Origin of the sequence: Rhodococcus sp. NPDC060176 (genome assembly GCF_042728675.1) — a bacterium.
Classification (GTDB): Bacteria; Actinomycetota; Actinomycetes; order Mycobacteriales; family Mycobacteriaceae; genus Rhodococcus_F.
In genome coordinates, this window is record NZ_JBHWYS010000003.1 from 390,804 (window position 1) to 506,146 (window position 115,343).

Annotated in this window: 95 protein-coding genes, 1 tRNA gene and 1 riboswitch (2 of these 97 cut by a window edge); of the genes, 48 read left to right on the forward strand and 48 right to left on the reverse strand. The window is 62.8% G+C overall.

Translation table 11 applies throughout. The annotated features are described in order from the left end of the window. Nucleotides 1-744 carry the 5' portion of a Rieske 2Fe-2S domain-containing protein gene (locus tag ACFWEM_RS16760; protein ID WP_378535182.1) on the reverse strand. The gene continues 411 nt to the left of window position 1, outside the view, so only the first 744 of its 1,155 coding nucleotides appear in the window; the start codon lies at nt 742-744; the stop codon falls past the left edge of the window. Between the two features lie 83 nt (nt 745-827). Continuing rightward, the gene (locus ACFWEM_RS16765) at nt 828-1,592 is read right to left on the reverse strand and encodes an SDR family NAD(P)-dependent oxidoreductase (protein WP_378535184.1); all 765 of its coding nucleotides are present in this window, start codon (nt 1,590-1,592) and stop codon (nt 828-830) included. 286 nt (nt 1,593-1,878) lie between these two features. Between ACFWEM_RS16765 and ACFWEM_RS16770 the strand changes: the two genes are divergently transcribed. After that, the gene (locus ACFWEM_RS16770) at nt 1,879-2,562 is read left to right on the forward strand and encodes an IclR family transcriptional regulator (RefSeq protein ID WP_378535187.1); all 684 of its coding nucleotides are present in this window, start codon (nt 1,879-1,881) and stop codon (nt 2,560-2,562) included. A 78-nt stretch (nt 2,563-2,640) separates the two neighbouring features. Here the strand turns inward: ACFWEM_RS16770 and ACFWEM_RS16775 are convergent, their stop codons facing one another. The 4 genes from ACFWEM_RS16775 to echA20 are packed head-to-tail and all read right to left on the reverse strand — an operon-like array spanning nt 2,641 to nt 6,143. After that, nucleotides 2,641-3,702, reverse strand: a complete 1,062-nt coding sequence (locus tag ACFWEM_RS16775; protein WP_378535189.1) for an NAD(P)H-dependent flavin oxidoreductase — start codon at nt 3,700-3,702, stop codon at nt 2,641-2,643. Further along, complete coding sequence (locus ACFWEM_RS16780; RefSeq protein ID WP_019746968.1) at nt 3,699-4,454, reverse strand: CoA-transferase subunit beta; 756 nt, start codon at nt 4,452-4,454, stop codon at nt 3,699-3,701. The genes ACFWEM_RS16775 and ACFWEM_RS16780 overlap by 4 nt, the downstream gene beginning before the upstream one ends. Further along, complete coding sequence (gene ipdA, locus ACFWEM_RS16785) at nt 4,451-5,359, reverse strand: cholesterol ring-cleaving hydrolase subunit IpdA (RefSeq protein ID WP_378535192.1); 909 nt, start codon at nt 5,357-5,359, stop codon at nt 4,451-4,453. The genes ACFWEM_RS16780 and ipdA overlap by 4 nt, the downstream gene beginning before the upstream one ends. 7 nt (nt 5,360-5,366) lie before the next feature. Further along, on the reverse strand, nt 5,367-6,143 hold the full coding sequence (gene echA20, locus ACFWEM_RS16790; protein ID WP_003945611.1) for a (7aS)-7a-methyl-1,5-dioxo-2,3,5,6,7,7a-hexahydro-1H-indene-carboxyl-CoA hydrolase: 777 nt from the start codon (nt 6,141-6,143) through the stop codon (nt 5,367-5,369). 102 nt (nt 6,144-6,245) lie between these two features. On the opposite strand from echA20, the gene ACFWEM_RS16795 reads away from it, so the two are divergent. Continuing rightward, nucleotides 6,246-7,160 carry an SDR family oxidoreductase gene (locus ACFWEM_RS16795; RefSeq protein ID WP_378535194.1) on the forward strand — a complete coding sequence of 305 codons (915 nt, stop codon included), beginning with the start codon at nt 6,246-6,248 and terminating at the stop codon, nt 7,158-7,160. A 67-nt stretch (nt 7,161-7,227) separates the two neighbouring features. On the opposite strand, the gene ACFWEM_RS16800 is transcribed toward ACFWEM_RS16795, so the two are convergent. From ACFWEM_RS16800 to ACFWEM_RS16815, 4 genes are all read right to left on the reverse strand, one after another. Then, nucleotides 7,228-7,899 carry a GNAT family N-acetyltransferase gene (locus ACFWEM_RS16800; protein WP_378535196.1) on the reverse strand — a complete coding sequence of 224 codons (672 nt, stop codon included), beginning with the start codon at nt 7,897-7,899 and terminating at the stop codon, nt 7,228-7,230. Nucleotides 7,900-7,993: 94 nt separating this feature from the next. After that, nucleotides 7,994-8,407, reverse strand: coding sequence for a DNA-binding protein (locus ACFWEM_RS16805; protein ID WP_378448949.1), 414 nt, complete (start codon nt 8,405-8,407; stop codon nt 7,994-7,996). Nucleotides 8,408-8,464: 57 nt separating this feature from the next. After that, nucleotides 8,465-8,953, reverse strand: coding sequence for a nitroreductase family deazaflavin-dependent oxidoreductase (locus ACFWEM_RS16810; protein ID WP_378535198.1), 489 nt, complete (start codon nt 8,951-8,953; stop codon nt 8,465-8,467). Nucleotide 8,954: 1 nt separating this feature from the next. Continuing rightward, a complete protein-coding gene (locus tag ACFWEM_RS16815; protein ID WP_095970996.1) occupies nt 8,955-10,118 on the reverse strand; it encodes a steroid 3-ketoacyl-CoA thiolase in 1,164 nt (387 codons plus the stop codon). Nucleotides 10,119-10,292: 174 nt separating this feature from the next. On the opposite strand from ACFWEM_RS16815, the gene ACFWEM_RS16820 reads away from it, so the two are divergent. After that, nucleotides 10,293-11,543, forward strand: coding sequence for a cytochrome P450 (locus ACFWEM_RS16820; protein ID WP_003945573.1), 1,251 nt, complete (start codon nt 10,293-10,295; stop codon nt 11,541-11,543). A 194-nt stretch (nt 11,544-11,737) separates the two neighbouring features. Here the strand turns inward: ACFWEM_RS16820 and ACFWEM_RS16825 are convergent, their stop codons facing one another. From ACFWEM_RS16825 to ACFWEM_RS16850, 6 genes are all read right to left on the reverse strand, one after another. Beyond that, entirely contained in the window at nt 11,738-12,118 is a 381-nt protein-coding gene (locus ACFWEM_RS16825) for a VOC family protein (RefSeq protein ID WP_378535200.1), read from the reverse strand. Nucleotides 12,119-12,291: 173 nt separating this feature from the next. Continuing rightward, nucleotides 12,292-12,702 (reverse strand): nuclear transport factor 2 family protein, encoded by a 411-nt coding sequence (locus tag ACFWEM_RS16830; protein ID WP_378535202.1) that lies wholly within the window; start codon nt 12,700-12,702, stop codon nt 12,292-12,294. Nucleotides 12,703-12,711: 9 nt separating this feature from the next. Continuing rightward, nucleotides 12,712-13,575, reverse strand: coding sequence for a TIGR03619 family F420-dependent LLM class oxidoreductase (locus ACFWEM_RS16835; RefSeq protein WP_378535204.1), 864 nt, complete (start codon nt 13,573-13,575; stop codon nt 12,712-12,714). Between the two features lie 35 nt (nt 13,576-13,610). Next, nucleotides 13,611-14,792: a thiolase domain-containing protein gene (locus tag ACFWEM_RS16840; protein WP_378535206.1), complete on the reverse strand. Its 1,182-nt coding sequence runs from the start codon at nt 14,790-14,792 to the stop codon at nt 13,611-13,613. Next, a complete protein-coding gene (locus ACFWEM_RS16845; RefSeq protein ID WP_317551508.1) occupies nt 14,792-15,862 on the reverse strand; it encodes a thiolase domain-containing protein in 1,071 nt (356 codons plus the stop codon). The genes ACFWEM_RS16840 and ACFWEM_RS16845 overlap by 1 nt, the downstream gene beginning before the upstream one ends. A gap of 10 nt (nt 15,863-15,872) precedes the next feature. Continuing rightward, nucleotides 15,873-16,850 (reverse strand): Zn-ribbon domain-containing OB-fold protein, encoded by a 978-nt coding sequence (locus tag ACFWEM_RS16850; protein WP_378535208.1) that lies wholly within the window; start codon nt 16,848-16,850, stop codon nt 15,873-15,875. A 73-nt stretch (nt 16,851-16,923) separates the two neighbouring features. Here ACFWEM_RS16850 and ACFWEM_RS16855 point away from each other — a divergent pair, with 73 nt between their 5' ends. Together ACFWEM_RS16855 and ACFWEM_RS16860 are read left to right on the forward strand one after the other, a co-directional pair. Then, nucleotides 16,924-17,961 (forward strand): LLM class F420-dependent oxidoreductase, encoded by a 1,038-nt coding sequence (locus ACFWEM_RS16855; RefSeq protein ID WP_378535210.1) that lies wholly within the window; start codon nt 16,924-16,926, stop codon nt 17,959-17,961. 216 nt (nt 17,962-18,177) lie between these two features. Next, the gene (locus ACFWEM_RS16860; protein ID WP_378535212.1) at nt 18,178-19,137 is read left to right on the forward strand and encodes a hypothetical protein; all 960 of its coding nucleotides are present in this window, start codon (nt 18,178-18,180) and stop codon (nt 19,135-19,137) included. A gap of 142 nt (nt 19,138-19,279) precedes the next feature. Here ACFWEM_RS16860 and ACFWEM_RS16865 read toward each other — a convergent pair whose 3' ends face one another. Continuing rightward, entirely contained in the window at nt 19,280-20,104 is an 825-nt protein-coding gene (locus ACFWEM_RS16865; protein ID WP_378535213.1) for a crotonase/enoyl-CoA hydratase family protein, read from the reverse strand. Nucleotides 20,105-20,183: 79 nt separating this feature from the next. On the opposite strand from ACFWEM_RS16865, the gene ACFWEM_RS16870 reads away from it, so the two are divergent. Continuing rightward, nucleotides 20,184-21,857, forward strand: a complete 1,674-nt coding sequence (locus ACFWEM_RS16870; RefSeq protein ID WP_317828340.1) for an acyl-CoA synthetase — start codon at nt 20,184-20,186, stop codon at nt 21,855-21,857. Next, the gene (locus tag ACFWEM_RS16875; RefSeq protein ID WP_378535215.1) at nt 21,857-22,972 is read left to right on the forward strand and encodes an NAD(P)H-dependent flavin oxidoreductase; all 1,116 of its coding nucleotides are present in this window, start codon (nt 21,857-21,859) and stop codon (nt 22,970-22,972) included. Before ACFWEM_RS16870 ends, ACFWEM_RS16875 begins: the two co-directional genes overlap by 1 nt. Nucleotides 22,973-23,027: 55 nt before the next feature. Here the strand turns inward: ACFWEM_RS16875 and ACFWEM_RS16880 are convergent, their stop codons facing one another. From ACFWEM_RS16880 to ACFWEM_RS16905, 6 genes are all read right to left on the reverse strand, one after another. After that, the gene (locus ACFWEM_RS16880; protein ID WP_230814877.1) at nt 23,028-23,183 is read right to left on the reverse strand and encodes a hypothetical protein; all 156 of its coding nucleotides are present in this window, start codon (nt 23,181-23,183) and stop codon (nt 23,028-23,030) included. A gap of 67 nt (nt 23,184-23,250) precedes the next feature. Next, nucleotides 23,251-23,988, reverse strand: coding sequence for a FadR/GntR family transcriptional regulator (locus tag ACFWEM_RS16885; RefSeq protein ID WP_007734278.1), 738 nt, complete (start codon nt 23,986-23,988; stop codon nt 23,251-23,253). A 60-nt stretch (nt 23,989-24,048) separates the two neighbouring features. Further along, nucleotides 24,049-24,867, reverse strand: coding sequence for an ABC transporter ATP-binding protein (locus ACFWEM_RS16890; protein ID WP_378535217.1), 819 nt, complete (start codon nt 24,865-24,867; stop codon nt 24,049-24,051). Then, the gene (locus ACFWEM_RS16895; protein ID WP_378536165.1) at nt 24,864-26,942 is read right to left on the reverse strand and encodes a dipeptide/oligopeptide/nickel ABC transporter permease/ATP-binding protein; all 2,079 of its coding nucleotides are present in this window, start codon (nt 26,940-26,942) and stop codon (nt 24,864-24,866) included. The genes ACFWEM_RS16890 and ACFWEM_RS16895 overlap by 4 nt, the downstream gene beginning before the upstream one ends. Next, entirely contained in the window at nt 26,942-27,901 is a 960-nt protein-coding gene (locus ACFWEM_RS16900) for an ABC transporter permease (RefSeq protein WP_378535219.1), read from the reverse strand. The genes ACFWEM_RS16895 and ACFWEM_RS16900 overlap by 1 nt, the downstream gene beginning before the upstream one ends. A 43-nt stretch (nt 27,902-27,944) precedes the next feature. Continuing rightward, nucleotides 27,945-29,570, reverse strand: a complete 1,626-nt coding sequence (locus ACFWEM_RS16905; RefSeq protein WP_378448958.1) for an ABC transporter substrate-binding protein — start codon at nt 29,568-29,570, stop codon at nt 27,945-27,947. Nucleotides 29,571-29,845: 275 nt separating this feature from the next. Between ACFWEM_RS16905 and ACFWEM_RS16910 the strand changes: the two genes are divergently transcribed. Genes ACFWEM_RS16910 through nagB form a run of 9 tightly spaced genes read left to right on the forward strand, consistent with a single transcriptional unit; the run spans nt 29,846 to nt 38,208 of the window. Beyond that, nucleotides 29,846-30,904, forward strand: a complete 1,059-nt coding sequence (locus tag ACFWEM_RS16910; protein ID WP_378535221.1) for a Gfo/Idh/MocA family protein — start codon at nt 29,846-29,848, stop codon at nt 30,902-30,904. Further along, nucleotides 30,901-31,896, forward strand: a complete 996-nt coding sequence (locus ACFWEM_RS16915; RefSeq protein ID WP_378535223.1) for a Gfo/Idh/MocA family protein — start codon at nt 30,901-30,903, stop codon at nt 31,894-31,896. The genes ACFWEM_RS16910 and ACFWEM_RS16915 overlap by 4 nt, the downstream gene beginning before the upstream one ends. After that, nucleotides 31,893-32,951, forward strand: coding sequence for a Gfo/Idh/MocA family protein (locus ACFWEM_RS16920; protein ID WP_378535225.1), 1,059 nt, complete (start codon nt 31,893-31,895; stop codon nt 32,949-32,951). The genes ACFWEM_RS16915 and ACFWEM_RS16920 overlap by 4 nt, the downstream gene beginning before the upstream one ends. 46 nt (nt 32,952-32,997) lie before the next feature. Continuing rightward, the gene (locus ACFWEM_RS16925; protein WP_378535227.1) at nt 32,998-33,927 is read left to right on the forward strand and encodes a dihydrodipicolinate synthase family protein; all 930 of its coding nucleotides are present in this window, start codon (nt 32,998-33,000) and stop codon (nt 33,925-33,927) included. A 1-nt stretch (nt 33,928) separates the two neighbouring features. Further along, complete coding sequence (locus ACFWEM_RS16930; protein ID WP_378535229.1) at nt 33,929-34,858, forward strand: ROK family protein; 930 nt, start codon at nt 33,929-33,931, stop codon at nt 34,856-34,858. Continuing rightward, nucleotides 34,855-35,562, forward strand: coding sequence for an N-acetylmannosamine-6-phosphate 2-epimerase (locus ACFWEM_RS16935; RefSeq protein ID WP_378535231.1), 708 nt, complete (start codon nt 34,855-34,857; stop codon nt 35,560-35,562). The genes ACFWEM_RS16930 and ACFWEM_RS16935 overlap by 4 nt, the downstream gene beginning before the upstream one ends. Next, entirely contained in the window at nt 35,559-36,251 is a 693-nt protein-coding gene (locus tag ACFWEM_RS16940; RefSeq protein ID WP_378535234.1) for an SGNH/GDSL hydrolase family protein, read from the forward strand. The genes ACFWEM_RS16935 and ACFWEM_RS16940 overlap by 4 nt, the downstream gene beginning before the upstream one ends. Then, nucleotides 36,248-37,417 (forward strand): N-acetylglucosamine-6-phosphate deacetylase, encoded by a 1,170-nt coding sequence (locus ACFWEM_RS16945; RefSeq protein WP_378535236.1) that lies wholly within the window; start codon nt 36,248-36,250, stop codon nt 37,415-37,417. Before ACFWEM_RS16940 ends, ACFWEM_RS16945 begins: the two co-directional genes overlap by 4 nt. 11 nt (nt 37,418-37,428) lie before the next feature. Next, nucleotides 37,429-38,208: a glucosamine-6-phosphate deaminase gene (nagB, locus tag ACFWEM_RS16950; protein ID WP_378535238.1), complete on the forward strand. Its 780-nt coding sequence runs from the start codon at nt 37,429-37,431 to the stop codon at nt 38,206-38,208. 9 nt (nt 38,209-38,217) lie between these two features. On the opposite strand, the gene ACFWEM_RS16955 is transcribed toward nagB, so the two are convergent. The 3 genes from ACFWEM_RS16955 to ACFWEM_RS16965 all read right to left on the reverse strand — a co-directional run bounded on the left by ACFWEM_RS16955 (nt 38,218) and on the right by ACFWEM_RS16965 (nt 42,226). Continuing rightward, nucleotides 38,218-39,849 carry a long-chain-fatty-acid--CoA ligase gene (locus tag ACFWEM_RS16955; RefSeq protein ID WP_378535240.1) on the reverse strand — a complete coding sequence of 544 codons (1,632 nt, stop codon included), beginning with the start codon at nt 39,847-39,849 and terminating at the stop codon, nt 38,218-38,220. Between the two features lie 61 nt (nt 39,850-39,910). Then, entirely contained in the window at nt 39,911-41,032 is a 1,122-nt protein-coding gene (locus ACFWEM_RS16960) for an acyl-CoA dehydrogenase family protein (RefSeq protein WP_378448969.1), read from the reverse strand. A gap of 12 nt (nt 41,033-41,044) precedes the next feature. Beyond that, a complete protein-coding gene (locus ACFWEM_RS16965) occupies nt 41,045-42,226 on the reverse strand; it encodes an acyl-CoA dehydrogenase family protein (protein ID WP_378535242.1) in 1,182 nt (393 codons plus the stop codon). Nucleotides 42,227-42,491: 265 nt separating this feature from the next. Here ACFWEM_RS16965 and ACFWEM_RS16970 point away from each other — a divergent pair, with 265 nt between their 5' ends. The 12 genes from ACFWEM_RS16970 to ACFWEM_RS17025 all read left to right on the forward strand — a co-directional run bounded on the left by ACFWEM_RS16970 (nt 42,492) and on the right by ACFWEM_RS17025 (nt 54,449). Next, complete coding sequence (locus ACFWEM_RS16970; RefSeq protein WP_007734330.1) at nt 42,492-42,683, forward strand: ferredoxin; 192 nt, start codon at nt 42,492-42,494, stop codon at nt 42,681-42,683. Nucleotides 42,684-42,792: 109 nt separating this feature from the next. Further along, nucleotides 42,793-43,710, forward strand: coding sequence for a 3-oxoacyl-ACP reductase (locus tag ACFWEM_RS16975; protein ID WP_317551499.1), 918 nt, complete (start codon nt 42,793-42,795; stop codon nt 43,708-43,710). A 489-nt stretch (nt 43,711-44,199) separates the two neighbouring features. After that, complete coding sequence (locus ACFWEM_RS16980; protein WP_003945687.1) at nt 44,200-44,964, forward strand: ABC transporter permease; 765 nt, start codon at nt 44,200-44,202, stop codon at nt 44,962-44,964. 64 nt (nt 44,965-45,028) lie between these two features. Beyond that, entirely contained in the window at nt 45,029-45,880 is an 852-nt protein-coding gene (locus tag ACFWEM_RS16985) for an ABC transporter permease (protein WP_283307006.1), read from the forward strand. Nucleotides 45,881-45,891: 11 nt separating this feature from the next. Next, the gene (locus ACFWEM_RS16990) at nt 45,892-47,076 is read left to right on the forward strand and encodes an MCE family protein (protein ID WP_378448970.1); all 1,185 of its coding nucleotides are present in this window, start codon (nt 45,892-45,894) and stop codon (nt 47,074-47,076) included. After that, on the forward strand, nt 47,076-48,095 hold the full coding sequence (locus tag ACFWEM_RS16995; protein WP_283307096.1) for an MCE family protein: 1,020 nt from the start codon (nt 47,076-47,078) through the stop codon (nt 48,093-48,095). Before ACFWEM_RS16990 ends, ACFWEM_RS16995 begins: the two co-directional genes overlap by 1 nt. Further along, nucleotides 48,092-49,150: an MCE family protein gene (locus ACFWEM_RS17000; RefSeq protein WP_378535244.1), complete on the forward strand. Its 1,059-nt coding sequence runs from the start codon at nt 48,092-48,094 to the stop codon at nt 49,148-49,150. Before ACFWEM_RS16995 ends, ACFWEM_RS17000 begins: the two co-directional genes overlap by 4 nt. Beyond that, nucleotides 49,147-50,451, forward strand: a complete 1,305-nt coding sequence (locus tag ACFWEM_RS17005) for an MCE family protein (RefSeq protein WP_378448971.1) — start codon at nt 49,147-49,149, stop codon at nt 50,449-50,451. Before ACFWEM_RS17000 ends, ACFWEM_RS17005 begins: the two co-directional genes overlap by 4 nt. Continuing rightward, complete coding sequence (locus ACFWEM_RS17010; RefSeq protein ID WP_042920418.1) at nt 50,451-51,698, forward strand: MCE family protein; 1,248 nt, start codon at nt 50,451-50,453, stop codon at nt 51,696-51,698. The genes ACFWEM_RS17005 and ACFWEM_RS17010 overlap by 1 nt, the downstream gene beginning before the upstream one ends. After that, nucleotides 51,695-53,089: an MCE family protein gene (locus tag ACFWEM_RS17015; protein WP_378535246.1), complete on the forward strand. Its 1,395-nt coding sequence runs from the start codon at nt 51,695-51,697 to the stop codon at nt 53,087-53,089. The genes ACFWEM_RS17010 and ACFWEM_RS17015 overlap by 4 nt, the downstream gene beginning before the upstream one ends. Beyond that, complete coding sequence (locus ACFWEM_RS17020) at nt 53,089-53,925, forward strand: hypothetical protein (protein ID WP_378535248.1); 837 nt, start codon at nt 53,089-53,091, stop codon at nt 53,923-53,925. The genes ACFWEM_RS17015 and ACFWEM_RS17020 overlap by 1 nt, the downstream gene beginning before the upstream one ends. Beyond that, on the forward strand, nt 53,922-54,449 hold the full coding sequence (locus ACFWEM_RS17025) for a twin-arginine translocation pathway signal (protein ID WP_378448974.1): 528 nt from the start codon (nt 53,922-53,924) through the stop codon (nt 54,447-54,449). The genes ACFWEM_RS17020 and ACFWEM_RS17025 overlap by 4 nt, the downstream gene beginning before the upstream one ends. Nucleotides 54,450-54,536: 87 nt before the next feature. On the opposite strand, the gene ACFWEM_RS17030 is transcribed toward ACFWEM_RS17025, so the two are convergent. Continuing rightward, entirely contained in the window at nt 54,537-56,000 is a 1,464-nt protein-coding gene (locus ACFWEM_RS17030) for a trehalose-6-phosphate synthase (protein WP_378536167.1), read from the reverse strand. 103 nt (nt 56,001-56,103) lie between these two features. Then, the gene (locus ACFWEM_RS17035) at nt 56,104-56,277 is read right to left on the reverse strand and encodes a hypothetical protein (RefSeq protein WP_214886961.1); all 174 of its coding nucleotides are present in this window, start codon (nt 56,275-56,277) and stop codon (nt 56,104-56,106) included. 156 nt (nt 56,278-56,433) lie between these two features. Between ACFWEM_RS17035 and ACFWEM_RS17040 the strand changes: the two genes are divergently transcribed. Then, a complete protein-coding gene (locus ACFWEM_RS17040) occupies nt 56,434-58,188 on the forward strand; it encodes an ABC transporter ATP-binding protein (protein WP_378535251.1) in 1,755 nt (584 codons plus the stop codon). An 11-nt stretch (nt 58,189-58,199) separates the two neighbouring features. Then, the gene (locus ACFWEM_RS17045; RefSeq protein ID WP_378535254.1) at nt 58,200-59,978 is read left to right on the forward strand and encodes an ABC transporter ATP-binding protein; all 1,779 of its coding nucleotides are present in this window, start codon (nt 58,200-58,202) and stop codon (nt 59,976-59,978) included. Nucleotides 59,979-59,992: 14 nt separating this feature from the next. Here the strand turns inward: ACFWEM_RS17045 and ACFWEM_RS17050 are convergent, their stop codons facing one another. Then, nucleotides 59,993-60,928 carry a methionyl-tRNA formyltransferase gene (locus ACFWEM_RS17050; RefSeq protein ID WP_230814893.1) on the reverse strand — a complete coding sequence of 312 codons (936 nt, stop codon included), beginning with the start codon at nt 60,926-60,928 and terminating at the stop codon, nt 59,993-59,995. A 111-nt stretch (nt 60,929-61,039) separates the two neighbouring features. Here ACFWEM_RS17050 and ACFWEM_RS17055 point away from each other — a divergent pair, with 111 nt between their 5' ends. Further along, nucleotides 61,040-61,843: an alpha/beta fold hydrolase gene (locus tag ACFWEM_RS17055; protein ID WP_378535256.1), complete on the forward strand. Its 804-nt coding sequence runs from the start codon at nt 61,040-61,042 to the stop codon at nt 61,841-61,843. A gap of 72 nt (nt 61,844-61,915) precedes the next feature. Here the strand turns inward: ACFWEM_RS17055 and ACFWEM_RS17060 are convergent, their stop codons facing one another. From ACFWEM_RS17060 to ACFWEM_RS17070, 3 genes are all read right to left on the reverse strand, one after another. Beyond that, the gene (locus tag ACFWEM_RS17060; RefSeq protein ID WP_230814895.1) at nt 61,916-62,185 is read right to left on the reverse strand and encodes a metal-sensitive transcriptional regulator; all 270 of its coding nucleotides are present in this window, start codon (nt 62,183-62,185) and stop codon (nt 61,916-61,918) included. Nucleotides 62,186-62,275: 90 nt separating this feature from the next. Continuing rightward, nucleotides 62,276-62,686, reverse strand: coding sequence for a DUF302 domain-containing protein (locus ACFWEM_RS17065; RefSeq protein ID WP_378535258.1), 411 nt, complete (start codon nt 62,684-62,686; stop codon nt 62,276-62,278). Nucleotides 62,687-62,788: 102 nt separating this feature from the next. Next, nucleotides 62,789-64,936: an MMPL family transporter gene (locus ACFWEM_RS17070; RefSeq protein ID WP_378535260.1), complete on the reverse strand. Its 2,148-nt coding sequence runs from the start codon at nt 64,934-64,936 to the stop codon at nt 62,789-62,791. A gap of 159 nt (nt 64,937-65,095) precedes the next feature. On the opposite strand from ACFWEM_RS17070, the gene ACFWEM_RS17075 reads away from it, so the two are divergent. The 4 genes from ACFWEM_RS17075 to ACFWEM_RS17090 all read left to right on the forward strand — a co-directional run bounded on the left by ACFWEM_RS17075 (nt 65,096) and on the right by ACFWEM_RS17090 (nt 84,214). Next, on the forward strand, nt 65,096-65,680 hold the full coding sequence (locus ACFWEM_RS17075; RefSeq protein WP_378535262.1) for a class I SAM-dependent methyltransferase: 585 nt from the start codon (nt 65,096-65,098) through the stop codon (nt 65,678-65,680). Nucleotides 65,681-65,780: 100 nt separating this feature from the next. Beyond that, a complete protein-coding gene (locus ACFWEM_RS17080; protein WP_378535264.1) occupies nt 65,781-82,472 on the forward strand; it encodes an amino acid adenylation domain-containing protein in 16,692 nt (5,563 codons plus the stop codon). A gap of 150 nt (nt 82,473-82,622) precedes the next feature. Beyond that, nucleotides 82,623-83,969 (forward strand): lysine N(6)-hydroxylase/L-ornithine N(5)-oxygenase family protein, encoded by a 1,347-nt coding sequence (locus tag ACFWEM_RS17085; RefSeq protein ID WP_378535266.1) that lies wholly within the window; start codon nt 82,623-82,625, stop codon nt 83,967-83,969. Continuing rightward, complete coding sequence (locus tag ACFWEM_RS17090; protein WP_003945538.1) at nt 83,966-84,214, forward strand: MbtH family protein; 249 nt, start codon at nt 83,966-83,968, stop codon at nt 84,212-84,214. The genes ACFWEM_RS17085 and ACFWEM_RS17090 overlap by 4 nt, the downstream gene beginning before the upstream one ends. An 83-nt stretch (nt 84,215-84,297) precedes the next feature. Here ACFWEM_RS17090 and ACFWEM_RS17095 read toward each other — a convergent pair whose 3' ends face one another. Further along, nucleotides 84,298-85,725 (reverse strand): threonine/serine exporter ThrE family protein, encoded by a 1,428-nt coding sequence (locus tag ACFWEM_RS17095; protein WP_007734361.1) that lies wholly within the window; start codon nt 85,723-85,725, stop codon nt 84,298-84,300. A gap of 122 nt (nt 85,726-85,847) precedes the next feature. Here ACFWEM_RS17095 and ACFWEM_RS17100 point away from each other — a divergent pair. Further along, nucleotides 85,848-85,919, forward strand: a tRNA-Thr gene (locus ACFWEM_RS17100). A gap of 128 nt (nt 85,920-86,047) precedes the next feature. Here the strand turns inward: ACFWEM_RS17100 and ACFWEM_RS17105 are convergent. The 5 genes from ACFWEM_RS17105 to ACFWEM_RS17125 all read right to left on the reverse strand — a co-directional run bounded on the left by ACFWEM_RS17105 (nt 86,048) and on the right by ACFWEM_RS17125 (nt 90,362). Then, complete coding sequence (locus ACFWEM_RS17105) at nt 86,048-86,845, reverse strand: ANTAR domain-containing protein (RefSeq protein ID WP_378535268.1); 798 nt, start codon at nt 86,843-86,845, stop codon at nt 86,048-86,050. Nucleotides 86,846-87,323: 478 nt separating this feature from the next. Beyond that, nucleotides 87,324-88,139 carry an ABC transporter gene (locus ACFWEM_RS17110; RefSeq protein ID WP_230814902.1) on the reverse strand — a complete coding sequence of 272 codons (816 nt, stop codon included), beginning with the start codon at nt 88,137-88,139 and terminating at the stop codon, nt 87,324-87,326. Between the two features lie 47 nt (nt 88,140-88,186). After that, nucleotides 88,187-88,501, reverse strand: a complete 315-nt coding sequence (locus tag ACFWEM_RS17115; protein ID WP_230815099.1) for a multidrug efflux SMR transporter — start codon at nt 88,499-88,501, stop codon at nt 88,187-88,189. Between the two features lie 14 nt (nt 88,502-88,515). Further along, nucleotides 88,516-88,578: riboswitch (guanidine-III (ykkC-III) riboswitch) on the reverse strand. A gap of 46 nt (nt 88,579-88,624) precedes the next feature. After that, nucleotides 88,625-89,899, reverse strand: coding sequence for a hypothetical protein (locus ACFWEM_RS17120; RefSeq protein ID WP_378535270.1), 1,275 nt, complete (start codon nt 89,897-89,899; stop codon nt 88,625-88,627). Next, a complete protein-coding gene (locus tag ACFWEM_RS17125; RefSeq protein ID WP_378535272.1) occupies nt 89,886-90,362 on the reverse strand; it encodes a hypothetical protein in 477 nt (158 codons plus the stop codon). The genes ACFWEM_RS17120 and ACFWEM_RS17125 overlap by 14 nt, the downstream gene beginning before the upstream one ends. A gap of 170 nt (nt 90,363-90,532) precedes the next feature. Here ACFWEM_RS17125 and ACFWEM_RS17130 point away from each other — a divergent pair, with 170 nt between their 5' ends. Together ACFWEM_RS17130 and ACFWEM_RS17135 are read left to right on the forward strand one after the other, a co-directional pair. Then, a complete protein-coding gene (locus ACFWEM_RS17130) occupies nt 90,533-91,249 on the forward strand; it encodes a response regulator transcription factor (RefSeq protein ID WP_007734368.1) in 717 nt (238 codons plus the stop codon). Further along, the gene (locus ACFWEM_RS17135) at nt 91,246-92,697 is read left to right on the forward strand and encodes a sensor histidine kinase (RefSeq protein WP_378535274.1); all 1,452 of its coding nucleotides are present in this window, start codon (nt 91,246-91,248) and stop codon (nt 92,695-92,697) included. The genes ACFWEM_RS17130 and ACFWEM_RS17135 overlap by 4 nt, the downstream gene beginning before the upstream one ends. A gap of 24 nt (nt 92,698-92,721) precedes the next feature. Here ACFWEM_RS17135 and ACFWEM_RS17140 read toward each other — a convergent pair whose 3' ends face one another. Then, a complete protein-coding gene (locus ACFWEM_RS17140) occupies nt 92,722-93,993 on the reverse strand; it encodes an alanine racemase (protein WP_378535276.1) in 1,272 nt (423 codons plus the stop codon). 86 nt (nt 93,994-94,079) lie between these two features. Next, nucleotides 94,080-95,555: an amidohydrolase family protein gene (locus ACFWEM_RS17145; protein ID WP_378535278.1), complete on the reverse strand. Its 1,476-nt coding sequence runs from the start codon at nt 95,553-95,555 to the stop codon at nt 94,080-94,082. Between the two features lie 203 nt (nt 95,556-95,758). Between ACFWEM_RS17145 and ACFWEM_RS17150 the strand changes: the two genes are divergently transcribed. The 7 genes from ACFWEM_RS17150 to ACFWEM_RS17180 all read left to right on the forward strand — a co-directional run bounded on the left by ACFWEM_RS17150 (nt 95,759) and on the right by ACFWEM_RS17180 (nt 103,937). Beyond that, nucleotides 95,759-96,604 (forward strand): M55 family metallopeptidase, encoded by an 846-nt coding sequence (locus tag ACFWEM_RS17150; RefSeq protein WP_007734371.1) that lies wholly within the window; start codon nt 95,759-95,761, stop codon nt 96,602-96,604. A 269-nt stretch (nt 96,605-96,873) separates the two neighbouring features. Beyond that, nucleotides 96,874-98,091, forward strand: a complete 1,218-nt coding sequence (locus ACFWEM_RS17155) for an MFS transporter (protein ID WP_378535280.1) — start codon at nt 96,874-96,876, stop codon at nt 98,089-98,091. A 14-nt stretch (nt 98,092-98,105) separates the two neighbouring features. Next, nucleotides 98,106-98,963, forward strand: a complete 858-nt coding sequence (locus tag ACFWEM_RS17160) for a tryptophan 2,3-dioxygenase (protein WP_378448989.1) — start codon at nt 98,106-98,108, stop codon at nt 98,961-98,963. Between the two features lie 159 nt (nt 98,964-99,122). Then, entirely contained in the window at nt 99,123-100,217 is a 1,095-nt protein-coding gene (locus ACFWEM_RS17165) for a M20 family metallopeptidase (protein WP_378535282.1), read from the forward strand. Nucleotides 100,218-100,219: 2 nt separating this feature from the next. Beyond that, nucleotides 100,220-101,158: a GNAT family N-acetyltransferase gene (locus tag ACFWEM_RS17170; protein ID WP_378535284.1), complete on the forward strand. Its 939-nt coding sequence runs from the start codon at nt 100,220-100,222 to the stop codon at nt 101,156-101,158. Then, nucleotides 101,155-102,270, forward strand: coding sequence for an o-succinylbenzoate synthase (menC, locus tag ACFWEM_RS17175; RefSeq protein WP_378535286.1), 1,116 nt, complete (start codon nt 101,155-101,157; stop codon nt 102,268-102,270). The genes ACFWEM_RS17170 and menC overlap by 4 nt, the downstream gene beginning before the upstream one ends. 47 nt (nt 102,271-102,317) lie before the next feature. Then, the gene (locus ACFWEM_RS17180) at nt 102,318-103,937 is read left to right on the forward strand and encodes a PucR family transcriptional regulator (protein ID WP_378535288.1); all 1,620 of its coding nucleotides are present in this window, start codon (nt 102,318-102,320) and stop codon (nt 103,935-103,937) included. A gap of 70 nt (nt 103,938-104,007) precedes the next feature. Here the strand turns inward: ACFWEM_RS17180 and ACFWEM_RS17185 are convergent, their stop codons facing one another. The 3 genes from ACFWEM_RS17185 to ACFWEM_RS17195 all read right to left on the reverse strand — a co-directional run bounded on the left by ACFWEM_RS17185 (nt 104,008) and on the right by ACFWEM_RS17195 (nt 106,363). Beyond that, nucleotides 104,008-104,904, reverse strand: coding sequence for a serine hydrolase (locus ACFWEM_RS17185; protein WP_378535290.1), 897 nt, complete (start codon nt 104,902-104,904; stop codon nt 104,008-104,010). Nucleotides 104,905-105,060: 156 nt separating this feature from the next. Further along, on the reverse strand, nt 105,061-105,696 hold the full coding sequence (locus ACFWEM_RS17190; RefSeq protein ID WP_378535293.1) for a ScbR family autoregulator-binding transcription factor: 636 nt from the start codon (nt 105,694-105,696) through the stop codon (nt 105,061-105,063). Between the two features lie 238 nt (nt 105,697-105,934). Then, entirely contained in the window at nt 105,935-106,363 is a 429-nt protein-coding gene (locus ACFWEM_RS17195) for an HIT family protein (RefSeq protein ID WP_378535295.1), read from the reverse strand. An 87-nt stretch (nt 106,364-106,450) separates the two neighbouring features. On the opposite strand from ACFWEM_RS17195, the gene ACFWEM_RS17200 reads away from it, so the two are divergent. After that, complete coding sequence (locus tag ACFWEM_RS17200; protein WP_378535297.1) at nt 106,451-107,692, forward strand: glycosyltransferase; 1,242 nt, start codon at nt 106,451-106,453, stop codon at nt 107,690-107,692. Next, nucleotides 107,689-109,824 carry an ArnT family glycosyltransferase gene (locus ACFWEM_RS17205; protein WP_378535300.1) on the forward strand — a complete coding sequence of 712 codons (2,136 nt, stop codon included), beginning with the start codon at nt 107,689-107,691 and terminating at the stop codon, nt 109,822-109,824. The genes ACFWEM_RS17200 and ACFWEM_RS17205 overlap by 4 nt, the downstream gene beginning before the upstream one ends. A gap of 86 nt (nt 109,825-109,910) precedes the next feature. Here the strand turns inward: ACFWEM_RS17205 and ACFWEM_RS17210 are convergent, their stop codons facing one another. Further along, a complete protein-coding gene (locus tag ACFWEM_RS17210; protein WP_378535302.1) occupies nt 109,911-111,227 on the reverse strand; it encodes a DUF222 domain-containing protein in 1,317 nt (438 codons plus the stop codon). Nucleotides 111,228-111,437: 210 nt separating this feature from the next. On the opposite strand from ACFWEM_RS17210, the gene ACFWEM_RS17215 reads away from it, so the two are divergent. Further along, nucleotides 111,438-111,677, forward strand: coding sequence for a hypothetical protein (locus tag ACFWEM_RS17215; protein ID WP_378535304.1), 240 nt, complete (start codon nt 111,438-111,440; stop codon nt 111,675-111,677). Nucleotides 111,678-111,965: 288 nt separating this feature from the next. Here ACFWEM_RS17215 and ACFWEM_RS17220 read toward each other — a convergent pair whose 3' ends face one another. The 4 genes in view from ACFWEM_RS17220 to ACFWEM_RS17235 are tightly spaced (at most 1 nt apart) and all read right to left on the reverse strand, a layout consistent with a single transcriptional unit that may run on beyond the window. After that, a complete protein-coding gene (locus ACFWEM_RS17220; protein WP_378535306.1) occupies nt 111,966-112,613 on the reverse strand; it encodes an ABC transporter ATP-binding protein in 648 nt (215 codons plus the stop codon). 1 nt (nt 112,614) lies between these two features. After that, nucleotides 112,615-113,532 carry an oligopeptide/dipeptide ABC transporter ATP-binding protein gene (locus ACFWEM_RS17225; protein ID WP_378535308.1) on the reverse strand — a complete coding sequence of 306 codons (918 nt, stop codon included), beginning with the start codon at nt 113,530-113,532 and terminating at the stop codon, nt 112,615-112,617. Then, nucleotides 113,529-114,350, reverse strand: coding sequence for an ABC transporter permease (locus tag ACFWEM_RS17230; protein WP_378535310.1), 822 nt, complete (start codon nt 114,348-114,350; stop codon nt 113,529-113,531). Before ACFWEM_RS17230 ends, ACFWEM_RS17225 begins: the two co-directional genes overlap by 4 nt. Then, nucleotides 114,343-115,343, reverse strand: the 3' portion of a protein-coding gene (locus tag ACFWEM_RS17235) for an ABC transporter permease (protein ID WP_378535313.1). Its footprint extends 34 nt past the window's final position; the window shows 1,001 of its 1,035 coding nt (coding positions 35-1,035); its start codon lies off the right edge, out of view; the stop codon is at nt 114,343-114,345. Before ACFWEM_RS17235 ends, ACFWEM_RS17230 begins: the two co-directional genes overlap by 8 nt.

Sequence of the window (115,343 nt, forward strand, 5' to 3'; positions counted from 1 at the left end):
GTAGATGTAGCGCAAGTCGTCGATCATGAACGACGGTCCGTGGTAGGCCGCTGTCGAAAGATTCGACACCAACTTCGGTACGTCGGGGTCGGTCCAGGTCACGATGTCGTCGCGGTTGATGCCGCTCTGCTCCTGGATGGCGACGTGTCCTTCGAAGACGTTCTTGAAATAGGTGGGGAACGAGAAGTGCACGTAGAAGAAATGCGCCATGTCGACGACGTTGTCGACGATTTCTCGGCAGTTCGTATCGATGACTATCGACTTCCACACCCAATCGGTCCACTCGTGCTCCGCAGACTTGATGATCGGTATGGCGACTTCGGCAGGAGGCGGATTGCCTTCGGGGTCGTGCCAGACGAAGAGCAGTCCGTCTTGTTCGAGCGCAGTCCAAGCGCGGGTCTTGGCAAGCGGGGGGACACGTCGGGCATAAGGAATCGCGGTGCACTTACCGTTGCCTCCCCACCTCCAGTCGTGGAAGGGACACGCGATCGAATCGCCCTTGACCGTGCCCTGACTCAGGTCGCCGCCCATGTGACGGCAGTACGCGTCGAGGATCTTCAGTTCGCCATGCGAGTCGGAGAAGACGACCAGTTTGGTACCGAAAGCTTCGACGGAATGGGGGTTCCCGTCGCTGTAGTCCTTGGCGAGGCCGAGGCAGTGCCATCCGCGGGCAAATCGAGTGGGAGGTTCTCCCTGGTCGATGATGCGAACCTCTTCCGATTCATTGACATCCGCAATTGTCATGTTCTTCCTTTCATGAGTGCACCCGGTGGGCTGGACCGAGCGACGTTGTACGACAGTCGAAGGGGTGTAAATCTTTGGGCAAGTCACATACGTTGCGACGAGATGTTGCCGCCGTCGACAACCAATTCCGTTGCGGTGATGTAACTTGCTTCGTCGGACAGCAGGAAGCGGACAGCGTGTGCGATTTCCTCCGGGCGACCGAGCCTGCCGAGGAGGATGCGTCGTTCGAATGCCCCGTCGCCCAATGCGTCTACGGTCGGCTGAAGCATAGGGGTCAGAATCTGTCCGGGCGAGACGCAGTTGATCCGAATGCCGTCCGGGCCCAGTCGGTCCGCAAGCGATCGGACCATCGACAACATCCCACCCTTTGCAGCGGAGTAGACAGGGTTGATTGCATTGCCCAAAGTTGCGTTGATCGAGGCGATTCCGACTATTGCCGAACCGGGATTGGCCGTGAAATCAGGCATCAACTGTTGAACCAACAGGATGAGCGGACGTAGATGGGTGTTGATACCCATCTCCCACACGTCGAGCGTCACTCCTTCGAGGGATCCGGTATCGACAATCCCGGCGGAATGAACAAGTCCGCCGATGGAGGAAAGTGAGGAACGGGTTGTGGCCAATGCGGCCGCGTAGTCGTCCGCTCTCGTGAGATCGATTCCCACTCCGATGGCGTCGATGCCGAATTCGGAGGAGATCACTGCTGCCTGATCGACCGCTTTTGCCTCGTCGATATCCCAGAGAGCGACTGGTCGTCGGATCGCCGCGAGCGCGCGGGCGGAGGCCAATCCGATTCCGGATGCGCCGCCGGTGATGATCACGCCTGTCGACGGGGATGAAGCATTCATGTGTCCTCCTGATTTTGGAGCGTTCTGCTCGGCGCCGCATGATCTGATGGGCTCCGGTCATCACTGTGACGAGGGATGGATTCGGGCTCAACGAACATGACCGATCATCGGTATCGATGCTGGTGAAAGCCCATGCAGATGCATCTCCCGCTGCGTGGGAGACGTACTGGCGCAGTGAGTCCACGGAAGCTCAGATGGGCGGAACGAATGTTGGCTGCCGAAGCGGCGGGCCACCGGAACGGAGACATCGATGTTGGTCGGACCGATCACCGAAGAGTCCATCCCCATGTCAACTCTCGATAGACTGTCGGTGGTGGTGGACTGCTTTCGTGACGCGCCTCGGCTGACATTGGGGGAGGTGGCGCGCCGAACCGGGATTCCGCGATCGTCCGTGCACCGGATGCTACTGAAACTCGTGAGGATGAACTGGCTACGCCGCGAAGGACTCGAGTACGAGATAGGCGACAAGCTAGGAGATCTGGGCGCGCTCTCGCTGTATCGAAACAAAGTGGATCGAGTGGTTACGCCCCTACTTCAGCAGCTGCATCTCGTGACTGGACATGCTGTGCACCTTGGGGTTTTGGAAGGGAACCATGTGCGCTACATCCAGAAAATCGGGAGCCAGATGGTCCCCGACCTTCAGACTCGTGTCGGCTCACGCATCCCTGCGCAATCGTCGACCATCGGGAAATCACTGTTGAGCGCTGGGCACAGACCGGTGGCGTCGCTGCAAAACACCAATGACGTTCGCCAACAAGCTGTTGCGTTCGGAATCTGCAATTCCGGGATGGGTTGTATCGGCGCGCGAATCGGGGTGCTCGATCACTTGCAGGTTGGTCTCTCGATCTGTGGGCCGCTGATTCGCGGGACGATAGACAAGAGGAACTCCGCTCCCGTGCAGATGGCGGCGGTGGCGATCTCCCAGTTTTTCGGAGTGATCGACGGGTTCGGACAGGAGAAGACGGGATAGTCCGACAAACGCAAAGAGTGCGCCTCCCCCCACTACGCGTAAAGCGCAGTGGGGGAGACGCACTCGGATAGAGCTGTGTCAGCGAAGAGCCGCAAGCGCGTCGATACGCCCCGCGGCACCCTCCATGATGCTTTCGATCAGTTCCTTGCAGCTGGGCAGATCGTTGATCATGCCGACAACCTGACCCGAAGCAAGAACACCGGCTTCCGTGTTGCCCTCGACCAGCCCGGCCTTGAGCAACATCGGGGTGTTGGCTGCCATGATGATCTGCATCAGCGTGCGGTCACCCGACCGCTTCATCGCGAGACCGTCCTTGGCGAGGGTCGACCACTTCATGCCCGTCATGGCCTTGAACTTCGTGGCATTCTTGGCCGCGGCGATCAAACCGGTTGCATAGCTGGAACCTTCGAGGCTGTTGACCAGGTCGGTGTTGAGCACACGATGAGGCATGCCGTCGACCTTGCGGGAGACAGTCGTATCCGTCAGTCCGCGCTTGAGATACTCCTGTTTGACGGAATCGGGCACCGAAGAGTCGCTGGTGAGAAGGAATCGCGTTCCCATCGCGACACCGGCAGCGCCGTACGCCAGTGCGGCAGCCAGCCCGCGGCCGTCGAAGAATCCGCCACCGGCGATGACCGGAATATCGACCGCGTCGAGAACCGAGGGGAGAAGCAATGTCGTGGCCACACCACCGGTATGGCCACCACCTTCGCCGCCCTGGACGATGACGGCGTCCGCGCCCCAGGATGCAACCTTGACCGCGTGCTTCGCGGCACCGATCGAGGGCACGACGACGATGCCGTGGTCCTTGAGCTTGGCGATCAGTTCCTTCTTGGGAGCCAAGGCAAACGACGCGACCTTGACGCCTTCACGGATCAGCAGATCCGCGCGTTGCGGGGCGTCAGTGGCGTCGGCACGCATGTTGACGCCGAACGGCTTGTCCGTGAGCTGCTTCGTCTTCTTGATCGCATGCTCGAGCTCGTCGTACGTCATCGTGGCCGAAGCCAGAATGCCGAGACCACCTGCGTTCGCCGTTGCCGATGTCAGGGCGGGACCGGAAACCCAGCCCATACCCGTCTGCACGATCGGGTAGTCCACGCCGACCAGTTCGGTCAGCGCGGTCTTCAGGGTGGGGGTCATGCCGAGACCTCACGGTCCCGGAGGTTGCGCGGGTCGAGGGTCTCGCGGATGAGGTGGAGTTCTTCGGCGGTGGGGTCACGGGTGATACCGGCCTCGGCGAGTCCGGCAACCTCGAACGAGGTGTTCTCGGCAACCTCTTCTGCCGTGACGCCGGGGTGAAGGCTCAATGCGCGGAACGTGTTTCCCGGACCACCGAAGTCGAAAACCCCGAGGTTGGTGACGACGCGGGGGATGTTCAGGTACTTGTATGCGGGGTTCTCGGGATCGATCTGGTCGTAGCCGACACCGCACACCACGTCGACCTTGTCGACGAACACTCGCTTGGAGTGCTTGGGGACGAAGTAGCTCGTCGCATGGTTGATGGTATTGCCCGGGGCGCCGCGCACACCGAACATCTGACGCGTCGGCTGCTGAAGCGGGCCGAAAGCGGAGAGGTTCTGGTTGCCGTGGCGATCGAGCTGATTGGCACCCATCACAACGTGGCGACGACCGGAAGCGACGACGTCGAACACCTTGCGGAAAGGCATCCAACCTTCGATGGGGCCCTTCGTTCCGACTGCCGGAGTGTCCTCGAGGATGAGGGCTTCACCGTCGGTGATGAGCAGGTCGGGTTCGGTGGTGAGCCGAGCCAGGCGAGCGCCGATGGTGGACGACGTCGACATCGGGCTGGCCATGATTTCGCCTGCACCGGAGAAGATTTCAGCGCACGCAAGAACTACGTACTCTGCGCGGGTGACGGTGGATTCGCTCATTTTGCCTGCTCCCCTGCCGTTGATGAATCGGCAAACTTCTTTACTGCGGCTTGGTAGTCCTCTTCGCTGCCGGAGAGGAAGGTGTCGACGAACGCCTGCCACGACTCGGGGGTCTTGGCGGCCTCGGCGTAGTGACGCTGGAACTTCTCGTCGCGGCCGTAGCTTTCGCCGGCCAACGTGAAGTGTGCACCATTGGGTGCCTCAACGACGGCGTCGACCATCATGCGGTTGAGCAGAAGGTTCTGCAGTGGAACGGATTTGACCAGTTCCTCGGTCTCGACGATGCGCTCGACCGAGACGTAACGCTTCTCGGCGGCCATGCAGTACAGGTCGTCGAAGTACGGGTCGACGCCGTTGTAGGCGGCATTGCCGTGCTTGTCACCGAGATTGAGGTGGACGAACGACGCATCGAGGTTGAGCGCAGGCATCGCGATCAAGGTCTCGGAACGGCCGTCGGCCTCGGGGTACGGGGAGGTGACGGTCTTGAGTTCGTCGCCCCAGAAGTTGCGGACGTCCGAGCCAAGGCCTGCGCGGATCGGCAGGAAGGGCAGGCGAGCGGCAGCGGCTTCGAGGCCGCACTTGACCATGCCCTCGTCCATCTCGCGTACTTCGATCTCACCTGCGGTGCGCGCCTTGGCAAACCACGGATCGTAGAACGGCGCGGAGTCCAGGGACACGAAACCGTAGTACGCCTTCTTGACCTTGCCGGCCGAGCACAGCAGTCCGAGATCCGGTCCGCCGTAGGTGACCACGGTCAGGTCCGTGATGTCCGAACGCAGAATCGCACGCACGAAGGCCATCGGCTTGCGGCGAGATCCCCAGCCGCCCAAGCCGATCGTCATTCCGCTGCGGAGTTCGCCGACTACCTCGTCGAGCGACTTCGTCTTGTCACGCTTGCTAGCCATGTTTTTCTCAGCCTTCCTTCTGGGTTGCGTTCTCGCGCGGCTTGCCGGTGGCGACGAACTCGTCGCGGTGCTCGTCGGACACACCGAGAAGGTTGAGTTCGAAGGTGTAGCCCTGCTCGAGGCGGTAGCTGCCCTTGACGTCGACCGGGTCGATGCCGTTGATGGCTTCCTTGGCGCACCGGATGATGCGGGTGTCCTTCGCGGCGATCTTCGCGGCGATCTCGCGAGCGCACTCGTCGAGCTTCTCGCGCGGGACCACGTCGTAGACGCTGCCGAACTGCTTGAGCGTGTGTGCGTCGACGCTCTGCGCCGTGTAGTAAAGCGTGCGCATCATGTGCTGCGGCACCAGGCGTGAGAGGTGAGTCGCAGCGCCGAGGGCGCCGCGGTCGACCTCGGGGAGGGAGAAGATCGCGTCGTCGGAAGCGACGATGACGTCCGCGTTGCCGACCAGTCCGATGCCGCCGCCGACGCAGAATCCGTTGACCGCCACGACGACGGGGACAGCGCAGTCGTAGACGGCGGCGAAGGCTGCGGCACAACCGCGGTTGGCGGCGACCAGCGCGTCGAATCCCTCGGTAGCCTGCATCTCCTTGATGTCGACGCCGGCGTTGAATCCGCGTCCCTCGGCTCGCAGGATCACCACGTGCGTGTTGAGATCCTTGCCCGCGTCGAGGATGGCGTCGGCAAGCTCGAACCATCCCTTGGACGGGATTGCGTTGACCGGCGCGTAGTCGATGGTGACCGTGGTGATGCCGGTTCCGTCGGAAGAGGTGCTGATGCCCATATCGGGATTCCTTACGTCTGTGTACCAAACCAAGCGATTGCTTGGTAAGTTAGCACACAAGCGGAGCCGACAAGCCCGAGCAGAGTGCAATAGGAGACAAAAATGAGTGGATTGGTCGACGGACGCGTAGTCATCATCACCGGGGCAGGTCGAGGTATCGGGCGTGCGCATGCGTTGGCGTTTGCTGCCGAGGGCGCCAAGGTCGTCGTCAACGACATCGGTGCGGGTGCCGACGGTTCCGCGACCGGCGAAAGTCCGGCCGAGCAGGTTGTCGCGGAGATCATCGCTGCGGGTGGCCAGGCAGTGGTCAACGGAGACGACGTCGCCGACTGGGCGGGTGCCGAAAATCTGATCAAGACCGCGATCGACACCTTCGGTGGTCTGGACGTGCTTGTGAACAACGCAGGCTTCCTGCGTGACCGCATGCTCGTCGGCATGAGCGAAGGTGAGTGGGACGCGGTGATCCGCGTGCACCTCAAGGGGCACTTCGCGCCTTTGCGTCACGCTGCTACCTACTGGCGCGGCGAAGCCAAGGCAGGCAACACCGTCGACGCACGCATCATCAACACCAGTTCGGGTGCAGGACTGCAGGGTTCGATCGGTCAGGGCAACTACGCCGCGGCGAAGGCCGGCATCGCCGAGATGACCATCCAGGCCGCCGCCGAGCTCAAGAATTACGGAGTCAGTGTCAACGCGATCGCGCCTGCTGCGCGCACGCGCATGACCGTCGGTGCGGGTGGGGCGATGGCAGAAGCGATGGCAGCTCCGGAAGAGGGCTTCGACGCCATGGCTCCCGAGAACATCTCGCCGCTGGTCGTCTGGCTCGGAAGCGCCGAGTCCAAGGACGTCACGGGCCGAGTATTCGAGGTAGAGGGCGGAAAGATCACCGTCGCGGAAGGCTGGCGTCACGGCCCGAGCGAGGACAAGGGTGACCGTTGGGACCCGAAGGAGATCGGGCCCGTCGTGGCAACGCTGTTGGAGAAGGCGGAGATTCCGACGCCGGTGTACGGGGCGTAGGGCCTTCGGCCCCCTGAGTGGTTAAGGAGTGCAGGGACTCCTCAACCACTCACAGGCGGCGTGCCGCCTACGCGGGCGCCCGAACCACCAGAACAGTGCCGGGGAACTCTGCTGCGAGCTCGCGCCGCGAATGCTTCACGCAGGCGGTGCCGTAGCCCTTCTTGCGGGACTCGGGTGCAATCCAGATCGCGACGTTGACCTCTTGGCCGTCGAGTTCGCCGAACACCAGGCCGACGCTCGTCGGGCTGTCGCCGGAGACGTCCTCGGCGACGAACCAGGCAGCGCTCTCGTCGTCGATACGGCGGAGGCCACCTGTGCGCTCGGCTTCGATTCGATCCTCGCTCCACGGCTTGCCGTCTTCGTCGAGCTGCTCACCCGAGCGAATCGTGAACAGCGACTTGTCTTCTGCGCTGTCGCTGAACGGACGCAGGCTGAAGTTCTGCCCACTGCTCGCGGGGCGATCAAGCGTCGTCCATTCGAGAGTTGCATCGAGATTCTCCAGCTCGCCCTGGATGCGATCGCGTGCAGCCTTGGTGAGCGCACTGAACTTGAGGCTCAGAACTGCTTCGGCATTTGCTTCCGACGTGCCGAGGAGTTCCGCGACGGTGGTCAGTGCCTCCTGATGGTCCTTGCTGTCGACCACTGCATCCAGCACCTCGTGGCGACGCTCCAGCGCACGCACGAGTGCGGAAGTGATCTCGCGTCGGTCCAGGATTTGATCTTGAATATGCGTCGTCATATATGCGACTCCTTGCTGTGTTCGAGGCTCTGTCGAAACGCCGTGCGGACCGTACGAGTCAATAGTGCTCCAACTCGCCCGTTATGGCACGTGTTCAGCCTCCGGTGCGGCGAACGAGCCGTTCGTAGCGCTGGCGGGCGGCTTGAGTACTGCCGAGCCCGAGTCCGAAGGCAATGTCCTGCCAGGTCATGCCCCGTTCACGGGCAATTCCGAGGAACAGTGCTTCCAGCTGTTCCATTTCGGCTCGGGCCTTGGGAATGAGAGTCAACGCAGCCATGACGTCGGCGTCGTCGACTTCGGGTTCGTTCACCTCGGGTGTGTCGGTGCCGCCGGCCAGACGAGCCACGACGCGCACCGCGCCGTAGGGCTCGAGCATCTCCGGATGAGATTGCCGCGCGCGCTGGCTTCGGGTCGCGCCGTGGCGCTCGCTGATCCGAAAGAGTCCGGCGTACTCGCGATGTGCGCGTTCGCGGCCGGAATCGATCGGTCTGAACTGGTCATCGGTCATGAATCCAGGGTGGCACGAACCCGGACCGATGTAAACGTTCTGTTGTAAACAAATTGTTCAGTTCGTCAGGGGTTCGCACACGATGACGGGAATGACGCGGTCCGTCCAGGCCTGATAGTTGTCGAAATCCGGATACATCGCCGTCAACTTCGGCCACAGCCGAGCGCGCTCGTCCTCGGTTGCGACGCGGGCTTTCATCGAGCGGATCCGAGACTTGATCTGCACCGTCACCACCGGATCCGCCTTGATGTTGAGGTACCACATCGGATTCTTCGGAAGACCGCCTTGCGACGCCACCAGAATCACGTCTTCGCCGTCCTCGAGGAACAGCAACGGGCTGATTCGCTCCTCACCGGATTTGCGACCGGTAGTGGTGAGCAGGCAGATCGGCAGCCCGCGTGGGAACGCGCTGCCGACCCGCCACTTGCTACCCAGCCTCCCGTCTGTGGCGCGATACATGGCGACGTTTGCCTTCGACATCCACTTGATGATCTTGACCGTCGCCGGAGCGTCGAGTCCCTTGGGTTTGGCTGGGGGAGTAGTCATCTCAGATACGCTCGATGATGGTTCCGGTGGCCAGCGCGCCGCCGGCGCACATCGTGATCAGAGCCGTCGAGCCGTTACGACGCTCCAGTTCGTGCAGTGCGGTGGTGATCAGTCGAGAGCCCGTGCTGCCGACCGGATGGCCCAGGGCGAGTGCGCCACCGTTGACGTTGACGTTGTCGAAGTCAGGTTCGTGGACCTGGGCCCAGGACAGAGCGACCGACGCGAATGCTTCGTTGATCTCGAAGAGGTCGAGGTCGCCGATCTTCATTCCGCTCTTCTCCAGAACACGGCTGGTTGCCTGTACCGGTCCGTCGAGGTGGAACTCCGGTTCCGAGCCGACCAGTGCCTGGGCGATGATGCGGGCGCGTGGCTTCAATCCGAGTGCGCGAGCCTTGTCCTCGTCCATGAGCAGGACTGCGGCCGCACCGTCGGAGATCTGGGAAGACGTTCCGGCAGTGTGAATCCCGCCTTCGAGAACGGGCTTCAACCGGGCAAGGGACTCGGCCGTCGTATCGCGCAGGCCCTGATCGCGATTGACGAGCTTGGTCTCGCCCGTGAGGTTTCCTTCCTTGTCGACCTGGGGCGCCGAGAGTTCGAGTACCTCTCGGTCGAAACGCCCTTCCTCCCAAGCTTGCTTGGCCAGTGCCTGCGAGCGGACACCGAGAGCTTCGACGTCGTCGCGGGTCAGTCCGCGTCGGCGCGCGATGCGTTCTGCAGCCTCGAACTGGTTGGGCATGTCGATGTCCCACGTCGCCGGCCGACGCGGTCCGGCCTGGTCACCGACGTTGGCGCCGAGGGGAACCTGGCTCATCGCTTCGATGCCGCAGGCGATGCCGGCATCGATGGCGCCGGTGGCGATCAGTCCGGCGATCAGATGGTTCGCCTGCTGGGCCGAACCGCACTGGCAGTCCACGGTCGTGGCGCCGGTCTGCCACGGCAGACCTGCATGCAACCACGCAGTGCGCGTGATGTTGTTGGACTGAGCGCCGGCCTGGGTGACGCAGCCGCCGATCACCTGCTCGATCAGCAACGGGTCGATTCCCGACCGGTCGAGAACTCCCTTTTGTGCAGCTCCGAGGATCTCGGCGGCGTGCAGACCGGCGAGCCAACCTCCGCGCTTGCCGATCGGTGTACGGACGGCCTCGACGATTACTGGTGTGCCCACAGCGGGCTCCTTTCCTTGTAATGAAAAAGTAGAACAGGTTCTCTGCGGGAAGCAAGACCTGCCGACGTTTCCTTTCCTAGTAAGCAGGCTTGTGTTTCAATGAGAGTAGAACGTGTTACACATCACGGATCCCCATCACCCCTGTGATGAAAAGGCTTAGGGCAGGAGACATCAGTGGCACAGCCCGCATTCCCCGAGGGAATCGACTTCACGGACCCCGACATCTACGCGGAACGTATGCCGTTCGAGGAGTTCGCTGAACTCCGGAAGACGGCCCCCGTGTGGTGGAATCCGCAGCCCCCGGAAATCGGCGGATTCCAGGACGAGGGCTTCTGGGTGGTCACCCGTCATGAAGAGGTCAAGGAGGTCTCGCAGCGAAGCGACATCTTCTCGACCCACGAGAACACTGCGATTCCTCGCTTCGCCGACGACATCCCGCGCGAGAACGTCGAGATGCAGCGCTTCATCCTCATCAACAAGGACGCTCCGGAGCACACCAAGCTTCGCAAGCTGGTTTCGCGTGGATTCACCCCGCGAGCCATCAACAGCCTGCGCGAAGAACTGACCGAGCGCGCCGAAAAGATCGTCAAGACTGCGGCTGCCGGTGGTGCCGGAGACTTCGTGGTTCAGGTCGCGTCCGAACTTCCGCTGCAGGCAATCGCCGAGCTCCTCGGTGTGCCGCAGGAAGATCGAATGAAGCTCTTCGACTGGTCCAACCAGATGACGTCGTACGACGACCCCGAATTCGACATCGACCCGCAGGCAGCGTCGATGGAGATCCTGGGATACGCGTACCAGATGGCGGATCAGCGCAAGAAGTGTCCCGCCGATGACATCGTCACCAAGCTCATCGAAGCTGACATCGACGGAAATGAGCTCTCCCCAGAGGAATTCGGCTTCTTCGTGATCCTGCTTGCGGTCGCGGGTAACGAGACCACTCGCAATGCCATCACACACGGCATGGTTGCCTTCCTCGACAATCCCGACCAGTGGGAGCTGTACAAGAAGGAACGCCCGAAGACTGCGGCCGACGAGATCGTTCGTTGGGCCACCCCGGTGACCTCTTTCCAGCGCACCGCGCTCGAAGACACCGAACTCGGCGGACAGAAGATCAAGAAGGGCGATCGCGTCGTGATGATGTACGCGTCGGCCAACTTCGACGAAGACGTCTTCGAGAACCCCACGAAGTTCGACATCATGCGTGACCCCAATCCGCACCTCGGATTCGGCGGCACCGGTGCGCACTTCTGCATCGGCGCGAACTTGGCTCGTCTCGAAATCGATCTGATCTTCAACGCGATCGCCGATCACCTACCCGACATCACCAGGCTCGGCGATCCGCGTCGCCTGCGCTCGGGCTGGCTCAACGGCATCAAAGAGTTTCAGGTTGATTACAAGACATCGGGATGCCCGGTCAAACACTGATCCGGACATATACTTACCTGATAACCGGCGAGTAGGTTCTGTGTAGCTTTTCGGGAGTTGCCTCTGCAACCTCGAACACGCAGAACTACAGTAGACGTTCCGGGGGGCCACTAGCTGGCAACCTGGAACTGCGGCGGCGTCTGCGGGATCCCTCATCTCCCGTAGGCGCCGCCGTTTGTAGTTCAATCACCAATTCAGCCGCCGTATGGTTTGGTGATCGCTTCGAGGAAGTGGCCCGACGGGTCGAGGAAGTAGACCCCACGCCCACCGTCGTTGGTGTTGAAGCCGGTACTCGACTGGCGCGGATCGGCCCAGTGATCAAGCTTCAAGGCTTGTATGCGCTGGTAGATGCCGTCGAAGTCGTCTTCGGAGACGAGGAAGGCGTAGTGCTGAGACGGCACCTCGGCGCCCTCTTCCACCTGTGCGAAATCCAGCGTCACGCCGTGCTCGAGTTCGACGCCGAGAAAGTAGCCGGCCTCGACAGGGCCCGGTAGACCGAACATGTGAGTGAAGAACCACGCCGACTCTTGTCGGTCTTTTGCGGCGATGATGGTGTGATTGAACGAAATGGTCATGAGTGACCCCTTGCAGTACGACGCCTCCATGCCTGACGCAGTCCGTCATCGACACGCGACGTTGGGAACCAGGAAACCATTTCGAGGTTCGCGGTGCAAGTACGACAGGCTTATTCGAATACGACGAGCGCGGCCCCGGTCGATGACCGGGGCCGCGCTCGTACTGTGGGTTCTCAGGCTTTGCGTGCCGTCTTCATCGCACGATCCACTTCCCAGAATGCTCGAAGCGACGCGATCTGGCCGGCGTCGTTCACCCGGTAGACGAACACGCCTTCGGCGTCGATGATCGAGCCGCCGATGGTGGTCCGGATCTTGCCGATGTTGACGTTCTCGTTGCCGCACACCAGGGAATCGTCGATCAGAAATTCGAGCTTGTCCGCGTTCGCGATCGTCATGTCGTAGAACTTGGAGATCGCTTCGCGCCCGTGATGCCCTTTGCCTTCGGGATCGAAGCCCGACGGCCCGACCGGATCCTCCACCCAACCGTCCTCGGCGAAGAGGTCCAGCCAGGCTTCCTTGTTCTTGCCACTCGCTGCGGCGCGCGAAGCGTTACCCGCGACGCGGGCGGGGTGTTCGTCACTCATCGCGGCTCCTCAGTTGATGTACTGCTCGGCGAATTTGCGCATCGAATCCTGCTTTGCCTCCAGTGGGGCATCGAATCCGATTCCGTCGAAAACCCAAGGCACGGTGATGATGTCCGTGACGCCGGCATCTTCGAGCTCTGCGTAACCGTCCTTGCCGAAACGGTCGATGCATACCGTCTGGATTTCGAACGGCTCGTTCTCGCGTCCGTACTCGGCGCGCAGTTCACGCAGTCGGGCGATGACACCGACAAGATCGTCGAACTTGATCATTGCCGACGTCCAACCGTCGCTCACGCGCGCAGCACGTTTGAGTGCGACCTCGGTGTGGCCGCCGACGTAGAACGGAACCGGCTTGGTGGGAGCCGGACTCATCTGCAGGCGATCGAAATCGAAGAACTCGCCGTGATACTCGACCATGCCGCCGCCGAGAATCAGTTTGAGGACGTCGATCATCTCGTCCACGCGGGCGCCGCGACGCTTGTACGGCGCGCCGCACCACTCGAACTCTTCCGGAGCCCAACCGATTCCGACGCCGAAGCCGAAGCGGTTGTTCGTCAGTGCAGCTACCGATCCGACCTGCCGCGCGAGCAGGACCGGATTGCGGCTACCGAGCTTGAGTACCTGGGTGTAGAACTCGATCTTCTCGGTCACCGCGCCCATTGCGGCCGCGGCGATCAGCGGATCGACCCAGGGGGTCTCGGCATTCCACATCCGAGACCCGTCCGGGGTGTACGGGTAATCCGCCGCCTGCGTTTCCATGAAGAACAGTGAATCGGGGAGAGCGATCGACGAAAAGCCGCATTCCTCGGCAGTTTTAGCAATGCCGGCTAACTGGTCCAAGGGGTTCATGGCAACCCCGACGGTGTACTTCATCTTCGGCCTCTTCCTGATCGGCGTGTTTGCTGCTGTTACGTGGTGGGACGTTCGGAACCGACGACCCACATCGAGAAGTACTGCGAGCCACCGCCGTACGCATGGCCGAGAGCCTTGCGAGCGTCGGCCACCTGGTGGTCACCGGCGCGTCGCATGACCTGCATCGCGGACTCGGCGAAACGGATCATGCCCGAGGCGCCGATCGGGTTGGAGGAGAGAACACCGCCAGAGGCATTGACCGGGAGCTTTCCGCCGATCGCGGTTTCGCCGGCCTCGGTCAGTTTCCAGCCCTGGCCTTCCTCCGCGAAGCCGAGGTTCTCGAGCCACATCGGCTCGAACCACGAGAAGGGGACATAGATTTCGGCGCAGTCGATCTCGTTCAGCGGATCGGTGATTCCCGCGGACTTCCACAGCGCGGCCGCGGCATCGCGTCCGGCCTGCGGATTGACCTGATCGCGTCCGGCGTAGAACGTCGGCTCGGTGCGCATGGCTGTCGCGTGGATCCAGGCGACGGAACGACCCTCGGCCTCCACCTGTGCGGCGGCTTCTTCGTTGCCGATCACCAGCGCGCAAGCGCCGTCCGAGGACGGGCAGGTTTCGTCGTAGCGGATCGGGTCCCAGAGCATCTGAGATGCCTGCACCGATTCGAAAGTGATGTCCGGCTGTCGCAGATGCGCATAAGGATTGAGGCTGCCGTTGAGCCGATCCTTCACCGCGACGAGGTAGCCGATGTGCTCCGGTGCGTTCGATCGACGAATGTACGAACGGACGTGCGGGGCGAAGTATCCACCGGCACCGGCGCCGACGGGCATATTGAACGGAACCGGTACGGACAGGGCCCACATCGCGTTCGACTCGGACTGCTTCTCCCAGGAAACCGTCAGAACCCGCTTGTGGACACCGGATTTGACAAGGCTGGAGGCAACGATGGCCGTCGAACCGCCTACCGAGCCGGCAGTGTGAACACGCAGCAACGGCTTTCCGTTGGCGCCCAGGGCATCCGACATGGCGAGTTCCGGCATCATCGAACCCTCGAACAAGTCGGGGGCCTTTCCGATCACCACGGCGTCGATGTCGTCCCAGCCGACGTTGGCGTCGACCATGGCGGCGTCGATGGCTTCTCGGACCATGCCCGCCATCGAGACGTCGTGACGCTTTGCGACGTAGTGAGTTTGGCCGGTGCCGAGCACGGCCGCGAGTTGAGGCGTTCCGGCCATCAGTTTCGTCCCTCCAAGACTGCTACCAGGTTCTGCTGCAGCACAGGGCCGCTTGTTGCATGAGCCAGCGCGCGATTCGCCTGACCGTCGAAGATTGCCTTGGCGGCGTGGCCGATTCGTTCCAGACCACCGGCGAACAGCGGGTTGCCGCTGAGCGGACCGCCGGACGGGTTGATCGTGGTGGCGTCGGTCAGGCCGATCGCTTCCTTCAGGATCAATTCCTGGTGAGTGAACGGGGCATGCAGTTCGGCGACGTCGATGTTGCCGACCTCGCCGCCCGTTGCCGCCTTGGCTGCCGACGTAGTGGACGGCGACGTCGTCAGGTCACGTGCACCCAGGTTGGGCGAGTCGATGCGATGCTCGAGTCCGGTGATCCACGCCGGCCGCTCGCACAGGTCTCGCGCACGGGTGCCCGAGGCCAGGACGATTGCTGCCGCGCCGTCGGTGATGGGCGCACAATCGTGTGCGCGCAACGGATCTGCAAGGAATGGACTTGCAAGCAGGGCCTCGATGTCGACCTCGCCTGCGAGCTGAGCCTTCGGATTGCTCAGCGCGTGGCGACGGCTGCGAGCGGCAACCTCCGCCATGTCCTCTTGCGTCCACTTGCCCGCGTCGAGTCCGAGCCGGGCTTGAAGTCCGGCGATCGAGACGGAGTCGGGCCACAGCGGCGTGACGAGGTACGGATCGAGCTGCATGGACAGGATCTTGCGCAGGTGCCCGGCGGAGGATTTGCCGAAGCCGTACACCAACGCAGTCTCGACCTCGCCGGTCAAGATCTTGATCCACGCTTCGTAGAACGCCCACGCGGCGTCCATCTCGACGTGAGATTCGTTGATCGGCGGTACCGCTCCGATGGAGTCGATGGCCGAGATGAAGGAGAACGCACGTCCGGCCAGGTAGTCGGAAGATCCGGAGCACCAGAAGCCGATGTCGGACTTGGTGATTCCCAGATCGCTGTAGAGCTGCTGGAAGCACGGGACGAGCATCTCGACGCCGTTGGTGGTGCCGTTGGTTTCGCGGACGTGGGGTGCCTGAGCAAAGCCCACGACTGCGATGTCTGCAGAAGTCATTTCAGGAGCCTCACAGGTGGTGTTGGAAGGTGGAGTACTCGGCGTCGGGTTCACCTGTCGGCCGGAAGTATTCGATGTTCTCGAGGGTGTAACCCCACTCTTCGCGAGGCTTCCACTTGGCTTCGACCCGCATGCCCATCCGTACGTCCGCGGCATCACATTCGAGGATCAGGTGCAGGAACGGAATGTCGGCCCCGTCGAGGAGCACGTAGGCGGCAACGTAGGGAGGTTTGATCCGCTGCCCGAGGAACGGGACGTTGACGATGCAGAAGGTGGTGACAATTCCCTTGTCCGGCAGTTCGATCTGCTCGCTCGTCGGCTTCCCGTTGGTGGGATTGGCGCCGCGCGGAGGGATGTAGATCTTGTCCTCGGGTCCGCTGCGACCACCGATCAGCTTGCCCTCTGCGAGACCACGGAGGTAGAAACTCTCCTCGGCCGAAGCGGAATGCATGAAGTGCAGGTCGACGGGGGTCGTGATCATGGTGACAGGATCGGCGTTGGAATCGACTGTCGCGATTCCATTTTCGCTCTCACCTGGTTCGAAGCACTCGATGTCCTTGATCTGCCCGATCCGCTCCGACGCCCAGCGAGCACGGACCCGCAGGCCGGTGCTGATGTCGTCGGGGGAGTCGACGTCGACTGCGTGGAGCATGGACGTGTCCGCGCCGTCGAGCTTGATCAGGGCCCACGCGAAGGGTTTCGTCAGGGGTTGCCCCTCGATGGGTTCGGGCATCCACGTCCAACTCACGACCGTTCCGCCGTCGGAGACCCCGACGAAGTCGGTCAGTGGTTCGGCCGTGTCCGGATCGAATTCCGGTGGCGGCACGAAGACACGACCGTTCGACCCACGGGCGCCGATTACCTTGCGATCACGCAGGGCAGTCACGAACGCGCCGATGGTCGGTCCCGTCGATCTGGTGTAGTCGAAATGGAGATTCAATGGTGCGCTCAGGGGCTTGTCGGCCACCCCGCTCTTTCCGATGGTCACAAGATCGAGTAGAACAGGTTCTAGAGATTGTGGCAAGAGTCACTTCTGATCACCGGCAATGTGGAGGCGTGCGATGAAGCTTGGGTTGCAACTCGGATACTGGGGCGCACAGCCGCCGGCAAACGCCCCGGAACTGATCGAAGCCGCCGAAGGTGCGGGATTCGACGCGGTCTTCGCGGCGGAGTCGTGGGGCTCGGACGCATTCACCCCGCTCGCCTGGTGGGGATCGCGCACCGAGAAGGTTCGGCTCGGTACGTCCGTCGTACAGATTTCGGCGCGAACACCGACCAGTTGCGCCATGCACGCGCTCACTCTCGATCACCTGAACGGCGGACGAACGATCCTCGGACTCGGCGTATCCGGACCCCAGGTCGTCGAAGGTTGGTACGGCCAGCCTTTCGAGAAGCCGCTGGCTCGCACTCGCGAATACGTCTCGATCGTGCGCCAGGTTCTTGCCCGTGAAGCGCCCGTCACCAGTCCCGGACCGCACTACCCTCTGCCGTATGCGGGACCGGGCAGTTCGGGACTTGGCAAGCCGCTCAAGGCCATTACGCACCCGTTGCGTGCAGACATCCCGATCTGGCTCGGCGCCGAAGGGCCGAAGAACGTCGCGCTCGCCGGCGAAATCGCAGACGGATGGCTGGCGATCTACTACACCCCGCGCCTGGCCCCGATGTACAACAAGTGGCTCGATGAAGGATTCGCGCGCGCCGGGGCCCGTCGTAGCCGCGAAGACTTCGAGGTGGCCGCCACGTGCCAGGTCATCGTGACCGACGACCGTGCTTCCGCCATCGCCGCTCTCAAGCCGATGACCGCCCTCTACGTCGGCGGAATGGGCGCCCCGGAGTTGAACTTTCACGCGCAGGTCTACAAGCGGATGGGTTACGAGAAGGAGGTCGACGAGATCGGCCGTCTCTTCATGTCGGGCCGCAAGGACGAAGCTGCCGCCGTCGTCCCCGACGAGATGGTCACCGAGACCATGATCATCGGCAACGTCGACGAGGTGCGCGCCGACGTGAAGCGTTGGGAGGAAGCCGGAGTCACGATGCTGCTGGTGACCTGCCGCGACGCCGACCATGTGCGTGAGCTCGCGGCCGCGGTGGGTGGTTGAGCGAGGCCCGCCGTTTCTCGAGCGAACGGACTGCTCTAGCACTGATTCCCCAACCTCAGTACCGTCGCCAGCCCCCTACCACATCGCGTGAACGTATCGCTGCCCTCTTCTGACAGGGGGAGCGATACGTTCACAGGGTGGAGGGATATCCACAGATCGGTCTAAATGCCTGTTTGGCGCGGGCGTGCGTGGCCGGGGATGCCCCATGCTGATTCCATGAGAAGGGGCGTATGGGGAGACGATCCGAGTGTGCTGACCGTTGCGAGCATGGATGGTGTGATCCGTGTGGCTGAGCTGACCAGATTGGGTGTGTCCGACACAGCGATTGCCGGGCGATGCCGCAAAGGCGGTACCTGGCAGCGGATGCTGCCCGGCATAGTCCTGCTGGGGAACGGCTACCCGACACCGCGACAGCGCACGATCGCGGCATTGATGTTCTGTGGCCGTGGATCGATGGTCACAGGAAAAGCTGCGATGGCGCAGCACGGTTATCGGCAGCATTCTGGCGAGGTCCAAATCTTGATGCCTATGCATCGCCGGGTGCAATCGACCGGATTCGTCGTGGTCGAGAGGACGGTGAGGTTGCCGACGCCATTGACACGCAGTGGAATTGATTGTGCGCCACTGGTTCGGTCGGTACTCGACGCCGCGCGGCGGTGCAAGACCTTGGATAGCGCTCGCGCGTTGATTGCGGACGTCGTTCAACGAGGCGACGTAGCGGTTCGTGATCTGTCCAAGGAGCTGGAAGCCGGAAGTATCCGCGGTAGCGCATTGCCCCGCAAAGTCTTGCGGGAGGTGGATGCCAACGTGCATTCGGTGCCGGAGGCAGAGGCACGCGAACTGTGGAAGCGAAGCGGGCTGCCCGAAATGGTGTTCAACCGTGAGATCTGCGATGCCAACGGGAAATTCATAGCGATGCCAGACGGGTGGATCGATTCTGTGGCATTCGCGTGGGACATCGATTCACTGGACTGGCATCTGTCACCTGGGGACTACCGGGCGACAGTGGAGCGTCGAACGCGTATGCAGAACGCGGGCATCATCGTGCTTCCGACGGTGCCGAGTGCGCTGCGCGCGGAGCCAGAGCGTGTGATCAGCGACCTGCGGGCACATTTTGCCCTGGCAGCGTCACGGCCACGTCCGAGGGTGTCAATCAGTGCCAGACCCGGAGGGTGAACGTATCGCTCCCCTTGTCAGAGAAGGGGAGCGATACGTTCACGCGATCGGGGGGGGCAGGTGGTGTGCCGAGCAGAGTCTGATTCCGCAGGTTCCCACAAAGGGGGTGGGTGGGACCGAGAAGGGGGAGGGAAGGGGTGGGTTAGACGCCCTTGAACTGGGGCGCTCGCTTCTCGCCGAACGCCCGCGGGCCCTCCTTGGCGTCGGCGCTCATGAACACTTTCATGCCCAACTGTGCGTCGATCTGGAAGGCCTCTTCCTCGTGCATGCCCTCGGTGTCGCGGATGGTCTTGAGGATCGCCTGGACGGCGAGAGGGCCGTTGGCACTGATCAGGTCGGCGAGCTCGAGTGCCTTGTCGAGTGCTTTGCCGTCCGCGACGACGTGGCCGATGAGTCCGATCTCCTTGGCCTCCGGAGCCTTGATGTGACGGCCGGTGAGCAGGATGTCGGCTGCGATCGTGTACGGAATCTGGCGCACCAGACGCACTGCGGATCCACCGAGCGGGAAGAGCCCCCACTTGGCTTCGGAGACGCCGAACTTGGCGCTCTCACCCGCAACGCGAATGTCGGTTCCCTGCAGGATTTCGGTTCCGCCGGCGATGGCTGCACCCTCGACGGCGGCGATCAGCGGCTTGGTCAACCGACGACCCTTGAGAAGGCCTTCGATCTTGGACATGTCGACTCCACCGCCCGCGAAGGAATCTCCCGGCGGCTTGGCGGACATGTTCTTGAGGTCGGCGCCGGCGCAGAAGTCGCCGCCCGCCCCGGTGAGGATGGCGACGCGGATCTCGGGGTCGTTGTCGACCTGGTCCCAGGCATCGACCATGATCGCCATCATCTCGCCGGTGATGGCGTTCTTACGCTCGGGGCGGTTCATGGTCACGATGAGGACGTGACCGCGCTTCTCCACGAGGCAATGCGGCGCGGTTTCCGAAATGTCTGATTTTTCGGTCGTCGAAGTGGACACTGATGGCTCCTGGCGGGTCTGTGAGCTGGCTCTCAAATTGGGTCTTGCCAGAAACGGTAACACGTTCTACTTTGATCTCGTGGCCCTTAACATCGCAGACTTCGTAGAGCACGCAATCGACCTCGTTCCGGACCGCGTTGCGCTGGTCTCGGACAATCGCGAGTCGACTTATGCGCAGTTGGAGGACCGGGCGAATCGCCTCGGTCACTACCTGCGTGAGCATGGCGTTCAGCCGGGTGACAAGGTCGGCATCTACTGCCGGAACGTCATCGAGGCGATCGAGGCCATGGTCGCCGTTTTCAAAATCCGGGCCGTGATGGTCAACATCAACTACCGGTACGTCGAGAACGAGTTGCAGTACATCTTCGACAACTCCGACATGGTTGCGCTCATTCACGAGCGCCGCTACTCGGACAAGGTCGCGAACGTCCTGCCGAACACTCCCAAGGTCAAGTCCGTCATCGTGGTCGAGGACGGCACCGATCTGGACTTCAGTGCTTTCGGCATCGGCTACGAGGACGCACTCGCGCAGAGTTCGGGTGAGCGCGATTTCGAAGATCGCAGCAACGACGACATCTTCATGCTCTACACCGGCGGCACGACCGGTAGCCCCAAGGGCGTCATGTGGCGTCACGAGGACTGGTGGCGTGTGCTCGGCGGCGGCATCAACTTCGTCACCGGAGTCCCGGTCGAGGACGAGTACGAGATGGCGAAGGTCGGCGCTGCAAACCCGAGCATGATCCGCTACCCGATCCCCCCGATGATTCACGGCGGCTCCCAGTCGGCGGTGTTCCACAGCCTCTTCGGCGGCGGAACCTGTTTGATGCACCCGGAGTTCGACGCCCACGAGGTGTGGCAGAACATCGACAAGCACAAGGTCAACCTGATCTTCATCACGGGCGATGCAATGGGCCGCCCGATGCTCGACGCACTGATCGCCGGAAACCCGGAGACCGGTGAGCCGTACGATCTTTCGACGCTCTACGTGATGGCCAGCAGTGCTGCCCTCTTCTCGCCGAGCATCCAGGAACAGTTCCTCGAACTGCTGCCCAACCGCCTGCTGACGGACTCCATCGGCGCGTCCGAGACCGGCTTCGGCGGACTGGCAGTATTGAGCAAGGGCCAGAAGCACACTGGCGGTCCGACGGTCAAGATCGACGCCTCCACAACGGTTCTCGACGACGACGGTAACGAGGTCGAGCCCGGTTCGGGCAAGCGCGGCATGCTCGCTCGCAGGGGCAACATCCCGCTCGGTTACTACAAGGACGAGGTCAAGACGGCCGAAACCTTCCGCACGATCAACGGTGTTCGTTACTCGATCCCCGGCGACTACGCGCAGGTCGAAGCCGACGGCACGGTCACGATGCTCGGCCGTGGTTCGGTGTCCATCAACAGCGGCGGCGAGAAGGTGTACCCGGAAGAGGTCGAGGGCGCTTTGAAGGCGCACCCGGACATCTTCGACGTGCTGGTGGTCGGTATCCCCGACGACCGGTTCGGTCAGCGCGTTGCCGCAGTGGTTCAGGTACGCGAAGGCACGTCGCCGACGCTGCACGACATCGCCACCGCAGCGCGCAAAGAGATTGCCGGATACAAGGTTCCGCGCAGCGTGTGGTTCGTGGACCAGATCAAGCGCAACCCGGCAGGCAAGCCCGACTACCGCTGGGCGAAAGCCGAGACGGAATCGCGCGAGGCTGACGATCACAACGGAAACGGCGCTCCTGTGGCGTCACCGGCAGAAAGCGTGGAAGCCTGATGCGTTCGGATCTCGCCGACAAGTTCGGCATCGAATACCCGATCTTCGGATTCACTCCCTCCGAGCACGTCGCGGCCGCCATCAGTCGCGCGGGCGGTCTTGGTGTTCTCGGTTGCGTCCGGTTCAACGACCCGGAAGAGCTCGAAGCCGCACTGACGTGGATGGACGAGAACACCGACGGTAAGCCGTACGGCGTCGACATCGTCATGCCGGCCAAGGTGCCGACCGAGGGCGGCGCCGTCGACCTCGACAAGCTCATTCCGGAGGAGCACCGCGCCTTCGTCAATCGCACACTCGACGAGTTGGGTGTGCCGCCACTTTCCGACGACGTCGAGCATGCGACCGGCGTACTGGGATGGCTTCACTCGGTGGCGCGATCTCACGTCGATGTTGCTCTGGGACATCGGATTGCGTTGATCGCGAATGCACTGGGATCGCCCCCGAAGGACGTGATCGATCAGGCACACGAGAAGGGCGTGCCGGTGGCAGCACTGGCCGGCGCCGTCGAGCATGCACGTCGTCACGTCGAGAACGGCGTCGACATCGTGATTGCGCAGGGCTACGAGGCCGGCGGTCACACCGGCGAGATTGCGTCGATGGTTCTGGTTCCGGAAATCGTTGATGCACTCGGCGATTCGGCTGCCGTGCTGGCTGCCGGCGGTATCGGCAGCGGCCCTCAGGTGGCTGCTGCACTCGCGCTCGGTGCGTCCGGAGTGTGGATGGGCTCGTACTGGCTCACCACGTCCGAATACAAACTCGGCAGTGCATCGGGCGAAGGCCCGTCCGCTATTCAGCGTGCACTGTTGGGCGCGACGTCGGCCGACACCGTACGTTCGCGCATCTACTCGGGTAAGCCCGCTCGGTTGCTCAAGACCAAGTGGACGGAAGCCTGGTCGAACCCGGGAGCACCGGCGCCCTTGCCGATGCCGCTGCAGAACCTACTGGTCAGCGACGCTCATCAGAGAATCGCTGCATCGGAGAACCCGGAAGTTGTGGCAATGCCCGTCGGTCAGATCGTGGGACGGATGAACGAAATCCGCCCGGTCGCCGAGGTCATGGCCGAGCTGGTGTCAGGGTTCGAGGACGCGCGAACCCGACTGGATTCGATGAAGTAGTAGATGACACGTACGTATGCCCTCGGCCGAGTTTCGGTCGAGGGCATACGTCGTTTCAGCCGGCGAGGTCGTCCGGTCCGACGCTGTCCGACAACCATTCTCCGCGGCTGAGAACGCCGTCGTCGCGGCGACGTGCGATCACGAAAATGACCAAGGCGGCAGCGAGGACAACTGCGAGAACGCGCGAAGGCGTCAGGTTCGGGTTCTTCATACCCGTAATTTTGCCGGAAGAACGGGCGCGATGGTGAGACAGCGGAGCAAAATCACGTGTTTCGAGATTACTGCGCTTCGGACGCATGAAGACTGGCGATCCGCTCGCGCAGGCCACCGAAGTGCACATCGAGAGTGTGCGCCGCCTCGACTGCATCACCCGTACGGATCGCGTCGAGAATCGCACGATGCTTCGACGCGATGTCGATCAGTGGCGTATCCGAATGCCCGATGGCCTGCTGGATCTCGCTGTACACCTGCCAGAAGACGTCCATCAACTGAGCGAGGACCTGGTTGTCGAGCGGGGAGTACAGGCGGGAGTGGAAGGTCGCGTCGATGTCGGAGAAATTCTTCCCGGCGGCGGCACGGACCTCCATACCGGTGACGAGTTCGTCGAGGTCAGCATGGTCGGCCGACGTCATCTCGGCCATCGCCGCACCGATCAGTCCGGTCTCGAGTGCTTGACGAATGTCGACCAGTTCCATCGCCTCGTGCCCGGTGCCCTGCAAGGACAACCGGCCACGGAAGGTCAGACCGTCGGCGAGAGCGTCGAAGTTGCTCGGGGCGACGAACATTCCGAAGCCGTGACGGATTTCGACGACGCCCAAGGCCTGCAGAACCTTGAGCGCCTCCCGGAGCGTGTTCCGGCCGATTCCCAATTCCTCGGACAGTTCGGCCTCGGTGGGCATCGGGTCGCCGGGGGAGAGTCTGCGTTCGAGGATCAAGTTCATGATGTCCGTCTGAAGTGCGCGCATGCGGTTTTGCGCGCTGAAACGAGCGCCCTGTGTGCCACTCCGGACAGACATCGATTCCCCTTTTCTGATACGAACGTCCTTCATCCTATGTCCGGTCATCCGCTCCATTGGTCAACCCACGTCAACGGTGCGTTGCAGGAGACTGGGCGCCGCACCCAGCAGTTTGGCCGTATACGGATCCGACGGGTTGTCGAATACTTCCTGCGCCGTTCCCTGCTCGACGATCCGCCCGGCGTTCATGACGACGATGGTGTCGGAGACGTACCGCACCGTCTGTATGTCGTGCGAGATGAACACCATGCCGAGCCCCAACCGAGCCTTGATGTCGCTGAGCAGGTTCAGGATCTGCGCGCGCACCGAGACGTCGAGAGCCGACGTCGGCTCGTCGGCCACGATGACGTCAGGTTCGAGCGCGAGTGCACGTGCGATCGCGACACGTTGACGCTGACCGCCGGAGATCTGGCTCGGGATGACTTCGAGTGCAGATTGGGGGAGCCCGACCAAACCGACCAGCTCGCGAACTCGGGCGGTCCGGCTCGCGCGGTTGCCGATGCCGTGGACGTCGAGTGGATCGGTGAGGATGTCGGCCACCGTCATTCGCGGATTGAGTGCGGTAGCCGGATCTTGGAAGACAATCGAGATCGCCCGCCCGAACTCCTTGCGAACGCCCGCCGACCGGGTCAGAGCGCTTCGGCCGCGGAAGACCACGTCGCCCGACGTCGGTTTCTGCAGTCCGACCATGACTTTCGCCAGAGTGGACTTGCCACAACCCGACTCGCCCACGATGCCGATCGTCGTCCCTCGTCGTACGTCGATACTGACATCGTTGACCGCGTGAACTGTGCCGGGTTTGAAAAGTGATCCCGAACGGGTCTTGTGGACGACGTGAATGTTCTTCAGTTCCAGGATGGGTGCTTCAGCTGTAGTCATCGCACGCTCTCCAATTCCGATTCTGCATGTGCGGGAGTCGCGGACTGGTTGGCGAACCAATGCTCGGTCCCGTCGATACGGACCATCTCCGGCTTTCGCAGGGGATCGGAGTCCGGGCGAGTGGAACGCTCGGCGAAACGGTCTCCCGGCGCGAAGTTTCCGGGTGAGGGCACAGTTCCCTGAATCTGATGCAGTCGCGGCGCTTCGTCCTCGATCGAGAGAACGGCACCGAGAAGGCCCTGGGTGTATTCGTGGCGGGGATCGACGAGCAGATCGCTTGTCGGGGCCGACTCGACGACCTGACCGGCATACATCACCGTGATCTTGTGGGCCAGCGAGGCAACCAGTGCCAAGTCGTGGCTGACGAAGACCATCGCAAATCCCAGCTTTTCCCGAAGGTCGTTGAGCAAGTCCACGACCTGAGCCTGGACGGTGACGTCGAGAGCAGTGGTGGGCTCGTCCGCGACGATCAACCGCGGACTACGGGTGAGCGACATGGCGATCAGGACGCGCTGACGCTGACCACCGGACAACTCGTGCGGGTAGCTGGCGAGAGTGCGTACCGGATCGAGTCCGACGAGTTCGAGCAATTCCTCGGCCGTGCGGGTACCGCCACGCTTGGTGAGCTGCTTGAACTGGGCGCGGATCAGCATCGCGGGATTGAGCGAACTCAGCGCATCCTGGTAGATCATGGCCATGTCGTGCCCGCGCAGCTTGTTTCGCTCCCGGTTGTTCAGCTCGAGGACGTTGACTCCGTCGAACAGGATCTCGCCGGTCACCACTGCCGTCTTGGGTAGCAGGCCCATGATCGCCAGCGAGGTGAGCGACTTTCCGCAACCGGACTCGCCGACGAGCGCCATCGTCTCGTTCGGGCGGACGGTGAAGCTCACGTTGTCGACGATCGCTGTGTCTCCGTAGCGTTCCGGGAACCGGATCGTGAGATTGCGGACCTCGAGGAGTGGCGCTGCATCGCCCTCGTACACAAGACGATCGGAGCGAGACCGCTCGGTTTCCGCCAGGATCTTCAGGTGAGTTTCGAGAGGCGTCGGCTCCGCGGCCGGCTCGAGAGCATCTTTCACGACGCTCGGGTCGGCGAAGTCGTCGGACAACTCCGGAGTGTCGGCGCTCAGTGCCGCTTCGTCCTCCAGAATGAGTTCGTTGGAGGTCTCCTCCGCTGCGGCGGTCTGTGCTGCTTCCAGTGCAGAGGGCGTCTTCTTGGTCTTCTTCAGGCTCGGGTCGGCCATCGCGTCGGTGAGCCCCTCGGCGAGCACGTTGAGGGAGAGCACCGTCAGCAGAATGAGCAGTCCGGGGAACACCGTTGCCCACCAACCACCGAGAAGGACCATGTTCTTGCCGTCGGCGATCACCGATCCCCACGACGGATCCGGGGGACGGACACCGGCGCCGATGAACGACAGGCTGGCCTCGAGCACGATGGCGTCGGCGACCATGACAGTGCAGAAGACGAGAACGGGCGCAGCACAGTTGGCCACGACGTGCTTGACGACGATGTGCGAAGTTCTTGCGCCGATGACCTTTTCGGCCGCGACGTAATCCTCGCCGTACTGAGCGAGAACGTTCGCCCGAACGACGCGGGCAACCATCGGCGTGTAGAGGAACGCGATAGTGACGATCAGAACCGGGATGGAACCACCGAATGCTGCGACGAGTACGGCAGCGAGCGCGATGCCCGGGAACGCCATGACCACGTCGAGCACACGCATGATGGTCTCGTCGACGCCTTTTCGGCTCGTTGCGGCCACCGATCCGATGAGAGCGCCGGCGCACAGTGCGAGGAAAGTGGAACCGAGACCGATGGTCAGTGACCAGCGTCCGCCGTAGAGCAAGCGGCTGAACAGATCTCGGCCGAGACTGTCCTGTCCGAACCAGTGTGCGGAGCTGGGGCCGGAGGAACCGACCGCCTGTTCGAGCGGTGTGTACTGCGTGATCAGCGGCGCGAACAGGCAGGCGAGCACGATGATCGCGAGAACGGCCATCGAGAGCCACGCCGAGAGGGGGAAGCGAGAAAAGGTGATGCCGGGTCGCGAAAGCTTCTCGGTGAGTTTTCTTCTCATCATGCTGCGCTCCGAAGTCGTGGATTGACGAGCAGGTAGAGGATGTCGACGGCGAGGTTGACGATGACGAAGCCGACCGCGATGACGATGACAACACCCTGAACGACTGCGGGGTCACCGTTGGTGACGCCGTTGATCATCAGCTGACCCATGCCGGGCAGGCCGAAGATCTGCTCGATGACCACAGCGCCACCGAGGAGGTATCCGACCCGTAGACCCAGGACGGTGAGCGGGTTGATCAGCGCGTTACGCAACACGTTTCGGCCGATCACCACGTGATAGGGCAGGCCGCTGCCGATCGCGGTTCGGACGTAGTCCTTGTCCAACTCTTCGACCATGGACGTACGGATGATGCGCGTGAGTTGTGCTGCGACGGGCAGTGACAGGGACAGGGCGGGGAGTGCCATGTACCAGAGCCAGTCGGTGACGGAGTCGCTCGGATTGACGTAGCCACCGGTGGGGAACCATCCGAGCTGGACGGCCAGATACTGAATCATCAGCAGTGCCAACCAGAATGACGGTGCAGCCACACCACCGAGTGAGATCACTCGGATGACCTGATCCGGCCAACGATCGCGGAACAGTGCACTGGTGACACCGAAGATCAGTGAGAGCACGACGGCGATCACCAGTCCGAGAACCGTGAGCTGAATGGTCAGTGGCAGAGCGGTGGAGATCGAATCCAACACCGGGGTACCGGAAATCAGACTGTCGCCCATGTTGCCGCTGACCAGATCGGTCACGAAGTGAACGTATTGCAGCGGAAGCGGATCGAGCAGTCCGTTCTCTTCTTTGAACTGCTGCAACTGCTCCGCAGTCGGGTTGCCGCCGTTGAACGCCGCGGTTGCGGGATCGGTAGGCGCGAACTGCATCACGATGAAGACGAAAGCGATGATGCCGAGGATCAGGGGGATCAGTATCAGTAATCGCCTGATCAGCATGGGGAGGACTCTTGCCATCGGGGGATCTCTCAGTTGTGGGAAACGGCCGAGCGCACGGGTGTCAGGCCGGCTTCGCCTGAAGCAAGTTGACGCCGGGGTACGGCAGCGGAGTGACGTCGGCGATCTTCTTCGGATCCCACGCCGTCAGTAGTTCCTGATGGAGGACCGGGTAGTAGACAGCGTTTTCGGCGATCTGGTTCAGGTACGACTGCACGAGGGTGCTGCGCTTGGCCGGGTCGGTCTCGCGGGTGGCCTCGTCCATGGTGGCGTAGATCTTCTGCGCCTCGGGGGTGTCGTCCCACTTGGCGTAGGTCTTCGTCCACAGGCCGCCCTTGCTGTACGTGTAGCGGACCAGCAGGTCGACGTCGCTGCCGAATGCCTGCGGGTTGGACGTACCAGCGGCGATCTGGAACTTCTGGCCGCTGTTGAGCTTGCTGACCATGGCGCTGGTGTCCTGCGGTTCGAGCGTCGTGTTGAATCCGACTGCATCCCAAGACTCTTTGATGGTCGGCAAGCAGTCGGCCAGCCAGCTGACGTTGGTGGAGAGCAGTGTCAGGTCGAGACCACTGACGCCGGCGGCAGCGAGGAGCGAGCGCGCCTTGTCCGGATCGTAGGAGTAGACCGTCGACGCTCGCGCGTAGTCGGGGTTGCGCTCGTACAGGTAACTCGAGGCCGGTGCTGCCTTGCCACCGAGGGCGATCTCGATCATCTTCGGGGTGTTGATCGCGTAGAACATCGCCTGGCGAACGCGAACGTCGTCGAACGGTGCCTGGGTGGTGTCGAAGAGCAGGTACATGAGGTTCATGCCCGGGTTGCCCTCGACGGTGCGCCCACCGGAGGTGAGGGTGGGGACGTTGGCGACAGGAATATTGTCGGCGAGTTGTGCACCGGCATTGTTGCCCGAGACTCGTGCGATGCGTGAGGAGGTGTCGACGATGGACAGCCAGTTCATGGTCGCGAAGTTGGCCGGACGCGGCCCGTTGTACGCCTCGAAAGCCTCGAAAGCGGTGTTGCTCTTGGGAGTATGGCTCTTGAGCTTGTACGGACCGGAACCGACGACGAGCGCCCCGGACTTGGCCTCGTCCCAATGCCCGTCGAAGACGTGCTTGGGCATGATCTTGGCGATCGAGAGACGCTGCGCGGCAGCGCTGAACGGGTAGTTGAAGTTCAGGGTCACCGTCTGGTCGTCGACCTTGGTGACGGACTGCAACCAGGAGGAGAAGAAGGAGCGGATCAGTACATTCTGCTGCGGATCGAGGATGCGATCGAAGGTGAAGACGACGTCGTCCGAGGTGACGGGAGTGCCATCGTGCCAGGTTGCGCCTTCGCGGATCTTCATGGTCCAGCTCGAGGCGGTGGCGTCGGTCGGGACAGCCTGTGCGAGCGCCGCATACGTCTCACCGGTGCCGGGATCGTTTTCGAGCAAGCCCTCGTAGACGTGGTTGACGGCTGCCATGAGGAAACCGGATGCAGTCTGCATCGGGTCGAAGCTCTGGTCGTTTCCGTATCCGATGGCGGTGGTCAGATCGCCGGTGCTCGCGGAACCGCCGACAACCGAGGTCGACGACGGGCCACCGCCACAGGCTGCGAGAGTCGCGGTGATACCTGCTGCAGCTCCCAACAGCCCGGTGTACCGGAACAGGTCTCGGCGGGTGAACGCGGAGCTCAGCGGTCGTTCGTTCTTCAAGGCGGCCTCCAAGGCGGGGAGCGGGACATCAAGGGGAGTGGATAGGGGATGTCCTATGTTCGACGTCCGATGTTGCGTAACTTACATTGTGGATCAGAAAGCGTCTAGAGAATCTTCTGAACTCGCGTCGCCCAACTTCGTCTTTCGGCGGGTTTCGACGCGGAAATACTGCCTCTACCTGCATAGATGAAGACTGTGTTACCGACCTCGAATTGACGGTCGATGGCGCTGGCCGTATAACATAGGACATCCCTCATCCAATCTTTGGAGACTTCATGACCCGATACAAAGTCGGTGTGGTCGGTTGCGGATTCTTCGGTAGTTCCCTCGCTCGCGAGCTTGCTGCCCATCCACGTTTCGAACTGGCGATGCTGTGTGACCGCGACTTCGAGCGGGCAAAGGACGTCGCCGCGGAGTTCGCGGCAATCCCGACAGACGATCACGACGCGGTGGCTGCCCACCCGGACGTGGACCTCGTTGTCGTCGCGACGCCCAATCACGCGCACGCAGAACCTGCCATCGCAGCACTCGAACACGGCAAGGCAGTTTTTGTCGAAAAGCCACTCGCCGTCGAACTGGTCGATGCGCACAACATGATCGCGAGCGCCGGCGCGAGCGCTTCACCGTTGATGGTCGGGCACATCATGCGGATGATGCCGGGTGTACGACGGCTGGCGGACCTGCTGACTTCGGGGGAACTCGGGGAGGTCGCTGCCATCGAAACGTCGCGCTCACGATGGATCGACACCGGCGGCGCAGATCCACAGTGGTGGAAGCTCGACAAGAGTCGAACAGGTGGAGAACTGACTCACGAAATTCACGAACTGGACCTGATGTGCTGGCTCGGCGGCGAGGTGACTGCCGTGTCGAGCATCGCCACGGCGGATGACGGCTTCCGCAACACTGTGGTCTCGTTTGCCGGCGGCGCGATCGGCAGACACACCATCTCCACGCGTTCACACACCTCTTCCTGGGAGCTGACGGTCAATGCCGCCGAAGGCTCGGTCCACGCGGACTTCCACACCGGCCGGGTCAGCCGACTACGCGGGGGACAGGTCGAAGAGTCGTGGCCGATCTTCGACGTCGACGCCGAGAACCAATCCTTGATCGACTCCGCCAGCAGGGCGCAGAAGTACAACTCGGGCAACGGAGGATCCTCGTTGTGGATGCAGGCTGCGATTCGCCACGAAATCGACGAGATGGCAGCAGTTCTCGACGGCAAGGCTGATCCCCACTCACCGTTGACATACGCACGCGAACGCGCACTCGTCGTCGCCGAACAGGTACGGCTCGGTGGCGGCGAACCGGCAGTGTTGTCGGGACGTGCGAAGTGACCGTGCGCGTAGCCGTCATCGGCAGCGGAGGAATCGCGCGGGACCACGTCAGCGCTCTGGCGCGCATCCCGTCGGTCGAGCTCGCCTACGTATTCGGCAGTGACATGGACCGGGCGGCATCGGTCGCGGCGTTGGCTCCAGGCGCGAAGGCCAGTACCGATCTGGCCAAGATTCTTGCAGACCCGACGGTCCACGCGGTCAACGTCGTCGGGGCCACTCCCGACCACGCGCCGGTGACGATCGCCGCCGGTCGCGCGGGAAAGCATGTACACGTGGAGAAACCGGCCGCGCTGACAGTCGCGGACTTCGACGCCATGGTTGAGGCCACCGAAGGTGGCGGCACCTCACTGATGGTCGGACAGACCGTACGATTCCAGCCGTCGATCACCTCGATCGGAAACTCGGTTGCTCGAGGCGCCATCGGCGACCCCCGGTTGATCCACCTCAGTTGGTACACCGGCCACGTCTGGCCCGGAGGTTGGCGAGGCTGGCAACACGACAAGGCACGCTCGGGTGGTCACCCCGTTCACAACGGAACTCACGCACTCGACTTGGTGACGTGGCTGATCGGTCGTCGTCCGATCCGCGTGTTCGCTCGTAGTTTCCCGACTTTCGCGGCGGGGATGCCCGTGCACGACAGCTTCCATCTGACTGTCCGCTTCGAGGACGGATCACTGGCGCTCATCGAATTGGCATACGCACTACCACAATCGGGAAAGATGGTGCGCCGGATCGTGGTGTCCGGGACTTCCGGCACACTCGCGCACGACACCGGAGACGACCCGGGACTGATGACGGACACGACCAACGCGCCGCCGTCGTCGATCGAAGATGCGATGGCGCATCAGATGCGCCACTGGATCGCCACTCTCGACGGTTCCGCGACCCCGATAGTCGAGAACTGGCAGGTGCGTGCAGCTCTCGCGACTGCCGTCGCTGCCCAGCAATCGCTCGACACCGGCCGCGCTGTCTCGATCGGAGAAAACCAATGACCGGCACCGGTTCGATCCGCGTCGGATTTGTCAGCGGCGTCAGGCATGCCGGCTCCTATGCGGACCTGTTGCGTTCCGATCCTCGAGTGAGCCTGGTCGGCGCCTCCGACGAATCCTCGGTCCCCGATTGGATTCGTGAGGACGGAATCGCGATGGCAAAGGCCGCAGACATCGAGTGGATCGACGAACTCGGCGAGTTACTCGATCCCGAACGGATAGACCTGGCGATCATCTGCAGTGAGCCGACCAGGCATGCACGGCTTGCGATCGCCGCATTGAACGCGGGGCTCGACGTCCTCGTGGACAAGCCGGTGGGCATCGACGAGGCGGAGGCAGCGGCGGTTCAGCAAGCCGCACGGTCGAACGGGCGAATCTGCACGGTGGTGAACCGCACTCATTCACCTGCGCTCCGGCGACTGCGCCGATGGATCGACGCCGGAAATCTCGGACTGCCGCGCCACGTGGACATCGAGTTCCTCGCAAGCGGAACACATTTCGCGACCTCGGTGGAGCGTCCCGAACTTGTAGTGGATCCCGCGCTGTCAGGCGGGGGAGAAGTTATGAACTTCGCCGGTTACGCCGCCGACTACCTCCGATACCTCACCGGCCTGGACGTCACCGAGGTGTACGCCGAGACGAGCACACTGTACGGCGGGGCCCACCAGCAGTTCGGCGTCGAAGACACGGCGTTGATCTCGCTCGCCCTGGAAAACGGCGTCACCGCGACGGTGACCGTCGGAAGAATCCCCGCAGCACCGGGTTTCGGCGCGAATACCGCGACGGTTCGGGTCCTCGGCTCCCACGGATACGCGAGTTCCGACGACGACAAACCCGCGGTGACCCACTTCGCATCCTCGGGAGACGTGACCGCACTACCCATCGGCGGCTTCGGTTCCGACAACGCGGTGTCGAGCTTTCTCTCTCACGTGCTCGATCGACTTCCCACACGGACCGCACCCGACTACACCGTGGCAGACGCCCGCGCGTCGATGCGCGTGATCGATGCTGCCTATCTGTCCGCCTCGAGCGGTCAGCCGGTCTCCGTTTCTCCCTGACAGCCGCACCCACAACTCAATCCGACAACCAACATATGGAGACCCCATGAGCACGGAAACCACTACCTTCAGCGGAATCGTCCCGCCGATCGTCACACCCCTGACGCTCGAGGGCGAGGTCGACACCAAGTCCCTCGAACGTCTGCTCTCACTGCAGATCGAAGCCGGAGTCGACGGCTTGTTCGTCCTCGGTTCCTCGGGCGAGGTCGGTTACCTCACCGACGCTCAGCGTGCCCAGGTGGTGCAGACGGCGATCGGGCATGTCGGCGGCCAGGTACCGGTCCTCGTCGGAGTGAACGACATGACCACCAACCGGGTCATCGCCGTTGCAGAGCAGGCGCGTGAAGCGGGCGCGGATGCCATCGTCGCGACGGCGCCCTTCTACGCGATCACCGACGCAGCCGAGACAGCAACACATTTCCGCTCCATCCATGCCGCAGTGGATCTTCCGCTGTTCGCCTACGACGTTCCGGTTCGCGTCCACAGCAAGCTCAACCCGGCCATGCTGGTCGAGCTCGGCCGCGAGGGAGTCATCGCCGGCGTGAAGGACTCGAGCGGCGACGACGTCAGTTTCCGTATGTTGCTTCGTCAGTCGGCCGGGCTCGAGAACTTCGCCGTCTTCACCGGGCACGAGGTAGTCGTCGACGGATGCCTGCTGATGGGTGCTTCGGGCGCTGTACCCGGCCTGGCCAACGTGGACCCGCACGGCTACGTGCGACTGTGGCGCGCTGCGCAGGCAGGAGACTGGGCCGCAGCGAAGGCCGAACAGGATCGACTCACCGATCTGTTCTCCATCGTCGAGGCGCCGACGCCGGGTCGCGTCAGCGCTGGTGCCGCCGGTCTGGGCGCATTCAAGACGGCTCTGGCCCTGCGCGGCGTCATCACCGGCAATACGATGTGCGCCCCGATGCTCTCGCTCGACGAGTCCGAGACCGCAACGATCAAGGTCGTTCTCGAACGGTCCGGGCTCCTCTGACATGACATCTGGGCAGAAGCGATGGATCGGTATCGACATCGGCGGCACCAAAGTGGCTGCTGCGGTGGTGACGTCCGACGGAGACGTGATCGACACCGTTCGTGCGGCAACACCGACGGCGGGTAGAGAAGCCGTTCTCGGGACCGCTACCGCGTTGATCGACCGTCTGAGGGCGAATCACACGGTAGCCGGAATCGGAGTCGGTGCACCGGGAATCATCGATCGGGTGCGTGGCCGCGTCGTCTTCGCCTCCGACATTCTGTCCGGATGGAGTGGCGCCGAGGTTCGCGGAGAACTCGAGGCGCACTCAGGCCTACCGGTGACGGTGGACAACGACGTGCGCGCGATGGCCCACGGCGAGAACATGATCGGCGCCGGTCGCGGTCGAACCTCTGCACTGTTCGTCTCGATCGGTACCGGAATCGGTGGCGCGTTGACCGTGGGCGGACAGTTGTACCACGGTGCCCACGGAACAGCCGGAGAGCTTGCCCATCTGCTGGTTCCGGTCTCCGGGGCGATAGGTTGCGGTTGCGGCAGAACCGACCACCTCGAGGCAGTCGCGTCCGGCCCGGCGATGGCAGCCGAGTACGCAGCGCGGGCGGGTACGCCCACTCAACCGTTGCAGAAAGTAGTGGCACTCATGCACTCCGGCGATCCGATCGCCCGTGCCGTGATCACCGACGCCGGTACTCTGCTGGGTCGCGTTCTGGCCGGGGTCGCCACCGCATTCGATCCCGAGGTGATCGTCGTCGGCGGCGGCGCAGCTCAGATCGGAGCGGACCTTCTGTCGCCTCTGACATCCGCTTTCCGGGTGGAAGCGATGGGTCCCATAACCGAAACTGCCATTCTTCCTGCCCGTTTGGGCACCGATGCGCCGCTCGTCGGTGCTGCGCTCCTGGCCGCCGCAACACGAATCGAGGTAACACCGTGACTGTCGAAGAGTTGCTCACGATCATCAGCGGAAAGCTGATCGTGTCCTGTCAGGCCGGACACGGCCATGCCTTACGTGACACCGGGACCATCGAGAGGATGGCCCGCGCCGCGGTCGACGGCGGAGCAGTGGCGATCCGCTGCGGCGGCGTGGGCGGTACCCCGGATGTAGCCGCAGTCGTGTCTGCCGTGAAGGTGCCGGTGATCGGTTTGACGAAAATCGGCACGGAAGGTGTGTTCATCACGCCAACAAGGGAATCAGCTCTCGAAGTCGTGGACTCGGGTGCGCAGATCGTGGCTGCCGATGCCACACTGCGGGCACGTCCGGACGGGCTGACGTTTGCCGACACCGTCGCCGCGGTCCATGATCGCGGCGGCCTCGTCATGGCCGACTGTGGAACACTCGAGGACGGCATCGCTGCCGCCGCGGCGGGCGCCGACATCATCTCCAGCACACTGGCTGGATACACGGAGAACAGCAGACGGCTGGCAGGTCCGGACCTGGAGCTGATCTCCGAACTGCGGCAGTCACTTCCAGATGCGATCCTCATCGCCGAAGGGCGCTACCACAGCCCGGAGGATGCGGCACGCGCCATCGCCCTGGGTGCCGACTCGGTGGTTGTCGGAACTGCAATCACGGATCCGGCGTTCATCACGTCGAAGTTCGCAGCGGCAGTATCGGGCGCTGAAAGGCAGAGGGGATGACCCCGATGTCGAAGGCTCTGAAGTCCACGACTGCTGAACGGATTCGACTCGAGGCTTTGCTCGGCGACTCCTCGACGCCGATCCGATGGGTCTTCACCGGCGACAGCATCACTCAGGGATTGACGCACACCGACGGCCACCGAAGCTACGTCGAACACTGCGCCGAGCGCATCCGCGGTGATCTCTCCTTGTTCAACCACATCCTGGTCAACACCGGAGTCAGCGGCAACCGATCCTCCGATGTGCGTGCGGGTTTCGCGCACCGCATCGAAGTGTTCGAACCCTCGGTAGTGTTGATCATGCTCGGAACGAATGACGCCTTGGACGGAGAAGAAGGACTGGATCGGTTTCGAGACGATCTCTCGGACACGATCTTCCGGACGCGAGCGATCGGTGCGGTGCCGATTCTGCAGACGCCGCCACCGATCGACGTCGAGAACGCTCCCACCCGAGCGGGGTTGGTTCGGTACGTCGAGGTCGCGCGGCAAGTAGCAGTCTCGACGCGCGTGGTGTTCGTCGACCACTACGCACAGTGGTCGGCCCATTCTCCCGAGGGTCCACCACCGGCACTCCTGGCCGACGCGTTCCATCCGAACGAGCACGGGCACTACGTGCTTGCGGACGCAGTGCTTCGCGAGTTGTCGATCGCGGATACCGAGGTCCCCGTGGTACCGCAGGTGATGTCGTGATTCTTCGTGGACAGTTGGTGACCGGTGGTCGACTTCTTTCGGACGGAGTCGTCGAGATCTCCGGTGATCGTGTGGTGTGGGCCGGACCAGCTTCACAGCGAACCGACCCGATACCCGAGCGAGCAGCGCCGGGAACAACGATCATCCCGGGACTCGTGGACGTTCACTGCCACGGCGCCGGTGGTTTCGGTTTCCCCGAGGCGGACGAGGTCGGATCAACCGTGGCCGCCGATCATCATCGGACGAACGGCACAACCTCGGTGATCGGCTCTCTCGTCTCCGCGCCGCCGCAGATTCTGCGCAGTCGCATCGAACTCCTGGCGACACTGGTGGACAAGGGCACGTTGGCCGGGATTCACCTGGAAGGTCCGTTCCTCTCGGTACTGCGCTGCGGCGCCCAGGATCCCGACAGCATCCTCGATGGCGACCCTGCCTTGCTGGAGTCGCTGCTCGAAGCCGGCCGCGGGCACATCCGCTCGATGACGATCGCTCCCGAGACAGCACACTTCGACGAACTTGCCTCGTTGCTGGAGCGTCACTGCGCCGTCGTGAGTATCGGACACACGGATGCGTCCAACCCGATCGCGACACGTTCGATCGCACACTCGGCGCATGCACCGCTCAGTGCCACTCACCTGTTCAACGGAATGGCGCCGATGCATCATCGCGCTCCCGGCGCCGTGGCGGCATGTCTTGCCGCGGCCGCGAAAGGACAGATGGTGGTCGAGTTGGTCGGGGACGGAGTACATCTGGCCGACGAGACGGTGGCGACGGTGTTCGACCTGGTCGGTCCGCATCAGATCGCGTTGGTCTCCGACGCGATGGCTGCCGCCGGAATGCCCGACGGACGCTACCCACTCGGACCCCTCGACGTCGACGTTGTCGGTGGCGTGGCGCGGCTGGCCGGCCAGGGTGAGACGGCCATCGCCGGCGGGACGAGTCGGTTGATGGACATAGTCCGCCGGGCGGTCAATCACGCAGGCGTCGATCTGCTTTCGGCTGTCATCGCAGCGACATCAACGCCTGCTTCGCTGGTGGGGCTGGCCGGAATTGTCGGCGATCTCGTGCCGGGTTGCCGCGCCGATCTGATCGTCACCGGTCCCGAACTCGAAACCCGCGCCGTCATGGCCGCTGGAACCTGGCTCACGAACTACACCGAAAGCTGAGGAATCAACCGATGGAAATTGTCATTGTCGACAGTGCAGAGGCGGCCGGCACTGTTGTTGCCGACATCTTCGAGCACGCGGTGCATTCAGGCGCAAGGACTTTGGGCCTGGCGACAGGATCGTCACCGCTCTCGGTGTACCGCGAACTCGCGCGTCGACACCGCGACGACGGTTTGAGTTTTGCCGCCTTGCAGGCGTTCCTCTTGGACGAATACGTCGGCCTGCCGGAAGGCCACCCGGAGTCGTATGCCCAGGTGATCCGCACCGAGCTGGTGAATCACCTGGACCTGGACGCGGCAAGAGTATTCAGCCCGGACGGCACTGCGGCGGATCCGTTTGCCGCCGCGGCAGCTTACGACCGTGCGATTGCGTCGAATGGTCCGGTAGACGTTCAACTTCTCGGTATCGGCGGCAACGGTCACATCGGTTTCAACGAACCGACGTCCTCGCTGAATTCGAGGACCCGGGTCAAGACGCTGACCGAACAGACTCGAACCGACAACGCCCGGTTCTTCGACAGCCCGGGCGACGTCCCACGGCATGTGATCACCCAGGGTCTCGGAACTATCTGCGAAGCAAGGCATCTGGTGATGATCGCGACCGGCGAGCACAAGGCTGCTGCGATGGCCGCTGCCGTCGAGGGGCCTCTGGCCGCAGTGTGCCCGGCATCGGTCCTCCAACTGCATCCACACGCGACGGTGGTAATCGACGAGGCAGCGGCATCACAGCTTCGGCTCACCGAGTTCTACAAAACGGTGTCGGCGCACAAACCGCTTGCTCAGCACTACTGACCGATCGGGCTAGACCGACTCTCGCGTCTTCTCGAGGCCGAGTGCCAGTTCGGGAGTGAGCAATTGGAAGTCGGCTTCACCGCGCCGGCGGATCCACACCGGATCGGAGGTGTTCCAGCGTTCGGCGCTCTGCGTTCGGGTGACCACCTTGAACGTTGCCGTCCGCGGAAACTCACTGCAGACGCGGATCAAGGTCGGCTTCTGCTTCGGCCCGAGTTCCGGCCGGGAATCGATGTATTCGGCCACGGCGACCGGGTCGAAATTGTCGACGTCGCCGACCGGAATCACCGACGCCATGACGCGGTCGCCGACGTCGCTGTCGGGGACCGCGTACACGGAAACCTGCGCGAAGCCCGGGTAACCGACCAGGGAGCGTTCGATGGGTGCGGCGCCGATGTTCTCGCCGTCCACTCGTAGCCAACCGGAACTGCGCCCCGCGAAGTAGACGTAGCCGTCGACATCCGTGTACGCCAGATCGCCACTCCAGTACTGGCCGTTGCACATTCGCTCGGCGTCGGCTTCCGGGTTCTTGTAGTACCCGGCGAACGTGCCTGGACCGGTGACATTGACCAGTTCACCGGTTGCCTCGTCGGCGTTGGTGATCCGGCCGTCGGCGTCGAAGACTGCAGGCGGGCAGGGTGCGCCGGTCTCGGGATCAAGAATCTTGACCCCGTCCGGGAGCAGTCCGAGGGCGCCGGTCCGCGGAACCGGTGCGGCGGAGATCGAAATGCCGCCCTCGGTGGAACCGAATCCGTCGATGACGCGGGCGTCGAAACGTCGGACGAAGGTGGCGACGGCGGGAGCCGAACCCTCGTTGCCGTACATGATCTTCAAGGTGTTGTCCCGCTCGTTCGGCACCTCGGGGGTGGACGCGATGAAGGACAACGGCTTTCCGACGTAGTTGGAGTACGTGATCCCGTACTTGTGGACGTCGGGCAGAAAACCTGAAGCGGAGAACCTGCGTCGCATGGCAATTCCCGCACGAGCGTGCAGCGCGACCGTCCACGCCGCCATCATGGCGTTGGAATGGAACATGGGCATCGCCATGTAGACGACGTCGTCGGCGCCGAGGCCGAAGCGATCGGCAAGCATGACCCCAGGCGAGGCCAACTTGTGGTGCGTGCAGCGAACCGCTTTGGGATCACCGCTGGTTCCGGAGGTGAAGATGAGCATCAACAGATCGTCGGGCTGCGCCGTCGACGCGTAGGCCGGCGTATCGGCGAAGGGTGCCAACAACTCCGTCCAGGCCGGAGAATCCACGTTTATCACCCGGACGTCACCGAGATCGACGTCGTCGAGAAGGTGTGCCTGGTTGTTCTCGGTGAAGATCACCTGGCAGTCGGAGAGCGCAATGTCCCGCGCCAACGCCGGTCCGCGCCTGGTCGTGTTCAGTCCGGCTGCAACCGAACCCGAGAACGATGCCGCGCCGAGCAGTAGTGAGAACTCGGGGACGTTCTCCATCAGAAGACCGAAATGCCTGGGGCGCGTTCGATCGAGCAGCGTGTCCAGCAGCGCTGCTCGATCGAACGAGCGTTGAACGTGCTCGCGCCAGGAGATGACCTGGTCCTCGAAACGGATGCCGCGGTCGTCGATCTCGCTGACTCCGAGGAGTAGATCGGAAACAGTGGGGCTCTGACTCATAGCTGCATCATCATCGATTCGTCTCGGACCGGGTCATGGATTTCCACTCGGTGGGACTCGTTCAGGCAGGGACTGCGGCGAGTTCCCTGCCCAGCGCCCGTAGCTGATCGGTGGCGCTGCCGAGCAGGAACTCGTGATGCTTGGCAGCGAGGAAGTAGCGGTGAACCGGGTGGTCCTCGTCCAGACCTACACCGCCGTGAACGTGAACCGCAGTGTGCCCGACACGGTGTCCCGCATCCGCGGCCCAGAACTTGGCCGTCTGTACAGCGCCGTCGGACGGAAGTCCTTCGCTCAGTCGCCACGCGGCAGCCCACAGCGTCAGACGAACGCCCTTGACGTCGATGTACCCGTCGGCGAGGCGCTGGGCGACAGCCTGGAAACTACCGATCGGACGACCGAACTGCACACGCTCGGTGGCGTATTCGGCGGTCAGCTTCAGCGCTTGATCGAGCACCCCGTACTGGTAGGCGCTCGAACCGAGCTGGATTCGTTCGACGATCCATGCTGCGATGTCGGATCCCTGGGCAACCGAGCCGAGAACACGATCGGCCGGGATCTGCACCGAATCGAATTCGACGAGACCCGCACTCGAGAAATCGGTGGTCGACTGCCTGGTGACGCTCACGCCTGCGTCCGAAGGTTCGACGAGGAAGACCGCGACACCGTCCTCGGTGATCGCGGGGACCAGGAAAAGATCTGCGAGCGGGGCACTGTCGACGGTGATCTTGGCACCGTCGATCCGCCAACCGTCGGCCGTCTTCTCCGCACGCGTGATCGGGTGGGCCGGGTCGTCGTTGTATTCCTCGGCGAGGGCCGCGGTGAGTATCTTCTCGCCGGCGGCGGCAGCGCTTGCCCATTCGTCTCGCTGCTTGTCCGAGCCGAATTCAGCTATCGCTGCGGCGGATCCGACGATGGACGTCAGGAACGGAACGGCTGCGACGCCGCGTCCGAGTTCGGCGAGGATGCTGCACTGCTCGAGGACACCGAATCCGTCTCCGCCGACCGACTCCGGCAGCGCCGCGCCGAGAACGCCGGCCGAGGCCAGAGCGTTCCACAAGATGGCGTCGAAACGGTCTTCGGCGGCGTCGAGTTCACGAAGGCGGTCGTTGGTCACCAGTTCGGTGACGACGGATCGTGTCAGTCCGGACAGGTCCTGCTGGGCCTCGGTAAGGGTGAATTCCATGATCGTGGGTCCTTATCGCTTCGATGCGGGAAGCCGCAGAGCTGTCATTCCGATGATGTCGCGTTGCACTTCGTTGGTACCGCCGCCGAACGTCAGGATCAGCGAAGAACGATGCATACGTTCGATGCGGCCGCGCAGAAGAGCGCCGGGGGAGTTCTGCCTGATCGTGGCGGAGGATCCGAGGATCTCCATCAGCAAGCGGTAAGCCTCGGTGGCGAATTCGGTACCGAAGACCTTGTTGGCGGACGCCGCTTCGGGGCCGGGAGCGTGATCGGTTGCGGAGGCGATTTCCCAGTTCATCAACTTCAGGTACTCGGCCTTGGCATGCACGCGAGCCAGATTGATCTGCACCCATTCCTGGTCGATCATGCGTCGGCCGTCGGGCAGTTTGGTGTTCTGTGCCCACTCGCGGACCTCACGCTGCGCGGTGAGAATCGGTCCGGCCGAGGTGAGGGCAACGCGCTCGTGGTTGAGCTGATTGGTGATCAGTGCCCAGCCGCCGTGTTCCTGACCGACTATCGACGACGCCGGGACCCGCACGTCCTGGTAGTAGGTAGCACTGGTGTCGGGGCCGGCCATGGTGTGCACCGGGGTGTAGGAGAAGCCTTCTGCCGTGGTGGGGACGATCAGCATGCTGATTCCCTTGTGCTTCTTGGCTTCCGAATCGGTTCGGCACGCCAACCACACGTAGTCGGCGTACTGGATCAGGCTGGTCCACATCTTCTGCCCGTTGATGACGTAGTCGTCACCGTCGCGGACGGCCGACGTGCGCAGCGACGCCAGGTCGGTACCGGCCTCGGGCTCGGAGTACCCGATCGCGAAGTGCAGCTCACCGCGGGAGATCTTGGGCAGGAAAAAGGCCTTCTGCTCGTCCGTACCGAAATGCATGATTGTGGGTGCTACGGAGTTGATCGTCAGGAACGGCACGGGCGCCCCGGCGATGGCAGCTTCGTCGGTGAAGATCAGCTGGTCCATCGCGGAGCGTTCCTGTCCGCCGTACTCTTTCGGCCAACCCAGGGTGAGCCAGCCGTCCTGGCCCATCTGCGCGACGACTTCGCGGTACACATTGCCTTCGCCGTACTCACCCGTCGTGGCGGCGAGTGCTTCACGCCGCTCGGGAGTCATCAGTTGTGCGAAGTAGGCACGCAACTCCTCCTGGAGCTGTTGCTGCTCAGGGGTGTAGGTGATGTGCATGGTTACCTCTCCATAGAGATACGAATCAAAGCGCCAACCATTCGATTGACACAGGTTCTATCGATGCGTACATCGGCGACAAGGGGCGCCCTCGCCGTCTCCGGCGGATCGTTCGACGTCCGTTCTCGGTACTTTTTCGAATCATTGCACACGACTGAAACAGGTTCTAGTGTTATCGCCAGGAACGGTGTGCGGCACAGCCCTGCGGCACTCGTTTCGTATCCGTGTTCGAGTCAGCAGTTGTGAGTAGAGAAGAGGAATCGCCATGGAGGTCAGGGTTGATCTGGACCGTTGCGAGGCAAACGGTGTGTGCGTCGGGATCGCACCCGATATTTTCGACCTCGACGACAACGAGGAGCTCGTGATCAGTTCTGTGCGCCCGCCGGAGGATCGCTGGGAGGATGTCCGTTCCGCGATCGCTCAATGCCCGCGCGCGGCGCTGACCGAACATCCGTGACGATGGTTGCCCAAAACAAGAACACGTTCTAAAGTTGCGAACTCGTGGGTCACGGCAATCGAGCCGGGTAACTCGACACACGACCGCAGAGAACCGGGAGAGCGCTTCGATGAATGCTGTGAACAGCCCAGAAACCAGTCTCGAAGGCAAGGTCGCCATCGTGACCGGTGCCGGATCGGGGCTCGGAAAGTTCGAGGCCATCGGTCTGGCGAAGGCCGGTGCGTCGTTGGTCGTCAACGACCTGGCACCGAACGAGGCCGTCGAAGCAACGCTCGAGGAGATCCGCGGCCTCGGCGCCAAGGTGGAATTCGTGGCAGGCAACGTCGGTGAGCGTTCTACTGCGGATGCACTGATGGAAGCAGCGCAGGGGCAGTTCGGCAGTGTCGACATCGTCGTCAACAATGCCGGTGTCGTGCGTGACCGGATGCTGTTCAACATGTCCGACGAAGACTGGGATCTGGTACTCGAGGTTCACCTTCGAGGCCATTTCCTCTTGTGCCGCAACGCCGCTGCCTACTGGCGGGCGAAATCCAAGGAAGCCGGTGCGCCGGTGTACGGGCGCATCGTCAACACCTCTTCGGAGGCGGGCCTCCTCGGACCGGAAGGGCAGCCCAACTACGGCGCTGCAAAAGCCGGAATCACGGCGCTGACGTTGTCGGCCGCACGTGGGCTCTCGCGCTACGGCGTTCGCGCCAACGCGATCTGCCCGCGGGCGAGGACGTCGATGACCGAAGGCGTGTTCGGTGACGCACCGACCGACGGTATCGATCCGCTCTCACCCGAGCATGTGGCGTCGCTCGTTTCGTACCTGGCGTCACCGGCGGCCGACGCCGTCAACGGCCAGGTATTCGTGGTGTACGGCCCGATGGTTGCGCTGATGGCGGCGCCCGTCGTCGAGCAGAGGTTCGACGCAGACGGAGATTCCTGGTCTCCGGAAGCCCTGTCCGCGGTGATGGGTGACTACTTCGCAGACCGTGACCCGGCAAAGATGTTCTCGGCGTCAGCGGCCCTGCGGGCGCTGGGCTGATCAGCGTCCGCGACACGTAGAGCCGTTGTTCGCACATAAACGGCTCTACGTGTCCAGTTCTTGGTAGAAATAGCGTGTTCACGAGTCGGTGGGCGCGGCGCTCTGCCTGCGTTCTGCAATGAGACCAACGGTCTCGAAAAAACTGGACTGTGTTCCAATTTTGCATTCCCGTGAGCGGTGCGATATCGCATCGACCCGGCGGCCGGAGCAAGTATCGAAAGCCGAATTTCGGTCCAGGGGCCGAGAAGTGCGGATCAGTCAAAAGTATTAATTTCCAGGATATTTCGGCGACAATCCCACCAAAAAGGGATGCTTTCCTCGTTCTGAATCTTCGGGTTTCGGTTCGGCGCCGCGAGGCTACTTCTTAGAGTTGGACACTTGTTTTTGACAGGTGAACACGTTCTAGTTAATATGACCTGAGTCACAAGCTGTCGGGGGCTGGACTATGAGAACAGACAGTACTGCGGCAACCAAGGACGAGGAGGGCGAATGGTAGACCTCGTCGAGGTGCCATTACGAGCGGTCGGTGGCTTTTTTCAGATGTCCGCCCAAACCTTGCGGGCAGTCTTCTCCCGCCCATTCCAGCGTCAAGAGTTCATCGATCAGGCCTGGTTCGTGGCCCGAGTCTCGATGGTGCCGACGGTGCTGGTCGCAATCCCGTTCACGGTGCTGGTCAGCTTCACCATCAACATTCTCTTGCGTGAGATCGGTGCAGCCGACCTCAGTGGTGCCGGAGCTGCCCTCGGTACCGTCACGCAGGTCGGACCCATCGTCACCGTGCTGATCGTCGCCGGCGCCGGCGCAACCGCCATCTGCGCGGACCTCTCGGCCCGAACCATTCGCGAAGAGATCGACGCCATGAAGGTGCTCGGTATCAATCCGATCCACCGGTTGGTCGTTCCCCGGGTGCTCGCGTCGACGGGAGTGGCGCTGCTTCTCAACGGACTTGTCTGCACCATCGGCATCCTCGGCGGTTTCGTCTTCTCGGTGTTCATCCAGGACGTGAACCCCGGCGCCTTCGTCAACGGCATCACGCTGCTCACCGGATTCGGTGAGCTCATGCTCTCCATGGTCAAAGCCGGACTGTTCGGCATGATCGCCGGCCTGGTTGCGGCCTACCTCGGACTCAACGTCAAGGGCGGCGCCAAGAGCGTCGGTGACGCGGTCAACCAGACCGTCGTGTTCGCGTTCATGGCGCTCTTCGTCGTCAACGTGCTCATCACGACTATCGGTATCAAGTTGACGGCCGGATGAGGCCCACGGCAGTCGGAGAGACCGAAGTGGACAGAACGACAAACGACGGACGGGAGGAGATCTGATGGCGTTGGCCGCAGCGGGACGCTTCCCGCGCACACGTCGACAGATCGGATCGATCTCTCGCGGTATCGACAGCATCGGTGATCAAGCGCTGTTCTTCGCGAAGGCTCTCGGTCACGCTCCCAAAGCGCTGATGCGCTATCCGCGTGAAACTCTGCGACTGATCGCCGAGATCAGCATGGGTACAGGCGCGCTCGCCGTCATCGGTGGCACCGTCGTGATCGTCGGCTTCCTGACACTGTTCACCGGTGGAACCATCGCCGTTCAGGGCTACAGCTCGCTCGGCAACATCGGTGTGGAAGCACTGACGGGCTTCTTCGCCGCCTTCATCAACGTTCGCATCGCGGCGCCGGTCATCGCCGGAATCGGCCTCGCCGCGACCATCGGCGCCGGTTCCACCGCGCAGCTCGGCGCAATGCGCGTATCGGAAGAGATCGACGCCCTGGAGACGATGGCGATCCCGTCGATTCCGTATCTGGTCAGCACCCGCGTCATGGCCGGCATGATCGCCATCATCCCGCTGTACTCACTGGCGGTGATCGCGTCGTTCGTCGCCAGCCGCTTTGCGACGGTGTTCCTCTACAACCAGTCCGGCGGTGTGTACGACCACTACTTCACGACCTTCCTGATACCCACGGACATACTGTGGTCGTTCGCTCAGGCGATAGTCATGGCGCTGGCCGTCATGCTCATCCACACCTACTACGGCTTCAACGCAACCGGTGGCCCGGTGGGCGTCGGCGTCGCGGTGGGTAACGCAGTGCGCGCCTCGTTGATCGCGGTCGTCACGGTCACCTTGCTCATCTCACTCGCCATCTACGGCGGGTCCGGCAACTTCAACCTGTCGGGATAGGCGGGCAAGCGATGACCGTACCCAGATGGCACAAGAAGTTGGCCGCAGCCGGCCTGGTCCTCGGACTCGTGGCGATCGTTGCCGTTGCCCTGACCATGTTCTCGGGTGGGTTCACCAAGAGCACGCCCATCACCGTGACGTCCTCGCGCGCCGGTCTGGTCATGGAACCGAATGCCAAGGTGAAGCTGCGCGGAGTGCAGGTCGGCCGCGTCGAATCGATCTCACTCGTCGGCGACCAGGCAAACCTGAAGTTGGCGATGGATCCGGGACAGATGTCGAAGATTCCGTCGAATGCCCGGGTGGAAATCAAGACCACCACGGTGTTCGGTGCGAAGTACGTCAACATCGTGATTCCCGACGATCCCTCGACCCAGCCGATCCAGGAGGGTGCCGTCATCGCTTCGGACAGCGTCACCGTCGAGTTCAACAGTGTCTTCGAACATCTTTCGGACGTACTCGCGAAGATCGAACCGGAGAAACTCAACGCCACGCTCGGCGCGATCTCCACTGCGCTCAACGGGCGCGGCGAGTCGCTGGGCGAGGTTCTCGAGCTCGGTGACACCTACCTGAAGAAGATGAATCCGGTTCTGCCGCAGCTACAGGAAGACTTGGTCGGAGCCGCCGATGTCACCAACCTGTACGCCGATGTGGCACCGGATCTGATGCGCATCCTCGACAACGCCACCGCGACAAGCGGATCGATCGTGGCGGAACAGGCGAACCTCGACCTGCTGCTGCTCAACGTCACCGGCCTCGCGAACACCGGCAACGCCTTGTTGACCGACAACGAGCAGAACCTGACCACCGCCCTCGACACTCTGACCGCGACGACGACCCTCCTCGACAAGTACTCGTCGGGTCTGACGTGCTTCATCGTCGGCTTGAACGACGGCCGGATCAAGTTCGAGCCACTGGCCGGCACCGGCGACAAAGCGGCGCTCATGCTCAGCGCGAGCTTCATGTACGGCGCCGAGGCGTACCAGAACCCGCAATCTCTCCCCAAGGTCGCGGCCTCCGGCGGACCCAATTGTTACGGTCTGCCCGAATTCGATCCGAAGGTCGACGGGCATGCCCCGTTCGCAGTCACCAACACCGGCAACGTGCCCTTCGTTCCCAACACCGAACTGCGCGTCACCGTGCCGACCATTTTCCAGTACCTCTTCGGTGACTCCTACGAGCAGGAAGACGGGAAGTGATGAGACCGACCACGGTCAAGCTGCTGATTTTCACCGTCGTCATGGCGGTCATCTTCGCCGGACTGGCGATCGTTTTCAGTCAGGTGCGCTTCAGCAGCAGCAACGGATTTCACGCCACCTTCTCGGATGTCTCGGGACTCAAGTCCGGCGACAAGGTACGTATCGCCGGTGTTCCGGTCGGGTCGGTGACCGGAGTGTCCATCGGTGACTCCAACCAGGCCGAGGTCGAGTTCGACGTCGACACCCAGTACTCGCTGATGAAGAGCACCAAAGCGACTGTGCGCTACGAGAATCTGGTGGGCGATCGCTACATGGAACTGCTCGAGGGCGCCGGTTCCACCGAGACGCTGCCGTCGGGTGGATCCATTCCGGTCGACCAGACCTCACCCGCTCTCGATCTGGACCTGCTGCTCGGGGGGTTCAAGCCCCTGCTGCGCTCACTCGATCCCCAGCAGGTCAACGACCTCTCCGGGGCTTTGCTCCAGGTACTCCAAGGCCAGGGCGGGACGTTGGTTTCGCTTCTGGGAAACACCAGTTCGTTCACCAATACGCTGGCGGACCGAGATCAGCTGATCGGGGACGTCATCACCAACCTCAACGACGTACTCGGCACGATCAACGACAAGGGTGATCAGTTCTCCACCACGATCGATCAGCTCCAGCAGTTGGTCAGCGGATTGGCGAAGGACAGTGGCCCGATCGGTAACTCGATCACCGAGATCGCCGGTGCTACCGGAGATCTCGCGTCGTTGCTGCAGGCGACACGTCCGGACATCCAGACCCTGATCGGAGAGACCAACCGAACGATGACGCAGCTGGACCTCGGCAAGGACGACATCAACACCGCTCTCGGTCGTCTGCCGTCCGACTACCGGAAGCTGATCCGAGTGGGCACGTACGGAGCGTTCTTCCAGTTCTATCTGTGCGCCAACACTTTCAAGTTCTCCGGACCTGACGGAACGACGATCATCTTGCCCACGGCAGTCCAGGACACGGGAAGGTGCGCAAAAGTCTCATGACCCCTACCCGTGAACGTAATCCTGTACAGATCGGTGTCATCGGCCTCGTCCTGGCGGTGGCAACCGTCGGTGCCGCACTTCAATACGATCAACTCCAGTTCATCAACGGTGGCATTCGCTACTCGGCGTACTTCCAAGATGCCGGCGGCCTGGTCGCCGGCGACAACGTGACCATGGCCGGCGTGAACGTCGGCAAGGTCAGCGACGTCGAACTCGACGACCAGAAGGTACTGGTCACTTTCACCGTTCAGGACGGTGTCGCCCTGGGCGAACAGACGGCTGCCGACATCAAGACCAACACGGTGCTCGGCCGAAAGTCGTTGGCGGTACGGCCGGAAGGATCCGGACTGTTGCGTACGGATACACCGATTCCGATCGAACGCACCAACTCCCCGTACTCGCTCAACGACGCGCTCGGCGATCTCGGGACCACGGTGTCCGAACTCGACACGGAACAGATCAACGATTCGCTCAACGCGATCTCGGACACGCTGGCCGATACCCCACCGGAACTTCGCACCGCATTGGACGGAATGACGAGGCTCTCGCAGAGCATCAACTCGCGCGACGAAAGCCTGCTCCAATTGCTATCGCGGGCCGAAGATGTCACCAAGATCCTCTCCGACAGAAGCGGTCAGATCGATTCGTTGCTGGTCGACGGCAACAAGCTGTTTGCCGAACTGAGCCTGCGGCGTGACGCGATCAGCGAACTGATCGTCAACACCGGCGCAGTCTCACGTCAACTCTCAGCGCTGGTGCAGGAGAACGAAGCCCAGATGGGGCCGACTCTCGAGAAACTGAATTCCGTCGCCGAGGTTCTTCAACAGAACAAGGACAACATCGCCGGGGCGCTCGACGGCCTCGGACCGTACATCACCGCGCTCGGTGAGACCGTGGCCAGCGGCCCGTTCTTCGACGCCTTCATCATCAACATTCTGCCGAGTAACTGGTGGAAGACCCTGGTGGACACCAGCGTCGCGCCCGAGCAGGTCCCGGGCGACCTGGAAGACTTCTTCCCCGGTCTTCCACCGACGATCAGGGGGCCGGGAGAATGACCGAGACATTGGATTCACGGGACTCACAAGGCTCCACCAACTCACGCAAGAAGTGGGTGCTGATCGGCGCGGGTGTGCTGGTCGCTCTGCTCGTGGCCGGAGCGGCGTACCTCTTCATCCCAGGCCTGGGCAAGACCAAGATCTCCGCGCACTTCGTCTCGACCACCGGTCTCTACGAGGGTGACGTCGTGCGGGTGCTCGGTGTCAACGTCGGCAAGGTGACCAAGATCGAACCGCGTGATCGGGACACCTACGTCGAGATGAAGATCGACTCGGGCGTGGACGTTCCGGCAGATGCCAAGGCGCTCATCGTTGCTCAAAGCCTGGTGTCCGCACGTTTCGTGCAATTGACCCCGGTGTATTCCGGCGGGGAGCAGATGCCCAACGGCGGCGAGATCCCGATCGAGCGCACCGCCGTACCGGTGGAGTGGGACGAGATCAAGACCGAGCTCACCAAACTGTCGGACGCACTCGGACCGGAAGGGCTGGACGATCAGGGCTCCCTCGGACGATTCATCGACACCGTCGGAACGAATCTCGACGGCAACGGCGAGTCCATTCGGTCGACGCTGCGCGAACTCTCGGCCACGATGCACACGCTGTCCGAAGGCCGGACCGATCTGTTCTCCACCATTCGGAACCTGCAGGCGTTCGTCACTGCATTGTCCTCGAGCAACGAGCAGATCGTGCAGTTCAGTGGTCATCTCGCTTCGGTGACAAGCGTTCTCGCGAGCAGCTCCGACGAGTTGGGCACCGCACTCAGTGATCTCGACTTGGCGGTGGGCGACGTTCAGCGGTTCGTCAAGGACAACAGCGAGGGACTGAGCGAATCGGTCGCGCGTCTGGCCGATGCCACCCAGGTACTGACGGACAAGCGCCCCGAGATCGAGCAGGTTCTGCACTCCGGACCGACCTCGCTGGCCAATTTCTACCAGATCTACAAGCCGGCGCAGGGCAGCATGACCGGCGCAATTGCACTGAGTAACTTCAAGAATCCGATCCAGTGGATCTGTGGTTCCATCGAAGGCATCGACAGTGGTAACTCCCAGAACAGTGCCGATCTGTGCAAGCAGTACCTCGGACCGGTCCTCAGCACGATGATCGGCAACTACCCCGGATTCCTGTTCAACCCGGTCGCGGGCGTGCAGGCTTTCCCGGATCAGATCGTCTACACCGAACCGGGATTGCAAGCAGCAAGTCAGAATCAGCCGGAAACCGTCGCAGGACCGATGTCAGGTGCTCCCATGACGAGTGTTCCCAAGGATCTCGCCGAACTCTTCAACATGGGCGGAGGGAACTGATGCGGGTAGCTCGCAAGACCACGGTTGCCGTGTTGGCCACAGCAGTGGCTCTCGGCGCCAGCGGTTGTGAATGGAACGGCCTCAACTCGGTGCCGATGCCAGGCACTCAGGGCCGGGGCGAAGGAGCGTACGAGGTTCAGATCGAGATGCCGAACGTGACCACGCTGTCGCAGAATTCGCCCGTCCGGGTGGATGACGTCGCAGTGGGAAGCGTCTCGAACATCGAGGTTCAAGGCTGGCACGCTCTGGTGACGGTGTCGCTGAACCCCGAGGTCCAGTTGCCGGCCAATGCGACGGCAAAAATCGGTCAGACCAGCTTGCTCGGCTCTCAGCACATCGAGTTGGCGCCGCCGGTAGGGGAGGAGCCCGAGGGCCGACTCGAAGCCGGTGACCTGATTCCGATCGAGCGGGCAGGCGCTTACCCGACGACGGAACAGACGCTGTCGTCGCTGTCGGTGGTGCTCAACGGCGGCGGTCTCGCTCAGGTGCAGGACATCACGAAGGAACTCAACGCCGCTCTCGGTGGGCGTGAAGATTCCGTTCGCGACCTCCTGCCTCAGCTCGATCAGCTGGTCGGCAGCCTGGACAAGCAACGAGGCGACATCGTTTCGGCGATGGAGGGACTCGATCGACTGTCCTCGACGGTCCAGGCCCAGCACGACACCCTGAACAAAGCGCTCGAAGGTATTCCGCCGGCACTCGAGGTTCTTGTCGCTCAGCGTCAGGACATCACCAACGCCTTGACCTCCCTCGGTGGTCTCAGCGAGGTAGCGAGCCGCGTCATCCAGGAGAGCGGTGACGATTTCGCGACCAATGTTCGCGCGCTGTCGCCGACTCTGAAAGCGTTGGCGGATTCGGGTAACGCTCTCACCCAGGTTCTCGGAGTCCTCTTGACGTTCCCGTTCCCACAGAACGGAATCGACAACGTCATTCGCGGTGACTACGCCAACCTGGCCATGACCATCGACATCTCGCTGCCCCGACTGGACGCGAACTTCCTCACCGGAACTCCTTTGGCCGGAACGCTCTCCGGACCGGAAGGCGTGTTGGGCAAGCAGGCTGGGCTGGCCGGACAGACAGGCAACCCGTTGAGCGATCCGCTCAAGCCTGCGGCACCGCCTGCACAGGCCCCTGCCGGACAGGCTCCCGCAGGACAGGCTCCGGCTGCGGATCCGAATACCATTCAGATTCCGGGACTTCCGCCGATCAACATTCCAGGACTTCCTCAGGGGGCACCGGCACCATGATGCTCACAAAGTTCGTCCGCATCCAGCTCACCATCTTCGCCGTCTTGACGGTCGTCGGATTGATCGTGATGGCCACTCAGTACGTGCGTGTTCCTGCGATGGTCGGTATCGGCCGGTACGACGTCACCGTCGAATTGCCCGCCACCGGTGGACTGTACAAGAACTCGAACGTCACCTACCGCGGTCAGACCATCGGCGTCGTGAACGCGGTGGAGCTCTCGGAGACGGGAGTGAACGCGCGTCTGTCTCTCGAGAGTGGCGTCAAGGTGCCCTCGGACGTCGACGCAGCAGTCAAGAGTGTGTCGGCGATCGGCGAGCAGTTTGTCGATCTGATTCCGCACACCGACAGTTCCGGTGCGATCGTGGTGGACGGTCATCTCGAGAACGGATCGGTGATTCCCGAAGACCGAACCAGCATCCCGCAGGATGTCGGCGCGATGCTCGACCAGGCAGATGTGTTGCTGCAGAGCATTTCCGACACCAAACTCAAGACCGTCATCGACGAATCCTTCAAGGCGTTCAACGGTGCCGGCCCGGATCTGCAGAAGCTGATCGACTCGGCCCGGCTGTTCGTCGAGGAGGCGAACAACAACTCCGACGCGACCAAGACGTTGATCGAGCAAGCCGGTCCACTCCTGGACACTCAGGTGGTCAGCAGCGACGCCATCCGTTCCTGGACAAGCAATCTGGTGACGTTCACCGACCAGCTCCGAGCCAGCGACCCAGACCTGCGTGCCGTCATCCAGAAGGGCCCGGCAGCTGCCGCGGAGGCGAATACTCTTCTGCAAGACTTGCAGCCGACATTGCCGATCCTGCTGGCGAACCTGGTGTCCGTCGGACAGGTCGGGGTGATCTACAACAACGCGATCGAGCAGATTCTGGTCATCTACCCGCCGCTGGCCGCAGCGCTGGTCACGGTGGCAGGCTCCGGTCCGGCTGCGGACGGCGCGCTGGTGGACTTCCACATGGAGGTCAACGACCCGCCGCCGTGCACAACGGGATTCCTACCCGGAGACCAGTGGCGTAGTCCGAAGGACGAATCACCGATCGAGACGCCGTCGGATCTGTTCTGCCAGGTTGCCCAGGATTCGCCGATCGCGGTGCGCGGCGCGAGAAACCTTCCCTGCGAGGAGTATCCGGGACGTCGTGCGCCGACGGTCGAGCAGTGTCGTTCCGGCTACGTACCGATGGGCACCAACCCGCAATCCGGGCCGCCGGAACCGATAACCGCGACCCCGAGCTCGTACACGTCGACGCCTTCGGTCTCGGCGCGTCGGTACGATCCGATTACAGGCAAGTACATCGGGCCGGACGGAAGGACGTACTCGCAACCGAACCTCGGTGGCGGCGACGTCAGTCTCGAACAGTTCATGAAGGGTCAGCAGGGTTGATGACAGACGAAGATCCACAGGCCGGGCAGCGGGTGCGCCGTCGCGCGTCTCGCAGCGCCGGACCCACGGGTGCGGATGCAGACGCTGCCGCGGTAGTAGTGCCCACCGAAAAGAAACCAGCCGAACAGAAGCCGGCCGAACCGAAGCCGACCGAACAGAAGACAGCCGAACAGAAGCCGGCTGAACAGAAGCCGGCTGAACAGAAGCCGGCGGTCCCAGTTTCTCTGGGCAAGACCGATACTCCACCTGAGAACGTCGTCAGCAGTGGCGTCGTCAGCAGTGGCTCGGAAACCGCCACGGCCGGCGAAAGTTTCACCACTCCTGCTCGTTCCGAGCACAAGCCCAAGTCAAAGCCCAAGGCCGGGCTGGTAGTCGGGATCGCCGTAGCTTCGGTGATCGCCATTGCTCTTGCTGCCCTGACGGTGTTTCTCCTCGTCGATCGAAACAAGGCGTCCAATGCCGACGAGGACCGAGCGCGCTACGTGGCCGGAGCCCGGACCACCGCACTGAATCTGACGACGCTGCATGCGGATACAGCGGCCGCCGACCTCGACAAGTTCCTCGCCGGCACCACCGACGAGTTCAAGTCGCAGTTCGACGGTCGCAAGGATTCGTTTGTGAACGTCCTCGGGCAGGCCGGAGTTCAGACCGACGGTGAGGTGCTCGAGGCCGGGTTCGAGAAGTCTGACGGCGATTGCGGGACTTCCCTTGTCGCGGTGCGAGCAATGCAGAAGAACGGTGACGAAGCGCCTGCCGAACGCAACTACCGACTCCGAATCACCATGTGCGACGTCGACGGGCAGTTGTTTGCCTCGAATGTGGAGTTTGTGCCATGACCCCAGAAGTAGTTCCAGAGACGGCTAAGCGCGTCTCACTGCTCGCCATCGTTCTGTGTGTGATCAGTGCAGTGGCCATCGCGTTGGCGGCAGTGTCGGCGTATCTCTACTTCGGCCCGGACGGAACGCGTGACACCGCAGCGATCGATCAGACCAGAGACGAAGTGGCGCAGGCTTCTTCCGATCAGGCGGTAGCGATGTTCCAGTACGACTACAACAACGTCGACCAGCAGTTGCATGCGGCCACAGATGGTTTGACGGGTGATTTCCAGGGTACGTTCACCAATCTGATCGAATCGGTGATCATTCCGGGCGCCAAGGAAAAGTCGCTGACCGTTCAGGTGGTCGTGCAGGGCGCCGCGGTTCTCGACGCCGAGGCCGACAGTGCGACGACGATGCTGTTCCTCAATCAGATCACCACGTCTTCGGAGTCGCCCGAGGCCGTCGCCAGTGGCAGTCGCGTCAAGATGAGTCTGGAGAAGCAGGACGGGCGTTGGCTCGTGAACAACGTCCAACCCTTCTGATCAGACATACGAAGGCTGGATCCGGACATGAAACAGGCTGGAGCCGAGGAGATTTGATCTCCTCGGCTCCAGCCTGTTTGCACTGGCCTAGTGCTCTCCGGATTCGGCCGGGGCGATCAGCGCCGGGCCTGCCGCGCCGCCGTGCGCGAGCGCGTCGAGGAACGAACGTGCCCAGCGGTCGACGTCGTGCGTCAAGACCTGACGACGCAATGCGCGCATGTGGCGTCGGCCGTCCTCTCGCGGTTGATTGAGGGCCTTCTCCATCGAATCCTTGACGTCGTCGAGGTCGTGGGGATTGCACAGGAATGCCTGGCGGAGTTCTGCTGCAGCACCGGTGAATTCGCTGAGCAGCAAAGCGCCACCCAGATCACTGCGGCAGGCGACGTATTCCTTCGCGACCAGGTTCATACCGTCACGTAGCGGCGTGACGAGCATGAGATCGGCAGCGACGAAGAACGCGACCAGTTCGTCGCGTGGGATCGGCCGATGGATGTAATGGACGACGGGGCGACCGACTTCGCTGAACTCGCCGTTGATCCGGGAGACCTTCTGCTCGATGTCTCCGCGCATCTGTACGTAGCTTTCGACGCGTTCGCGGCTCGGGGTCGCCAACTGCACCATGACCGTGTCGGCGGGATCGATGCGCTTCTCCATGAGAAGTTCGTGGAGTGCGGCGAGCCTGACGTCGATGCCCTTGGTGTAGTCGAGGCGGTCGACGCCCAGCATGATGTGCTTGGGGTTTCCGAGTTCTTTGCGAATCTGCTTGGCGCGGTCTCGAATTGCCTTGGTGCGCGAGAGTTCGTCGAGCTTGCCGGAGTCGATGGAGATGGGGAATGCACCGACGCGGACGCTACGGAAACCTACTTGCACCACACCGAGTTTGGAGCGGACGCCGACGGTTCCGCGTGAAGTCTGCTGCCCGGCAAGGCGTCTCGCCAGGTAAAGGAAGTTCTGTGCTCCGCCGGGAAGATGGAAGCCGATGAGGTCGGCGCCCAGGAGGCCTTCGACGATCTCGGTGCGCCAGGGCATCTGCATGAACAGTTCGACCGGGGGGAACGGAATGTGCAGGAAGAAACCGATGGTGAGGTCGGGACGAAGCAACCGCAGCATCTTCGGTACCAATTGCAGCTGGTAGTCCTGGATCCAGACGGTCGCGCCCTGTGCCGCTGCCTTGGAAGTGGCTTCGGCGAACCGCCGGTTCACCTCGACGTAGGCGTTCCACCATTCGCGGTGATACTCGGGTTTGACGATGACGTCGTGATAGAGCGGCCAGAGGGTGGCGTTGGAGAATCCCTCGTAGTACTCGTTGATCTCCTCGGCGCTCAGCGGCACGGGGTAGAGCTCGAGTCCGTCTTCGACGATCGGGTCCAGGTCTGCGTCCGGGACGCCGGCCCAGCCCACCCAGGCGCCCTGATTGCTGCGCAGGATCGGCTCGAGGGCGGTGACCAGTCCGCCGGGGCTCCGCTTCCAGCGAGTGGTGCCGTCGGGAAGTCGTTCCAAGTCGACGGGCAGGCGGTTCGCTACGACGACGAACTCGGCCTGCCCGGACACGGTGTCACCGGTCGAAGAAGCAGGTGCGCTGTCAGAAAGGGTTGAACTGGTCGAATCCGGACTGACAGGCACGTGGTTCCTTCTCGGTCGGTGAGGGAAAGATTCAGTCGAGCTTGGCGGCGGGGGAGATACCGAGCATCGAGAGCAGCATCCTGCACTCGTCGGCATCTTCCGCGTAGGCAGCGACAACGCGCTGCGCCATGCGCGCTGTTTCCTCGGCGACGGTCTCGATTTCCTCGTCCGCGATCTCGGTTTCGACGGTCGTGTTCTCAGCCATCATGTTCCTCTCGTGCTTGCCTGCACGGCGCAAGCAATGATTCTTACTCGCGACTCTATGAGAACTGGGCGTGTCGACGCTAGTTGCTCATGTATTAGGGTCGACTTACTTATCTCTGTACTCAACTTTATCGCTTCCATCGATGCTTGGAGTTCCATGAGTTCGACCCCCTCGAGTGTGACCGTCGACTCGGACGAGCCGGAGAGTGGCAATCACAGCGGTGCTGCGATTTTGCGACGCGTCCTGGTCCGCAACCGTGGCCCGCTCGCTATCGGCACTGCCCTGGTCTGTCTGCACCAACTCACCGAGACGGCGGTGCCGATCTCCATCGGTGTGATCATCGACCGTGCGGTGGAGACTTCGGACACCACGGCCTTGATCGTCTCGATCCTCGGTCTCGCGGCTCTGTTTCTCGTTCTGACGGCCGCGTGGCGTTTCGGCGCCCGGTTCATCGTCACCGCGATGCAGCAGGAGGCTCATCGTCTCCGGCTCGAGGTGGCGCACCGCGTCCTCGATCCACGCGGGGTGCGTACCGATCTGCGATCGGGCGAATTGCTGACGGTCTCCACGTCGGACGCCGAACAGACTTCGTGGATCGCGGACATCGTCCCCCGTGCCGCGGCGGCCCTGACCGCTGCGGTGGCGTCGGCGGTGGCGTTGGTGTGGATCGATCTGTGGCTGGGACTGGCCGTTCTGATCGGTACTCCGGTCATTCTCGGTCTGCTGCAACTGGCGGCGCCGCTCATCACGTCGCGGGCCACCGGTCAGCAGGCGTCGATCGCTCGGGCGTCGGCGATGGCTACGGATCTGGTCAGTGGACTGCGTCCGCTGCGCGGTATCGGCGGTGAGAAGACCGCGTCGACGCGCTACCGCACGGTCAGCCGGCAGGCGCTCGCGTCGACGATCGGCACGGCGAAGGCCACCGGTGTCTACACCGGTGTTGCCGCGACCATCAGTGCGTTGCTCGCAGTCGGTGTTGCCGGCTTCGCGGGTTACTTCGCGCTGCAGGGCCGGATCACGGTCGGTGAACTGATCACCGTGGTGGGGCTTGCGCAGTTCATCATCGAACCGCTCGGATTGCTCGCGTCGATTCCCGGATACTTCGCGGTGGCGAGGGCGTCGTCGGATCGTCTGGCACTGGTCTTGGACGCGGAGCCGCTGCGGGGAGCGGGTTCGCAGACCGAACTCGAAGGTACCGACCTGACCCTCGACGCCGTCGAGTACAAGTCTCTCAAGGGCATCGATCTGCACCTGCCTGCCGGAGAACTGCTGGGTGTCGTGGCTTATCAACCGCAGGACGCCGACGCTCTTGTCGCCGTCCTGTCCGGGCAGCTGCCGCAGGATGCGTACCGCGGCGTGGTCCGAGTGGGCGGAATCAGCCTGTCCGACATGGACTTGCGATTGGCGCGTCGCACAGTGCTGGTGGAGCCGCACATCACCGATCTGTTCTCCGGGTCCCTCGCGTCGAATGTCACCGCGGGCGCCGGTGATGCCGCTGTTCTCGAAATCCAGAGCGCTTTGACCGCCTCTGCGGCGGCTGATGTCGTCGACGCACATCCGGACGGCCTCGACCTCGAGGTGACCGATCGAGGCGCGAGCTTGTCGGGGGGCCAGCGTCAACGCGTCGCCCTTGCACGCGCATTGGTGGCAAAGGCGCCCGTGATGGTCCTGCACGATCCGACTACGGCGGTCGACGCGGTGACCGAGGCGTCGATCGCCGAAGGAATCGCGGAACTGCGGCACGAGGGTGCCGGTGGCATCCACACGACGGTATTGATCACCAGTAGCCCAGCTCTTCTGGCCGTGACGGATCGAGTGATCGTGTTGAACGACGGAGTGATTGCCTCGATCGGCACACATTCCGAACTCTCTCGCGGCGACGCGAACTACCGAGGAGCGGTGCTGCGGTGACGGCCACGGACATGACAACCGATATGCCGGCCGCAGAGAAGGTGACAGAGCGCGAGTTGCTGCCGATCGCGAGTGGTCGCCAGACCTGGAAGTGGTTGCGGGCAGCGCTGGCCGAACACCGGATGCAGAGCCTGCTGGTCCTGATCGTCGCGGCTTCGGCGTCGGCGATGGCCTTGGTGCCGATTTACGTCTTCGGTGTCCTGGTCGACCGGGTCCGGGACAACGCGCCCACATCGACGATCGTCGGGGTGGTCGTGATCATCGCCGCCGCCGCAATCGTGGGCGGTGTGTTCACAGGTGTGGCTGCCTATCTGATCAAGCGACTCGGTGAGACGATCCTGGCGGATCTGCGCGAGCGAACCGTGGACCGGGCGTTGCGCCTGCCGATCCAGACCGTCGAGAAGGTGGGGAAGGGTGATCTGCTCTCACGAGTCGGCGACGACGTGTCGGTGATCGCCAAGGCTGTGTCCGACGTGGTTCCCGGCATGATCGCGGCCGTTCTGCTCGTGGCTCTGAGCATGGTGACCATGCTGGGTCTCGACTGGCGACTCGGCCTCGCCGGAATGGTCGCGCTGCCGATGTACGCGCTGGCGCTCAAGTGGTACCTGCCGCGATCGGCTCCCATTTACGCTGCCGAGCGAGTTGCGATGGGCGCTCGTTCACAGGCGCTGATCAGTAGTCTCCAGGGTGCCAAGACGGTGCGCGCGTACAGCCTCGAGAAGGAACATCTCGGTCAGATCGATGCAGCGTCGGCAAAAGCGCGTGATCTGGCCGTCGGAGTGTTCGGCCTGTTCACGAGATTCGCCGGTCGCGGTAACCGCGCCGAATTCGTGGGTCTGTCCATGATCCTCGTCGTCGGATTCCTGCTGGTTCGTGAGGACGTCGTGACAGTCGGTCAGACGACGACGGCTGCACTGCTGTTCCATCGCCTGTTCAACCCGATCGGCTCACTGCTCTACACCTTCGACGAAGTGCAGTCCGCCGGCGCCAGCCTCGCGAGACTGGTCGGCGTTGTCGAGATCCCCGAAACGGAACGTTCGACGGATACGGGTTCCGTTCCGACCGACGGCTCCCTTCGTCTGGACGACATCAGACACAGCTACGACGGCGGTCACGAGGTACTTCACGGAGTGACGCTCAGCCTGCGAGCGGGGGAGCGGGTGGCGCTCGTCGGTTCGACCGGAGCCGGAAAGACGACGCTTGCTGCGATCGCTGCCGGTTCGATCACTCCGACGTCGGGGCGCGTGTCGATCGGCGGTGTCCCGCTTGCCGACCTCGACGACCTACGACGCCACATCGCGATCGTGAGTCAGGAGGTCCACGTCTTTGCCGGGCCCCTGATCGAGGATCTGAGATTGGCCGCTCCCGAATCCTCGGACGAGGACGTTGCCGCTGCGCTGCGGACCGTCGGCGCGCACGAGTGGGTTGAGGCTCTCGACGAGGGAATGCTGACCGTCGTGGGCGAGGGCGGGCACGAGATGACGGCAGCGCAGGCGCAGCAGTTGGCCTTGGCGAGACTGGTGTTGGCCGACCCTGCCGTCGCTGTACTGGACGAAGCGACAGCGGAGGCCGGTAGCGCCGGAGCACGGGAACTGGAAGCGACTGCCGAAGCCGCTACCGAGGGGCGTACCACTCTGGTTGTCGCACACCGGCTTACCCAAGCCGCGGGCGCCGACCGAGTGATCGTGCTCGAGCACGGGCAGATCGTGGAAGAAGGCCCGCACCGCGAACTGGTGTCCGCGGGCGGGCGTTACGCGCAACTGTGGGCGGCCTGGGAGGGTCGCGACTGAGGGCGTTCAGACGATCAGGTGAGGTACCCGCCGCCGTGGGGGAAGAACTCGGCGGCGGTGTACTCACTGCCGTCGTCGAGTCGGATGCGCTCGATTCGCAGTCCCTTGTTCTTGCCCGACCACGCGTCGGGGCCCGCGACGATCACCATGCCGTCGTCTTCCTGGATGAAGACTCGGCCGGGGGTTCCGCCGTAGTGCCCGCGTGAGACGGACGCCTTCAGGATGCGGATGCGCTGGCCTTTGAACTCCGCGAAAGCGTTGGGGTACGGATCGGACTGCGCCCGGACGAAACGCTCGATGACCTCGGCCGGCCAGGACCAGTCGACGTGGCTGTCCTGCGGTGCACGCTTGTGGAAGAAGGTGGCCTGCGAGCGGTCTTGCGGCGTCCAGTCGGTCCGCCCGGATGCGATCAGATCCAGTGCGTCGAGTGTGATGGGGCCGATCATGTCGATCGTGCGGTGGAACAGATCGGTGACGGTGTCAGCGGGGCCGACCGTCGTCGAACGCTGCAGGACGATGTCGCCCGCGTCGAGTTCCTCGTCCATCAGGTGCGCCGTGAGGCCGACTTCTTCTTCACCGTTGATCAAGGCCCAGATGAGCGGGGAGAACCCCGTGTACTTGGGTAGCAGCGAATCGTGGATGTTGAGGGTGCCGTACTTGGGCGCGTCGAAGACTTCCGCCGGCAGCCAGGTGCGCCAGTTGTTGGCGACGATGATGTCGGGAGCAGCTTCGGCCAGCGCGGCCTTGAAGGCGTCGTCAGGCTTGTTCGCCACGTGAACGGGTACACCGTTCTCGGCCGCCAGATCTGCAACCGAGTCCGCCCACATCTGTTCGTAGACGTGCTCACTCTTCGGGTGTGTGATTGCCAGCACGACCTCGTGATCGGAGTCGATCAAGGCCTGCAGGGTACGGTGGCCCCAGGTTTGGTATCCGAGCGTAGCGACTCTCAACGGGGGTCCTCCTGGACGAGCATGGGCTGGGGTTGGCGGTCACACGACCGCCCATCAGCTTAGGCTATCCAACCAAAATTGTTGATCACACGTACGAGGAGGAAGGCTGACATGACGGTCGCCACAATCAACGGAATCCCCATCAATTACCAGGTCAAGGGTGATGGAGATCTGGTGGTGCTCATCATGGGGACCGGTAGCCCCGGCCGCGTCTGGGATCTGCACCAGACTCCGGCATTGGTGGCCGCCGGCTATCGCGTCGCCACCTTCGACAACCGCGGAATCACACCGTCCGGCGAGAGCCTCGGCGGCATCACGATGCCCGACATGGTTGCGGACACCGCCGGGCTGATCGAGCATCTCGGTGGCGGCCCGGCCCATGTCATCGGCACCTCGATGGGCGCCCGGGTTGCGCAGGAACTGACGCTCGCCAGGCCGGATCTGGTTCGCAAAGCAGTGTTCCTCGCCGGCCACGCTCGGATGGATCATTTCCAGCAGGTTCTGACCGAGGGTGAGCGTCAGTTGTTCGACAGCGGCGTCGCCCTGCCGGCCAAGTACCGCGCCGCGGTGACGGCGGTGATGAACCTCTCGCCGGCCACGCTGGCCGACGATCACTCCGCGCGTGACTGGATGGACATCTTCGAGTTCACCGGCGGCGCAACGTCACCGGGTGTTCGCGCGCAGCTCGGCATGGACCGTGCTTTCGATCGACGTAACGAGTACAAGTCGATCATGCGCCCGTGCCTGTCCGTCGCTTTCGCCGACGACCGCATGATCCCGCCTTACCTTTCCCGCGAGGTGGCGGACTGCATCGCGACGGCGTCGTACGAAGAGATTCCCGACGCCGGGCATTACGGATACCTCGAGCGTCCGGAGGCCGTGAACAAGGTGCTGATCGACTTCCTGGCGAAGTAGTTCTTTCGCAGTTCTTTCGCGCGCGAGAAAGGGTCTGATCCGCTACCTGCGGGTCAGGCCCTTCCTCTTGTTTCATGCCAGTGCCAGGAACAGCTTCTCGAGTTCGGCCTCGGTCATCGGTTCCTGACCTTCGGCGCTTTCGCCGGTGAGGCATTCACGCAGCCCGGAAGCGACGATCTTGAACCCTGCTCGGTCCAGCGCTTTGGACACGGCTGCGAGCTGCGTGACGACGTCCTTGCAGTCGCGGCCGTTCTCGATCATCGAGATGACCCCGGCAAGTTGGCCGTGAGCACGCCGCAGTCTGTTCAATACGAGCGAAATGCTCTCTTCGTCGCCGGTCATGGTGGCCCCTTCTCGAGTGTTCGTGCTGCGACCGAGGGTACCCCTGGGGGCATCCCGATGTTTGATCCAGTGCTCGATCCGACTGTGGTGTCAGATGATCGAGGTGACTGCCGCGCGCAACTTGACGGCGGCGTCGGCCGCCACGGACTCCAGGCCTGGTTCGCCGGAAACCTGAACCATGAGAGCGGGATTCATCGCTTCGACGAAGAACGAGCTCTCGGTGGTCGTATCTTCGCGGACGACGACGTTGCACGGCAGCAGGAGGCCGATCTGACGATCCACCGAGACTGCCCGATGGGCCAGCGGTGGATTACAAGCACCCAGGATCAGGTATTTCTCCATGTCCTCGTCCAACTTCGCCTTGAGGGTTGCCTGCATGTCGATCTCGGTCAGGATGCCGAAGCCCTGCTCGGCGAGAGCGGCACGAGTGCGGGTGACGACCTCGTCGAAAGTTCCGGTGACCTTGGTTGCGATCGCTATCGGTTCCGTGGGGGTTGTCATTGCCCGCTCCTGTTCGTTGGTTTCGATGTCTTCGGCTTCGATTTCCGTTGTCTCAATGATACCCCTGGGGGTATCACTTCAACAGTGATGTCGGGTACACGGTCAGCCATGCGAGAAGCTGATGTTCGGCAGGATGCGTTTCAGCCATGTCGGTGCCCACCAGGCTGCCCGGCCGGAGAGACGCAGGAGCACGGGCAAGAGCACCAAGCGGACGAGCACCGCGTCCAGGAGCACAGCCACACCGAGGATGATTCCCATCTCCTTGGGCGGTAGCGGATCTGCGAGTGCGAAAGTGAAGAAGACCGCAACCATCACCGCTGCCGCCGCCGCGATGACCCGACCCGAATGCGCGAGGCCGTCGATGTGTGCGATCTCGGGGTCGCCTGTCCGTTCGTAGTGCTCCTTTGCGCTCGAGAGCAGGAATACGGTGTAGTCCATCGCGATGGCAAAGATCATGGCGAAGAAGAAGACCGGACCCCACCCGTTCAGAAATCCCTGGGGATCGAAACCGAGCAGGCCGGATCCGTGACCGTCCTGGAAGATCAGCTTCGCGATTCCGAACGCGGCCCCAGTGGACAGTAGGCTGACCAGCGTGCCGATCAAGGCGATCAGAGGTGCCTGAAGAGCGATCAGCAGCAACAGGAATCCGAGCGTCAGAATCACGACCACGACGATGGGCAGGTAGTCGTTCAACGCCTGCTGAAGGTCGAGATTTTCGGCCGGAGCGCCGCCGACGAGCGCTGATTCCGGCAGCTGCGACCGAAGGTTCGCAAGGATGGTTTCCATCTCAGGATCCGACGGGTCGACAGTGGGAACTGCTTGCAGCATAACCAGATCGGATCCGTCGGCTGCTTGCTGCGCCGGGGTGACCATGGCCACGCCGTCGACGTTCATAGCAACTCGCGAAGTGTCTGCTACATCGTCTGTGGACGTGACGATCTGCAACATCCCGGGAGCGCCGTCACCGAATTGCTGCTGCACCAGTTCGTAGCCCTGGCGAACCGGGGCGTCCTCGGGAACCACGGCGATGGAGGGCATTGCCACCTTCAGCCCGAAGACCGGCACGACGAGTGCGATCAGGATGAGCAGGGCGCCGACGCCGAAGGGCCACGGGTGCTTGTGCAGCAGCGACGCCCAGGCTGCGAACATCGGGGAGCGGTGCTGCTGGCGCTTTGCATACGGTAGCGAACCGCCGTTGACCTTGGCGCCGATCCTGCCGAGCACGGCGGGTAGCAGGGTGAGGGTTGCGGCGAGAACGAAGATCACGGCGAGCATGATGCCGACAGTCATCGTGCGTACGGCGGGAGCCGGAACGAGAAGAACTGCAGACAAACTGACCAGAACTGTGAGGCCGGAGAGGACAATTGCTTTGCCGGCGGTGTCCATCGTCTGGGCCACGGCGGCCCGCGGATCCGGATCGGTTCGCAGTGCTTCTCGGAACCTGGCGACGAGGAAGAGTGCGTAGTCGATGCCGAGCGCGAGGGCGAACATCATCGCGAAGTTCATGGCCCACACGGAAATCGGCGTGACCTCGTTGAGGATCACGAGTCCGCCCGCCGAAGCGACCAGGCCCGCAAGGGTCAGCACTAGCGGGAGTCCCGCGGCAACCAGGGATCCGAAGGCCAACACCATGATCGCGAGAGTGACGGGCCACGACATCATTTCGGCCTTGATCATCGCTTCGTGATTGGCCTTGTTGAAATCGCTCCACAACGCCGACGCGCCGGTGGGGTACACCTCGATCGTGTCCGTGGACAGTGCCGTGAGTTTCTTACCGAGTTCGTCTACCGCGCGCACCATGTCGTCGGTATTCGCATGGGCACCCGCGATCATGATTCCGGTATGTCCGTCCGGGCTGATGGTCATGCCGGGCTGTGGGGCGATCACTTCGCCGAAACGAGGGTCCGCGGTAAACAGTTCGGTTGCCGCGGCAAGAGTCTGCTGCATCGACGGATCGGTGATGGGTAGAGAATTCGAGTGAACGACCACTTGCACTGCGGCGGAGGAGTTTCCGCCGAAATGCTGCTCGGCCAACTCGCGAACCTGCACCGACTCGGATCCGTTTGCCTGCCAACCCGCGCCGGCCAGGGAGGTGAAGACACTGGGCGCTGCGGCGCCGAGTGCAACCAGCGCGATCAACCAGACGCCGACGACCAGGCGGGTGTGCGCCGCCATCGATCGACCGAGTCGCGCGAGTATGCCGTCGGCTTGGTCGGGTGGGTCCGCGGTGACAGTTCTGGTCGCTGACATCTTCACTCCTGATACGGGTGGGGGTATTCCTGACTGTCACTTGTATACCCCTAGGGGTATCTGATTGTCACTTCCGAAGGTTCTCTATGCTGCTGGGGGCGCCGTCTGATCAGTGACGGTGGAACGAACTTCGGTGATACGGATATGGGGAGAGCGATCGTGGACGCACAGGACTGGGACGAGCGATACCGAGCGGTGACGGAGCCGTGGGGAGTGGACCCGGCGGGAACCGTCGCAACAAGAATTGCCGACCTGAGGCCGGGCACCGCGATCGATCTGGCCTGCGGCGACGGCCGTCACGCACGATGGATGGCCGGGCAGGGTTGGTCGGTGACCGCGGTCGACTACTCGTCGGTGGCGATCGATCTGGCACGGGCGAGTGACCGGGACAAGGCCGTCGACTGGCGGGTCGGCGATGCGACCACGTGGCAACCGGAAGGTTCGGTCGACCTGGTGTTGGTCAGCTTTATGCACCTCGAGGTCGACGAGTTGGCCGAAACGCTGAAGCGCGTCGGGCAATGGGTTGCTCCAGGCGGACGCGTTCTCTATCTGGGGCATTCCATCGAAAACTTCCACCGTGGGGTGGGCGGCCCACCCGAACCGACCATTCTGCCCGGTATTTCCGATCTCGCCAGGGCAGCGGAGGGATCGAGGGTCTACGCACTCGAACACGTGGTTCGGCCACAGGACGGTAAGGCGGCAATCGACGTTCTGCTCGAATTCGGTCCGTGGGAACAGGTCTGACCAGGGCGGGAGTGCACCTTCACGTTCCTGGGTAGCCTACCCTAAACTGGCGAGGGTGTTCGTCGTTCGATGAGCATGAACGACGATGATCGGATTCTCGATGTCTGACCACTCTCAGGTAGCTCACCCGGCTGTATCGGGCGGTGGCCATCTGGACGCAGCGCTCCCGGCGACGGCCGCTCAGCGTGAGGTGTGGGTTGCTCAGAACGTCGATCCGAGCAGCCCGGTCTACAACATCGGACTGGTCGTCGAGGTCGACGGGACGATCGACGTCGAGCGTGCGGCAGCGGCGATCAAGGCCACCGTCGGCCGCGTCGAAGCGCTGTTCGTGCACTTCCAGGTGGATACCGACAACCGGCTGATTCAGGTGCCGATACCGGAGGCGCACTGGGACGTGGAAGTACTCGACGTTCGGGGCGAGCCGGATCCCGATTCGGCTGCGCAATTGTGGATGGACACCGACATGGCTCGGGTCTTCGGTCCGGACGATCTGCTTTTCCGCCAGGTACTTCTGCTGACCGCCGACGACCGAGTCATCTGGCACCAGCGCTATCACCACAGCGTGGTCGACGGGTATGGAATCTCGCTCATCGTCGCCGACGTCGCCGAACGATACGACGATCCGAATCTCGAGACTTCTGCCCCGCTGTGGGCACTCGATGCGGTGGTTGCAGCCGATCTGGAATACCGAAACTCTCCACGGTTCCTGCTCGACCGTCAGTACTGGGTGGAGCGTGTTGAAACAGGACCGGAAGCGACGCGGATTCTGCATGGGCAGGTGGATGATTCGCTGCCGCCGATCTCGGCGATGCTCACGCTCGATGCCGATCGCGCAGCGCAGCTCTATCGCTATGCGGCCGACGCCGGGATTCGACGAACTCGCCTGCCTATGGCCGCGCTGATCGCGTACTTTGCACGCACCACCGGACAGCACGACGTTGTCGTCTCGGTTCCGATGGCCGCTCGGGTGGGCCGCGACATGCGTCGCACCCCCTCGATGGCGTCGACGATTCTGCCGCTGAGTATTCGAGTCGAGCGCTCGGAAACCATCGGCCAGTTGGCAACTCGTCTCGACACCGCCCTGATCTCGATTCTCAAACACGGGCGGTACCGGGGCGAGGATCTCGCTCGCGACATTCGGGCGATCGATCCCGACCGTCAGGTCTTCGGCCCCGGCATAAACTCGATGATGTTCGAGCACACTCTCACCTTCGGCGGTTGCCCGGTGCACGTGCGTAATTCGGTAACCGGGCGGGTCGGCGACCTGGATCTGAGTGTGCGCGGCGGACAGGACGGGGAACCGATCGAAATCGACGTCCGCGCACCGTTCGGATTCGACCGCGAACTGGCTGATCACACCGCCAGAATCGAACAGTTCCTCGATCGGTTCGTAGCCGAGCCGCAGCTTCCGATCTCGGCACTCGACCCCATGGCGCCGGCCGAGCGTGAACTCGTGCTCCACGGGTGGAACGACACTGCAGAGCCGCAGCCTGTCACGACGGTGCCGGATTTGTTGCGTAGCAGCTTCTCTGCCGATCGGGGCGCTGTCGCCGTGGTCGACGGCAACGTCCGGCTGACCTACGGCGAACTCGAATCTCGGGTATCGCAGCTCGCCGCACACTTGATCTCTCGCGGTGCTGCGTCCGAAACCGTCGTGGCAATCGGGCTTCCGAGATCCGCCGAGATGGTGGTGGGGTTGTTGGCCGCCATGTGCGCCGGTGGCGCTTTCGTGCCGCTGGATCCGTCGTGGCCCGCAGAGCGCCGCGAATCAGTGCTCGCCGATGCCGGTGCCACACTGGTGCTGACCTCCGACGGTGCAGACGACTCCGTTCCGGTCGATCTCTCCGCATGGGCGTACGAGGACGGCCCTTGGCGCCTGTCCGAGGTCATGACCCCCGACGTCCGTATTCACGGTGCCCAACTGGCGTATGTCATCTTCACGTCCGGTTCGACCGGTCGTCCGAAGGGCGCCATGATCCGCCACGAGGCAATCTGTGCAAGGTTGCTGTGGCAGCGGGAGCGGATTCTCGGGTTCGGGTCCGGCGATGCCTCTCTGTTCAAAGCTCCACTCTCGTTCGACATCTCGATCAACGAGATCCTGCTCCCGCTCGTATCCGGCGGTCGATTGGTGATCGCGAAGCCCGAGGGGGAGCGCGACCCGCAATACCTGCTCGACCTGATCGCCGGAGAATCGGTCACCTTCGTCTACCTGGTTTCGTCGATGCTCGACATCCTTCTGGACCTGGCGAACGGGACTGATCAGCTCGATTCGTTGAAGCACGTGTGGTGCGGCGGTGAGGTTCTCACGCCTGAACTCTTCGATCGGTTCCGCACCCAACTGTCCACGACGCTGTATCACGGCTACGGGCCGGCGGAAGCGACCATCGGTGTCTCCCATGTGATCTACCGCGAGGACGCGGAACGAATCGCCACATCCATCGGGCGCCCGAACCCCAACACTCGCCTGTACGTATTGGACGGCGACCTGCAACCGGTTCCGGTCGGCACCGGCGGCGAACTCTATGCGGCGGGCTTCCTGCTGGGCCGCGGATACGTAGGTGCGTCGGCATTGACCGCGTCTCGTTTTGTCGCGGATCCCTTTGTTTCCGGTGATCTGGCCGGATCCCGGATGTATCGCACCGGTGACTTGGCCCGATGGACCGCGGACGGCACCCTCGACTTCCTCGGACGCACGGACAATCAGGTGAAGATCCGTGGCATGCGTCTCGAACTCGAGGATGTCGAAGCCGCCGTGATCTCGCACCCCCAAGTGCGTCACGTGGCAGTTCTGGTGCGTCAAGCACCCACAGGCGCAAAGTATCTCGCCGCCTACGTGAGTGCAGCGTCGGGGGCCAACCTCGCAATCGACTCACGGGACATTCGCGAGTGGGCGGCGAGCAAGCTGCCCGACTACATGGTCCCGACCACCGTGACTGTCCTCGACGAGTTTCCGCTCACGGCCAACGGCAAACTCGACCGCCGCGCACTTCCCGAGCCCGATCTCGCCGAACTGAGTGCGCATGTCGCCGCGAGAAACGAAGTAGAACAACAATTCTGCACGTTGATCGCGTCGGCAGTCGGACTCGAGTCGGTCGGCGTGACCGACGACTTCTTTGCGCTGGGCGGCGACAGCATCGTCGCGATCTCGCTCGTCACCGCGGCTCGTGCGGCCGGTTTGTCGATCAGTCCACGCGAGGTGTTCCAACTGCGCACCGCAGAGGCCATGGCGCGTGCCCAGTCCGGCCGAACGGCTGAGATCGTCGACCACGGGGACCAGCCGATCGGCCACGTAGCCACGACGCCGATTGCCGCCAGGGTTCTCGGAGTGTCGGATGCACTGCGAACCTTCCACCAGCGTGCGCTGATTCAGACCCCGTCAGCCTTGACATCCGAGCATGTCCAGGCGGCGCTCGACGCCCTGGTGGCGCGCCACGATGCACTTCGTGCGACGTTGACTTCCGAAGGAACGCTGCTTGTTCCGGAGACAAACGAAGAGGCTGTGGTCTTCGAGACCTGTGCACTACCGGCACCTCTGGAAGAATGCGGACCGTTGATCCTCGCCGAGACCGAGCGAGCCGTCGGTCGTCTGAATCCGGCCGCCGGCACGATGGTCAGTGCTGTTCTGTTCCGCACCGTGACCGGTCCCGGACGACTGTTGCTGGTCATCCACCACGCAGTGGTCGACGGAGTCTCCTGGCGCATCATTCTCGAGGACCTCGCGCGCGCCGGCATCGCAGCGATGAATGGCGACGAACCCGAACTTGCTCCGGTCGGCACATCGGTGAGGAGATACGGCGAACTCGTTTCAGAAGCGGTCGGAGCAGGGCGACTGGACACCGAGATCGAATTCTGGGACTCGGTGACGGCCGCACAACAGTCGCGTCTCGGGCGTCGGGCACTCGACCCGGCGATCGACATCGCGCGCACCGCTTCGGCGCGGTCGATCACCCTACCTCCAGAATTTGCAGAACAGCTGTTGGGCAGTGTCCCACGGGCGTTCGGGGCCGATGTGAGCGAAGTGCTGGTCACCGCACTTGCCGTGGCGCTGACCCGTTGGAGCGGGGCCGGATCGGTGACGATCGACCTGGAGGGGCACGGACGCGACGAAGACATCGTTCGCGGCGACAGCGCTGCGCACGTGGACCTGACACGAACTGTCGGATGGTTCACCACGGTGTTCCCGGTTGCGCTCGAGATCGGCACAGCCGCTCCGGATCTCGACGCGACCGACGATCTGGCGGGGGTTCTCAAGAGCGTCAAGGAGCAACTTCGACGGGTTCCGAACGCCGGCTTCGGGTACGGAGCATTGCGATACCTCGGCGGCTCGGATCAGTTGCGTAGTTTCGCGGCGCCCGAGGTGGTGCTCAACTATCTGGGACGCACGGCCGCGGCGAAAGGGGACTGGTTCCCGGTGTCGATGGACGGCGCTGCCGATCCGTCCATGCCGCTGGGACACGCGTTGTCTGTCGACGTCGTAGCCGAGGACGCCGCCGGTGGACCACGCCTGCGAGCCACTCTGACCTGGGCGTCGAACATCTTCCTGCGCAGCGACATCGACAGGTTTGCGCGGCTGTGGCTGGACTCGCTCAAGGCCGTGTCCGGGCTCGCAGCCTTCGGCGGAGCCACACCCTCGGACTACCCTCTGGTGGCGCTCGCTCAGGCAGATGTGGACGAGTTGCCGAAGGCTGAAGAGATTCTCCCACTCACTCCGCTGCAGGAAGGGATCTACTTCCATTCGGCGTTTGCCGATCCGGGGGCGGATCAGTATGTCGTGCAACAGGTTGTGGAGCTGACCGGCGCCGTGGACAGTGCGGCGCTGCACCGTGCGCTTCAATCCGTCGTCGATCGGCATGAGGCGCTGCGCACCGGATTCTCGGTCCTGGGTGACGGCCGGGTGGTGCAGGTGGTGCATCCGAGCGCTGTCGTGGAGATGGCGGTAGTCGAGGTGGCCGGCGCCGATGTCGATGAACTGCTCTCCGCCGACCGTGCGCGTGGGTTCGACCTCGCGCAACCGCCACTCGTCCGTTACACGCTTGTCCGTGCAGCTTCGGAGAAATATCTTCTGCTGCAGTCGATTCACCACGCGGTTGCAGATGGATGGTCGGTCCCGGTGATGCTGCGGGAACTGATGGCGTCGTACAGCGTCGGCGATTCCCGCGTCGTGTTCCCGGCGCCGGCGCGGTACCGCAGCTATCTCGAATGGCTGGCCGGTCACGATCACGAGGCTTCGGCAGCAGTGTGGAAGAAGGCACTGAACTCTCCCGGTCCCGCCGTCGAACTGCCCGCCCCGAGTGCCGGCAGCAGCGGGATCCACGCTGCGCGAGTCGAACTGACCGACAGTGACACGCGCGCTCTGGCGACCAACGGACGCTCACACGGACTGACGCTGAGCACACTGGTGCATGGCGCCTGGGGATTGGTGCTCGGCCGAATGGCCGGCCGAACGGACGTGTTGTTCGGCTCGACCGTATCGGGGCGCGGCGGCGACCTACCCGGTATCGAGACCATGGTGGGCCTGTTCATCAACACAGTGCCGGCCCGATTGCGCTTCGACCCGGCAGAGCCTGCCTCGCGAGCACTTTCTCGCTGGCAGGAAGAACAATCGGAACTACTGGACCATCAGTACGTGGGGCTACCCGAACTGCGCCGGACCGGCGGACTGGAGCAGAACTTCGAATCACTGGTCGTGTTCGAGAACTATCCCCTCGGTGACACGGCAATCGCTGATCCGACGGATTCGGTGCGACTGACGGGAATTCGATTCGACGAGCGACCAGCCTACCCACTGACGCTGATCGTCGTCCCCGGCGATCGGTTGGCGTTGGAGCTGAAGTACGACGCCGCTCAGGTGGACGGCAACGCCGCGAAGGCGCTGGCCGAAGCTCTCGCAGTCGTGCTCACAGAGCTTTCCCGCGATCTGGAACAGGTGATCGGCCGGATCGCGCTGGCACCCGCCCAGCCGGGGAGTGTCGGCACGGTCTTGGACCAGCCGCGTGCAACGCTGACCGAGCTGCTGCGGGATCAAGCTGAGCGCGCGCCCGAAGCCACCGCGGTGATCTTCCGCGACGAGGTGTTGACCTACACCGAACTTCACTCTCGCGCCGATCGTTTTGCGCACCTGCTGCGCGAACGGGGCGTCGGACGCGAATCGTTGGTGGCCGTTGCCTTGCCGCGCTCGATCGAGCTGATGGTCGCGATACTCGGCATCGGAAAGGCCGGGGGAGCATACGTTCCCCTCGACACCGGCTATCCGGCGGAGCGGCTGACGTACATGCTGGGTGACGCCGATCCGGTGTGCGTCGTGGTGTCGGAGGATTCTTCACTCGATTCGGGTTCGGTTCCGCGGGTGACGGTATCGGAGTCCGCGCAGTTCCCCGCCGATCCGCTGAGTGTTCCGGGATCGCCCGCGGATGCCGCGTACATGATCTACACCTCGGGTTCGACCGGTCGCCCCAAAGGTGTTGTGGTCACCCACGAGGGGGTAGTCAACCGATTGCTCTGGGCGCAGCAGATACGTCCGATGGACGCCGCTGACCGGATGCTGCAGAAGACCCCGTCGAGTTTCGACGTCTCCGTCCCCGAATTCTTCTGGCCGTTCCTGGTGGGGGCAACCCTGGTGATGGCCGAGCCGGACGGGCACAAGGACCCGGGCTACCTGGCCGACGTCATCGTCGAACAGTCCGTGACCCGAGTGCACTTTGTTCCGTCGATGCTCGAAGTGTTTCTCGCGGAGCCGAAAGCGGCACTGTGCACTTCCCTCGAAATCGTCAACTGCAGCGGTGAGGCACTGCCCGTTCACGTTGCACGCAAGGTCGCGGACATCCTGCCGAATGCTCTGGTGGACAACCTGTACGGCCCCACCGAAGCTGCCGTCGACGTCAGTTGGCAGCCGTCGGTGCAGGACACTCCGGCCGACGCCGTCAGCGTCCCGATCGGCGCACCCGCCGCCAACACAGGACTGTTCGTTCTCGATCCGTATCTTCAGAACGTTCCAGCCGGTGCCACCGGTGAGCTGTATCTGGCAGGGTCACAACTGGCGCGTGGCTACCACGGACGTGGGGGATTGACCTCCGAGAGATTTGTGGCGAACCCGTACGGACATGCAGGCTCGCGGCTGTACCGGACCGGTGACATCGTGCGTTGGAATGCCGACGAAGTTCTCGAGTACCTCGGCCGCGTCGACGAGCAGGTGAAGGTTCGTGGATTCCGCATCGAACTCGGTGAAATCGAAGCTCAGTTGGCGCTGTGCCCCGGAGTCGCGGCAAGTGCCGTGATCGTCCGCTCCGACGGTCCGAGTAACCGCGCACAGGTGGTTGCCTACCTGGTCGGAGACGTTGACGAAGCTGCGGTGCGAGGGCAGTTGTTGTCGGTGCTTCCGGAGTTCATGGTGCCCAGCGCCTTCGTGCGGCTCGAGTCACTGCCGCTGAGTCCGAGCGGCAAGCTCGACCGGAGGGCACTGCCTGCACCGGATTTCGCGGCACAGGTGGGCGAAACGGCGGGAGGTGTCTCCTCGGGTGTTGCAGACCTCCTCGCCGGGCATTTCGCGACGGTTCTCGGACTGCCCCGAGTCGGGGTGCGCGACGACTTCTTCACTCTCGGCGGCGACAGTATCCTGGCGATCCGACTGGTCAACCTGGCCCGTCGGGATTCGGTAGTACTGACCCCGCGTCAGATCTTCGAATTGCGTACTCCCGCTGCGATCGCCGCAGCAGTGGGTGATGTTGTCACCTCGGCTACTACCGTTACGGCCGATATCGGCGTGGGCGATCTGGTTCCTCTGCCGGTAGTCCACCGCTTGTCCGAATGGGCGGGTAATACCGATCGCTTCAATCAGGCAGTTCTGATCCATTCTCCGGCAACATCTCTCGAATCGATCACCGGCGCGTTGCAGGCCGTACTCGATCACCACGACGGACTTCGGCAAACCTTGATCCGACACGGCCGCGGAATGTGGTCGGCGCGGGTGCAGGAACCCGGCAGCGTCCGGGCAGCGGACGTACTCGAACGAGTCGACGCGCGGGGACTGGGCGACGCCGAGTTGCGAACACTCGTCGCCGAGCACTCCGAAACAGCGACCGGTCGATTGGACCCGTCTGCTGGGCGGATGATCTCGGTGGTCTGGTTCGATTGTGGTGCCGAGAATCTCGGGCGGCTCGCCATCGTTGCGCATCACCTGGTCGTGGACGGGGTGTCCTGGGGAACCCTGCTCGAGGACCTGGCGATGGCCTGGGTGGCGGTCGAGGCCGGAGAGCCCGCCGCACTCGATGGTGTCGGAACTTCGCTGCGCACTTTCTCCCGCACGGTGGCCGAACACGCCCACTCGGCTCATCGATTTGCCGAATTCGATCACTGGCTGACGGTGACCGCTCCGGGCGCGCAGTTGATTCCCGGTGTCGAGGGCTATGCCGTTGTATCCGGAGGCTCGAGGCGCACGGTCACGGTGGACGGAGCAATCTCCGAGGCGGCACTTGGATCGGTTGCGGCACTGGTGGGTGCGGAGGGAACGGACGTTCTGCTGGCAGCACTGACGATGTCCGTCGATCGCTGGCGTCGTTCCACCGGTCGTAGCGAGCGTGAACTTCTGGTCGATCTCGAAAGGCACGGCCGCGAGGAATTGGTACCGGGAACCGATCTGTCGCGAACAGTCGGCTGGTTCACCACTATCGCGCCCACGCGACTGCACGCCGGAACCGACCCGGTAGCCACACTGCGCGAGGTGAAGGAGAGCCTGCGCAGTGCACCGGACGGCGGCATCGGCTACGGGATGTTGCGGTACGTGAACGCACGCACGGCACCGACACTGGCGGGGCGACCGGAATCTCAGATCCTGTTCAACTATCTCGGACGTTCGGCTGCTGCTGGATCGACCGCATGGTCCCTGGCAGCCGAATCCGAAGCCATGTCCACCGATCCCGACGCGGACATGGGAGGGCCGTACCGGCTGATCGTCAACGTCGTCAGTGTGGATTCGGAGCTTCGCGCCGACTTTGCCTGGGCAAGTGAAGATTTGTCGGAGGACGACGCGCGGGCACTGTCCGACGGTTGGGTTTCCGCGCTCGGTGATCTGTCAGTCGCGGCTGCGGAGCACGACGGGCCTCCCATCCTGACTCCGTCCGATGTGGCGTTGCTGGACCTGAGTCAGGCCGAGATCGACGCGATAGCCGACGCGAGCCCGACAGGTGTCAGCAGCATCCTCCCGCTCTCGCCCTTGCAGGAGGGCCTGTACTTCCAGGCCGGATACTCAGACAGCGGTGACAGCGCTGGCGGGGACATCTACACTGCACAGTTCTCGATGGACTTCGGGCACACGCTCGACGTAGACAGATTGGCTGCGGCCGCCCGGACACTTCAACGACGAAGTCCCACCCTGCGTGCGGGATTCGTGAGCGAAGGTCTGAACGAGCCGGTGCAGTTCTTCAGCGCGGGACTCGACGTTCCGGTTGCCGTCCACGATCTCCGCGAACTGGACGACTCGACTGCTCGTGAGCGCGCCGACGGCATTGCTGCCCAAGACAGAGTGACTCCATTCGACCTGACCGCGCCGCCGCTGTGGCGTATGAGCGTGCTGCATCTGCCGGGTGGACACGATCGCCTGGTGATCAACAGGCAGTTCCTGCTGTGGGACGGCTGGTCCAACGGCCTTGTCGTCAGCCAGCTTCTGGCGCTTTACGATACCGGCGGCGACGACAGCACCTTCGGCGAGCCCGAGGGGTCGTTCGAGACCTACCTCGCCTGGTTGGCCGGCCGCGACGGAGCGGCCGCCGACGAGGCGTGGCGCGGAGCGCTGGCGGGACTCGAAGAGCCGACGCTTGTTGCCGAGCCGGCGCCGGGTGCCGAACGTCAGCTTCCGGATCGCCGTGATGTGGTTCTGTCGGAAGCCCTTTCGCGTGCATTGCGTGAGCGCGCTGCCGCGTCCGGCGTCACGTTCAACACGGTACTGAACGCAGCGCTGGCCCTGGTGCTGGCGTCGGCCACCGGTCGACAGGACGTCGTCTTCGGCTCCACCGTTGCCGGAAGGCCACCCGAGGTGCCGGGAATCGACACCGTGGTGGGAATGTTCCTCAACACGGTTCCCGTTCGGCTGCAATTGAATCCGAACGAGAGCGTCGAGGGACTTCTTCGCCGCACGCAGGCGGATCGTCTCTCGCTGATGCCGTACGACTACCTCGGCTTGGCATCGATCCAACGTGTCACCGAGCATCGTCAACTGTTCGACGTGCTGATAGTCCTGCAGAACTTCGTGGACGAGAAGCAAGTAGACGCTCTCAATGCCGCCCACGACGTCAGTGGCAGCGACAGCATCGATCACACGCACTATCCGCTGACCGTCGTGGTCACACCGGGCATCGCCGTCAACGTCAAGTTCGAGTTCCATCCGCATCTGGTGACCGCGCGTCGAGCCGAGGACCTACTGGGTCACTTCGTCGAACTGTTGCACAGTTGGTCGCAGGACATGACAGGTTCGGTCGTTGCGACATTGGTTCCCGCAGTGGCGCAGCAAACGCAGAGCCGAGAGTTGCCGGAGCGCACCATTGCCGACCTGTTCGAAGAGGTGGCGTCGGCGCAACCGAACGACACTGCACTCGTGTTCGGGAAGCGCCGGATGACCTACGCCGATCTCGACGGCGAGATCAACCGGATGGCGCGGTTGCTGATCAACTGCGGTGCCGGCCCGGAAAAGATCGTGGCTCTCGGTCTACCACGGTCGGTGGACATGGTCGTCGCCCTCTTCGCCGTATTGCGGACCGGTGCCGCCTACCTGCCCCTCGAACTCGACCACCCCGCCGAGCGGTTGGCCGTGATGATCGACGACGCGCATCCTGTCGTGTTGCTGACCACCGTTGCCGCCGCACCGAAGTTCGAAGGAGCGGACGTCCGCACTATCGTGATCGACGAGCCGGACACAGCGGCAAGGAGACTGACGATCTCGGCGCGGGCGCTCTCCGCGTCGGAACTCGGAGCTTTCGCCCCGGGGACACCGCATCGACTCGACCACCCCGCGTACGTCATCTACACCTCCGGTTCGACCGGCAAGCCCAAGGGCGTAGTCACCGGTTACCGCGGCCTGACGAACATGCAGTTCAACCACCGCGAAGCGATCTTCGAACCGGTGATCGCCGCGGCGGGCCGACGCCTGCGGATCGCGCACACCGTGTCCTTCGCCTTCGACATGTCGTGGGAGGAACTGCTGTGGCTCGTGGAAGGCCACGAGGTGCACATCTGCGACGAGGATCTGCGTCGTGACGCCGAGGCGTTGGTTGCGTACTGCGACGCACAGGACATCGACGTCGTCAACGTGACGCCGACCTACGCGACGCACCTGATCGAGAGCGGACTTCTCGACGACGGTGTGGGACAACACCGTCCGCCGCTTGTCCTGCTCGGGGGCGAAGCCGTTCCGGATTCGGTGTGGAACAAGCTGCGCGACACCGAAGGAACCGTGGGTTACAACCTCTACGGACCGACGGAATACACGATCAACACCCTCGGCGGCGGAACGTCCGACAGTGACACCCCGACCGTCGGCAAGCCGATCTGGAACACGACCGCGCACATTCTCGACGGCTGGCTGCGTCCGGTTCCCGATGGAGTTGCCGGCGAACTGTACATTGCCGGAGCTGGTTTGGCTCGCGGCTACCTCGGACGCTTCGCGCTGACGTGCGAGCGCTTCGTCGCCGATCCTGCCGGGACCGGAGAACGTATGTACCGCACGGGCGATCTGGTGCGGCGACGCGGTGACGGCAACCTGGACTTCCTCGGCCGCACCGACGACCAGGTGAAGATCCGAGGTCATCGGATCGAGCCGAGCGAAATCGTCTCCGTTCTCGAATCCGACGAACACGTGCGTCAAGCAGCGGTGGTGGTCGACGTCGGGGCGGGTGGAGTCAAGAGGCTCGTCGGTTACGTGACACCGGTGCGCCTGGGCGTCGCGCACGATTACCGTGCGCGAGCACGAGTTCTCCTACCCGACTACATGGTTCCGGCTGTGGTGATCGAAGTGGAGACACTACCGATGACCGTCAACGGAAAGCTCGACGTCAAGGCGCTGCCCACGGCCGATTCGGTGCTGGGGGAGCGGAGTGGGACAGCGATCGCGCCCCGGAACCACACGGAAGAGGTCCTGTGCGAACTCTTCTCGGACGTGCTGGACGTGGACAGTATCGGTGTCGACGACAACTTCTTCGACCTCGGTGGCCACTCGCTTCTGGCCACCAAACTGATCAGTCGGACGCGGATCGCCATTCCCAACAGTCTGACCATGCGTGATCTCTTCGAAGCGCCGACTGTCGCGGAACTCGCGGAACGTATTGTGGCCGAGCAGGGATCGACGCGACCGGTGCTGGTGGCGAAGCCTCGACCGGATCACCTTCCTCTTTCTGCCGCTCAACAGAGATTGTGGCTGATCGGACAGATGGAGGAGAACTCCGCGGCCTACAACTTCCCGATCGTGCTCCGCCTGGACGGCACTCTGGACGCGGATGTCTTCGCGGCGGCGCTCGATGACGTCGTGGAACGACACGAGTCGTTGCGTACGGTGTTCCGGTTGGTGGACGGAACACCGGAACAGATCATTCTCCAATCGGCGACGGTTCCGGTCGAGACAGTTCATCTCGAGACAGTTCCTTCAGCGGAATCCGACATCGCCGGCGAAGTTGCAGTGGTAGTGGGTCGTCCGTTCGACCTGTCGAACGAGATTCCGATCCGCGCACGCCTGATCCGGGTAGACGATGCCGTAGTCGTCGTGATCGTCCTGCATCACATCACCACCGACGAATGGTCCGATCGCCCGTTCCTTCGGGATCTGATGTCTGCCTACTCCTCTCGAATTCAGGGCGAAGAACCAGCTTTCGAACCGCTTCCCGTTCAGTACGCGGATTACACCCTGTGGCAACGGGAATTGCTGGGCAGCGCCGACGATCCGTCGAGCGTCCTGAGTACGCAGTTGGACTTCTGGGCGAAAAGTTTGGACGGAGCCCCGGAAGAACTGCTGCTCCCCGCCGACCGGAGCCGACCGGCAAGACCGAGTTTCTCCGGTGGTGCAGTGGTGACACGGTTAGGCGTAGACATCACCGCTGCACTGCGAGATCTGGCCCGCGAGAGCCAGAGTTCGATGTTCATGGTCCTGCACGCGGCGTCGGCGGCGTTGCTGACCGCGCTCGGAGCGGGAGAAGACCTTCCGCTCGGGGCTCCCGTGGCCGGACGTAGTGAACAGGGGCTCGACGAACTCGTCGGCTTCTTCGTCAATACCATTGTGCTTCGCACGGATACGTCGGGTAACCCGACGTTCCGGGAGTTGGTGGATCGTGTTCGCGAGGGAGATCTCGAGGCCTTCGCAAACGCCGACGTTCCGTTCGAAACTGTGGTGGAGCGTCTTAACCCGTCGCGTACTTTGGCACGCAACCCGCTGTTCCAGGTCATGGTCGGCTATCACAGCCGCGAGGAGATGGGCGGGGATCCGTTCGAACTCGAGGAGTACACGGCCAAGTTCGATCTGGTCTTCAACTTCACCGAGTATCTCGGAGACGAAGGCTGCATCGATATCCGGCTCGAATACGGCAGCGACCTCTTCGATCGCGAAACCGCACAGCGAATTTCGAATCGATTGGAATCGGTGCTCGCGGCAGTCGTGGAATCGGCCGACATCGAGATCGGTGACATCGACATCTTCTTGCCAGGCGAACTCGAACAGGTTGTCACCTCGTTCAACGACACCGCCGTCGACGTGCCGGAAGAGACGTTCTACGACGCTTTTGCGCGTGGGGTCGCTGCTACACCCGAGGCGATCGCCGTGCGCGACGAGGCGGGGCAAGTCACCTACCGCGAGCTCTCCGAGCAGTGTGACCGGATAGCCGGTCTGCTGTATCGGCACGGAGTGTCGGTCGAAGACGTGGTGGGACTTGCCGTCCCGCGCTCGGTGGAGATGGTCGCGTCGGTCCTCGCCGTGCTGAAGCTGGGGGCAGCGTATCTTCCCTTGGCCTTGAGTCACCCGAGCGAGCGCATCACGTACATGCTCACCGATTCCCGCGCCTCGATACTGCTGTCCACCTCCGAGGAGAGTTCTCGAATCGACGATGTGGTCGGTGTCGAGCGAATCCTCCTGGACGATACGTTGATCCGGAGGGAACTGGACGAGGCAGTGATCGTCGAGACCCCCAGGCCACCAGTCGGCGTCAGCCACGCGGCGTACGTCATCTACACCTCGGGATCGACCGGCAAGCCGAAGGGAGCTGTCCTGTCCCATGACGGTATCCCGAGCCTTGTTGCCACAGCCGAGGTTCGGATGCGACTGATACCGGGTTCGGTGGTGATGCAGTTCGCTTCGGTCGGCTTCGACGTTGCGGTATTCGAGTTGGCCATGGCTTTGTGCACGAGCAGCACCCTGGTGATCGTGCCGCAGAACGCCCGGGTTGCCGGTCCGGCGCTCACGGATTTCATGACGAGCAATCGCGTGACCCACGCAATCATCCCTCCCTCGTTGCTGGCCGCCCTGCCGGCAGGATGCGAAGTACCGCAGGGTTGCACGGTGTTGGTCGGAACCGAAACGGTGCCGCCGGAGCTGATCGGGCGATGGGCGGAGCGGCTGAATTTGCTTGCCGCGTACGGACTCACCGAAGCCACGGTGAACAACACACTGTGGCAGGCGGAGCCCGGTTGGAACGGCGCTGTGCCCATCGGAATCCCCGATCCCAACGAACAGGCGTACGTGCTCGACGATCAACTGCGTCCGGTTCCGCCGGGGGTATCCGGCGAGCTGTACATCGCAGGCCGCGGCCTGGCCAGAGGGTACTTGGGCCGATTCGATCTGACGGCACAGAGATTCATCGCAGATCCCTTCGGCGCGGGCGATCGCATGTACCGCACCGGGGACCGCGCGCGGTGGCGCTCGGACGGGAACATCGACTTCCTCGGCCGCGTGGACGATCAGGTCAAGATCCGTGGTTTCCGAATCGAATTGGGTGAAATCATAGGAGCACTCAGTGCCCATCCGTCGGTGAAGCAGGCGACGGTCGTCGCGGATCGACAGGGCGAAATCACGCGCCTGGTCGGGTACGTGTCACCGGAACCCGGTGTTGTCGTCGACACGACGGCAGTGCGGAACCTCGCGGCAGTGTCGTTGCCCGACTACATGGTTCCGACCTTGGTTGTCGCCCTTGACGGTCCGCTGCCGCTGACGCCCAACGGAAAGCTCGACCGTAAGGCGCTGCCTGCCCCGGACTGGTCGGAGCTGGCGGGTGATGTTGCTCCTCGCACGGCGGTGGAGTCCACGGTCGCGGCTGCCTTCGCGGAGATACTGCAACTCCCGAGCGTCGGAGTCCACGACAGTTTCTTCGAACTCGGTGGGCATTCGATGGCATCGATGAAACTGGTCGGTCGCATTCGCGAAGCGTTCGGCGTGGACGTCAGTATTCGCGACGTATTCGACGCGCCGAGTGTTGCGGAGTTGGCCGCCGTCGTTGCGCGTTCGGAAGGTGGGCGTCCGATCCTGGCGCCGGCGGTGAAACGTCCGGAGACGATGGGTCTGTCTGCGCCGCAACGTCGTCAGTGGGAGTTGTTCCGCTCGGCCGGCGAGCACCCGCAAGCAAGCCACGCTCTGGCGCTGACCCTGAAATCGAAGATCGATCCGGAGATTCTCGGGCACGCCTTGGACGATGTGACGTCGCGGCACGAACCACTGCGGACAACCTTCGTCGAGGTCGACGGCATCGTCGTGGCAAGAGAATCGGTGCGGCCGACTGTCGATGTGGTCGATGTCGGCGCCGGCGATGTGGGTCGAGTGGTGTTCGAACTGGCTCAACTTCCGATGGATCTGCGTGAGCAATCGCCATTGCGGGTTCATCTGGTGCTCGGTGAAGACGGCTCTCGGACACTGCTTCTCGTCATGCACTACATTGCCGTCGACGAGTGGTCCGTTGTGCCCTTGCTGGGAGATCTGGTCTCGGCCTATGCGGCCAGGTCGCAGGGAGATCAACCGATCTGGGACGAGTTGGCGTTGACGTACGCCGACTACACCGTGTGGTCCGACGAGCTGTTGGGTGACCCCTCTGATGGCACCAGTCGCGCGTCGAAGCAACTTGCGTACTGGCAGGATGCGCTCGACGGAATACCGACCAGTGTGAATCTTCCGTTGCCGGAAGGTGACTCGGAGCCTCGAGGTGACGTGGTCGCTGTCGACATCGACGCGGATCTGCACGCCAGAATCGACGCTCTGGCTGCGCGCACCGGCACGAGTATGTTCATGGTCCTGCAGGCCGCACTGGCCAGCGTTCTCACGAAGGCCGGCGCGGGTACCGATCTTCCTATCGGTTCACTGGTTGCGGGCAGGTCGGATCCCCGTCTCGAACCGATGATCGGATCATTCTTCAATGTTGTTCTCCTGCGCACGGATACGTCCGGTAGTCCGACGTTTGCAGAATTGCTGGCTCGCATCCGGGAAAACAATCTGGAAGCGCTGAGCAATCAGGACGTCTCATATGTGTATGTCGAGCAGGCACTGGGTAATCCGGCGTCCATGAGACCTCAGGTGATGGTGATCCATCACCAACAGGCCGATTTGGACGGGCTCGGCGACTTCGGTTCTCTCGTACCGATTCCGGTGGGAGTGCCCGATGCCGATGTGACGTTGAGTTTTTACGAGCCGGTCGGCGAAGGGCCTGTTTTTGCAACTCTCGGGTTCCGTGCCGACCGCGTCGATGCGGGGGCGGTCCGTGAATGGGCAGGTCAGCTGGTCGACGTGATCGAGGCTGCGGCGCTCGTCGAAGGCGATGACGTGAGCGAGGGGGCGAAACTATGACATACGTCGCATCGCTCCGCGGGGTGGACCGCTATACGGGGGCTCGCAGTGTTGATACCCTCACCTCATTAAGGGTAGCCTTTGCTACTTACTTCGGGACATCGATTGGCGGCCGCACCAGGTCGTCCCGTCGGGGATGGACTACCTGTAATGAGTGAATCACCGAGAGACTCCAGCGCCGAACCCGCCGTGGTCGACATCGTCGGCGTCGGGTTCGGTCCGGCCAACCTTGCGTTGGCCATCGCTGTCGAAGAACACAATGCAAATTGTGCAGCCGTTGATCGGGTGAACGCGCGGTTCTTCGAAAAGCAGTCTCAGTTCGCGTGGCATCCCGGGATGCTGCTCGACGGTGCCACGATGCAGATCGCGTTTCCGAAGGACCTGGTGACGTTCCGCAACCCACAGAGTGGATACAGCTTCTTCTCGTATCTGTTCGAGCAGGGGCGTCTGGTCGACTTCGTCAACCACCAGACCTTCTTTCCCACGCGCCACGAGTTCAACGACTACCTGTGCTGGGCAGCTCGACGAGTCGACGCGGACGTGCAGTTCGGTACGACCGTCGACGGGGTCGAGGGCATCAGGAACTCCGACGGCGCGGTGGATCGCTTTGCGGTTCGCACGGCCGACGGTGAAACGGTGATCGCGCGCAACATCGTCGTCGGCGCCGGACTGAAAGAGCGGATCCCGGAGTGGGCAACGCCGTCGTCCCGGTGCTTCCACAATCACCAGTTCCTCTTCCACCTCGAAGCAATGCCAGAGCCCGTGCACAACAGGTTCGTCGTTCTCGGCGCCGGTCAGAGTGCCGCGGAGATCGTCGACTACCTGCATGCGAACTACCCGAACGCCGAAGTCCACAGTGTTTTTGCCCGCTACGGCTACAGCCCGGCAGACGACAGCCCCTACGCAAATCGCATCTTCGATCCCGAAGCCGTCGACCAACTGCACGGCGCCGACGCCGCGGAACGACGTCGACTTCTCGATTTGCACCGCAGTACCAATTACTCGGTCGTCGACATCGAACTGATCAACAAGCTCTATGCCACCGAGTACCAGGAGATGGTTCGCGGGCCGCGGCGGCTGTTCATGCGTCGGGCCTCGGAGATCACGAGTGCCGTGGAGACCGAATCCGGCATCGAACTGGCTGTTCGTAGCAATCTCGACGGCTTGACCGACACGCTCTCGTGCGACGCACTCATTCTGGCCACGGGTTTCACCCCGGCACCGCTGGACAATTTGTTGGGTGAACTCGTGCCGGATTCGTCCGTTCCGCGTAACGTCAGTCGGGATTATCGACTGGCTGTAACGGAGGACGTGACAGGCGGTATCTATCTGCAGGGTGGGACAGAACAGACTCACGGATTGACGTCGTCGCTGCTGTCGAACGTGGCAGTGCGGGCGGGGGAGATTCTGGCGTCGGTACTGAGCCACCAGAACCGAACTGGTGCGCTTGCTAGTCTGGGCGCACAAGACACGTACGTAACGAGTGAGGCGAGATGAGCACTAACCCTTTCGATGACGAAGACGGCCGCTTCTACGTGCTGGTGAACGACGAGGACCAGCACTCGCTGTGGCCCACGTTTTCCGAGGTCCCCGCCGGCTGGCGCGTGGTGTTCGGTGAAGACAGCCGCAAGGCGTGCCTCGAATACGTCGAGGCGAACTGGACCGACATGCGTCCGAAGAGCCTGCGTGAAGCCATGGAAGCCGATCAGGCTGCCGGCGGAAAGCACGCAGTCGAGAGCTGATTCTCTCACCGCTCGGAACCCCCGAGTGAACAGAAAAGAGCTGGGCACCGTCAGGTGCCCAGCTCTTTCTGCTTGAACGACGCCTACTTCTCGGTGACGGGAACTCGACGCCTTCGCTTGCGGACCATCGGTCGACGTAGCGAGTCCACGCGCATCAGGATTCGTGGACGACGAAGCGTCCGCGCTCCCCATTCGCCGAGCGTCACGCCCGCGGCGAGGGCGCAGCCGATACCGAAGGCCGACAGCAAGGCGGTCAACCCGATCAGTACCTGGTCGTTGAGCAGCGCGTACAGGCCTCGGTACAGCGAAAGACCGGGGAGCAGCGGAGTGATGCCTGCGACCGCGACAACCAGCGGAGGCGTCAGGGCGCGGCGAGCCATCAGACCACCGGCAAGGCCGACGACTGTCGCTGCGATCGCGGCCGCGATCACGGGGCCGACGTCGAGTGTCTGCACGAAGATCGACACACCACTGCCTGCCGCACCGCCCAGGAACGCCGCGGTGAGTGCACGACGCTCGGCGTAGCAGGCGAGTGCATAGAAGACCGACGCACAGGCGCCGGAGAGCATGAGGATCGGCAACTGGGTGATGGTCGATACTTCGACGTTGATCGGTGGAAGCGTCGAACCCAACATTCCGGTCATCCGCAGTGAGATTGCGACACCCGCGATGATGCCGCCCGTCATCATCACCACTTCGAAGAACCGCGCGACAGCTGTAATGGGTGCACCCATGATCGCGTCCTGGACCGAGCCCACCAACGACAGCCCGGACAGTAGGACGACAACTCCGGCCGCGATGACCAACGACGGCCGGATACTGATCCCCAGCTGGTCCTGAAATGTATAGAGCGTGGCAGCGGGCGCAGCCGCGATGAGACCGCCGACAACCTGCTGGAAGAAGAACGGCAGGCCGAACCGGTTCAGCACACGGTTGACGCGGTCGATCACCATCGTCGTCAAGAACGCGACTGTGGCAACGAGGAACCCGCCCCCGAGCAGGACGGAGACCGAAGCCGCCATCGCCGCCCAGGCCATTGTCGCGGTCCACCGGTTGTACGGGTGCGGCGCCGTCGTGATGGCTGTGAGAGCGTCGTGCGCTTGGTCCGGGGTGATCGCCTCACGGCGGATGCGACGCGTCAGACGGTCGACAGCCGCCAGTCGCGTGAAGTCCATCGACCGGTAGTGGACGATGCGCATCGTGCTCGCCGGCGGTCGCGTGGGGCCGCGATAGGCAGAGAGCACAATCGAGTTGTACGTGACGTCGACGTCACACTGGGCCAGGCCGTACGTGGCGGCGATGAACTGCACCTGCTCAGCGGTGTCCATGGCTGCGGTTCCGGATGCGAGGAGGACTTCGCCTACCCGAACCGCGAGGTCCAGGACCTCTGCGACGACGGCGTCGTCTGTCAGGTCGATCGGTTGAAGCGGCGCGGGAGCCGACGTGACCGTGTCGACGGTGGCTTGCCGGTTTCCCGTCAGGCGTGTGAGTACTTCGGTGAATTTCGCCATCAGGGGGCGGAGTGGGAGTTGCGCATGGGGCCCACGCTATCTAACGTGACCCGGGCGCGGCCACCGTGACGGCTTGGATATGATGGCTCCGCAAAGTCAGTCGCGGCAACGCGTCGGTCTTCGCCTCCTTAGCTCAGTGGTAGAGCACTCGCCTTGTAAGCGAAAGGTCGTCGGTTCAATCCCGACAGGAGGCTCCGAAAACTCAGAGGCACTCACCGAGAATGTGGTGGGTGCCTCTGTGTTTGCTCGGGTGCTGTGTTTGCTCAGGTGCTGCGTTTGCCGAGACGCTGTGTTTGCCAGGTCTCTCGGCTGCCTGCCAGGTTCAGTTGGTCTCAGGCTTGTTCGAAGCCTGGCGCGGGTCGATCGCGCCGTCGATGTACTGCTGGGCAATCACTCGCAGTTTGACGTTGCTTCGCTGCGAGTCCTGGATGAGGATGCGGAAGGCTCGGTCGGCGTCGACGCGGTGGGTGCCCATGATGATGCCCTTGGCCTGTTCGATGACGCCTCGCGATTCGAGTGCACGCTCGAGGTCCATCGCGTGCTTTCTGGCCATGTCGAGGCGCTGCGAGCTGTGCAGTGCGTAGGCCGAGGTGACGGCGAAGAGTTGGAGCAATGCCGCGTCGGCTCCGGTGAAACCTCGGAGGTCGTGGCTGTAGAGATTGAGAGTTCCGAGCGGGCGATCTCTACCGGGTAGCGGCATCGACAAGAAGCTGACGGCGCCGACTGCCTTTGCCGCGCTTGCGAATTGAGGCCACCGGCTGTGGGCTTCGCTGGCATGTGCGCGTACAACCGTGCCGGTGCGTGATGACGTCACGCTCGGTCCGTAATTCAGTCGGAATTGGATCGAGTCGACGGTACGAACAAGTTGGTGGGTGGCGGCTACGGTTCGAAACGTCGAATCCGAACCCCCGATAGCAATGCCGGCCATGTCGGCGTCGGCGATGAGGTCGACGGCATGCTTGCAGACCTGTTCGAGGAATTGCTCTGCCTGGGCATGTGGATCGAGGTGTGCGTAGAGCGATTGCAAGGCGTCCGAGGCAGCGTCCAAGCTGTCTTGCGCAGCGGAATTTCGGCCCCCGGCAGGGGCGCGGTGTTCTCTGGCAATGCGCGGCGCCGTCATTGTCTCAACCACCCTTCCCCATCACGTCGCAGGCATGTCCGATTCGTCTCATTGTTGCACCGGACTAACTGTTGTGCACTCTGTTTCGGTGGACAAGTGTCTGATGGGCCGGACGGTTATGTGGGGCGCGCCACGTATGCCCAATCGTGATGTTTGATTCGGCCATTAGCGGGTAGTGCGCCAACTTCGGAATTATGTTGTCCTGCAACAGTTAACGTGAAAACTGCGACCGAAGTACAAGTTTTCTCCGCAATGGCGCGCAGGTCGCGAACTTGGCCTATTGTCAGCGCCAGCGCACAATCTTGTACGCGTAACCCGTAGACAGTGAAGGGGATACGACGATGAACGGACTGATCGCGGCTCTGAACAGTGGAATGACGGTCGGCTTGGCCAACACGATCCTGACTTTCGGCGGAATCATCATCAATCTCAATATCGTGATCAACAACTGACCGCGTAATCGGCGAGTAACCGTTTGTTATGCCGATTCGATCGGAAGGTCCGGCCCTGGGCGATCGCTTCGGCTCTTGAGCCATCGATTGGGAAGCTTGCCGGCCAGTTCTCCGAGTGGACCGACTGCAGCACTGAGGATTCCGACTGTTTCCTGAAGTACCTCGATGCTCGCGCTCATACGCTCGAGGTTGGGCGCAAGCGAAGTCAAGGTGTCGGACAGTGCAACGATCTGGTCAAGCGGGCCGCCTTCGGCGATGAGCCGTTCGAAGGCACCGTTCTCCGCCAAGAGTGTTTCGAGGATGCCGTTCTCGGCAAGTGCGCGATCGATGACGCCGTCCTTGGCAGTCAGGCGTTCGACGGCACCGTCCTGTGCTGTCAGGCGTTCCAGTGGGCCGTCCTCGGCCATCATTCGGTCGAGGAGTCCGTCCGGGGCGAGCAACCGCTCCAAAGCGCCGTTCTCGGCGAGCACTCGATCCAACGGTCCGCCCGGGGCCAGAAGTCTTTCGAGTGGTCCGCCGGGAGCGAGTAGTCGTTCGAGTGTGCCGTCGGGTGCAGTCAGTTTGTCGACCGGACCACCAGGTGAGAGCAGCCGGTCGAGCGGCCCACCGGGGGCCAAGGCCTGCCCGATGGGCCGATCGTCTGCAGTAAGCGATGACAACTGCTGGATCATCTGCATGGGTCCGCGGGGGCTCGCCAAGGTGGCAGCGCCCGCCGTCACGGCACCGGTATTACTGACGGCGATACGAACTGTCGTCACCGTCAGCTCGGCGATCCCCAAACTGATCTCTGCGGCTGCAATGCCCGCACGTAGGGGAAGCGTGAGCATCTCCAGCAGTTTCATGCGTTAACTGTAACCGGTAACACACAAACACTCACCTGGATCGCCGGTCAGTGAAGGACCTTCAGGCCGACGACACAACCGACGATTCCCAGGATCAGCAGAATCTTGACGATCGACGTGGACTCCGCGCCGGTGACCATCGCATATCCGACGGTCAGGGCGGCGCCGATGCCGACCCAGACCGCGTACGCAGTCCCGATGGGAAGGGTGCGCATTGCATACGCGAGGCCCGCCATACTGACGATCAGGCCGAGGATGAAGACGACGGTGGGGGACATCTTGCTGAATCCGTCGGACTTGCCGAGTGCGGTAGCCCAGACAGCTTCGAATAGTCCGGAAATGACGAGCACGATCCATGCCATGGTGAACAACTCCCAAGGCACCGTCTTTTCGCTGGCCGGGTACGGTGCGCTCGTCCGGATGTCGTCGTTGACCAACCAACCATAGCAACAGAATTCTGCGCTACGACCTGATCAGGTGGCGATTTAGGTCACCACCGCCGGTCGAACCCGCTTCAAATGGATGGCCACCATGGCCACCACGATGGTCGCCGTTGCAGCGAGAACGGCCAGAGGAATCGGCGTGTTCACCGTGACAGGGCCGTGTTCGACGAGCGGACCGTTCGACCACCCGAAATCTTGCGCGGTCGGCTCCAAGAAGGTCACTGAAACCGAGAACAGCGTAAGAGTGAAGGGCAGTACCGCCCCGCTCGAGACTGCCCCGACGGCAACAGGCAGGCAAGACGTGACGGCCAATCCCAACGCGAGCGGCAGGACAACGAAGTACGAAACCGTGGTCAGGGAGCTGTCCGACAATCCCGAGAGTGCGGTCACGCCAAGGAGTCCCAGCCCGAGTTGGGGCATCGGTCTTTTCCAGCCGACGACGACACCGAGCGCCAGGGCAGCAGCGCCCGCGGGGATCGCCCAAGTCCAGTCGGAAGAAAAGTTGGTCGTGCTGACCGACACCGTGCTGACTGCCAGTCCTGCGAGTATGAAACGGCCGTCGTGTGGCGACAAGCGCCAAGCCAGCGCCACCGTTACGGCAACCGCGATCGCCACTGCAGTCACCCAGGACCCAGGTGATGTCGACGTCGAGCCCAACGTCACATAGAGAGCCGTGAATGCCAGGGGCAGAACAACTCCCAAAATCACCAGGCGTGTGTCGATGTCGCCCGGCTCCTGATTCGGTCGTGCGACTGCGGCGACTCCACCCACGAGAAGGGTTGCAGCGAGCAGGATCCAGACGGGAACCGTGGACGGCGCGGGATAGGAATCGCCCGGAAGTGTGAGCGACCACCTGGGGACGCGATCGCGCCACAAGTCTGCGGCACCGAAGTACAGGGTCGTCGCGGTCACCCCGAGCGCGAGAGCAATTTGTGCTGCGCGGTGACTCTTCGTCGGATATGCCGCCGCCGCGAGGAAAATGCCGGCTCCCATTGCGTTCAGGGTCACCGATATCGAGGCGGAGACAGGGACGAATGCTGGTAGCGCGATGACGAGGGCGCCAACTGCAGCGAAGACACTCGCGAGTCCGCCACGTCCCCAGCGATGTAGTAGCGCAACACCGACCGCCGCAACCACAGCGGCAGTTGCTCCCGCCCACTGCGGCGTGATCACCACCGAGGTGAGGCCGTCGTCGGAAAAAGTGAAGTCGTCGACTCGGGACTCGGCCACTGCGTACGCGGCCACCACACCGCCGACCAGCGCGGACGCCACCGAACCGTAGAGCTGAGCGATTTGAACTGGGCTACGTTGCTGCATAATTCGTCGAATTTTCGCACAACTCGCCGATACGACTGATCGTCACATCGCCGTGCGGATCCATCCACACCGGTTCCCCGTCTCGAAGTCGAGGAAGAAGCAGATGGCGCCCTCGGCTCGGCCACTGAACGAAGTCGTATCCGGCCAATTTGGTCTGAACGATATCGGCGACCCACACCGCAGCGTCCGCGAATTCAGTATCCATCGACAGTGCGTTGAAGTAGCTGAATCCGCTGATGTCACGTGCGCCTTGCCAGCCGATCGTGACGTTGTAGTCGCTGTTTATCGAAAATTCCCAGATCAGACGATCGACAACAACTTCAGGTCCGAATCGCAGGCAACGCAGATCTTGGGCAACAGCCGCGAGGGCTTGTGCCCAAGACTCCGGCGCCGCGAAGCCGGGATCCTCGCCGGGATCGGAGTTGTTGGTGAACAGAGGAATACGCCAGGTCAAGCATTCCATGTTCCACAGTCATTCCATGTTCCACAGTGGAGGTAGTGACATGCCGCATCCTTCCGGTTCGTGGGCCTGCACCCCAGCATTTCACCTGCACCCGGCCATTCACCTGCACCCAGCCGTTCACAGGAAGCTCCCAGGGAACATACAGCGAGAATCCAGTGGCAGGGGAGAAGATGGTTCTCGTGACCGACAAGACCCCCGAAGCCCGCATCCTCGTCGTCGACGACGAACCCACCATCGTGGAGTTGCTCTCCGTGAGCCTCCGATTCCAGGGCTTCGAGGTGGCAACTGCATCGAGCGGCGCCCAAGGCCTGGACGTCGCACGGACATTCCGTCCCGACGCGATCGTTCTCGACGTCATGATGCCCGGCATGGACGGGTTCGGTCTGCTCCGACGCCTCCGCGCCGACGGTGTGGACGCGCCGGTCCTGTTTCTGACCGCGAAGGATTCGCTCGACGACAAGATCAGCGGCCTGACCCTCGGCGCGGATGACTACGTGACCAAGCCGTTCAGCCTCGAAGAGGTCGTGACGAGGTTGCGGGTCATCCTGCGCCGCGCCGGCCGCGGTGTCGCGCCGGAGCAGTCGCCGCGGGTGAAGTTCGCCGACATCGAACTCGACGACGACACCCGCGAGGTCTGGAAGAAGGGCGAACTGGTTGCACTCTCGCCCACCGAGTTCACATTGCTCCGATACTTCATGGTCAACGCCGGGACTGTTCTCAGCAAGCCTCGGATTCTCGACCATGTCTGGAACTACGACTTCGGCGGGGAGGTCGGAGTTGTCGAGTCCTACGTGTCCTACCTGCGTCGCAAGGTGGATACGGGGGAGACACCGCTGATCCACACATTGCGTGGGGTCGGCTACGTGATGCGAGAACCGCGGCAATGATCGCCGCCGCGGAAAACGATCAGCTTCCGAAGCGGGGTCGTTTCCGTCTCCACTCACTGCCGCTGCGCTTCACCCTGGTTGCGGCCTTGCTGGTGTTGGCGGCGCTGGGGTTGTTGGCGTCGGGCGTGGCGGTCACTTCGGCGCTCGAGAATTCACTGACCCAGCGAACCGACAAAACGCTGTACGAGGCGGTCGACGGTTGGGCAAAGCCGCACACCAGAGATCTACAGCCGCCCAGTGACGTCGGCCCGGGCACCCGCCCACCCAGCCCCTTCTTCGTCCGGACAGTGACCACGGACGGTCGGGTGATCGTCCTGAACGACAAGTCGACGACCACCGAACCCGACCTGTCCAAAGATTCCACCAAAGGCCCGATCACCGTCGGATCGAGCGATGGTTCGGACGTGAACTGGCGAGTTCTCACGACGGTCCGCGACGGCACGACCACGACTATCGGTGTGCGACTGACGGATAACGAGCAGACCGTCGACGACTTGGTCGGGCTGCAACTCGGCATCGGTCTGGTTGTTCTGCTGATCCTCGGCGGCGGAGCCTATTTCGTCGTTCGCCGGAGCCTGCGTCCTCTCGTCGAGGTGGAGGAAACCGCCGCTGCCATTGCCGCCGGCGACCTTCATCGACGCGTTCCGGAGCGTGACGACCGCACCGAAGTCGGCCGATTGTCCGTGGCACTCAACGGAATGCTCGCGCAGATTCAACACGCATTTGCCGCGACCGAGGCTTCGGAGGAATCAGCACGGCGTTCCGAGGAGAAGATGCGTAGATTTGTCGGCGACGCCAGCCACGAGTTGCGCACACCCTTGACGACTATCCGTGGATTCGCCGAGTTGTATCGCCAAGGGGCGATGACGGATACGGCAACGCTGATGAACCGAATCGAGGGCGAGGCGTCGAGGATGGGTCTTCTGGTCGAGGACCTACTCATGCTGGCCAGACTCGACGAACAGCGACCGCTCGAGAACAAGCCGGTAGATCTGCTTGCAGTTGCGGCGGATTCGGTACAGGCGGCGCGAGCGATCGCACCGGATCGAACCGTCGAACTTGAGATGACCGGCGGCCCAGGCCTGCCCGAGGTGCACGGCGACGAAGCCAGACTGCGTCAGGTAGTCGCCAATCTGGTGGGCAACGCGATCAAGCACACGCCGCCGGATGCACAGGTCACAGTTCGTGTCGGTACAACCGAGAACTCCGCGGTGGTCGAGGTTTCCGATACCGGTCAGGGCCTGAGTGAAGAGGATGCCGCGCGGATCTTCGAGCGTTTCTACCGCGCGGACACCTCTCGCACCCGCGAGACCGGAGGCGCCGGTCTCGGCCTGTCCATTGTTTCGGCATTGGTTGCCGCGCACGCCGGAACCGTCAGCGTCGAGACGGCCCTCGGGCAAGGGACGACGTTCCGCGTCGAATTGCCGCGTGATCCGAAGGACGACTGACGAGGAACTACTGGAGCCGGTCTCTCAGAAGTAGGTGTGCACCGTACCGACGACGCGGTAGTCCGAGTCCACCTCGGGAATCAGCGACCACTTGTCGAACGTGGTGCAGGGATGCGAGATTCCGCAACCGAGCAGATCGCCGACCTGCACGTCGAAGTCAGCTGGAACGTCGACGTACGCGTGCTGGTCGTTGAGGGCGGTGATCGTCAGCTCTCGCGCCGATCGGTTGGATCCGTCGCGTCGGCGCCACAGGACTATGGGGAAGCCTGCGTCGGATCCGACGTCGCGACGACCGAAGCCCAGGATCGCGCGGCCGGGCTCAGGTATGGAGAGCACCACGCCCCAGACCTCAGCGGCTCCCTGCAGGGTTCGCGGACCATCCGCCCACGGCGAAGTCTCGGCATAGAGACCGTGATCGTGGGTGATGTAGCAGCCGCTGCGCAGGACGACGCGTACACCGTTGTCGAGTGCCCACCGGCCGGCCAGCTCGCGCACCACAAGATCATGGAATGCGCTGCCGCCGAACGTGACCAGTGGCCTGGGAGCCTTCGCGGAGTTGTTCTCGAACAGGTTCTCGGCGACACAGATTTCCGTGAACACCCGCGCGGATTTGAGATATGAATCGACGGAAATGCGACGGGCGGCCACCGAGGCTCCGGGCATCATGCCCTCGAATCCCTCGACTCCGGTGACTGTCAACGAAGGAGCTTGCGCCGCCGCACGTGCAACGTCGAGAGCTTGCTCGACAGTGCGAGCACCCGCGCGTCCGCTGTCGTATCCGAGTTCGACGAGAACCCGGATACGGCTGGCCGGTGATACTTTCGCTATCAACTGTTCCATCAGCCGGACGCTCTCGACGGAGTCGACGAGGGTGGTGACGAAGAAATCGGGGTCGGTGGCCTGAGCGTCGCAGATCCACCGAATGCCGGCGGGATCGAGAACCTGGCTGGCGATGATGATCGTGTCCACACCGAATTCACGCAGAATGCGTGCCTGCGCAACGGTTGCCGCCGTCATCGCCCAAGCACCGGCGTCGAGTTGGCGACGAACCAGTTCGGGGCTCATCGTGGTCTTCGCGTGAGGAGCCAGATCCACGTCGTGATCGGAGCAGAACTGCGCCATGAGGTCGACGTTGTGCGCGATCGCCGCACGATTGAGTGTCATCACGGGTAGTAGGAGGTTGCCGTCGAGTGCAGAGATCCCCAGTGGCTCGAGGTCGGAGCCGTCGCGACCTTCGAGGTCGGTGCCGAATGCCTTGTGCTGCCAACCAATCGGGGGGTTCGCGAAATCCGTCATGGCATCGATTGTGCCGTTGATTGCAGACGAAGTGTTCATGTGTAGTGACTTTCTGTCAGAACTATGCAGGTCAGAACGTAATCGGGCTACGAGCGGCGTACCGGACGACCGGGCAACGCGTCCTCGACCACGACACCGCCTTCGACGACGGGTACTCCGCCGACGAGCACGCGGCTGATTCCGGTGGAGGGGCGAGTGCCGTCGATGTAGGTGGCGTTGTCGGTGATCCGCTCGGGGTCGAAAACGAGGATGTCCGCGTCGCTACCGGGGCTGATCCGACCTTTCGACGCCATCGAGGGAACCGACTCCTCCAGAATCTGCGCGGGGATCAACGAGCAGCGCGCGATGATCTCCGACAGCGACAGCAGTTGGCGCTCGCGGTACAGGGTACGAATCGCACGCGCATAGGTACCGGCGCCGCGGGGATGGCCGAGTGCCTTCTCCGGCAACGGCCACTGCAATGCATCGGCAGACGAACGGCCAGGCCAGGTCAGTGGCATCGCGTCGCTCGCGATGGCGGCGCGGTCGAAAGTCATCGCCCTTTCGAGGAACTCACGCTGCACGGTGTCGTTCTCGTCGAGGAACTCCACCAGCACCAGTCCACCGGGGTCGGTTGCCCGAAGGTGTTCCAGCTGTTTGCGGTCCGCGATACGTTCACCGGTGGGTACGAATGTCAGCGATCGTGGTGTCAGATTCATCAGATGAAGTTTGTCGGGATCGAGAAACGCAGCGCCGACGGCCGTCGACCCGGAACCGTACGGATACGCCTCCGTCGTGACGCGTGATCCGGCAGCCTGAACTTGTGCCACCACCGACAGTGCATGGTCGACGTGCATTCCCGAGGTGCTGTTGACGTGGCAGTAGTGCATGTGTGCGCCGGTTTCGGCTGCTGCACGGGCGATTTCGACGGCACCGTCCACCGGGCTCGACGGATCGGCCGAGATGAGCGGGCGCGCATGGGTGTAGGTGGGAACACCGGCGCGGGCCGCGAGATTCGCCACCTGCAAGTACTCGGTCGGATCGGATTTCGGGGCGTACCCGACCACCACTCCGATACCGAGAGCGCCTGCGGCCAGATCGTTTTCGAGAAGTTCGAGAATGTGTGCACGCTGCGAGGCAGATGGTTCGCCCTGCCAGCTCGGGGAACCGAGATGGTGCAGGAGCGTTCTGATGTCGCCGTCGGGATCGGCTCCCGAGAGTTCGATCATTCGGGCGTGAGCCCACGACGTCGCGTAGCCGTAGTTGATCGGGCGGCCCTCGGCGCCGGCCCGCGCATATGCTTTCGCGACAGGAATGACACCGGCTTCCAGTTCGAGGGCCGTGGTGACTCCGTCCAACGCCTGAAGTCGCTGCTCGGCGATTTCCTGTCCGTGGCTGTGCAGGTCGATGAATCCGGGGCAGATCACCTGACCGGTCACGTCGATCGTTTGCCGGGCTTCGATCGCGTCGTGACCCCACGCCGAGACCTTGCCGCCGGTGATCGCGATGCCCCGAACGTCGTCGGTTCCCGATGCGGGATCGACGACGCGGCCGCCGGTGAACACGATGTCGTGGACCTGCATCAGCGCTGCACTCCTGTCGTTGGTCGAACCGCCTGGCCCGGCGAATGTCCCGATGGTTTCACGGCTCGGGTATCGGATTCTGGTGTGAACGTCCCAAATGGAGGCCGACTCACCGTTCGAGCGGACAAGAAACGGATGCGCTCGAGTGTGAAGGTGAAAGCGAAGTTATCAATTCAGCCGATTGAGATCGATGGAGGACAGGAATGCACGTCTATATTTCGGTGGACATGGAGGGTATCGCGGGTATCGCGACGCTCGATCAGACGATCCGCGGCGGTGGCGGCTACCACCGTGCGCAGATGCTCATGACCGCCGAGACCAATGCTGCGATCGCCGGTGCGTTCGACGCCGGTGCGACGAGCGTCCTGGTCAACGACAGCCACGGAACGATGGACAATCTGCTTCACGCCGACCTGGATCCACGGGCGCGTCTGATCTTCGGAACACCGAAGATGCAGTGCATGGCGGAGGGACTGACGTCCGATCACGACGTCGCCCTGTTCGTCGGCTACCACGCACCCGCCGGTGGCCCCGGCGTCCTGGCTCACACGTTCTCGAGTTTGTTCGCGGACGTCCGCCTCGACGGTAAGTCCGTCTCCGAGACCGACGTCAACACTCTCTACGCGGCGACGCAGGGCGTTCCCGTCGGCCTGGTGACGGGTGACGACATCATCTGCGGCCTGGTGGACGCGGCCTCGCCGACCACGGAGACCGTCGAGGTGAAGAAGGCGCACGGTTGGTCGGCAACCAATTCGCTGCCGCCGTCGCTGGCGTGCGAGCAGATCCGAGCAGGCGCCGAGCGTGCAGTGCGCAAGGCCGACACACTGAAGCCGGTCGAGCTGCGTGACGAATGGACCCTCGAGATCGTTCACCCCACCACCACGGGAGCTGAACTGGCCGAGGCTGTTCCCGGCTCGCGACGGATTTCGGATCGTACGATTTCGCACACACTCGGCAGCGTCGACGACATTCTCGGTCTGATCACTGTCAATGCTCGGCTCGCGGCCGCAGGCGTCTCGACGATCGTGGCAGTCGCCAATCGCACGTAATGCAGTAACGACTCGACCTCGAATGCCGCCGACACCGTGTGTGTCGGCGGCATTTGTCATCTGTTGGGGCAGAACATGTTCCGATCGACCAAACGTTGCTTCGGGTATTGGTGGGACGAACCAATGCGGTAGACGTGTTCGCTGTCACACTTCATCAGGCTTTCAATGTTCTAGTCCATGCGGCACAAGACAATCCGGGAGGCTTGATGAAGGCGGAACGCGTCACAGTCGAAGAACCATCGCACACAAGTGGTGGAGCGGTTCGAACAATGATGGACAACAAGTCGATTCGACGCACAACCACCGTTACGGTCGGACTGCTCAGTACGATCTGGTTGATCGACATGGTGGATCGTGTGATGATCGGGCTTGCGCTTCCGATGATCGGCGACGAATTCTCCCTCAGCAGTACACAGTTGGGCGGAGTAGTCTCGGTCTTCGCGATCTTCTACATGCTCGGGCAGGTCCCCGGCGGCATGCTGGCCGACCGCTACGGACCCCGGCCACTGTTGATCGTGGCTTTGATCCTGTGGTCGGTGTTCACCGCATTGACAGGGTTCGCGTGGGGTCTCGTCTCGCTGATGGTCATGCGTGCGATGTTCGGCATCAGCCAGGGGCTCTTTCCGGCTGCGTCGTTCAAGGCGTTGGCAGAGCGGACGCGTCCGAAAACCAGAGCAACCGCGATGGGTTTCATGCTCGGCGCCAACAATCTCGGCCCTGGCGTCGCACCGCTGATCATCGCACCGGTTCTCATGGCGGTGGGGTGGCGTGACGCGTTCTGGCTGGTGGCGATCGTCGGCGCCGCGATCGGCACGGTGGTGTGGTTGGTGCTGCCGGCACCGTTGGACACGGAAATCTCGGAAGATCCCGAGGCTGCGCTGCAACCGCTGGCGAGTGAGCACTCCCGCGCCGCGGTATTCAAGTCCGCGTCGGTCTGGAAGTTCGCGATTTTGTTCTGTCTGAGCAACATGTCCGCGTACGGGCTGATGACCTGGGTGCCGAGTTATCTGCTCAACGACAAGGGGCTCTCGCTGATCGACACGGGGATATTCGCCGCGATCCCCTTCATCGTCACGGCGCTGGCCACGATTCTGGGCGGTCGATTGGTGGACAAGTACTTCCACGACCGGGCCCGGATTCTTCTGGTTCCGTGTATGGCCACGTCGGCAGTCCTGTTGTTCCTGATGACCACCGCCGACACCGTGGCGATGTTCACGTTCTACGAGACCTTGGCTCTAGGCATCAGCGGTCTGTGTTCGATGTCGATCTTCGCGATGCCGTTGAGGGCACTTCCTGCCGAATTCCTCGGTTCCGGAATGGGTTTGATCAACGGTTGTGGTCAGTTCGCCGGTTTCCTCACGCCGCTCGTGATGGGATGGATGGTGGACCAGTTCTCGTACATGGCTGCGTTCGGAGTCCTGGTCGGAGCGACGAGCGCTGCCGCATTGGTGGCCATGATCGTTCCGCAGACCCCGGCGAAATTCTGAGAAGGAGACCGAAGATGTCGGCAACGGACGGCACACGAAAGATCGAAGACGACGTCGTCACCGATTTTTCCGAGAAGATGAGTTACGGGGCCTACCTCGGACTCGATACCCTCCTGGATTCGCAGCATCCGGTGAGCGATCCGGAGCACCACGACGAACTCTTGTTCATCATTCAGCACCAGACCAGCGAGTTGTGGCTCAAGCTGTTTCTCCACGAGATACGGGCGGCCAGAGCAGCTATAGCTGCCGACGACATCCGGGTCGCTTTCAAGCGCATCGCGCGCGTCAAACACATTCAGGCCACACTGACCGAGCAGTGGTCGGTGTTGGCGACACTGACGCCGGCGGAGTACGCGGAGTTCAGAGGCGTTCTCGGCAACTCGTCGGGGTTCCAGTCGTACCAGTACCGCGCCGTGGAATTCGTGCTCGGAAACAAGAACGCGGACATGCTGAAAGTCTTCGAATCGGATCCGTCTGCCCACCAATTGTTGGAAACCTTGCTCGGGGAGCCGACGCTGTACGACGAATTCTGGAGATACCTGTCCAGGCAGGGCTACGACGTTCCGGCGTCGGCTCTCGAACGAGACGTCAGCGCGCCCTACGTGCGCAACGACGAGTTGATTCCGCTGGTCAAGGCAATCTACGAAAACGTCGAACAGCACTGGACGGCGTACGAGGCATTCGAGGAATTGGTCGACCTCGAGGAGAGCTTCCAGTTGTGGCGGTTCCGGCACCTTCGGACGGTGCTGCGGGTGATCGGCATGAAGAAGGGGACCGGCGGATCGAGTGGTGGTGCCGGGTTCCTGCAACGTGCGTTGGAGTTGAGCTTCTTCCCCGAGCTGTTAGCCGCTCGAACCGAGATCGGAACCTGACATACCTGCTTCATGGCACGGCTGCCTATTACAGACAGCCGTTCGTGGCACACGACGAATCCCGGCCCGAAGGACAGGAGTCTTCGACAAGATCCGACCGGGGTGGTTCGACCAAGCTGAACTTGCGAAGTTGCAAGTCGGTGACAGGAGAGCGTCGGAGTGGACAAGAAGACAATGGTGGCGGACCTGGCGGCACTGGTAACCGCCGAGTCGCCCAGTTCCGACCTCAGCGCAGTCGATGCGTGTGCGGACGTGGTGGCCGAGATCGGTGAACGCCATCTCGGGAGCGCACCGGAACGTATTCGCATCGACGGTCGTCAGCACTTGCGTTGGTCCTTCGGCACGGAACCGAAGGTGATGCTCCTGGGCCATTTCGACACTGTCTGGCCGCTCGGAACGCTCGCGGAGTTGCCCTGGTCGGTCACCGACAACATCGCCACCGGACCCGGAGTCTTCGACATGAAGGCCGGCATCGTCCAGCTCTTTCATGCGCTCGCATCGCTTCCGTCGCTCGACGGAGTGGTCGTGCTCCTCAATTCCGACGAGGAGATCGGCTCCCCGACCTCGCGCGCACTGATCGAGGAGCAAGCGCGTCAGGTCGACGCAGTGCTGGTCCTCGAAGCCGCAGCCGACGGCGCAGTGAAGACCGCGCGCAAGGGTATGTCGCTGTACTGCGTCGACATCGAGGGACGCGCTGCACACGCCGGACTGGAACCGGAACGCGGTGTGAACGCTGTAGTGGAGCTCGCACATCAGATTCAGGCCGTGGTGGAGCTCGCGGACCCGGCGGCGGGAACGTCGGTGGTGCCGTCGGTGATCAGTGGCGGAACCACCACCAATACCGTTGCAGCGCAAGCGCAACTGTGGTGTGACGTTCGAATGTGGTCGGCGAAGGAACAGGAACGCATCGATCGTTCGATCCGCGCGCTGGTGCCGGTGCTGGCCGAAAGTCGAATTTCGGTGACCGGAGGACCCAACCGTGGGCCCCTGGAATCCGCGTCGTCGGAGAAGCTGTACTTTCTCGCTCATCAGGTCAGCAGTGAGACCGGGTTGGGAATGCTGCGCGACTGCGCCGTCGGCGGTGCCTCGGACGGAAACTTCACCGCTGCAGTCGGAACCCCGACGTTGGACGGCCTCGGTGCCGTCGGCGGTGGGGCCCATGCAGCCACAGAACACGTAGAGATAGATCAGATGATCCCGCGCGCCACGTTGCTGGCCGGTCTGGTGACTCGAGTCCTGGAGGGAGGACTGTGACGATGACGTCGCCGAACAATGTCCAACGCAAGATTGCTCAACCGGTGGGAGGTGTTTCGCCTTCGCGGATGCGTCAGGCGATCAGCCAAGCCGAACAGGCCGCTCTGCTTGCGTGTGTGACCATCGAAACCGTCACCGGGCATGCCGAGTTGGAACAGGTATTCGGCTTGTTCGAGAAGGTGTGGCAGCCGGAGAGCGGAAATCCGCCCGTACACCGGGACATGATGAAAGCGCTCTCGCACTCCGGTAATTACGTCGCCGGTGCTTTTCGTGGCGGAGACCTGATCGGTGGCTCGGTCGCCTTCTTCGAAGAGCCACAACATCGTTCGTTGCATTCTCACATCACGGGGATTCTCCCGAACGTGCAGAACGGGCACATCGGCCTGGCGTTGAAACTGTTCCAGCGGGCGTGGGCACTGGAACGAGGAATCCTCCACGTGCGGTGGACTTTCGACCCGCTCGTCGCGCGCAATGCCTATTTCAACGTCTCGAAACTCGGTGCGTTTCCAGTCCAGTATCTGCCGCGTTTCTACGCGCCGATGAACGACAGCCTCAACGGCGGCGCAGACAGCGACCGGTTGTTGATCGACTGGGAGATCGGTAGCAGCAAGGTTTCCGACGTCGTCGCCGGTTCGGGAGAAGTCCCGACTCCCGAGTCCTTGGGGGCGAGCGAACTGCTGTCCGTCTCCGAAGCCGGCCTGCCTGTGTTGAAGTCGACGAAGAATCGTTTCGTCACGGTGGCTACGCCGAATGACGTGTACGCACTGCGTAAGTCGGACCCGGCGGCGGCGAACGATTGGCGACTGGCCGTCCGTGAGACTCTCGGCGGTGTGCTCGCCGAGAACGGAGTGGTTCTCGCAGTTACCAGAACCGGAAAGTACGTGCTGGACCGTGCGCCGGGAACACAGGCAGGCAGGACAACAGCGGAGGTTACATTGTGAAGATCGACGGAGTTGAATTACGCCGGGCAGCAATGCCGTTGAAGGCGCCGTTTCGAACCTCGTTCGGCACCGAGACCACCAAGGACGTGTTGTTCGTCAAGGTCGTCACCTCGGAGTCGGAGGGCTGGGGCGAGTGCGTAGCGATGTCCGATCCTCGCTACTGCTCCGAATACACGGACGGCGCCGCCGAAGTCCTTCGCAAGTTCCTGATTCCGTCTCTGGGTGAACTCGCCGATCCCGACGTGCACACACTGAGCGCGACGATGGAACAGTTCGCCGGGCATCCGATGGCCAAAGCTGCCCTGGAAACCGCCTTCCTCGACGCCGAATTGCGCGCCGCCGGGACGAGCATGTCCTCGTATCTCGGCGCAGTGGTCGATCGGGTACCCGCAGGTGTTTCGGTGGGTATCAAGAATTCGATCGACGAACTGCTCGACGAGGTGGGCGGCTTCCTCGACGCCGGGTACTTACGCATCAAACTGAAAATCGAACCGGGCTGGGATATCGAGCCGGTTCGCGCAGTCCGCGAGCGGTTCGGCGACGACGTACTCCTCCAGGTCGACGCGAACACCGCGTACACCTTGGCTGACGCGCGCCATCTCCAGCGGCTCGACGACTTCGACCTCCTGCTGATCGAGCAGCCGCTTCCCGAAGAGGAACTGCGCTGCCATGCCAGGTTGGCCGAGATGATGCGGACGCCCGTCTGTCTAGACGAGTCGATCACCTCCGCCAAGGTCACTGCAGACGCGCTGGCCATCGGCGCGTGCAGCGTGGTGAACATCAAACCGGGACGTGTCGGCGGTTATCTCGAATCGCGTCGAATCCACGACGTCTGCAAGGCCAACGGAATTGCCGTGTGGTGCGGCGGAATGCTCGAGACCGGAATCGGCCGGGCCGCCAACGTCGCTCTTGCCGCGCTCCCTGGATTTGTCCTACCAGGCGATACGTCAGCCTCCGACCGGTACTTCGCCGAAGACATCACTGAGCCGTTCGTGCTCGACGACGGTTACGTGAAAGTTCCGGAAGGACCGGGCATCGGCGTCGAACCGATCCCTGACCTGCTCGAAGCAATTACCACGTCGGTCGAATGGATCGGTATGGATCGGCTTTGACGAATCACTATGACACACTTCGTTCACAGGACGAAGGAGTGATAGACGTGGGCACCGTACGACCTCGCATCAGTTTGGTGCGGCTTCTCGAAGATGTGGGAACTACGGTGCTGAATCCGGTTGTCGGCGACCCGGAGGCGGTCCAGGAGATCGCCTCGGTGGTCATTCACGACCCCGACGACGACTCACCCTCGACGGCTGACTCCATGGTGCTGCTGGTCGGGATCACCGGCGGTCAACGTATCGCGGAGTCCGTGGCCGGCCTGGCCGAGCGCGGAGTGCGCGTGGTGGTCGCGCGGGTGACCACCGAGGTCAGCGATGCGGACCGCGAATCCGTCATCTCTTCCGGTGTCGTCCTGTTGGCTCTGTCGCGTGGAGTTTCGTGGGTTCAGCTGACAAGCCTGCTTCATTCGGTGCTCTCCGCCCGAAACGAAGTCGGGCACATCCACTCACGCGGAGGTGGACCGGCCGGCGATCTGTTCGCCTTCGCCAACGCCGTCAGCGCACTCTTGGATGCCCCGATCACGATCGAGGACCGAAGCTCACGGGTCATCGCCTTCTCCGGCCGCCAGGAAGAAGGAGACGGTCCACGTATCGCGACCGTTCTGGAGCGGCAGGTTCCTGACCAGTACATTCGAGTGCTCGAAGAGGCAGGGGTCTTCGACCGGCTCTATCGCAGCGACGATCCGGTGTGGGTCTCTGCCGAGACCCTCGGTACCAAAATGGGACGTATCGCCGTGTCCATCAGAGCCGGCGACGAGTTCCTCGGCTCCATGTGGGTGGCAACCGGTGAGCCGATGTCCGAGGACCGGATGCGTGCACTGCGCGATTCGGCCGGGTTGATCGCGCTGCAGATGTTGCGGTTGCGCGGCGGCGCCGACGCCGAGCGTCGACTGCGCGCAGACCTGATCGCAACCCTGCTCGACGGTGGGTCCGGTGCGGTCGACGCGATGAATCGCCTCGGCCTCGGGACCGGTCCCGCACTCGTGATGGCCTTGGGCCGTAGGTCTTTCGAGGGATCGTCGAAACCGGACGACGCCGCCCACGTGGTGCGGCTGACCGACGCTCTGGCCATGCATCTCGGCGCCGTCCACTCGCAGTCGGCGGCTGCATTGGTCAACGGAACCGGCTACGCGGTGCTTTCTGTGCGAGGGCATTCCCCCGCAGAAGCCGAGCTGCAGGCATTCCGTGTGGCCTCGGATTTCCTGGACCGCACCGGAGCGTCCGGCGACACGATCATCGGGATCGGCCGGGTCGTGACCAGACCGGCTCAGTTAGGCCGATCGAAACGCGACGCCGAACATGCCCTCGAAGTGTTGTTGGCGGGACGAGCGTCGGGCAGCGTCGCCACTTTCAGCAGTGTCCACGTCGACGCCATTCTGTTGGAGATCGCATCGGAAGCCGCAGCCGAAGGGTTTTCGGACCTCGGGCCTATCGAGGCGATCGCCAGCCACGATGCTGCCCATGCGACCTCGTTCGTCGACACCCTTGATGCGTGGCTCAACGCCTTCGGCGACGTCGGTGACGCCGCGGCGTCATTGCACGTGCACCCCAACACCTTTCGGTATCGCCTCAGCAAGTTGAAGGGTATGGCCGCGTTGGATCTCGACGACCCCAACGTCCGCTTCCGGTTGATGGTGCATCTTCGTCTGCGCGGTCCACGCTAGTTCGAAAGTCGAAAAATGCGGGTCGCGCCGGCTTCTCGGCGCGACCCGCATTTTCGTCGGTGGGTTCAGATCAGCTGTTGTTGCGGAGAGCTTCGACAGCGATGCGGCCGACGGTTCCGATGGAAGCGTCGATCTTCGGGGCGCGATGGGTGAGCTCGTGGGACTTGGTGAAGACACCGACGGCATAGCGCTTGCCGTCCGGGTACACCACGACGCCGGCTTCGTTTCGTACCAGTCCCAGCGTTCCGGTCTTGGCAGCGACGGTGACCTCGTCGGGGAAGCCAGATGAAAGGCGGTGTGGCCAGACCTGCTTGCTCATGATCGTTCGGACCTCTTCGCAGGCCGAAGCAGGGCCGGCTTCGTCCCGCCAGATTGCAGCCAGCAACATTGTGATCTCACGAGGAGTGCTGGAGTTGGAGCGGGCCGGATCCATGATGGAAATCGTCCGGAGAATTTCGATCGGGGGGTATTCCAGCAAGGTTTCCTTGTCGACTCCGAGGTCTTCGTAGACTGTTTTGAAGAGACCGCGGCAGTCACGTACCAGGTTGGTCTTCTCCAAACCGAGCCCGCGCAGCGTCGCGACGATGTTGTCGAGTCCGAGACGCTCGTACAAGAAATCAGTGGCGGCGTTGTCGCTGAAGCTCATCATGAGCAGAGCGAGATCTCGCCAGCTGGCGGTGACATCGTCGGCGCAACCGCCGATACCGATGCCGCCCGAGCGGAACTCGGCGGTCACCGTGGCGTGCTCGGTCGGATCAAGTGTGCCTGCCGCTACTTCACGGGCGTACTGGAGTACAACAGGAATCTTGAATACGGAGGCGAGGATGACACCTTCGTCTGCGCCGTAGCCGAACTCTTCGCCGGAATCGATGTCGCGCGCGTGGACGAACGCATCTGTCTTCGCTTCGGCCAGTACAGCAGCGATCTCCTGCTGTGCGCTCTCAACGTACGTGGCGGTGTCGGTCATTCGAGAAGCCCTTTCGTCGGTATCCGTATATCTGGGTTATTCGTGGATCTGACGATAGTGAGTCGGTGCCGGAGGGTCTTGTACGAATCGACGAAGGTTGGCCCACGGTACGGTGCTGATACGCCGAATCATCCGGGCGTCGGGGTGTTCTCCAGATCAGGAGGCGTACGTTTCGAGCCGGCAGCGGACAAGGCTGTCGAGATCCCCGCGGCGCTTGTCGGAGACGATACCTGCCAACAGGAGAGTGAACAACTCGTCGATGCGGTCGTTCAAATCGCTTCGCCTGGTGAGTACGTTCGAAACCAGTTGGACGCCGGTGAATGCCGAGATCGCCACGCGGCCCACAGATTCCGGCTCCACGTCGTCGCGGATATCGCCTTCGCGCTTAGCAGCGTCGGCCAGTTTTCGAAGCTCGCGAATCCACGCGAGGTACGGACCTTGCGAACCGTCGGCAGATGCCAATTCGAGGGTAAGCCGGACTCCCGCACGAACAATCGGGTCCGCGACAAGCTGGCGGCCCATCTCGTGGCACACCATGACGAGCTGTTCCAGTGCCGGTGCGCCCGTGGCTGCAACTGCGGTGAAGGCGGTGATCGAGATCTGGTGCTGTTCTTCGATGACAGCTTGAGCCAATTCGTCTTTGGACGAGAAGTGGAAATAGACCGCGCCCTTGGTCATCTGCGCCGCGGACACGATGTCGTTCATGCTCGTGCTGCCGTACCCCGTGACTTCGAACCGATCGGCAGCGCCACGAAGAATCTGACGCCGACTGATCTTGGCACGTTCCTGCATTGCTCCCTTGTCCTCCGACTGTTAACACGTGAACTAGTTTTAGGGCCCTAGGTCCCGGACCAGCGCCCCACGGTAGCAGCGAAACTCGTGCTCGCGCGACAGCGCGAAACGGACTGTTCGGTGTGCAATCGCAGGTCACGGTCGGTAGGAGGGACAAATGCGACCGCCGCAACCTCCATCGGAGGCTGCGGCGGGGAGTCCAGTTATCGGCCAGCGAAATTCGGTCGAAGGTACGCGATCAACGAGTCGAGACAGTTGCCTCGAAGCCGAGGTCGCCTAGTGCCGACTTGAGTTTGGTCTGTGCCTCGTCGAGAGATTCGGGTGACGGCGAAGTGTCTGCGCCACTGATGTCGAAGTTCCCCATGTCGTATGCGGGGAAGACGTGAACGTGAAGATGCGGAACTTCCAGACCTGCGATGAGGAGACCGGCCCGAGGCGCGTCGAACGCCTTCCTCACAGCCTGACCCAGGGTGCGGGCAACCGCGGTGACCTTGGCAAAGAGTTCAGGATCTACGTCCTGCCACTGATCAACCTCGGCGCGCGGTACGACAAGTACGTGACCCTGCGTTACCGGTGCGATGGTCAGGAACGCGACAACGTCGTCGTCCTCCCACACGAAACGTCCTGGTAGATCCCCGTTGATGATGGCGCTGAAGACTGAAGGCATACCCCGAGATTAGCCCGCGTCCGGTTGCCAGGAAACTCCCAGGCTAGATGCAGGTTCGTCGGAGCCGGCCCGACAAATCTAGGACGCATGACGACAGAAGCCATGCAGACCGCGGGCAGCACGGACGCAGGGGAGCTCTCCGCGACGACTGTAGTGCTGGACGTGGTCGTCCCGGTATACAACGAAGAGGCGGGCCTCGAGACGTGCGTGCGCCGCTTGCGCCATCATTTACGCACGCAGGTGCCATTTTCTGCCCGAATTACCATCGCGGACAACGCCAGTGTCGACGGTACGTTGGCGCTCGCTCGTTCCCTCGCCGAAGAATTCGACGACGTCCGGGTCGTGCACCTGGATGCCAAGGGCCGCGGCCGAGCACTGCGGCAGGTGTGGAGCGATTCCGACGCGGACGTGGTCGCGTACATGGACGTCGACCTCTCGACTGATCTCAACGCCCTGATGCCGTTGATTGCTCCGCTGCTCTCGGGGCACTCGGACATCGCCATCGGTTCTCGGTTGGCACGTTCGTCCCGCGTGGTCCGTGGCCCCAAGCGTGAGTTCATCTCGCGTAGTTACAACCTCATTCTCCGAAGCGCACTGCATGCTCGCTTCTCCGACGCTCAGTGTGGTTTCAAAGCCATGCGCGTCGACGTTGCGCGACAACTACTTCCGCTGGTGGAGGACACCGGATGGTTCTTCGACACCGAATTGTTGGTGCTGGCCGAGCGGGCCGGGATGCGAATTCACGAGGTCCCCGTCGACTGGGTGGACGATCCGGACAGTCGGGTAGACATCGTCGCCACGGCAGTCGCCGACCTCAAAGGTGTGGTGCGCGTCGGGCGAGCACTCTCGACCGGCTCACTCCCACTGGCCGAGCTCAGGGCGAGTTTCGGACGTGAACCGTTGGTTCCGGGTGTTCCGCGAGGCATGGTCGGGCAGCTCTCACGCTTTGCCGTGGTGGGAGTCATTTCTACGCTTGCGTACGCGCTGCTCTATCTCGCACTGCACTCGATTATGGGTGCGCAGTGGGCCAATGCCGTCGCATTGTTGGTGACCGCGGTGTTCAACACCGCCGCCAATCGCGCCTTCACCTTCGGGATCCGGGGGTCGGAAGGATCCGCCCGTCACCAAATGCAGGGCCTGCTCGTATTCGGGTTCGGCTTGCTGCTCACCAGCGGATCGTTGTTCGTGCTCGACGTTGTGGCACCCGATGCGTCCAAACACGTCGAGCTTGCAGTACTTGTCATTGCCAATCTTGTTGCCACAGTGAGTCGATTCATCGCACTGCGCTGGGTGTTTCGCACCGCACAACCCGTAGGAGCCAATCGATGACCGCCACTGCAGAGAGACTCGCCGCGTCGGTGCCGGCGCCGGAACCGCAGCGTCGGGTGCGCTGGGAACCGTGGGCGCTCGGAGTGCTGTTGGTGGGGACCGGAGTCGCCTACATCTGGGGTCTGGGTGCATCCGGATGGGCCAACTCGTTCTATGCCGCTGCGGTACAGGCAGGTTCGGTGTCGTGGAAAGCCTTCTTCTTCGGCTCCTCGGACGCTGCAAACTCGATCACCGTCGACAAGCCGCCCATGTCCCTGTGGTTGATGTCGCTGTCGGTTCGCATCTTCGGACTCAACTCCTGGGCGATGTTGGTGCCGCAGGCACTCCTCGGGGTCGGATCGGTAGCGCTGTTGTGGGGAACGGTTCGACGCTACTTCGGTGCCGCTGCCGGACTCCTCGCCGGTTTGGTGCTGGCGCTTACTCCCGTAGCGGCGTTGATGTTCCGGTTCAACAACCCGGATGCCTTGCTGGTGCTCCTGATGATCGCAGCAGTATGGGCGATGATGCGCGCCGTGCAGGACGGCCGAACCCGCTGGCTCGTGTTGGTCGGCGTCTTTTGCGGATTCGGTTTCCTGACAAAGCAATTGCAGGTCATGTTGGTGGTTCCGCCACTGGCACTCACCTATCTGATCGCCGGACCGCCGAAACTGGGTAAGCGGGTACTTCAACTGTTTGCTGCACTGGGCGGGTTGATCGTCTCCGCCGGATGGTGGTTGGCAATCGTCGAACTGTGGCCGGCCGACTCACGTCCTTGGATCGGTGGTTCGCAGAACAATTCGATTCTCGAGCTGACGCTCGGTTACAACGGGCTCGGACGCTTGAGCGGCAACGAGACCGGAAGCGTCGGCGGCGGCGGAATGCGCGGTGCTGGTGATGCTGCGGCCGGCGCTGCTGCGGGAGGTTTCCCGGGAATGGGCGAGGCAGCAGGTGGCATGACAGCAGGCGGTATGGCACCAGGTGGTGGAGCCGGCGGCGGTATGTGGGGGAGTACCGGCATTATGCGCCTGTTCGAATCTGCCCAGGGCGGGCAGATTGCCTGGTTGATTCCTGCCGCACTGATACTTCTGGTGGCTGGAATCGTGCTGCGAGGCAGGGCTCCGCGCGTCGACACACAGCGCGCCTCGTTCATCGTCTGGGGCCTGTGGCTGTTGGTGACCGGACTGACCTTCAGTTTCATGGCGGGAATCTTCCACGCCTACTACACCGTTGCGCTGGCGCCGGCGATCGCCGCACTGATCGGTTCAGGATCCGTAGTGGCGTGGCGTCACCGTGACGTCCTCTGGGTTCGCATCATTCTGGCGGTGTCATTGGCCGCAACCGTCGCGATGGCGTGGGTACTGCTCGGACGTTCGCCTTCATTCGTACCGTGGCTCCGGTGGGCCATTCTGGTAGTCGGCATCGTCGCTGCCGTGGCAGTGCTGATTCAGGCAGTGACGCGAGGTCGATTGGCTGTGGCAGTGATTCTCGCGGCGATCTTCACCGGTTTGGCGGGTCCGACTGCCTACGCGATCGACACGATCAACACTCCGCATACCGGTTCCATAGTTTCGGCCGGACCGAGCGTCGAAGGTGGAATGGGTGGGCCCGGCGGCGGCCGCGGTGGATTCGGTGGATTCGGCGGATTCGGTGGCACGGCTGATGGCGGCAACCGTCGGACGGACGGAACGCCACCTGCAGGAATGGGCCAGATGCCCGGTGGTGCAACAGCTCCAGGTACCACCACATCGACCACTGACGGAACGCGAGGCGCAATGGGAGGCGGCGCTGGTGGTCTACTTCAGGGCAGCACGCCGGGAGCCGCTGTTGTGTCCACACTTGAAGAGAACTCCGACCAGTTCACGTGGGTAGCCGCGGCAATCGGGTCCAACAGCGCCTCGGGTTATCAGCTTGCGACGCAATCACCGGTCATGGCTATCGGAGGGTTCAACGGCAGCGATCCGTCGCCGACGCTCGCGCAGTTCCAGCAGTACGTGGCAGAGGGCAAGATTCACTTCTTCATCGCCGGCGGCGGGATGGGTGGCGGTATGAACGCCGAGGGCACCGCTACCGCTATCTCGACGTGGGTGACCGAAAACTTCACCGCCACAACAGTGGACGGAGTTACCCTCTACGACTTGACGGTTGGGGGCTGACCAGCAAGAGCGCACGCCAGGTCCGCATCGGAGGAGCACTTCCGATGCGGACCTGGCCGTGTTCTGTTGTGACCGAGAAGCTGTTCTCAGGTTTTGAAGGTGGTGTTCGCCGGCCTCGGGTGCTGCCCGGGGTCGATCGAGGGTGGCGGGATGAACCACGGTTTGTTGTCGACGCCGATCCGGATTTCCCATTTTCCGACGAACCCCGTTTTGCGGTGCATCAAGCGGTGGTGCGAGCGGCAGAGTAGGACAAGGTTGTTCATCACCGTCGGACCACCGTTCGCCCAGTGCCGGATGTGGTGTGCGTCGGTCCAGGCTGGTACGCATGTGCAGCCGGGGAAGGCGCAGCCTTTGTCTCGGGCGATCAACGCCACTCTCTGTTCGGCGTTGACCAATCGTTTTCCGGGTTTCGCATCCAACGGCGCGCCGTGGTCGTCGAGTAGGACGGTGGAGAGGAAGCAGTCGCACCCGAGAAGCCTGGTCTGCGAGACCGACAGCGGCCCGAGCCATGGCATGTGCCCGACATCAAGATCTGACAGGTCCAGATCGAGCGAGCCTTCGTGGTCCACATCAGAAGGTGCAGCGGCGCAGTCCCGGTGCTCAGCGAGATCACGCGCGCTGATGTGCACGTTCACATGCGGTCGCTGACCACCATCGGTTCCGGTCTTGGCGCAGTCCAGATACCGGCGGATCAGTTCGGTGAACCCGTCCGCCGTCCGCTTCGCCGCCGACCGAGCGTCGGGAGTTCCGTCCGGTGCTGGGGTGGGCATCGTCAGATTCGACAACGCCGATAACAGCATTTCGCCGGTGAGGGCGTCGAAATCACCCCGCACCACCACCCGACCGTTCAAGGTCGAGGCGATCCGGAGCTCGTTCCGGTCGATGTCTTCGGCAGGTGGAATCTCATCGGACTCGAACAACCGCTCCAAAGTCGCGATCACGTTCCGCACCTTCGTCGTTGTCGCCTCCACACCCGACGCAGCAGCCAACAACAAATCGATGCACTTCGGTAGCGCCTCGTCCGGCATCCCCTTCGGCGGGGATTCGCAGAACGCCACGATCAACACGGCATGATCGACCGAGCAATCCCCGCAATCGAATTGCGCTGCCACCGCGGGAAACGGCCGCAGCGCGGCGCCCAGGGCGGCGATCTTCTTTCCGTCCCGAACCTGCAGCATCGTGTTGGCCGCCAACCAGGAACCGACTCCACGGGACGCAATCACCTGATCGTCCGGGCGCATCGAGAGTTCGTCGACTACCGCTACCCGAACGGCTTCCAAGCGCAGAATCTCTGCACTTGCCTCGATAGCAGCCTTACGTAACTCGGCAGCAGTCAACTGCCACAACCGTCCGCGTAACCCCACCGCAGAACCCGAAACAACGTCCGACGACAAGACACTCATTGAATCCCCCGATCCCCTCCCTGAAGCATACTCGAACACCAGTTCGAGTCAAGGGTCAATTTCGTTGGGGCTGGGGTGTATTGCTCGAGGTGCCAGATGGGACTGTTGTTACCGCGGGCTCTCGAGTCGATGAGAGACTGAACCGTGCCTGATCGACCTGAGATTGTCTGTATTTGCGGCTCTGCCCGATTCGCTGAAGAGATGCGGGAGGTGAACCGCGACCTGACGTTCGCAGGCGTCATCGTCGTCGCGCCGGGTGAAGCAGGCGAGGTGAACTCTGTCGAGCAGAAGGCACTGCTCGACGCGCTCCACTTGCGCAAGATCGACCTGGCTGATCGGGTTCTGGTCGTCAACCCAGCCGGATACATCGGCGAGTCCACGCGCCGAGAGGTCGCGTATGCGCGCGCCAGCGGCAAACCAGTGTCGTTCACGATGCCGTGTGATCAGTAAGCGCCACTTTGGTGCGGTCGGCAACGAAGATCTCACGCCGAGTCGAAATTCTTGTAGATCGTAATCCAGTTCCCGAACCCTCCAGCGCGTCGCGCTACGGGGCTCCCGCCCGGAACCGCCACGCAGTCGCCTCGAGTACCGTGCGCCGATCTAACGGCGGTTGACCGGTCGCCTTCACCTTCGGGAACAACGGACCGATCCCGCGCCTCATCCGAAATCGCATCACGCGACACGCGACACTCATTGACACTCGCCCGCGAACCACCGGATCAGGTTTGGCAACACGCCCTAAGTGCGAATGCCGTCGAGGTCGTGGACCGTGTCGCAGCAGGCGTCGAGTAATTCGCGATCATGGCTGATGAGTAGTACGCCGACGTCGGTTTCGGCGGCGCGACTCTCGATCAACCGAATGAGCGCGGCCGTCGTGGCAGCGTCGAGCATCGCCGTCGCCTCGTCGCAGATGAGGTATTTCGGCTGTTGTGCCAGCGATCTCGCCAGGCAGGCGCGCTGCAGTTGGCCGTCGCTGACCTGGTGTGGTCTGCGGGACAAGAGATCGGGGGTGAGGCCCACTTCTGCGGCCAGCGCGGCGACATCGATTGTCCTGCCGGCAATATCACCGGGTTGCCCGATGATCGAGGCCAGTGTCTGCCGAGGGTCGGTCGATGCACGAGGTGACTGAAACAGCATGGATACCGTGCCGCGTAACGCCGCAGGCACCGAGAATTTGGTACCCACGACAGGTGATCCGTCGATCCGCACCTCGCCTGACCATGGCGCATCCAGTGAGGCGAGAATTCTTGCAAGTGTGGACTTTCCGGTTCCCGACGGCCCGGTCAGGCCGATCAACTTTCCCGACGGAATCTCGAGGGAAATATTTTCGAGCACCGGTCGGTTTCGGTGGTACCCACTGGTGATTCCCAATGCCTGCAGACTCATGTCAGCCCACCTTCCGCAATGTTCGGTACGTGCGTTCGCCGAGGGTTATCAACTCGGTCGGTCCACCGGACTGTTTCGACTCCGGGCGTCGTAGGTGATAGACGCACTCGTCGGGGAGATCGGTCAGTTGCGGTGGCGAGCCGGGGATCGGATTCAAACCGCGGGAAGGTAAGGCGCCGAGTAGGTCTCGGGTGTAGTCGTGGAAAGGATCCTGGAACACCAGAGTAGCCGGACCGGTTTCCATGATGCGTGATGCGTACATGACGGCAAGTCGATCCGCGACGCCGCTGCGGGTAAGGGATGCCAGGTCGTGGGTGATGAGCAGGACTGCCGCCCCGGCGTCCGCGCACTCGCGAAGCAGGCCCATGACGTGGTCGGTGAGTTCGCGGTCGAGGTTGGCGGTGGGTTCGTCAGCCACGATCACCGATGGATTCCCGGCCAACGCACCGGCAATGGCGACGCGTTGCGCCATGCCACCCGACAGTTCGTGTGGGTAGCAGTCCAGAGCCGAGGGCTCGAGTCCGACGCGAAGCGCCAAGGCGTCGCAGGTGTGATCGCTGCCGAGCGCGTCGATGGTTTCTTGCAGTTGCGATCTCGCAGTTCGAACGGGGGTGAGATGTGTTGCGGCAGATTGCGGAACGAGCGCAGCATGTCGCCCCCGGAAAGCGGTGCCGGAGAAGACATCGATCTCCTGATCGGGGGTGCCAACGGTGACCGTTCCAGTTCGAGAAGCTGTCGGCGGCAACATGTTCATGACCGATGTGGCGACGATCGACTTACCACACCCGGATTCGCCTACGAGTGCGGTCACTGTGCCGGCCGGGACCGAGAGGTCTATGTCGCTCGCGGCGTGGACTACGGATCCTCCGGGTAGAGGGATCCGGACGGTGAGGGATTCGATGCGTAGGCCGTGGTTCACAGTCGCAACTCCGAAGGTCGTGGGGGAGTGAGCATCGACCGCAGGGCCGAACCGGCGACGGCAACTGCGACGGTGGCGATCACGAGGACTGCGGCGGGGAATACCAGCGTCCACCAACCGCCGAGGAGCAGAGAACTGCGTGCCTCTTCGAGAAGCGTTCCTAGACTGGGCTTGTGCGGGGGAAGGCCGAAACCCAGGAAGGACAAAGTCGATTCGTGCCAGACGGCGTGGGGTAAGAGGAGAACAACCGCGATCAAGGCCTGCGGCGCCGTCGCCGGCACGAGGTGGCGCAGGATCACGTGACGCCGACTTGCCCCCGCCAGAATGGCGGCGTCGATGTACGGGCGTTCGCGCAGACTCAAGATCTCGGAGCGGATGATCCGGGCCACTTGGGTCCAGTGGGTCAGTGCGATCGAAAGCACGATGGCGGCAATGCTTCCGCGGAACATCGCGACGATGACGATGCCGAGCAACAGGTGGGGGAGTGCGTTGACGGCGTCGGTGCCGCGCATGACGAACCTGTCCACCCAGCCGCCGACCAGCCCGGCCGTGGTACCTACGGCGACGCCGATCACCGTGGCGAGCAGCGCACAGGCGAGTGCGATGAGTAGTGAGGTTCGAATGCCTGCAGCTATGCGCACGAACAGATCTCGTCCCGCAGAGTCCGTTCCGAACGGGTGATCGAAGGATGGAGCCAGGCGGGCCGCCGAGAAGTCGGTGACTCGGTCGTCGACGTCGGCCAACCATGGGACCAGCGCCGCGTACAGCGCAACGAGGATCAGCACGCCGAGGGCGATCTTGAAGCGTCGTTCAGCCATCGGTACTCACTCTCGGGTCGAGTACTGCAACCAGGACGTCGGCAAGTAGTGAGCCGAGCATCACCGTCAATGTTGTACCGACGGTGAGGAATGCGAGCAGGGCCATGTCGAGGTCACGGGCAGAGGATACGATGGCGCCGGCGATCCCCGGCCAACTGAAGACCTCTTCCACCAGCACTGCCCCGACGATCAGCTCGGGCAATCGCACGCCGACGATGTTCACGAAAGGTGCCAGTGACGTCGGCAGTATGTGGCGCTTCGTAACGATCGGCGTCGGGATTCCGCGCGCTACTGCGCCCGCGACAAACCCTTCGCCTTTCGATCCCACGACGGATTCTCGGACGGCGAGGAGGAGCCACGGCATCTGCGAAATGGCGAGCACCGTCACCGGTAGGACCAAGTGTCGGACGACCTGTCCCGGTGTGGGATCGGCACCCCCGTCGGTCAGTCCGGCGACCGGGAGCCAGCCAAGAGTCAAAGCGAAGAGCGCGATGGCCCCCAGTGACAAGACAAACGGCGGAAGTCCCTGAACGACGACGCTCAGCCCGGACACGATCTTGTCCAGGAATCCTCCACTGCGGATTCCGGCGAGAACACCGAGTGCCAGCGAGGCGAGAATCGCGATGACGAGTGAGATGCCGACCAGCAGCAGGGTCCACGGCAGACGTTCGGAGATAACCTGGGAAACAGGCTGATTGAACGATCTGGAAATTCCGAGATCACCGGTGAACACCCCCTGAAGCCAAGTCCAGTACGTGCTGTACCAGGGGTTGTCGAAACCCATCTGGTCGGCGATCAACGCCTTGTCAGCGTCGCTGGTTGTCATGTATCGCGTGCCGAGATAGCCGACCAGTGGATCGAACGGTGAAATCGCGGCGGCGGCAAAGAGTCCTGCGGACACCACGGCGATCACGGGCACGATGAACAACACCCGCCGACCGACCATCGTGAGGATGGCCTTTCGGCGGGAGTTGTCACGGTGGCCCCGCGACG

Bases quoted from the DNA above. Each gene is read 5' to 3' on its own strand.
- ACFWEM_RS17045 (WP_378535254.1), top strand. From the start codon at position 58,200: ATGACAACCGATATGCCGGCCGCAGAGAAGGTGACAGAGCGCGAGTTG.
- ACFWEM_RS17055 (WP_378535256.1), top strand. From the start codon at position 61,040: ATGACGGTCGCCACAATCAACGGAATCCCCATCAATTACCAGGTCAAG.
- ACFWEM_RS17220 (WP_378535306.1), bottom strand. From the start codon at position 112,613: ATGAGTCTGCAGGCATTGGGAATCACCAGTGGGTACCACCGAAACCGA.
- ACFWEM_RS16960 (WP_378448969.1), bottom strand. From the start codon at position 41,032: ATGGAATTCACCCTTACCGAGGCCCAGCAGGACCTGTCCGGACTGACA.
- ACFWEM_RS17005 (WP_378448971.1), top strand. From the start codon at position 49,147: ATGACCGAGACATTGGATTCACGGGACTCACAAGGCTCCACCAACTCA.
- ACFWEM_RS16930 (WP_378535229.1), top strand. From the start codon at position 33,929: ATGACATCTGGGCAGAAGCGATGGATCGGTATCGACATCGGCGGCACC.
- ACFWEM_RS16800 (WP_378535196.1), bottom strand. From the start codon at position 7,899: ATGACGACGCATATTCAAGATCAAATCCTGGACCGACGCGAGATCACT.
- ACFWEM_RS16940 (WP_378535234.1), top strand. From the start codon at position 35,559: ATGACCCCGATGTCGAAGGCTCTGAAGTCCACGACTGCTGAACGGATT.
- ACFWEM_RS17170 (WP_378535284.1), top strand. From the start codon at position 100,220: ATGACGTCGCCGAACAATGTCCAACGCAAGATTGCTCAACCGGTGGGA.
- ACFWEM_RS17155 (WP_378535280.1), top strand. From the start codon at position 96,874: ATGATGGACAACAAGTCGATTCGACGCACAACCACCGTTACGGTCGGA.
- ACFWEM_RS16825 (WP_378535200.1), bottom strand. From the start codon at position 12,118: ATGACCATTTCGTTCAATCACACCATCATCGCCGCAAAAGACCGACAA.
- ACFWEM_RS16990 (WP_378448970.1), top strand. From the start codon at position 45,892: ATGACCGTACCCAGATGGCACAAGAAGTTGGCCGCAGCCGGCCTGGTC.
- ACFWEM_RS17200 (WP_378535297.1), top strand. From the start codon at position 106,451: ATGACGACAGAAGCCATGCAGACCGCGGGCAGCACGGACGCAGGGGAG.
- ACFWEM_RS17065 (WP_378535258.1), bottom strand. From the start codon at position 62,686: ATGACAACCCCCACGGAACCGATAGCGATCGCAACCAAGGTCACCGGA.
- ACFWEM_RS17000 (WP_378535244.1), top strand. From the start codon at position 48,092: ATGACCCCTACCCGTGAACGTAATCCTGTACAGATCGGTGTCATCGGC.
- ACFWEM_RS17120 (WP_378535270.1), bottom strand. From the start codon at position 89,899: ATGCAGCAACGTAGCCCAGTTCAAATCGCTCAGCTCTACGGTTCGGTG.
- ACFWEM_RS17090 (WP_003945538.1), top strand. From the start codon at position 83,966: ATGAGCACTAACCCTTTCGATGACGAAGACGGCCGCTTCTACGTGCTG.
- ACFWEM_RS16835 (WP_378535204.1), bottom strand. From the start codon at position 13,575: ATGAAGTACACCGTCGGGGTTGCCATGAACCCCTTGGACCAGTTAGCC.
- ACFWEM_RS17135 (WP_378535274.1), top strand. From the start codon at position 91,246: ATGATCGCCGCCGCGGAAAACGATCAGCTTCCGAAGCGGGGTCGTTTC.
- ACFWEM_RS16830 (WP_378535202.1), bottom strand. From the start codon at position 12,702: ATGAGTGACGAACACCCCGCCCGCGTCGCGGGTAACGCTTCGCGCGCC.
- ACFWEM_RS16890 (WP_378535217.1), bottom strand. From the start codon at position 24,867: ATGACTACAGCTGAAGCACCCATCCTGGAACTGAAGAACATTCACGTC.
- ACFWEM_RS16925 (WP_378535227.1), top strand. From the start codon at position 32,998: ATGAGCACGGAAACCACTACCTTCAGCGGAATCGTCCCGCCGATCGTC.
- ACFWEM_RS16975 (WP_317551499.1), top strand. From the start codon at position 42,793: ATGAATGCTGTGAACAGCCCAGAAACCAGTCTCGAAGGCAAGGTCGCC.
- ACFWEM_RS17140 (WP_378535276.1), bottom strand. From the start codon at position 93,993: ATGACGGATTTCGCGAACCCCCCGATTGGTTGGCAGCACAAGGCATTC.
- ACFWEM_RS17210 (WP_378535302.1), bottom strand. From the start codon at position 111,227: ATGAGTGTCTTGTCGTCGGACGTTGTTTCGGGTTCTGCGGTGGGGTTA.
- ACFWEM_RS17095 (WP_007734361.1), bottom strand. From the start codon at position 85,725: ATGGCGAAATTCACCGAAGTACTCACACGCCTGACGGGAAACCGGCAA.
- ACFWEM_RS16795 (WP_378535194.1), top strand. From the start codon at position 6,246: ATGAGTGGATTGGTCGACGGACGCGTAGTCATCATCACCGGGGCAGGT.
- ACFWEM_RS17105 (WP_378535268.1), bottom strand. From the start codon at position 86,845: ATGACGGCGCCGCGCATTGCCAGAGAACACCGCGCCCCTGCCGGGGGC.
- ACFWEM_RS17015 (WP_378535246.1), top strand. From the start codon at position 51,695: ATGATGCTCACAAAGTTCGTCCGCATCCAGCTCACCATCTTCGCCGTC.
- ACFWEM_RS17205 (WP_378535300.1), top strand. From the start codon at position 107,689: ATGACCGCCACTGCAGAGAGACTCGCCGCGTCGGTGCCGGCGCCGGAA.
- ACFWEM_RS17085 (WP_378535266.1), top strand. From the start codon at position 82,623: ATGAGTGAATCACCGAGAGACTCCAGCGCCGAACCCGCCGTGGTCGAC.
- ACFWEM_RS16885 (WP_007734278.1), bottom strand. From the start codon at position 23,988: ATGTCTGTCCGGAGTGGCACACAGGGCGCTCGTTTCAGCGCGCAAAAC.
- ACFWEM_RS17115 (WP_230815099.1), bottom strand. From the start codon at position 88,501: ATGGCATGGATCGTGCTCGTCATTTCCGGACTATTCGAAGCTGTCTGG.
- ACFWEM_RS17130 (WP_007734368.1), top strand. From the start codon at position 90,533: ATGGTTCTCGTGACCGACAAGACCCCCGAAGCCCGCATCCTCGTCGTC.
- ACFWEM_RS16875 (WP_378535215.1), top strand. From the start codon at position 21,857: ATGCGTTCGGATCTCGCCGACAAGTTCGGCATCGAATACCCGATCTTC.
- ACFWEM_RS17010 (WP_042920418.1), top strand. From the start codon at position 50,451: ATGCGGGTAGCTCGCAAGACCACGGTTGCCGTGTTGGCCACAGCAGTG.
- ACFWEM_RS17025 (WP_378448974.1), top strand. From the start codon at position 53,922: ATGACCCCAGAAGTAGTTCCAGAGACGGCTAAGCGCGTCTCACTGCTC.
- ACFWEM_RS16955 (WP_378535240.1), bottom strand. From the start codon at position 39,849: ATGAGTCAGAGCCCCACTGTTTCCGATCTACTCCTCGGAGTCAGCGAG.
- ACFWEM_RS17080 (WP_378535264.1), top strand. From the start codon at position 65,781: ATGTCTGACCACTCTCAGGTAGCTCACCCGGCTGTATCGGGCGGTGGC.
- ACFWEM_RS17185 (WP_378535290.1), bottom strand. From the start codon at position 104,904: ATGACCGACACCGCCACGTACGTTGAGAGCGCACAGCAGGAGATCGCT.
- ACFWEM_RS16920 (WP_378535225.1), top strand. From the start codon at position 31,893: ATGACCGGCACCGGTTCGATCCGCGTCGGATTTGTCAGCGGCGTCAGG.
- ACFWEM_RS17160 (WP_378448989.1), top strand. From the start codon at position 98,106: ATGTCGGCAACGGACGGCACACGAAAGATCGAAGACGACGTCGTCACC.
- ACFWEM_RS16895 (WP_378536165.1), bottom strand. From the start codon at position 26,942: ATGAGAAGAAAACTCACCGAGAAGCTTTCGCGACCCGGCATCACCTTT.
- ACFWEM_RS16855 (WP_378535210.1), top strand. From the start codon at position 16,924: ATGAAGCTTGGGTTGCAACTCGGATACTGGGGCGCACAGCCGCCGGCA.
- ACFWEM_RS16775 (WP_378535189.1), bottom strand. From the start codon at position 3,702: ATGACCCCCACCCTGAAGACCGCGCTGACCGAACTGGTCGGCGTGGAC.
- ipdA (WP_378535192.1), bottom strand. From the start codon at position 5,359: ATGGCTAGCAAGCGTGACAAGACGAAGTCGCTCGACGAGGTAGTCGGC.
- ACFWEM_RS16965 (WP_378535242.1), bottom strand. From the start codon at position 42,226: ATGCACATCACCTACACCCCTGAGCAGCAACAGCTCCAGGAGGAGTTG.
- ACFWEM_RS16980 (WP_003945687.1), top strand. From the start codon at position 44,200: ATGGTAGACCTCGTCGAGGTGCCATTACGAGCGGTCGGTGGCTTTTTT.
- ACFWEM_RS17195 (WP_378535295.1), bottom strand. From the start codon at position 106,363: ATGCCTTCAGTCTTCAGCGCCATCATCAACGGGGATCTACCAGGACGT.
- ACFWEM_RS16780 (WP_019746968.1), bottom strand. From the start codon at position 4,454: ATGAGCGAATCCACCGTCACCCGCGCAGAGTACGTAGTTCTTGCGTGC.
- echA20 (WP_003945611.1), bottom strand. From the start codon at position 6,143: ATGGGCATCAGCACCTCTTCCGACGGAACCGGCATCACCACGGTCACC.
- ACFWEM_RS16910 (WP_378535221.1), top strand. From the start codon at position 29,846: ATGACCCGATACAAAGTCGGTGTGGTCGGTTGCGGATTCTTCGGTAGT.
- ACFWEM_RS16860 (WP_378535212.1), top strand. From the start codon at position 18,178: ATGAGAAGGGGCGTATGGGGAGACGATCCGAGTGTGCTGACCGTTGCG.
- ACFWEM_RS17070 (WP_378535260.1), bottom strand. From the start codon at position 64,936: ATGTCAGCGACCAGAACTGTCACCGCGGACCCACCCGACCAAGCCGAC.
- ACFWEM_RS16985 (WP_283307006.1), top strand. From the start codon at position 45,029: ATGGCGTTGGCCGCAGCGGGACGCTTCCCGCGCACACGTCGACAGATC.
- ACFWEM_RS16770 (WP_378535187.1), top strand. From the start codon at position 1,879: ATGTCAACTCTCGATAGACTGTCGGTGGTGGTGGACTGCTTTCGTGAC.
- ACFWEM_RS16900 (WP_378535219.1), bottom strand. From the start codon at position 27,901: ATGGCAAGAGTCCTCCCCATGCTGATCAGGCGATTACTGATACTGATC.
- ACFWEM_RS16995 (WP_283307096.1), top strand. From the start codon at position 47,076: ATGAGACCGACCACGGTCAAGCTGCTGATTTTCACCGTCGTCATGGCG.
- ACFWEM_RS17020 (WP_378535248.1), top strand. From the start codon at position 53,089: ATGACAGACGAAGATCCACAGGCCGGGCAGCGGGTGCGCCGTCGCGCG.
- ACFWEM_RS16970 (WP_007734330.1), top strand. From the start codon at position 42,492: ATGGAGGTCAGGGTTGATCTGGACCGTTGCGAGGCAAACGGTGTGTGC.
- ACFWEM_RS16840 (WP_378535206.1), bottom strand. From the start codon at position 14,792: ATGGCCGGAACGCCTCAACTCGCGGCCGTGCTCGGCACCGGCCAAACT.
- ACFWEM_RS17125 (WP_378535272.1), bottom strand. From the start codon at position 90,362: ATGGAATGCTTGACCTGGCGTATTCCTCTGTTCACCAACAACTCCGAT.
- ACFWEM_RS17190 (WP_378535293.1), bottom strand. From the start codon at position 105,696: ATGCAGGAACGTGCCAAGATCAGTCGGCGTCAGATTCTTCGTGGCGCT.
- ACFWEM_RS17150 (WP_007734371.1), top strand. From the start codon at position 95,759: ATGCACGTCTATATTTCGGTGGACATGGAGGGTATCGCGGGTATCGCG.
- ACFWEM_RS16845 (WP_317551508.1), bottom strand. From the start codon at position 15,862: ATGACTTCTGCAGACATCGCAGTCGTGGGCTTTGCTCAGGCACCCCAC.
- ACFWEM_RS16765 (WP_378535184.1), bottom strand. From the start codon at position 1,592: ATGAATGCTTCATCCCCGTCGACAGGCGTGATCATCACCGGCGGCGCA.
- ACFWEM_RS17145 (WP_378535278.1), bottom strand. From the start codon at position 95,555: ATGCAGGTCCACGACATCGTGTTCACCGGCGGCCGCGTCGTCGATCCC.
- ACFWEM_RS17040 (WP_378535251.1), top strand. From the start codon at position 56,434: ATGAGTTCGACCCCCTCGAGTGTGACCGTCGACTCGGACGAGCCGGAG.
- ACFWEM_RS17060 (WP_230814895.1), bottom strand. From the start codon at position 62,185: ATGACCGGCGACGAAGAGAGCATTTCGCTCGTATTGAACAGACTGCGG.
- nagB (WP_378535238.1), top strand. From the start codon at position 37,429: ATGGAAATTGTCATTGTCGACAGTGCAGAGGCGGCCGGCACTGTTGTT.
- ACFWEM_RS16880 (WP_230814877.1), bottom strand. From the start codon at position 23,183: ATGAAGAACCCGAACCTGACGCCTTCGCGCGTTCTCGCAGTTGTCCTC.
- ACFWEM_RS16810 (WP_378535198.1), bottom strand. From the start codon at position 8,953: ATGACTACTCCCCCAGCCAAACCCAAGGGACTCGACGCTCCGGCGACG.
- ACFWEM_RS17035 (WP_214886961.1), bottom strand. From the start codon at position 56,277: ATGGCTGAGAACACGACCGTCGAAACCGAGATCGCGGACGAGGAAATC.
- ACFWEM_RS17110 (WP_230814902.1), bottom strand. From the start codon at position 88,139: ATGAAACTGCTGGAGATGCTCACGCTTCCCCTACGTGCGGGCATTGCA.
- ACFWEM_RS16805 (WP_378448949.1), bottom strand. From the start codon at position 8,407: ATGACCGATGACCAGTTCAGACCGATCGATTCCGGCCGCGAACGCGCA.
- ACFWEM_RS17230 (WP_378535310.1), bottom strand. From the start codon at position 114,350: ATGGCTGAACGACGCTTCAAGATCGCCCTCGGCGTGCTGATCCTCGTT.